The organism is Pediococcus sp. AC40, from assembly GCF_030252485.1.
Classification (GTDB): Bacteria; Bacillota; Bacilli; order Lactobacillales; family Lactobacillaceae; genus Pediococcus; species Pediococcus acidilactici.
Genome location: NZ_CP127012.1, coordinates 1 through 115,343 on the forward strand (window position 1 = coordinate 1; position 115,343 = coordinate 115,343).

96 protein-coding genes, 1 tRNA gene, 3 rRNA genes and 2 pseudogenes (1 of these 102 running past the window's edge) are annotated in these 115,343 nt (G+C 44.1%); 78 read left to right on the forward strand and 24 right to left on the reverse strand.

Annotated elements, in window-relative coordinates; all coding sequences use genetic code 11:
• From dnaA to NL111_RS00065, 13 genes are all read left to right on the forward strand, one after another.
• The gene (dnaA, locus tag NL111_RS00005; protein ID WP_002829324.1) at positions 1-1,341 is read left to right on the forward strand and encodes a chromosomal replication initiator protein DnaA; all 1,341 of its coding nucleotides are present in this window, start codon (positions 1-3) and stop codon (positions 1,339-1,341) included.
• 175 nt (positions 1,342-1,516) lie between these two features.
• Positions 1,517-2,656 (forward strand): DNA polymerase III subunit beta, encoded by a 1,140-nt coding sequence (gene dnaN / locus NL111_RS00010; RefSeq protein ID WP_002829323.1) that lies wholly within the window; start codon positions 1,517-1,519, stop codon positions 2,654-2,656.
• Between the two features lie 606 nt (positions 2,657-3,262).
• Positions 3,263-3,490: a S4 domain-containing protein YaaA gene (yaaA, locus tag NL111_RS00015; RefSeq protein WP_002829322.1), complete on the forward strand. Its 228-nt coding sequence runs from the start codon at positions 3,263-3,265 to the stop codon at positions 3,488-3,490.
• On the forward strand, positions 3,491-4,615 hold the full coding sequence (gene recF / locus NL111_RS00020) for a DNA replication/repair protein RecF (protein ID WP_285110264.1): 1,125 nt from the start codon (positions 3,491-3,493) through the stop codon (positions 4,613-4,615).
• A gap of 3 nt (positions 4,616-4,618) precedes the next feature.
• Positions 4,619-6,565 (forward strand): DNA topoisomerase (ATP-hydrolyzing) subunit B, encoded by a 1,947-nt coding sequence (gene gyrB / locus NL111_RS00025; protein WP_285110265.1) that lies wholly within the window; start codon positions 4,619-4,621, stop codon positions 6,563-6,565.
• Positions 6,566-6,623: 58 nt separating this feature from the next.
• A complete protein-coding gene (gene gyrA, locus NL111_RS00030; RefSeq protein WP_128211352.1) occupies positions 6,624-9,143 on the forward strand; it encodes a DNA gyrase subunit A in 2,520 nt (839 codons plus the stop codon).
• Between the two features lie 185 nt (positions 9,144-9,328).
• On the forward strand, positions 9,329-9,616 hold the full coding sequence (gene rpsF / locus NL111_RS00035) for a 30S ribosomal protein S6 (RefSeq protein ID WP_002829317.1): 288 nt from the start codon (positions 9,329-9,331) through the stop codon (positions 9,614-9,616).
• Between the two features lie 36 nt (positions 9,617-9,652).
• A complete protein-coding gene (ssb, locus tag NL111_RS00040; protein ID WP_002829316.1) occupies positions 9,653-10,174 on the forward strand; it encodes a single-stranded DNA-binding protein in 522 nt (173 codons plus the stop codon).
• Positions 10,175-10,203: 29 nt separating this feature from the next.
• Positions 10,204-10,440, forward strand: a complete 237-nt coding sequence (gene rpsR, locus NL111_RS00045; RefSeq protein ID WP_002829315.1) for a 30S ribosomal protein S18 — start codon at positions 10,204-10,206, stop codon at positions 10,438-10,440.
• A 212-nt stretch (positions 10,441-10,652) separates the two neighbouring features.
• A complete protein-coding gene (locus NL111_RS00050; protein WP_159217873.1) occupies positions 10,653-12,650 on the forward strand; it encodes a DHH family phosphoesterase in 1,998 nt (665 codons plus the stop codon).
• Positions 12,651-12,655: 5 nt separating this feature from the next.
• Positions 12,656-13,108 carry a 50S ribosomal protein L9 gene (rplI, locus tag NL111_RS00055; protein ID WP_002830768.1) on the forward strand — a complete coding sequence of 151 codons (453 nt, stop codon included), beginning with the start codon at positions 12,656-12,658 and terminating at the stop codon, positions 13,106-13,108.
• A 49-nt stretch (positions 13,109-13,157) separates the two neighbouring features.
• Positions 13,158-14,555 (forward strand): replicative DNA helicase, encoded by a 1,398-nt coding sequence (dnaB, locus tag NL111_RS00060; RefSeq protein ID WP_285110266.1) that lies wholly within the window; start codon positions 13,158-13,160, stop codon positions 14,553-14,555.
• A 92-nt stretch (positions 14,556-14,647) separates the two neighbouring features.
• Entirely contained in the window at positions 14,648-15,844 is a 1,197-nt protein-coding gene (locus tag NL111_RS00065; RefSeq protein WP_002829311.1) for an MDR family MFS transporter, read from the forward strand.
• Between the two features lie 273 nt (positions 15,845-16,117).
• Here the strand turns inward: NL111_RS00065 and NL111_RS00070 are convergent, their stop codons facing one another.
• Positions 16,118-16,486: a DUF1304 domain-containing protein gene (locus NL111_RS00070; RefSeq protein ID WP_002829310.1), complete on the reverse strand. Its 369-nt coding sequence runs from the start codon at positions 16,484-16,486 to the stop codon at positions 16,118-16,120.
• A 257-nt stretch (positions 16,487-16,743) separates the two neighbouring features.
• On the opposite strand from NL111_RS00070, the gene NL111_RS00075 reads away from it, so the two are divergent.
• The 10 genes from NL111_RS00075 to NL111_RS00120 all read left to right on the forward strand — a co-directional run bounded on the left by NL111_RS00075 (position 16,744) and on the right by NL111_RS00120 (position 26,416).
• A complete protein-coding gene (locus tag NL111_RS00075) occupies positions 16,744-17,475 on the forward strand; it encodes a sulfite exporter TauE/SafE family protein (RefSeq protein ID WP_002830769.1) in 732 nt (243 codons plus the stop codon).
• A gap of 353 nt (positions 17,476-17,828) precedes the next feature.
• Positions 17,829-19,319, forward strand: a complete 1,491-nt coding sequence (gene abc-f, locus NL111_RS00080; protein ID WP_285110267.1) for a ribosomal protection-like ABC-F family protein — start codon at positions 17,829-17,831, stop codon at positions 19,317-19,319.
• Positions 19,320-19,385: 66 nt separating this feature from the next.
• The gene (locus tag NL111_RS00085) at positions 19,386-19,898 is read left to right on the forward strand and encodes a TetR/AcrR family transcriptional regulator (protein ID WP_231097321.1); all 513 of its coding nucleotides are present in this window, start codon (positions 19,386-19,388) and stop codon (positions 19,896-19,898) included.
• Between the two features lie 2 nt (positions 19,899-19,900).
• A complete protein-coding gene (locus NL111_RS00090) occupies positions 19,901-20,959 on the forward strand; it encodes an ABC transporter permease (RefSeq protein ID WP_002829306.1) in 1,059 nt (352 codons plus the stop codon).
• Positions 20,960-20,963: 4 nt separating this feature from the next.
• Positions 20,964-21,641, forward strand: a complete 678-nt coding sequence (locus tag NL111_RS00095) for an ABC transporter ATP-binding protein (RefSeq protein WP_002829305.1) — start codon at positions 20,964-20,966, stop codon at positions 21,639-21,641.
• A 361-nt stretch (positions 21,642-22,002) separates the two neighbouring features.
• Positions 22,003-22,593: a helix-turn-helix domain-containing protein gene (locus tag NL111_RS00100; RefSeq protein WP_285110268.1), complete on the forward strand. Its 591-nt coding sequence runs from the start codon at positions 22,003-22,005 to the stop codon at positions 22,591-22,593.
• Between the two features lie 392 nt (positions 22,594-22,985).
• Positions 22,986-24,122 carry a PTS sugar transporter subunit IIC gene (locus tag NL111_RS00105; RefSeq protein WP_285110269.1) on the forward strand — a complete coding sequence of 379 codons (1,137 nt, stop codon included), beginning with the start codon at positions 22,986-22,988 and terminating at the stop codon, positions 24,120-24,122.
• 2 nt (positions 24,123-24,124) lie between these two features.
• Positions 24,125-24,295 (forward strand): hypothetical protein, encoded by a 171-nt coding sequence (locus NL111_RS00110; protein WP_004166428.1) that lies wholly within the window; start codon positions 24,125-24,127, stop codon positions 24,293-24,295.
• Between the two features lie 22 nt (positions 24,296-24,317).
• Positions 24,318-25,502: a GNAT family N-acetyltransferase gene (locus tag NL111_RS00115; protein ID WP_285110270.1), complete on the forward strand. Its 1,185-nt coding sequence runs from the start codon at positions 24,318-24,320 to the stop codon at positions 25,500-25,502.
• Positions 25,503-25,867: 365 nt separating this feature from the next.
• Positions 25,868-26,416, forward strand: coding sequence for an NADPH-dependent FMN reductase (locus NL111_RS00120; protein WP_002829301.1), 549 nt, complete (start codon positions 25,868-25,870; stop codon positions 26,414-26,416).
• A 240-nt stretch (positions 26,417-26,656) separates the two neighbouring features.
• Here the strand turns inward: NL111_RS00120 and NL111_RS00125 are convergent, their stop codons facing one another.
• Positions 26,657-27,505, reverse strand: a complete 849-nt coding sequence (locus NL111_RS00125; protein ID WP_008841989.1) for a DNA-binding domain-containing protein — start codon at positions 27,503-27,505, stop codon at positions 26,657-26,659.
• Positions 27,506-27,817: 312 nt separating this feature from the next.
• Here NL111_RS00125 and argF point away from each other — a divergent pair, with 312 nt between their 5' ends.
• The 10 genes from argF (at position 27,818) to NL111_RS00175 (ending at position 39,039) form a co-directional block, all read left to right on the forward strand.
• Positions 27,818-28,819, forward strand: coding sequence for an ornithine carbamoyltransferase (gene argF / locus NL111_RS00130; protein WP_002829299.1), 1,002 nt, complete (start codon positions 27,818-27,820; stop codon positions 28,817-28,819).
• 12 nt (positions 28,820-28,831) lie between these two features.
• Positions 28,832-29,761, forward strand: a complete 930-nt coding sequence (gene arcC / locus NL111_RS00135; RefSeq protein ID WP_002829297.1) for a carbamate kinase — start codon at positions 28,832-28,834, stop codon at positions 29,759-29,761.
• A 52-nt stretch (positions 29,762-29,813) separates the two neighbouring features.
• The gene (gene arcA / locus NL111_RS00140) at positions 29,814-31,040 is read left to right on the forward strand and encodes an arginine deiminase (protein ID WP_285110271.1); all 1,227 of its coding nucleotides are present in this window, start codon (positions 29,814-29,816) and stop codon (positions 31,038-31,040) included.
• Positions 31,041-31,139: 99 nt separating this feature from the next.
• A complete protein-coding gene (locus tag NL111_RS00145; protein ID WP_002829295.1) occupies positions 31,140-32,558 on the forward strand; it encodes a basic amino acid/polyamine antiporter in 1,419 nt (472 codons plus the stop codon).
• Between the two features lie 183 nt (positions 32,559-32,741).
• On the forward strand, positions 32,742-33,980 hold the full coding sequence (locus tag NL111_RS00150; RefSeq protein ID WP_285110272.1) for a LysM peptidoglycan-binding domain-containing protein: 1,239 nt from the start codon (positions 32,742-32,744) through the stop codon (positions 33,978-33,980).
• A gap of 24 nt (positions 33,981-34,004) precedes the next feature.
• Complete coding sequence (locus NL111_RS00155) at positions 34,005-34,475, forward strand: hypothetical protein (RefSeq protein ID WP_285110273.1); 471 nt, start codon at positions 34,005-34,007, stop codon at positions 34,473-34,475.
• Positions 34,476-34,710: 235 nt separating this feature from the next.
• Positions 34,711-35,772, forward strand: coding sequence for an Ig-like domain-containing protein (locus NL111_RS00160; protein WP_285110274.1), 1,062 nt, complete (start codon positions 34,711-34,713; stop codon positions 35,770-35,772).
• A gap of 329 nt (positions 35,773-36,101) precedes the next feature.
• A complete protein-coding gene (locus NL111_RS00165; protein ID WP_285110276.1) occupies positions 36,102-37,748 on the forward strand; it encodes an aryl-sulfate sulfotransferase in 1,647 nt (548 codons plus the stop codon).
• A 66-nt stretch (positions 37,749-37,814) separates the two neighbouring features.
• Positions 37,815-38,570 (forward strand): MerR family transcriptional regulator, encoded by a 756-nt coding sequence (locus NL111_RS00170; protein WP_285110277.1) that lies wholly within the window; start codon positions 37,815-37,817, stop codon positions 38,568-38,570.
• A 148-nt stretch (positions 38,571-38,718) separates the two neighbouring features.
• The gene (locus NL111_RS00175; RefSeq protein WP_004166436.1) at positions 38,719-39,039 is read left to right on the forward strand and encodes a DMT family transporter; all 321 of its coding nucleotides are present in this window, start codon (positions 38,719-38,721) and stop codon (positions 39,037-39,039) included.
• Between the two features lie 288 nt (positions 39,040-39,327).
• On the opposite strand, the gene NL111_RS00180 is transcribed toward NL111_RS00175, so the two are convergent.
• Positions 39,328-39,780 (reverse strand): DUF1836 domain-containing protein, encoded by a 453-nt coding sequence (locus NL111_RS00180; RefSeq protein WP_058121303.1) that lies wholly within the window; start codon positions 39,778-39,780, stop codon positions 39,328-39,330.
• A gap of 123 nt (positions 39,781-39,903) precedes the next feature.
• On the opposite strand from NL111_RS00180, the gene trhA reads away from it, so the two are divergent.
• From trhA to NL111_RS00205, 5 genes and pseudogenes are all read left to right on the forward strand, one after another.
• The gene (trhA, locus tag NL111_RS00185; protein ID WP_002830789.1) at positions 39,904-40,542 is read left to right on the forward strand and encodes a PAQR family membrane homeostasis protein TrhA; all 639 of its coding nucleotides are present in this window, start codon (positions 39,904-39,906) and stop codon (positions 40,540-40,542) included.
• Between the two features lie 421 nt (positions 40,543-40,963).
• Complete coding sequence (locus tag NL111_RS00190) at positions 40,964-45,832, forward strand: Ig-like domain-containing protein (protein ID WP_285110278.1); 4,869 nt, start codon at positions 40,964-40,966, stop codon at positions 45,830-45,832.
• A 321-nt stretch (positions 45,833-46,153) separates the two neighbouring features.
• Positions 46,154-46,996 (forward strand): lipid-binding SYLF domain-containing protein, encoded by an 843-nt coding sequence (locus tag NL111_RS00195; protein ID WP_285110279.1) that lies wholly within the window; start codon positions 46,154-46,156, stop codon positions 46,994-46,996.
• A gap of 13 nt (positions 46,997-47,009) precedes the next feature.
• Positions 47,010-47,801: an Ig-like domain-containing protein gene (locus NL111_RS00200; RefSeq protein WP_285110280.1), complete on the forward strand. Its 792-nt coding sequence runs from the start codon at positions 47,010-47,012 to the stop codon at positions 47,799-47,801.
• A gap of 842 nt (positions 47,802-48,643) precedes the next feature.
• Positions 48,644-48,772 (forward strand): annotated as a pseudogene (locus NL111_RS00205) (KxYKxGKxW signal peptide domain-containing protein); the annotation flags it as partial.
• A gap of 2,561 nt (positions 48,773-51,333) precedes the next feature.
• Here the strand turns inward: NL111_RS00205 and NL111_RS00210 are convergent.
• Positions 51,334-54,768 (reverse strand): hypothetical protein, encoded by a 3,435-nt coding sequence (locus tag NL111_RS00210; protein WP_285110281.1) that lies wholly within the window; start codon positions 54,766-54,768, stop codon positions 51,334-51,336.
• Between the two features lie 254 nt (positions 54,769-55,022).
• On the opposite strand from NL111_RS00210, the gene NL111_RS00215 reads away from it, so the two are divergent.
• From NL111_RS00215 to NL111_RS00225, 3 genes and pseudogenes are all read left to right on the forward strand, one after another.
• Positions 55,023-55,232: a hypothetical protein gene (locus NL111_RS00215; RefSeq protein WP_285110282.1), complete on the forward strand. Its 210-nt coding sequence runs from the start codon at positions 55,023-55,025 to the stop codon at positions 55,230-55,232.
• A 113-nt stretch (positions 55,233-55,345) separates the two neighbouring features.
• A pseudogene (locus tag NL111_RS00220) lies at positions 55,346-55,471 on the forward strand (LPXTG cell wall anchor domain-containing protein); the annotation flags it as partial.
• A 427-nt stretch (positions 55,472-55,898) separates the two neighbouring features.
• Positions 55,899-56,174, forward strand: coding sequence for a helix-turn-helix domain-containing protein (locus NL111_RS00225; protein WP_285110595.1), 276 nt, complete (start codon positions 55,899-55,901; stop codon positions 56,172-56,174).
• 195 nt (positions 56,175-56,369) lie between these two features.
• On the opposite strand, the gene NL111_RS00230 is transcribed toward NL111_RS00225, so the two are convergent.
• Positions 56,370-56,903, reverse strand: a complete 534-nt coding sequence (locus NL111_RS00230) for a GNAT family N-acetyltransferase (RefSeq protein ID WP_002829277.1) — start codon at positions 56,901-56,903, stop codon at positions 56,370-56,372.
• Between the two features lie 187 nt (positions 56,904-57,090).
• On the opposite strand from NL111_RS00230, the gene NL111_RS00235 reads away from it, so the two are divergent.
• Together NL111_RS00235 and NL111_RS00240 are read left to right on the forward strand one after the other, a co-directional pair.
• Positions 57,091-58,362, forward strand: coding sequence for a cation:dicarboxylate symporter family transporter (locus NL111_RS00235; protein ID WP_036671370.1), 1,272 nt, complete (start codon positions 57,091-57,093; stop codon positions 58,360-58,362).
• 447 nt (positions 58,363-58,809) lie between these two features.
• Positions 58,810-60,009, forward strand: a complete 1,200-nt coding sequence (locus NL111_RS00240) for an ATP-binding protein (protein WP_285110283.1) — start codon at positions 58,810-58,812, stop codon at positions 60,007-60,009.
• A 153-nt stretch (positions 60,010-60,162) separates the two neighbouring features.
• Here NL111_RS00240 and NL111_RS00245 read toward each other — a convergent pair whose 3' ends face one another.
• The 3 genes from NL111_RS00245 to NL111_RS00255 all read right to left on the reverse strand — a co-directional run bounded on the left by NL111_RS00245 (position 60,163) and on the right by NL111_RS00255 (position 63,078).
• The gene (locus NL111_RS00245) at positions 60,163-61,953 is read right to left on the reverse strand and encodes a glycerophosphoryl diester phosphodiesterase membrane domain-containing protein (RefSeq protein WP_058121424.1); all 1,791 of its coding nucleotides are present in this window, start codon (positions 61,951-61,953) and stop codon (positions 60,163-60,165) included.
• Between the two features lie 346 nt (positions 61,954-62,299).
• On the reverse strand, positions 62,300-62,533 hold the full coding sequence (locus tag NL111_RS00250; protein ID WP_285110284.1) for a hypothetical protein: 234 nt from the start codon (positions 62,531-62,533) through the stop codon (positions 62,300-62,302).
• Positions 62,534-62,550: 17 nt separating this feature from the next.
• The gene (locus tag NL111_RS00255; protein WP_002829273.1) at positions 62,551-63,078 is read right to left on the reverse strand and encodes a CvpA family protein; all 528 of its coding nucleotides are present in this window, start codon (positions 63,076-63,078) and stop codon (positions 62,551-62,553) included.
• A gap of 396 nt (positions 63,079-63,474) precedes the next feature.
• On the opposite strand from NL111_RS00255, the gene NL111_RS00260 reads away from it, so the two are divergent.
• The 5 genes from NL111_RS00260 (at position 63,475) to NL111_RS00280 (ending at position 67,674) form a co-directional block, all read left to right on the forward strand.
• Positions 63,475-64,164: a VIT1/CCC1 transporter family protein gene (locus tag NL111_RS00260; RefSeq protein WP_002829272.1), complete on the forward strand. Its 690-nt coding sequence runs from the start codon at positions 63,475-63,477 to the stop codon at positions 64,162-64,164.
• 8 nt (positions 64,165-64,172) lie between these two features.
• Positions 64,173-64,859 (forward strand): VIT1/CCC1 transporter family protein, encoded by a 687-nt coding sequence (locus tag NL111_RS00265; RefSeq protein ID WP_002829271.1) that lies wholly within the window; start codon positions 64,173-64,175, stop codon positions 64,857-64,859.
• 147 nt (positions 64,860-65,006) lie between these two features.
• Positions 65,007-66,599, forward strand: coding sequence for an Nramp family divalent metal transporter (locus tag NL111_RS00270; protein ID WP_285110285.1), 1,593 nt, complete (start codon positions 65,007-65,009; stop codon positions 66,597-66,599).
• Entirely contained in the window at positions 66,599-67,030 is a 432-nt protein-coding gene (locus tag NL111_RS00275; RefSeq protein WP_002829269.1) for a universal stress protein, read from the forward strand. The genes NL111_RS00270 and NL111_RS00275 overlap by 1 nt, the downstream gene beginning before the upstream one ends.
• A 74-nt stretch (positions 67,031-67,104) precedes the next feature.
• The gene (locus NL111_RS00280; RefSeq protein ID WP_285110286.1) at positions 67,105-67,674 is read left to right on the forward strand and encodes a cadmium resistance transporter; all 570 of its coding nucleotides are present in this window, start codon (positions 67,105-67,107) and stop codon (positions 67,672-67,674) included.
• 306 nt (positions 67,675-67,980) lie between these two features.
• Here the strand turns inward: NL111_RS00280 and NL111_RS00285 are convergent, their stop codons facing one another.
• Both NL111_RS00285 and NL111_RS00290 read right to left on the reverse strand, forming a co-directional pair.
• A complete protein-coding gene (locus NL111_RS00285; RefSeq protein WP_002830799.1) occupies positions 67,981-68,211 on the reverse strand; it encodes a hypothetical protein in 231 nt (76 codons plus the stop codon).
• Between the two features lie 54 nt (positions 68,212-68,265).
• A complete protein-coding gene (locus tag NL111_RS00290) occupies positions 68,266-69,153 on the reverse strand; it encodes a LysR family transcriptional regulator (RefSeq protein WP_285110287.1) in 888 nt (295 codons plus the stop codon).
• A gap of 124 nt (positions 69,154-69,277) precedes the next feature.
• Between NL111_RS00290 and NL111_RS00295 the strand changes: the two genes are divergently transcribed.
• Genes NL111_RS00295 through NL111_RS00305 form a run of 3 tightly spaced genes read left to right on the forward strand, consistent with a single transcriptional unit; the run spans position 69,278 to position 71,463 of the window.
• The gene (locus NL111_RS00295; RefSeq protein WP_002829265.1) at positions 69,278-69,814 is read left to right on the forward strand and encodes a DapH/DapD/GlmU-related protein; all 537 of its coding nucleotides are present in this window, start codon (positions 69,278-69,280) and stop codon (positions 69,812-69,814) included.
• Between the two features lie 13 nt (positions 69,815-69,827).
• Positions 69,828-70,577 carry an SDR family oxidoreductase gene (locus NL111_RS00300; protein ID WP_128737344.1) on the forward strand — a complete coding sequence of 250 codons (750 nt, stop codon included), beginning with the start codon at positions 69,828-69,830 and terminating at the stop codon, positions 70,575-70,577.
• 13 nt (positions 70,578-70,590) lie between these two features.
• On the forward strand, positions 70,591-71,463 hold the full coding sequence (locus tag NL111_RS00305; RefSeq protein WP_285110288.1) for an aldo/keto reductase: 873 nt from the start codon (positions 70,591-70,593) through the stop codon (positions 71,461-71,463).
• 96 nt (positions 71,464-71,559) lie between these two features.
• Here the strand turns inward: NL111_RS00305 and NL111_RS00310 are convergent, their stop codons facing one another.
• The 5 genes from NL111_RS00310 to NL111_RS00330 all read right to left on the reverse strand — a co-directional run bounded on the left by NL111_RS00310 (position 71,560) and on the right by NL111_RS00330 (position 75,678).
• On the reverse strand, positions 71,560-72,318 hold the full coding sequence (locus tag NL111_RS00310; RefSeq protein ID WP_285110289.1) for an ABC transporter permease: 759 nt from the start codon (positions 72,316-72,318) through the stop codon (positions 71,560-71,562).
• A complete protein-coding gene (locus tag NL111_RS00315; protein ID WP_002829261.1) occupies positions 72,311-73,024 on the reverse strand; it encodes an ATP-binding cassette domain-containing protein in 714 nt (237 codons plus the stop codon). Before NL111_RS00315 ends, NL111_RS00310 begins: the two co-directional genes overlap by 8 nt.
• Entirely contained in the window at positions 73,002-73,394 is a 393-nt protein-coding gene (locus tag NL111_RS00320; RefSeq protein WP_056971700.1) for a GntR family transcriptional regulator, read from the reverse strand. The genes NL111_RS00315 and NL111_RS00320 overlap by 23 nt, the downstream gene beginning before the upstream one ends.
• Before the next feature lie 192 nt (positions 73,395-73,586).
• Positions 73,587-74,606, reverse strand: a complete 1,020-nt coding sequence (locus tag NL111_RS00325; protein WP_285110290.1) for a hypothetical protein — start codon at positions 74,604-74,606, stop codon at positions 73,587-73,589.
• Between the two features lie 49 nt (positions 74,607-74,655).
• Complete coding sequence (locus NL111_RS00330; RefSeq protein ID WP_285110291.1) at positions 74,656-75,678, reverse strand: hypothetical protein; 1,023 nt, start codon at positions 75,676-75,678, stop codon at positions 74,656-74,658.
• Between the two features lie 479 nt (positions 75,679-76,157).
• On the opposite strand from NL111_RS00330, the gene NL111_RS00335 reads away from it, so the two are divergent.
• The 5 genes from NL111_RS00335 to NL111_RS00355 all read left to right on the forward strand — a co-directional run bounded on the left by NL111_RS00335 (position 76,158) and on the right by NL111_RS00355 (position 81,184).
• A complete protein-coding gene (locus NL111_RS00335; RefSeq protein ID WP_002829257.1) occupies positions 76,158-77,360 on the forward strand; it encodes a serine hydrolase in 1,203 nt (400 codons plus the stop codon).
• 11 nt (positions 77,361-77,371) lie between these two features.
• A complete protein-coding gene (locus tag NL111_RS00340; RefSeq protein ID WP_126130434.1) occupies positions 77,372-78,439 on the forward strand; it encodes a zinc ribbon domain-containing protein in 1,068 nt (355 codons plus the stop codon).
• A gap of 94 nt (positions 78,440-78,533) precedes the next feature.
• A complete protein-coding gene (locus NL111_RS00345; protein ID WP_285110292.1) occupies positions 78,534-79,547 on the forward strand; it encodes a linear amide C-N hydrolase in 1,014 nt (337 codons plus the stop codon).
• A 123-nt stretch (positions 79,548-79,670) separates the two neighbouring features.
• On the forward strand, positions 79,671-80,207 hold the full coding sequence (locus tag NL111_RS00350; RefSeq protein WP_159211000.1) for a Panacea domain-containing protein: 537 nt from the start codon (positions 79,671-79,673) through the stop codon (positions 80,205-80,207).
• Positions 80,201-81,184, forward strand: a complete 984-nt coding sequence (locus tag NL111_RS00355) for a hypothetical protein (RefSeq protein ID WP_285110293.1) — start codon at positions 80,201-80,203, stop codon at positions 81,182-81,184. The genes NL111_RS00350 and NL111_RS00355 overlap by 7 nt, the downstream gene beginning before the upstream one ends.
• Before the next feature lie 72 nt (positions 81,185-81,256).
• Here NL111_RS00355 and pnuC read toward each other — a convergent pair whose 3' ends face one another.
• The 3 genes from pnuC to NL111_RS00370 all read right to left on the reverse strand — a co-directional run bounded on the left by pnuC (position 81,257) and on the right by NL111_RS00370 (position 84,053).
• Positions 81,257-82,003, reverse strand: coding sequence for a nicotinamide riboside transporter PnuC (gene pnuC / locus NL111_RS00360; protein WP_285110294.1), 747 nt, complete (start codon positions 82,001-82,003; stop codon positions 81,257-81,259).
• Between the two features lie 317 nt (positions 82,004-82,320).
• Positions 82,321-83,097 (reverse strand): ABC transporter permease, encoded by a 777-nt coding sequence (locus tag NL111_RS00365; protein WP_002829252.1) that lies wholly within the window; start codon positions 83,095-83,097, stop codon positions 82,321-82,323.
• Between the two features lie 20 nt (positions 83,098-83,117).
• Positions 83,118-84,053, reverse strand: coding sequence for an ATP-binding cassette domain-containing protein (locus NL111_RS00370; RefSeq protein ID WP_195486947.1), 936 nt, complete (start codon positions 84,051-84,053; stop codon positions 83,118-83,120).
• A 158-nt stretch (positions 84,054-84,211) separates the two neighbouring features.
• Here NL111_RS00370 and NL111_RS00375 point away from each other — a divergent pair, with 158 nt between their 5' ends.
• Entirely contained in the window at positions 84,212-84,718 is a 507-nt protein-coding gene (locus NL111_RS00375) for a MarR family winged helix-turn-helix transcriptional regulator (RefSeq protein ID WP_002829250.1), read from the forward strand.
• Between the two features lie 217 nt (positions 84,719-84,935).
• Here NL111_RS00375 and NL111_RS00380 read toward each other — a convergent pair.
• Positions 84,936-85,008, reverse strand: a tRNA-Ala gene (locus tag NL111_RS00380).
• Positions 85,009-85,123: 115 nt separating this feature from the next.
• On the opposite strand from NL111_RS00380, the gene NL111_RS00385 reads away from it, so the two are divergent.
• From NL111_RS00385 to NL111_RS00450, 14 genes are all read left to right on the forward strand, one after another.
• Positions 85,124-86,068 (forward strand): alpha/beta hydrolase, encoded by a 945-nt coding sequence (locus NL111_RS00385; protein WP_285110295.1) that lies wholly within the window; start codon positions 85,124-85,126, stop codon positions 86,066-86,068.
• 14 nt (positions 86,069-86,082) lie between these two features.
• Positions 86,083-87,021 (forward strand): diacylglycerol/lipid kinase family protein, encoded by a 939-nt coding sequence (locus tag NL111_RS00390; protein WP_229056244.1) that lies wholly within the window; start codon positions 86,083-86,085, stop codon positions 87,019-87,021.
• Between the two features lie 552 nt (positions 87,022-87,573).
• Positions 87,574-87,894 (forward strand): thioredoxin family protein, encoded by a 321-nt coding sequence (locus tag NL111_RS00395; RefSeq protein ID WP_002829247.1) that lies wholly within the window; start codon positions 87,574-87,576, stop codon positions 87,892-87,894.
• A 166-nt stretch (positions 87,895-88,060) separates the two neighbouring features.
• Positions 88,061-88,870 (forward strand): EAL domain-containing protein, encoded by an 810-nt coding sequence (locus NL111_RS00400; RefSeq protein ID WP_002829246.1) that lies wholly within the window; start codon positions 88,061-88,063, stop codon positions 88,868-88,870.
• Positions 88,867-89,370 (forward strand): hypothetical protein, encoded by a 504-nt coding sequence (locus NL111_RS00405; protein WP_002830819.1) that lies wholly within the window; start codon positions 88,867-88,869, stop codon positions 89,368-89,370. Before NL111_RS00400 ends, NL111_RS00405 begins: the two co-directional genes overlap by 4 nt.
• 4 nt (positions 89,371-89,374) lie before the next feature.
• Positions 89,375-90,703: a glycosyltransferase family 2 protein gene (locus tag NL111_RS00410; RefSeq protein WP_285110296.1), complete on the forward strand. Its 1,329-nt coding sequence runs from the start codon at positions 89,375-89,377 to the stop codon at positions 90,701-90,703.
• A gap of 102 nt (positions 90,704-90,805) precedes the next feature.
• Positions 90,806-92,245, forward strand: coding sequence for a 6-phospho-beta-glucosidase (locus NL111_RS00415; RefSeq protein WP_053905755.1), 1,440 nt, complete (start codon positions 90,806-90,808; stop codon positions 92,243-92,245).
• A 107-nt stretch (positions 92,246-92,352) separates the two neighbouring features.
• Entirely contained in the window at positions 92,353-93,153 is an 801-nt protein-coding gene (locus NL111_RS00420) for a PHP domain-containing protein (RefSeq protein WP_002829242.1), read from the forward strand.
• 456 nt (positions 93,154-93,609) lie between these two features.
• Positions 93,610-95,186, forward strand: a 16S ribosomal RNA gene (locus NL111_RS00425).
• Between the two features lie 221 nt (positions 95,187-95,407).
• A 23S ribosomal RNA gene (locus NL111_RS00430) occupies positions 95,408-98,329 on the forward strand.
• Between the two features lie 95 nt (positions 98,330-98,424).
• Positions 98,425-98,541 (forward strand): 5S ribosomal RNA (gene rrf / locus NL111_RS00435).
• The 16S, 23S and 5S rRNA genes sit together here, the layout of an rRNA operon.
• Positions 98,542-98,716: 175 nt before the next feature.
• Complete coding sequence (locus tag NL111_RS00440; RefSeq protein ID WP_285110297.1) at positions 98,717-99,733, forward strand: aldo/keto reductase; 1,017 nt, start codon at positions 98,717-98,719, stop codon at positions 99,731-99,733.
• 102 nt (positions 99,734-99,835) lie between these two features.
• Positions 99,836-100,999, forward strand: a complete 1,164-nt coding sequence (locus NL111_RS00445; protein WP_285110298.1) for a galactokinase — start codon at positions 99,836-99,838, stop codon at positions 100,997-100,999.
• Between the two features lie 272 nt (positions 101,000-101,271).
• A complete protein-coding gene (locus tag NL111_RS00450) occupies positions 101,272-101,829 on the forward strand; it encodes a sigma-70 family RNA polymerase sigma factor (protein ID WP_285110299.1) in 558 nt (185 codons plus the stop codon).
• Between the two features lie 105 nt (positions 101,830-101,934).
• Here the strand turns inward: NL111_RS00450 and NL111_RS00455 are convergent, their stop codons facing one another.
• From NL111_RS00455 to NL111_RS00465, 3 genes are all read right to left on the reverse strand, one after another.
• Positions 101,935-102,750, reverse strand: coding sequence for a manganese catalase (locus NL111_RS00455; protein ID WP_285110300.1), 816 nt, complete (start codon positions 102,748-102,750; stop codon positions 101,935-101,937).
• Positions 102,751-102,864: 114 nt separating this feature from the next.
• A complete protein-coding gene (locus NL111_RS00460) occupies positions 102,865-105,168 on the reverse strand; it encodes a hypothetical protein (RefSeq protein ID WP_285110301.1) in 2,304 nt (767 codons plus the stop codon).
• Between the two features lie 30 nt (positions 105,169-105,198).
• Positions 105,199-106,674 (reverse strand): BglG family transcription antiterminator, encoded by a 1,476-nt coding sequence (locus NL111_RS00465; RefSeq protein WP_285110302.1) that lies wholly within the window; start codon positions 106,672-106,674, stop codon positions 105,199-105,201.
• 585 nt (positions 106,675-107,259) lie between these two features.
• Here NL111_RS00465 and NL111_RS00470 point away from each other — a divergent pair.
• A complete protein-coding gene (locus tag NL111_RS00470; RefSeq protein ID WP_002830828.1) occupies positions 107,260-107,535 on the forward strand; it encodes a helix-turn-helix domain-containing protein in 276 nt (91 codons plus the stop codon).
• A 529-nt stretch (positions 107,536-108,064) separates the two neighbouring features.
• Positions 108,065-108,313, forward strand: a complete 249-nt coding sequence (locus NL111_RS00475) for a hypothetical protein (RefSeq protein WP_002830829.1) — start codon at positions 108,065-108,067, stop codon at positions 108,311-108,313.
• A gap of 449 nt (positions 108,314-108,762) precedes the next feature.
• On the opposite strand, the gene NL111_RS00480 is transcribed toward NL111_RS00475, so the two are convergent.
• Positions 108,763-109,683, reverse strand: coding sequence for a hypothetical protein (locus NL111_RS00480; protein ID WP_285110303.1), 921 nt, complete (start codon positions 109,681-109,683; stop codon positions 108,763-108,765).
• 108 nt (positions 109,684-109,791) lie between these two features.
• A complete protein-coding gene (locus NL111_RS00485) occupies positions 109,792-110,382 on the reverse strand; it encodes a MucBP domain-containing protein (protein WP_285110304.1) in 591 nt (196 codons plus the stop codon).
• Between the two features lie 81 nt (positions 110,383-110,463).
• Here NL111_RS00485 and NL111_RS00490 point away from each other — a divergent pair, with 81 nt between their 5' ends.
• From NL111_RS00490 to NL111_RS00510, 5 genes are all read left to right on the forward strand, one after another.
• Positions 110,464-111,912, forward strand: a complete 1,449-nt coding sequence (locus tag NL111_RS00490) for a hypothetical protein (protein WP_159218026.1) — start codon at positions 110,464-110,466, stop codon at positions 111,910-111,912.
• An 819-nt stretch (positions 111,913-112,731) separates the two neighbouring features.
• Entirely contained in the window at positions 112,732-113,739 is a 1,008-nt protein-coding gene (locus tag NL111_RS00495) for a serine hydrolase domain-containing protein (RefSeq protein WP_002830654.1), read from the forward strand.
• 45 nt (positions 113,740-113,784) lie between these two features.
• Positions 113,785-114,825, forward strand: a complete 1,041-nt coding sequence (locus tag NL111_RS00500) for a glycosyltransferase family 2 protein (protein ID WP_002830833.1) — start codon at positions 113,785-113,787, stop codon at positions 114,823-114,825.
• A 2-nt stretch (positions 114,826-114,827) separates the two neighbouring features.
• Entirely contained in the window at positions 114,828-114,992 is a 165-nt protein-coding gene (locus tag NL111_RS00505; RefSeq protein WP_002830834.1) for a hypothetical protein, read from the forward strand.
• A 23-nt stretch (positions 114,993-115,015) separates the two neighbouring features.
• Positions 115,016-115,343: the 5' end (the start) of a collagen binding domain-containing protein gene (locus tag NL111_RS00510; protein ID WP_285110305.1), read on the forward strand. The gene runs 788 nt beyond the window's last position; 328 of the gene's 1,116 nt are visible here — the first part of the coding sequence; the start codon lies at positions 115,016-115,018; the stop codon falls past the right edge of the window.

A 115,343-nucleotide genomic window follows, 5' to 3' on the forward strand; every position in this document is an offset into this window, starting at 1 on the left:
GTGCCTAACTATATTGACCTTTGGAACCATATCAAAAATAGTTTCGAAAATGACGACTCAATGTCGAAAGCTAGTTTTGGTGCTTGGGTGGACACGGCCGAACCAATTTCATTAGATAACCACGTAATGAAAATTAAGGTTCTATCTAATTTGCACCGTGACTACTGGACGAAACATTTAATGGAAAAATTTGTCGAATACGCCTACCAGTTCACGGATCAGGACATTACGCCCGAATTCGTGACGGAAGACGAGTTTAAAGCTCAACAGGCGCAAAAGCCCCAGAGCACTGACAAATCTTCGTCCTTCTCCACCGAAGACACCCAGCTTAATAGTCGTTACACTTTCGATACCTTTGTTATCGGAAGTGGTAACCAGATGGCGCACGCAGCTGCAATGGCGGTTTCCGACGAACCCGGCGTTCTTTACAACCCGCTCTTCTTCTACGGAGGCGTGGGGCTTGGAAAAACCCATTTAATGCACGCGATTGGCCATCAGCTTTTAGAAAACGACCCTCAGACGCGGGTCAAGTACGTTACTAGTGAAGCCTTCACAAACGACTTCATTAATTCCATTCAGAAAAACACCACGGAAGAATTCCACGAAAAGTATCGCAACGTGGACCTTTTGTTAGTGGACGACGTACAGTTTTTCGCGGACAAGGAAGCTACTCAAGAAGAGTTCTTCCATACTTTTGAGGCGTTGTACAACGCGCAAAAACAAATTGTGCTAACGTCCGACCGGTTGCCTAACGAAATTCCTAAATTGCAAGAGCGGTTGGTTTCCCGGTTTAAATGGGGGTTGTCCGTTGACATTACGCCTCCGGATCTCGAAACCCGGATCGCTATTTTGCGGGAAAAGGCGCAGGCTGACAACGTGGAAATTCCAGATGAGACTCTGGACTTCATCGCTAACCGGATTGATTCCAACATTCGGGAATTGGAAGGGGCGATGGCGCGCATTCAAGCTTACGCCCAATTACAAAATGCCGCGATTACTACCGATTTGGCAGCTGACGCGCTGCGGAGCTTGAACTTTGGCAGCAACCTTAGTCACGTCACCATCCCCATCATTCAGGATAAGGTGGCTAAGTACTTCCACGTTTCGGTTGCTGATTTAAAAGGGAAGAAGCGTTTGAAATCAATCGTTATTCCCCGGCAAATCGCGATGTACCTTTCGCGAGAGCTGACCGATAACTCGTTGCCTAAGATTGGAACTGAATTTGGTGGCAAGGACCACACCACAGTCATCCATTCTTGCGACAAAATTAAAGCGGCCTTGGAAACTAACAGTGATTTAGCTCGTCAAATTGACGATTTAAAGAGCGAGTTAAAACCGTAAATTGTGGATAAGTGTGGATAACTCAAAAAGTTTTCCACAAGTACTCCACAGTAAGATTGGGATTTCTCCCGGTTCGTTTTGAGTTATCCACAGTGCTAACAGCCCTTATTACTATTACTATTTTTTTAGTATTAATTAATATATACATGCCACGTGTAAAAAGGAGTTTTAAAACATGAAATTTACCATCGCACGAAATACGTTCATTAAAAAATTAAACGCAGTTCAACGCGCAATTTCTTCAAAAACCACGATTCCAATTTTGACCGGTTTGAAAATTAAAGCCGAAGCAGACCAACTAGTGTTAACGGGTAGCAATACGGATATTTCGATTGAAACAACCATTTCCGTTAACGATCCGGATGCGGAATTAGACATCGAACAAACGGGTGACATTGTGTTAACTGCCCGGTTCTTCAGTGACATCGTTAAAAAATTACCGGACAACAAAATGTTAGTTGAGGTTTCGGACGGGTTCCAAACCACGATTACTTCAGGAGCATCCGAATTTAAAATTAACGGTTTAGATGCCAACAACTTCCCACATTTACCAGAAGTGGACAGTCAAACCACGATTACATTGCAAGCCGATGTATTTAGCGAAATGATCAATGAAACGGTTATTGCGGTTTCCAACCAAGAAAGTCGGCCAATTTTGACCGGAATTCATTTCACGATTGAAAACAATAAGCTAACCGCGGTCGCTACGGATAGTCACCGCCTTAGTCAACGGATCATCAACTTACCCGAAGCCGTAAAAATGCCGGAAGACATTATCATCCCTGGAAAGAGTTTGCTAGAACTCTCGCGGATGTTAGACGAAGAAATTGACACGATTACGTTGCAAATTTCAGAAAATCAAGCTTTGTTTACGTTTGATGAAACCTTGTTCTACACGCGTTTATTAGAAGGATTGTACCCAGATACTTCCCGATTAATTCCAAAAGAAAGTACGACGGCGATGGAATTTGAAGCACCCGAACTTTTAGCTTCAATCGAACGGGCTTCGTTGCTTTCTCATGCTGGACGCAATAACGTGGTTAAATTAACCATCAATGCGGCCGCAAAGAAAGCGATTATTACGGGGGATTCTCCCGAAGTCGGAAATGTTGAAGAAGTAGTGGTTACTAAGGATATCCAAGGTGAGGATTTGGAAATTTCATTTAACCCCGATTACTTGAAGGATGCGCTGCGCTCATTCGGACATACGGCAATTAAAATGGAATTCACTTCACCATTGCGACCATTTACGTTGGTCCCAACGGAAGATCAAGAAAACTTTATTCAATTAATTACGCCAGTACGGACTTTTTAGGGATTAAAAAAGTAACCTAACGCTCTGTATGGTAAAAAAATTAAAAAAACAGGTTCGGCAGCTAAGGCTCCGGACCTGTTTTTTTTGTGGGATAAATTCTAATTGGGGGATCAATAATTAAAAGCAACGCGGAGGATTTATTATTTTATGGTCGCTTTATTGAAACGAATCACCCAGATTAAGTTCGCGCGCTTTCCTGCAATGAAGGCGAAACGTGCGCCCAGCCCCAGTTTCTTCCGGTTAACCAAGGATTAGCCTCAACCTCCTAACCCGCGGTTAAGACTAATTCTCAGTTAATCCTTGTGCTCCGCTGCAGCATGGTCGAAACGTGCATTGAAACCCAGTCTTCTGCGGCTAACCAAGCTAAGGACTCAATCACCAAATTCGTGATTAAGCCCTTAACTCAGTTAGTCCTCAAAGCCTACCCAGGTTTCAATGCACCCTTTTATAATCCCCCTCATTTTAATTTTAAGAAAAATTACCCTTCTTAAGGCAAAAATGATTCAAAGGGGGTAAATTCGCTGAAAAGCCTTTTGAGCGCCTGATTCGATTGTTTTTTGTTCAAAATAAGGGTATAATATATAAGAAGATATGTGGGGTGATGTCATGCAAAAAGAAATTGAAATCAACACACCGTTCATTACGTTAGGCCAACTTTTAAAAGAAGAGGGCATTATCGGAACCGGTGGACAAGCAAAGTGGTATTTACGAGAACACACTGTTTTAGTTAACGAAGAACCAGACGATCGGCGGGGACGGAAACTCTACGCTAATGATGTCATCGAAGTTCCTGACGAAGGTTCCTTCAAGATTACGACGAAATCTGGGAAGTAAATGTATTTAAAAACACTTGAGTTGCATAATTTTCGGAATTATGCGGACCTTAGCGTGGAATTCGGTTCGGGGATCAACGTTTTGCTAGGCGAAAATGCCCAAGGCAAAACCAATCTTTTAGAATCGATTTATTTTTTAGCGTTAACGCGCAGTCACCGAACCAGCAACGATCGCGACTTAATTGACTGGAAAGCTAAGGAAGCCCGGGTATTGGGGACCATTCAAAAAGAACATACGCAAACCCCGGTGGAAATCGACATTTCTTCTAAGGGGAAAAATGCCAAAGTTAATCATATTGAGCAAGGCCGGTTATCACAGTATGTTGGCCAACTCAATGTGATTTTGTTTGCTCCAGAGGACCTTTCGATTGTAAAAGGTTCCCCAGCAGTTCGCCGACGGTTTATTGATATGGAATTTGGACAGATGAGTTCTAAATACCTGTACAATTCTGCGCAATACCGCTCGGTGCTCAAGCAGCGTAACCAGTATCTTAAGCAGCTGCAAATCGATCCTAAGGGAGACCAAGTTTATCTAGACGTTTTGAGTGATCAGCTAGCGGCATATGGCGCCGAAATCATTTTTCAACGAATTCAGTTTTTGAAAAAGCTGGAAGAGTGGTCGCAGGCCGTACACGAAGAAATATCGCAAGGTTTGGAAAAATTAACGTTTCAATACGTGTCTCCGATCAAAAAGGATGAGACTATGTCGACCGAAACCATCTATACAGCGCTCCAGGAGCTGTTGAAAAAGCATCGCCAACGAGAGTTACAACAGGGCAAAACTTTGGTGGGACCGCATTTAGACGACGTTAGGTTTATCGTCAACGGAAAAAATGTCTCCACCTTTGGCTCCCAAGGACAACAACGCACCACGGCACTGAGCGTGAAGCTTGCGGAGATTGACTTGATGAAAGAAGAAACTGGAGAGTATCCGGTTCTTTTACTCGACGACGTGCTTTCCGAATTAGATGATAGTCGGCAAACGCACCTGTTGACCGCGATTCAAAATAAGGTCCAGACCTTTATCACGACCACTAGTTTAAGTGGCGTGGCGCAACAATTAATCAACGAACCCCACGTCTTTAACATTGACCACGGAGTTTTAACGCAAAACGAGGAGGAATAGCTTTTGGCAGACGAAAAAGAGACGAAAGCAGAATTAGCCAAAGAATACGATGCGAGTCAAATTCAGGTCTTAGAGGGCCTGGAAGCAGTTCGTAAACGACCAGGGATGTACATTGGTTCAACCAGTTCCCAAGGTCTTCATCACTTGGTTTGGGAAATTATCGATAACGGGATTGATGAAGCCTTAGCCGGATTTGCAAATAAGATCGACGTGGTCGTGGAAAAAGATAACAGCATTACCGTTAGTGATAACGGACGGGGGATTCCAGTAGACATTCAAAAGAAGACCGGAAAACCCGCGCTGGAAACTGTTTATACTGTTTTACATGCCGGTGGTAAATTCGGCGGCGGCGGTTACAAGGTTTCCGGAGGACTCCACGGGGTGGGGGCTTCGGTTGTTAACGCTTTGTCAACCGAATTAGACGCACGGGTTATGCGCGATGGTAAGATTTACTATATTGACTTTGAACAAGGAAAAGTAAAAACCCCAATGAAGGTTCTCGGGCCTGCCAAGAATCCTGACGATCACGGAACCATCGTGCACTTTGTTCCGGATCCAGACATTTTCCAAGAAACTACGGTCTTTGATATCAACATCCTCCGGACCCGGATTCGCGAGTTAGCCTTCTTGAACAAGGGCTTGCGGATTACCCTCCGGGATATGCGACCAGAAAAGCCTACCGAAGACGACTTCTTGTACGAAGGCGGAATTCGGCATTATGTAGAATACTTGAACAAAGGCAAAGAAGTGATCTTCCCTGAACCAATTTACGTGGAAGGCATCACTAAGGGAATCACGGTTGAAGTTGCGATGCAATACATTGAAGGTTACCAAAGCAAGTTGTTGACCTTCACTAACAACATTCACACCTACGAAGGTGGAACCCACGAAGAAGGGTTTAAACGGGCGTTAACGCGGGTAATTAATGATTACGCGAAAAATAACGGAATTTTGAAAGAAAACGACGACAAACTTTCTGGGGATGATGTGCGCGAAGGTTTAACGGCAGTAGTTAGCGTTAAGCATCCGGATCCCCAATTTGAAGGGCAAACCAAGACCAAATTAGGGAACTCCGATGCTCGGACCGCGGTTAATGAAGTGTTTGCGGAAACTTTCAGCAAGTTCTTATTGGAAAATCCAAAAGTTGCTCGGCAGATTGTGGATAAGGGTACGCTAGCTGCTAAGGCACGGATTGCTGCTAAGCGTGCGCGGGAAGTTACGCGGAAGAAGAGCGGGTTGGAATTAAACAACCTGCCTGGTAAATTAGCCGACAATACCTCTAAGGATCCTGAAATTAGTGAATTGTTTATCGTCGAAGGGGACTCGGCCGGTGGTAGCGCGAAAGCCGGTCGTTCACGCCTCACGCAAGCAATTTTACCGATTCGCGGGAAGATTTTGAACGTTGAAAAAGCAACGTTGGACCGGGTGTTGGCTAACGAAGAAATTCGGTCGCTATTTACCGCTTTGGGAACTGGCTTTGGGGAAGATTTTGACGTAACCAAGGCTAACTACCATAAGTTAATCATCATGACCGATGCCGATGTCGACGGAGCCCACATTCGGACCTTGCTCTTAACGTTGTTCTACCGCTACATGCGGCCAATGATCGATGCAGGCTACGTTTACATCGCTCAGCCGCCTCTGTACCAAGTTCGGCAAGGTAAGATGATCAAGTACATCGATTCCGACGAAGAATTAGAAGCAGTGCTCGGTCAGCTTTCACCATCGCCAAAACCAGTTATCCAACGGTACAAGGGGCTTGGTGAAATGGATGCTGAACAACTCTGGGAAACGACCATGAATCCTGAAAACCGGCGCTTATTGCGGGTTTCAGCTGATGATTTGGACGCTGCTAACGGGGACTTTGAAATGCTGATGGGTGACAAAGTAGAACCCCGGCGCAAATTCATTGAAGACAACGCGGTCTTCGTTGAAAACTTGGATATTTAAACTTAAATAATTTAAAACAGCCCAGAAAATTAAGGGGGAAAATGAATTGCCAGAAGATATGTCAGGACGCATTACGGACGTTAACTTAAGCAACCAAATGCGCACATCATTCTTGGACTATGCCATGAGTGTTATCGTTGCGCGGGCCTTACCTGACGTGCGTGATGGTTTGAAACCCGTTCATCGCCGGATTTTATACGGGATGAACGAGTTGGGGGTTACCCCCGAAAAACCATATAAGAAATCGGCCAGAATCGTTGGGGACGTAATGGGAAAGTACCATCCCCACGGTGATTCAGCGATTTACGAATCAATGGTTCGGATGGCACAAGACTTTAGTTACCGCTACATGTTGGTTGATGGGCACGGTAACTTTGGTTCGGTCGACGGCGACGGTGCCGCAGCGATGCGGTATACCGAAGCTCGGATGAGTAAGATTACTTTGGAAATGTTGCGGGATATCAACAAGAATACCGTTGATTTCCAAGAAAACTACGATGGTACCGAACGCGAACCGTCCGTTTTACCGTCCCGTTTCCCAAACCTCTTGGTTAACGGAGCGACCGGGATCGCGGTGGGGATGACCACTAACATTCCGCCGCACAACCTTTCTGAGGTAATCGCTGCGATTCATATTTTGATGAACAACGAAGATGCTACGACGGCCGATCTTATGGAAGCTTTACCGGGACCTGATTTCCCAACTGGCGGAATTGTCATGGGTAAATCCGGAATTCGCAAAGCTTACGAAACTGGTCGCGGAACGATCATTTTGCGAGCAAAAGTGGACATTGAAACTGAAAAGAATGGTCGCGAACGGATTGTAGCTACGGAATTGCCATACATGGTCAATAAGGCGAAGTTGATTGAACGAATCGCTGAGTTAGCTCGTGATAAGCGGATCGAAGGAATTACGGACGTTAACGACGAGTCTGACCGGGATGGTTTGCGGGTGGTTATCGACGTCCGGCGTGACGTCAGCGCTTCAGTAGTGTTGAACAACCTTTACAAGATGACCTTGATGCAAACGACCTTCGGATTCAACATGTTAGCCATCGTTAACGGTGCGCCAAAGGTATTGAGCCTCAAGCAAATCTTGCAATACTACTTGCAACACCAAGAAGAAGTGGTTCGTCGGCGGACTGAATTCGACTTGAAGAAGGCCGAAGCGCGGGCACACATTTTAGAAGGTTTACGAATTGCGTTGGATCACATCGACGAAATTATCGCCATTATCCGCGGATCCCAAACGGCTGAAGTGGCTAAAGACCAGTTGATGAACAACTACTCACTTTCCAGTAAACAAGCACAAGCCATCCTGGACATGCGGTTGGTGCGCTTGACCGGATTGGAACGGGAAAAGGTTGAAGACGAGTATCGGAAAGTTATGGCAGCCATTGCCGACTATCGTGATATCTTGGCTCATACCGAACGGATCCATGAAATCATCTATAACGAATTGCTTGAAATTCAAGAAAAATTCGGGGATGAACGGCGTACGGAACTGATGGTCGGTGAAGTCCTCAGCCTTGAAGACGAAGACTTGATCGAAGAAGAAGACGTCATGGTTACTTTGACCCATAACGGCTACATCAAGCGGATGCCAACTTCCGAATTTAAGACCCAAAATCGAGGAGGTCGGGGAATTCAAGGAATGGGCGTTCACGAAGACGACTTCATCGAACACCTGGTTTCTACCTCGACTCACGACGTGTTACTCTTCTTTACGAATGCCGGAAAAGTTTACCGGATGAAGGGTTACGAAATTCCTGAATACAGCCGTACCGCAAAGGGAATTCCGGTAATTAACTTGTTGGGAATCGACAGTGGTGAAAGCATCCAAGCAGTAATCAACATCGGTCGTGGTAACGGGGATGAAGATAACGAACATCGTTACCTCTTCTTCACCACTTTACAAGGGGTGGCAAAACGGACGCCGGTTGCGGAATTTATGAACATCCGCAGCAACGGACTTAAAGCCATTAACCTCAAGGACGGCGACGAAGTAATTAACGTGGTAATTACTGACGGACACCAAAATATCATTATCGGTACCCACAACGGTTACGCAATTAGCTTTAAGGAAGGCGAAGTGCGTTCAATGGGTCGCTCGGCAACTGGGGTTCGCGGAATTCGGTTGCGGGAGAATGATTACGTAGTTGGTTCTGCGGTGCTTGCTCCCGAAAGCAAGGTAATGGTCATTACTGAAAAGGGTTATGGTAAGCAAACGCCTGCCGAAGAATACCCAATTAAAGGCCGTGGCGGTAAGGGAATCAAGACTGCCAACATCACCGAAAAGAACGGTCCGTTGGCTGGCTTAGTCACCGTAGAAGGTAACGAAGACGTTATGTTAATTACCGACCGCGGAGTGATGATCCGGTTTAACGTGGATAATGTTTCGACAACCGGTCGATCCACCCTTGGAGTGCACGTGATTAAGACGGATGAAAATTCTAAGGTAGCTACGATGGCGATTGTTGAAGAGGAAAAGGACGACGAATCCGAAGACTCTGCTGACACTAGCACCGCTACCAATGAGGCTCCATCGGTTTCCACAGAAACTCAATCTGAAGAATAAAAAATAAAAGCCTGATTTTCGAAGTACTTTATAAGTGTATATCGTTAATCAGGCTTTTTGTTATTGCGTCTAACTACGTTGAATGTTATAATCTTTATTTGTGAGTTGCCAGCGTTTTTTGGCAGACTCTCCTTGCTTTCTACAGTTGATAGAAGGCCATAAGTCCAAGAGGAGGTGTATATCAAATGGAAAAAAATTACGAAATCACATACATCATTGCTCCAAACCTTGACGATGCAGCTAAGACAGCTTTAGTTGAACGTTTCGACAAGATTTTGACTGACAATGGTGCTGAAATCGTTGATTCAAAAGACTGGTCAAAACGTCGTTTCGCATACGAAATTGGTGGTTTTAACGAAGGTATCTACCACGTAGTTAACATCAAAGCTAGCGATGACAAGGCATTGAACGAATTCGACCGTCTTTCAAAGATTGCTGACGGAATTCTTCGTCACATGATCGTTGTACGTTAATAATAATCGTTAAAAATTAAGGAAGGAGTGGATATTATGATTAATCGTGCCGTACTAGTTGGACGTTTAACAAGAGATCCTGAACTACGATATACAAGTAGTGGCGCTGCCGTAGTTAGTTTTACCGTGGCGGTTAACCGTCAGTTTACTAACTCACAGGGTGAACGCGAAGCGGATTTCATCAACTGTGTAATGTGGCGGAAAGCGGCGGAAAACTTCGCCAACTTCACGCGCAAGGGCTCTCTAGTAGGTATCGACGGTCGGATCCAAACCCGTTCGTACGAAAACCAACAAGGACAACGAGTATACGTTACCGAAGTTGTTGCGGATAACTTCTCACTTCTTGAATCCCGTTCGGCTTCCGAACGCCGTCAAGAAAATGAAGGCTTCAACAACGGTCAATCTGCCCCTTCACAATCATCTGCTGGAAATCCTTTTGACAGTGGTCAAGCGAATAACAATGGTGCTGCATCGCAGCCTAACAATTCGAACCCGAACGATCCGTTTGCAAATGGCGGACAGTCAATTGATATTTCTGACGATGATTTACCGTTCTAAAATCAAATTATAGAGGAGGGCAATCACTAATGGCATATCAAAAACGTGGCGGCCGTCGTCGTCGTAAAGTCGACTACATTGCTGCAAACCACATTGAATACATCGATTACAAAGATACTGAATTGTTAAAACGATTCATCTCAGAACGCGGTAAGATTTTACCTCGTCGGGTTAGTGGAACAAGTGCTAAGAACCAACGCCGTTTGACAATCGCAATCAAGCGCGCACGGATCATGGGCTTGCTACCATTCGTTGCTGAAGACTAAGCTTCGGTAAAGTAATCAAAGTAAGCGAACATAGAGACTAGAAAAACGAATTAGTTTTTCTGGTCTCTTTTTCTTGTGGCTGAGCTAAGCGCAAACCGCTAAATATAGGGGATTTTTTGACGACGAACTTTCCAATCTAAACGGCTGTTTTATGTCAAGCCAAGTATGGTAAAATCAAAGATAGTTAGACACATTTTTTTAGGAGAAGTGTTATGAAATTAGTCGATCGTCTACCAGCGTTTATCCGTAATCCGCGAGTAGGAATCGTTGCTGTGGTAATTACGGTGCTTTCGTTGATTGGACTGGGATTAGCGTTTTATATTAATCCGGTTATTGGCGTGATAATGTTGGGCTTGGTTATCGTGACGGGGGTTTTCAGCGTACGGACGTTGAATTTAATTAGTGACGAAACCAGTAAATACATTGCAGAGCTATCTTTTCGGGTTGATCAAGCTGAAGAAGATGCAATGCTATCCATGCCGATCGGAATTTTAATCTATAGTGATCAAAAACGGGTCGAGTGGGTCAATCCCAAGTTGCAACATTACTTTGGTGACCAAAAGGTACTTGGGCATTTGCTGACCGAAGTTGACGAAGACTTGGCGGAAGTCATTGACCGGCATCAAGACCAAGAAGGGCTTAACCGGGTCGAATGGAAGGACCGGACTTTTGACGTACTGGTGCAAAAAGATGAGCGGGTGGCGTACTTTGTGGACGTTACCAACTACGCACAAATGGAAAGTCGTTTTGAAAATCGCCAGGTGGTAATTGGGCAAATTTTCATCGATAATTATGATGAAATTACCCAAGCCATGACGGATTCGGACGTTTCCAACTTGAATAACTTCGTCACCAACCAGATATCTAGTTGGGCGCAGTCGTTTGGAATTTACCTGCGGCGCGTGGATGACGACCACTTTTTTGTAATTATGTATAACGAAACCTTACAAAAGGTTGAAGAAGATAGTTTCAAACTGTTGGATACGATCCGAGAAGCCACTTCGAAGCAAAATTCACCGGTTACCTTGAGTATCGGGATTGCTTACGGGGATGACAACCTTAATAAACTGGCTGACGTGTCACAAAGCAATCTGGACCTTGCTTTAGGGCGGGGCGGTGACCAAGTAGTGGTCAAGGCTGAAGATGAACCTGCGCGTTTCTACGGGGGAAAGACGAACCCGATGGAAAAACGAACCCGGGTACGGGCGCGGATGATTGGACAAGCCATCCAAGAATTAATGAATCAAGCCGACCAAGTCTTTGTTATGGGACATACTCGAACTGACCTTGATTCGTTAGGTTCGGCGCTGGGAATTCGGCGGATTGCCCAGATGAACAAAAAGGAAGCTTGGATTGTTCTTGATCAAGAAGGCGTCCATTCCGATGTGAAACGGTTGATCGATAAGTTAGACGAACACGAAGACATTCGGGATTCAATTATTGACGCCGACCAAGCTTTGGAATTGGCTAATAGTCAGAGTTTACTGGTGATGGTCGACCATTCGAAACCATCGATGACTACTTCAAAGGAGCTATTCGAGAAGTTAAGCGACCGGACGATTATCATCGACCACCACCGTCGCGGTACCGAATTTCCGGAAAATCCCGTGCTGGTGTACATTGAACCTTACGCATCTTCAACGGGTGAGTTGATTACGGAAATGTTCGAATATCAATCACATGATGGCGATCCGATCCAGCCTATCGAAGCTACCGCAATTTTGGCCGGAATCGAAGTGGATACGAAGTCGTTTACCGAACGGACCGGAACCCGGACGTTTGACGCGGCAAGTTACCTACGTTCGGTAGGGGCCGATGAAGACTTGATTCGGTACTTGCTGAAGGAAAACGTGGAAAGCTATATGCAACGCAACCACCTGATCGACACGGTCCAATTTGTCGACGTGAAGTACGCGATTTGTGTTGGGGAAGAGGATCGGGAATACGATCCAGTTATTGCAGCCCAAGCGGCTGATTCCCTCCTAAACATTTCGGGCGTGGAGGCTTCATTTGTCATTACCCGACGATCTGATGATGTCGTGGGAATTTCAGCGCGCAGTGCCGGTACGGAAAACGTCCAAATTATCATGGAAGAACTGGGCGGCGGCGGTCATTTAGCGATGGCAGCGACCCAAATGAAGGACGTTACGGTAGCCGACGCGAAGGATCAACTAATTGCACTTTTGCAAAAAGATGAAGAAGAGGAGTGATTCTGATGAAAGTTATTTTTATGGAAGACGTAAAGGGTAAGGGTAAACGCGGAGAGGTTAAAAACGTTCCCGACGGATACGCGCAAAACTTCTTAATCAAAAATGGTAAAGCGAAGGCGGCGACTAAAGCGGCCATGAGCGAATTAAAGGGACAAAAAAAGGCTGAAGAAAAGCATGAAGCCGAAGTGTTAGCAGAAGCCCAAAAGTTAAAACAAGTTTTGGAAGCTGACGCAACGGTCGTGGAAATCAAGGCCAAGGCGGGTAAGGACGGCCGGTTATTCGGTTCGATTCCTAGCAAACAAATTGCCACGGCATTGGAACAACAGTTTGATATTAAGATTGATAAACGGAAAATTGAGTTGAACGAGCCAATTCGGAGCATGGGTTACACTAACGTTCCCGTTAAGCTTCACCAACAAGTTACGGCTAAAATTCGGGTACACGTTTCTGAAAAATAGGTCGCCGAAAATAGCTTTCAACTCTAGATTTTGAGCATGGGAGAGTATCATGGATAACGGGATTTTAGAAAATCAAACGCCCCCTCAAAATATTGAGGCCGAAAAGGCGGTTTTGGGAGCTGTTTTTTTAAATTCAGATGCGTTGATTGACGCAATGGAATTCGTCACGGCGGACGACTTCTACAAACACGCCCATCAAGTCATTTTTAAGACGATGGTCGAGCTAAACGATGCTGACGAAGCAATTGATGCGTTAACGGTCAATAATGCCTTAGAAGAGCGCCACCAGCTTGAAGATGCGGGCGGCATTACGTACATTGCCGAACTAGCAGGTTCCGTGCCCACGGCCGCTAACGTAGGCTACTACGCGAAAATTGTGCAAGAAAAGGCACTGTTGCGAAAATTGATTAAAACGGCGACCTCGATTGCCACCATGGGCTACACCCAGGAAAATGACGTTTCGGAAATTCTTGATGAAGCCGAGCGCGAAATCATGGACGTGGCTGAAAACCGCAACCAGACTGGGTTTAAGCCCATTACGGACGTGTTGACTTCCTCAATGGAGGAAATTGATCGCCTATACCAAAATGATGATGAAATTACAGGATTGCCGACGGGCTTTAAGGAATTGGATAAAATTACGACGGGCTTGCACGCGGACGAATTAATTATTTTAGCTGCGCGTCCGGCGGTTGGTAAAACGGCCTTTGCGTTAAATATCGCGCAAAACGTGGGAACCAAAACGGATAAAGCTGTCGCAATTTTTAGTCTGGAAATGGGCGCGGAACAACTGGTCAACCGGATGTTGTGTGCCGAAGGAAGTATTGATGCAAATCATTTGAGAACCGGTCAGTTAAATGAAGAAGAGTGGCAGAATTTAGTGGTGGCAATGGGTTCGTTAGCAAAGACCAACATTTATATTGACGATACTCCCGGCATTAAGATGTCGGAAATTCGGGCGAAATGTCGGCGCTTGGCTAAGGAACAAGGAAACTTAGGGTTAGTAGTGGTTGATTACCTCCAGCTAATCGAAGGTTCCGGTGAAAACCGGCAACAAGAAGTTTCTGCAATTTCCCGTCAGCTAAAGAAACTTGCTAAGGAGTTGGGAATTCCAGTTATTGCGCTTTCACAGCTTTCTCGGGGAGTTGAACAACGCCAAGATAAACGGCCCGTCATGTCGGATATTCGTGAATCGGGATCGATTGAACAAGATGCCGATATTGTTGCCTTCCTATACCGGGAGGACTACTACGAACGAGACGACGGGACTAATCAGCAGGATCAGGACCAAGACCCCCGCGACGAAGAAGACCAAAACGTGGGTCCGGTGGAAGTCATTATTGAAAAAAACCGGAGTGGTGCCCGAGGGACGGTCAACCTGCTGTTTATTAAGTCATACAATAAATTTTCTTCATTAGCATACATGCCCGAAGCCGGAGCGCACTAGGGCGATTAGGAGGAGACTTCTTTTCAAAGACTGGTTTCAGACCATTTCGCCTGAGTCAGTCTTTTACTTTATAAAAAAATTGGGAGGGAATTATGCGCGAATTAAAGTTAAAGTGGTTATTGTTAGGGGTTTTGATTGATAGTATTGCGATGAGCTCGGTGTGGCCCCTAACGACAATTTATATGAATCAAGAGCTTGGCCATTCCTTGGTGGCAGCCGGAGTAGTTTTGTTTTTGAATTCAGTAGCGAGTATTTTAGGATCATTTGTTGCCGGGAAACTGTACGACAAATACGATAGCTATTATTTAATTCTGGGTGGGATCGTGTTCACCTGGATTTCATTTTTCACGCTAATTTTCTTCAATGGTTGGCCCACATACCCAATTTTCCTCGTGTTAATCGGGTTTGGGACCGGTTGGATCGTTGCTTTGAATAATTCCATGGGAACCTCAATCAAGAGCAAGGACGGACGCTACGTCTTTAACATGCTATACTTCGTACAAAATTTGGGAGTAATGCTGGGAACGGCGATCGTGGGAATTCTCTTCAAACACAGCGTTGCGCCGCTTTTCACGATTGCGACGGTCATGTTTACCGTATTCTTCGTGGTGGCCTTCTTCACTTATCGAATCCCAAAGGAAGACCAATCGGTACAATCAGTGCAACAGACTCAAGACATTCAATCCAAAATGCCTAAGGTTAACTTTACGATTATTATGTCGTTTTTCGTTAGTTTGGTAATTATGTGGATCTTTTACCAACAATGGAACAGTACCGTTTCAATTTACATGTTGAAACTGCACATTCCGCTTCGTTTATACAGTTTCCTTTGGACGGTTAACGGATTATTTATTTTGATTGTGCAAGGCCTCTTAAGTTCACGAGGCGGCCGTTTGTTAAAGGACCCGTATCACCAGGTTTATCTCGGAATCGCGTTCTTTATGGCCTCTTTTGGAATTTTGGCCGTGGCACACCAGTACTACCACTTTGTAATTGCGATGATTGTTTTGACCGTGGGTGAAGCAATCGCCTTCCCATCGATTCCAGCGATTGTTAATAGCCTTTCGCCATATGACCAAAAGGGTAAATACCAAGGTTTGGCGAGTGCCTTTCCGTCAGCTGGTCGGGCAATGGGACCGTTAGTCGGTAGTATGATTATTGAGTCGACTTCCTTCGTTTTCTTGTATAGTCTCGGGTTATTTACCATTTTAGTAGTGTTGGTAGTAATCGCGTTGATTATTGAAAGTACGAAGCGGAAGGCGACCTTGTACGATAATAATCAGGAATAAGCCGAAATTTGGGCTGGCAGAAACCAGTTGGTAGTACTCACTTCCACGATGCAGGGCGGAAGTGTTCGCAATAATTAGCTGCATAATAAAAATGGTAGTTTTCAGATAATTAATGCTGAAAGCTACCATTTTTTGTTATAAGGCTACGGAAGTAATAAATAAATTGACCAGATTAGGTATATGACTATTAGAACTGCGTTGATCCCCACGGGAAAGTGGGTGAGATGGACTCAATAAAAAACGCCCTGCAACGGGCGCCTTACTTAAATCATATTATAAAAAGAACATTGCCAGCACCATTGTAATTAGCGCGGGTGCTCCCTGGATCCACAGAATCCGTTTAGCTACCGTGAGGGCGCCATAAGCAGCAATGATGAAAATGCCGGCTAGCAAGCCAATTGCCATTCCGCGAAGCAGGGTCCCTCCGGGGATGAAGATGATTAAGAATAAGGACAAGGCGACAAAGCCGTTGTAAAGTCCCTGATTGGCAAGCGCCGTCCGTAAATGAGGCCGTTCGACTTCGGCAAGCGGTAAGTTAAAACTCTTCGCAATTAGCCGGTCGCTGCCTAAAAGTTCCAGTCCCATGATGCCAACGTGTTCTAATCCGATTAAAATAATTAGTACAATGGTAAATGTATGCAAAATATTCAACTCCTTGGAACTATCTTATAACGAATGGCCGCAAACGCCAAATATTTATCGCAAATGAAGTTAAATTTAAGTTATTGAAGCTAAAATTGAAGTTAAATCCTAATTATTAAGCTAGAATTGAAGTTCATTTTAAAAAATGAAGTACAAAATTACCCGCTTAATTGCGGTTTCGGGCATTTGGCGCTGGTGCAAAACGTGATTACCATATAAAATGGTAACTTAATAAGAAGGAAAACGAGGAAGCTATTTTGATCATTCTGGGAGTTTTGCTGATTGCGTGGTTAGGGGCGTTAGTTCGGACGGTGTTTGGCTTTGGGGAAGCCCTAGTATCAATGCCCTTATTGGCGTTACTGGGATACGATTTGAAAACGAGTACGGCGTTGATTGGCGCGGTAGGGTTATTGGTGGCGCTACCGGCAACGATTCGGGAGTGGCACCGGATTGATTTCCGGGCCGTTCGCCGGTTAGTGACCGGCTCTTTAATCGGGGTACCCCTGGGAATTCTCCTTGTAAAAACGTTACCGGCAAGCGTGGTGCTACATGGCTTAGGACTATTTTTGATTGTTTATGGCGGCTACAGTTTGTGGCGGAGTCATTCAGGGCGCGTAGGGAAACCGCATTTGGTAGCAAAAGGCTACGATTATTTGGCAGGAATGGTTTCGGGAGCGCTGGGGAGCGCCTATAACAGTCACGGGGTGCCGGTGGCGGTCTATGGAATGTTGAAGCAATGGCCGGCTGCCCATCTCCGAGCAATTCTCCAAGCACATTTCCTTTGCGTGGGTGTTTTAGTGGTGATTAGTCACGTTGCGGCTGGATTTTGGTCGCTTGAAGCGGTAAAAGTGCTCCTAATGGTAATCCCCGGGTTAGTTTTAACAGTTCCCTTAGGCAACTGGATTGTTGATCGAATGGCACCAGCCCGAGCGATTAAGTTTGTTTACGGGGCTTTAATTATTTTCGGGCTATTACTCATGTTGAAATAATTTTTACCGTTACAAATATTTCTAAATAATTGGTTAATATGTTTTATTTTTTACAGTATGTTACAAAATGGGCTAATTGCTTGAAAAAATTTAACGGGCTTGTTACCATAAGCGTATATTCAATGGAAGGGATGTTGATGGGATTGAAGATTACAGACTAATTTTCGAAGATTAAGAAATGACGATTTCTTTGTTTTTCGGAGTAGTCTGCGGTTTTTGATCCAGTCAGGGTGCCTATCCAAAATAAGTTATATTGGTATTTTGCACTTTTGTACTGCGCTAGGAACTGCACACCTAGTGCTTTTTTTGTGTCTTAAATCGTCGACTCCCGAAAAAAATGGGAGGCGAGCTAATTGGGAATTATTCAAATTAAAAATTTAAGTTATAGTTATGATCAACAAGTATCCCCGCTGTTTGAGAAGGTCAATTTAGAAATTGACGCCCGTTGGAAATTGGGCTTAATTGGCCGAAACGGCCGGGGAAAAACGACCTTATTAAAAATTCTACGGGGACAGGTGCCTTATCAAGGGCAGGTAAACACCGATTTGCAGTTCAATTATTTTCCAGCAAAGGTCCCCAATCCTCAAGCGCCTTTGGAAAAGGTGTTGATGGAAATCACGCAACGGGATTATTCTAATTTTTGGGAAGTCGAACGGGAAATGGAGCGGATCGGCTTGCCCAACAAGCTTCTTGCGCGACCGTATGACGAACTGAGCCCCGGACAACGTACCAAAGCGCAATTAGCGGCGATGTTCGCGAATGCGGGGGCTTTCCAACTAATTGATGAGCCGACCAACCACTTGGACGATGAAGGCCGGCAACGGTTGGCGGATTATTTAAAGCGAAAACAGGGTTTTATCGTGGTTAGCCACGACCGCGATTTTTTAAATCAGGTAATCGACCACGTCATCGCAATTGACCGGGCTCAAATTACGAACTTGCATGGCAATTACACGACTTGGGCAACCGAACGCCAACGCGAAGACGAGCGGGAGCGGCGAACCAAGGAAACCTTGCAGAAGGAAGTTAAGCAATTATCCAAGGCCGCCCACCAGAAACAAAATTGGTCAATGGCGACCGAACGGGAAAAGGCGGGCGCGCCCGATAAGGGTTTTGTCGGGCATAAAGCTGCCAAAATTATGAAGCGGGCAACCGCGATGCAAGCCCGCGCGGAAGCAAAAGTAGCGGATAAACAACGATTATTGAAAAATATCGAGATTGAAACTGAACTTCAATTGAACTACAATCCTCCCCGACTTCCGGTAAATGCGCCCCTTTTAACGGTTGACCAACTGGTGGTAAGTCGAGGAAAGGGACCGTTAAACCAACCCATCAGTTTCACCCTCAAGGCTGGCGAACGGATCGTGCTCCAGGGACCCAACGGGGTGGGAAAATCGACCTTAATTACTGCAATTTTAGGAAATCCGGAGCTTCGAACGGCCGGATCCGTTAATTTACGAAATGGGCTGAAGGTTTCCTACCTTCCCCAGGCATTTGATGCACTAAGCGGAGATTTAGCAAGCTTCGCGCAAGCAAAGGGCGTAGAGCTGCAGGACTTGTTAGCCACCCTGCGAAAATTAGGGTTTGAACGGGAAATGTTCACCCAACGAATTGAACAGATGAGCATGGGGCAAAAACGAAAAGTGGCTTTGGCCCGCGCGCTTTGTGAACCCGCCCACCTCTATATTTGGGACGAACCCTTGAACTACTTAGACGTAATTACCAGGGAACAAATCCAACAGTTAATTCTACGAGTGCGGCCGCCCATGCTGCTTATTGATCACGACCAGGAATTTGTTCGGCAAGTAAATACTAAACTTTTGGAAGTTAAAACGAGGTTTTAAAATTGACACCGTGTCAGAATGTGGTATTCTAACCATATTGACACGGTGTCATTTTTGATTAAGGAGGTGGCAAGGTTGCCCTCAGAGACGCTGGTGAAGTTAAAGCCAACTAAAAAAGCGGCGATTGAAACAGCCCTTTTGACGGAATTTTCGCGTTACCCAGTTGCCGAGGCGCAGGTCGCCCGGATTGTTAAGGATGCGGGCATTTCGCGGGGAGCTTTTTACAATTACTTTGCTGACTTAATTGACGCTTACCGTTACATTTACCAAGTAGCCATGCGCGACATTCACCAATCTTTGCACGTCCCGGCCGCCCGAGGCCCCGCTTTAGTGACCACGGTCCGTGATTTTGTGGAGAATGCGCATTCTAGTAAATACTACGAGTTATTACAAATGCATTTTCGTCACAACGAAGCGTACGTGGCCCATTGGATTGCCCCGGTCCACCCCGGCGGTGAACGGCAATGGGCCCAACAAACCTTGGTACACGACACGTTGCGCGGAGCAATTGTGGAACCGGAGACTGCGGAAGCTCGTTTAGCACAATTAACTAAGATCCTAAAAATTCTGGAGGAATAGATATGTTTTTAGCTTTGAAGGAGATTAAACGCGAAAAGTTGCGATATTCGCTAATTATCGGCATGATTGTCTTGATTAGCTACCTAATCTTTATTTTGACTAGTTTAGCCCTGGGGTTAGCCCACCAAAATACCGACGCCATCAACTCTTGGAAGATTAATTCGGTAGTTTTGAATCAGGACGCAAACGTTAACCTTAGCCAATCCTTAATTACGGATCAGCAGGTCAAGGACCAAAAACTGACCAAAAATGACGCCCTGATCGGCCAAATTTCGGTAGTGGCTAAGGAAGGCAAGCACGAAAAAATTTCGTCTTCCTTCGTGGGGATTCAAAATGACCAATTTATTGCCAAACAATTGAAATTAACCAGTGGCCACAAAATTAAACACGACCATGAAGTGGTGGTTGACGATAAGTTTGAGCAAAGCGGTTATAAAATCGGCGACAAATTGAAGTTAAACGACGCGGACCAAACCTTTAAAATTGTCGGGTTCACCCATAACGCGAAGTTAAACATTGCGCCGGTAATTTATGGAACGTTGGATGACTGGCGGGATTTAAAACGGGCAATGCCCCAAACCAAGGCCAGCGCAATTGTTTCAAAGACAAACGATTTAAAGGTGAAAAAGCCCCTAAAGACTTACACTAAAAAAGCCTTTATCCAAAAACTGCCGGGATATTCCGCACAAAACATGACCTTTGCTTTGATGATCGGCTTCTTGATGGCAATATCATTAATTGTGATCGCAATCTTCTTGTACATTTTGACGATCCAGAAGCTGCCTAACTATGCGGTACTTCGCGCTCAAGGAATTCCGAGTCGGGTAATTGCGTGGAGCACAATCGCGCAATCATTGGTACTGGTAGTTAGCGGAATTATTATCGGTACGTTGTTGACGATTGCTACGGCGGCCGTATTACCACCGGCGGTTCCAATGGCCTTTGACGTGCCAATGTTATCCGCAGTGGGCGTTGGATTAGTAATTACGGCGCTCTTAGGTGCGTTAGTCCCAATTCGAAGTGTCATCAAACTAGACCCGGTAAGTGTGATTGGAGGATAAAACCATGGCAGCAATTGAAATGAACGGCATTAACCAGATTTACGGGAAGGGGATTGCCGAAGTGCACGTGCTTCACGACATTGATTTCAAGGCGGAAGCGGGAACCCTAAGCTTAATTATTGGGCCAAGTGGTTCCGGAAAGAGTACTTTCTTGACGATTGCCGGCGGTTTGCGGACCCCGACGAGCGGTAAGGTCAAGGTCAACGGTCATGACTATCAGGATAGTTCCCGGAAGGCGTTGGAAAAATTACGGCTCAATGAAATTGGGTTTGTGTTGCAAAACTATCATTTGTTACCCTTCCTGACCGTTAAGGACCAATTCAAGTTAGTTGATAAGGTCAAAAAGGACCATAATTTATCGCAAGCAGAATTAAACGACTTGCTCACCCAACTGGGGGTCGAAGATTTGGTAGATAAATATCCTACCGAACTCTCGGGCGGACAACAACAACGGGTGGCAATTGCCCGGGCCTTGTATCCGGATCCGTCGATTATTCTAGCGGATGAACCAACGGCAGCTTTAGATAGTTCGCGGGTAAAGGAAGTCGGCAAGATGTTTGCTCGACTAGCGCACGAACATAATAAGGCGGTCGTGATCGTTACCCACGACATGCGCTTAAAGGACTACGCGGATCAAATGTTTAAGATTAACGACGGAGTTTTGAGCGCGGAAACCCTCTAATAGATTTGTTGGTACGAAGAAAAACTCATTAATTCCCAAAAGGAGAGTGGGACAAAAGTTGGGTAGTTTACGAGCATTAACTGAAAATTGACCATGATGCCTGAATTTGGCATGATGGTCAATTTTTAGTTAAGCGGAACAAACTGACTTTTGTCACACGTTTTGGCTCTATTGAAGTCAAAACACCAAAACAACTTTTTCACCTTTGAAAAGTATTTTTTAGTTTTTTCCTGGCCTTTTTTCGCTGAACTTCACTTTAACTTCAATGAAGTTTAACGTAAAATGAATTGAAGTTAAATAAACCGCGGTATCGGGGCGTGCAACAGGGTTGTTGCTTGGCAAAACTGCGGAATATGGCAGAATGAAGCCAGAAGGAGTTGATCAAATGTCAATCGGACCGGCATTACAAAAGGTACGACAAGATCGTCACTTAACCCAAGCGGAGGTGGCGAGTCAGCTGTACGTGACGCGGCAAACCATTTCGCGTTGGGAGCAGGGGAAGACGATTCCTAACATCTATGCGTTAAAGGACTTAGCGGAACTTTATGGCGTGTCGATTGACGAATTGACCAATACATCCCTTCTTAATCCAGTTCAGGAAGAAGGAGATCCAATGAAGCAGGTTAATTGGATGGCATTATTCGGTATCTTGTGGTTTAACGTTTTGTTCACGGCGGGAGCGGTCGTCGCGGTCATCGGCACTTTAGTAGGGTTATGGGTTACTATGGTAGCCTTTATTGGGGCACCACTGTTACTATTTGTGGAATGGCTAGCGGTAATGGCGTACCACCTTCCGTGGCCCGAAAGTTTGACGTGGTATGAAGTGCCGTTATCGTTAATTTTTTGCGGAATCGGCATTTCAATGTGGCCGATGGCAAAGAACACGACATTTTACTTGACCAACTTTTTTAAAAAATACGTGCGGTACAATCTCAAAGCAATTTACCGCTAGGCAACTTAGATCGGCAATGGCACATTTCAGGAGTGCAATTTGATGGACTTTGAAATGTAGCTAAGCCGGTCTTTTTATTTGCCACGATAACCCCACCAGCAGGTTCCAACCTATCATAATAGGTATATACCAGTCTAAAAAATAACTTTTTTAACGCACGTTTGCGGTAAAACTAAGCAAAAATATCTAATTATTTATTTGTAAGGGTTTACATTTATCAAAAACATTTCTATACTTAGTCTGTTGGTTGAGTTGAATTTTTGGGTAGGTTACCGTAGTTAGGAGGAACCGTAGATGAATAATTTTATGAACTGGGTGCAGTCCAGTTTGATGCCCCCGCTAGCAAAGGCGGGAAATAATAAATACTTAGTTTCAATCCGGAACGGTCTGTATTGACCTTACCGGCCGTAATTAGTGGATCGATTTTCTTGATTATCGCGAACATCCCGATTCCCGCATGGACGAACTTTATGAAGCCGTACATGGGAGCAATGGGGGTCGCGGTTAACGGCTCGTTTGGGATTATTTCCCTGTTAGCTACGATCGGAATTGGGTATGAGTTGGCAAAGGCGCTCGACTTAGATGCAATCAACGGCGCGGGGTTGTCGACCATGGCGTTCATCGTCACTTCGTTTAACAGCAAACTGACGCTGGATACTGATAATTTTGCTTCTTCTGGTTTGTTTACTGCAATCGTATGTTCATTTATTTCAGTTTCAATTTTACGTTTATTCGTGAAGAAGGATTGGATTATCAAGTTGCCTAAGGGCGTTCCTACGGCGGTTAGTCAGTCGTTTGCTTCCTTAACTCCCGCATTTTTGATTTTGCTATTTTTCTGGGGGTTGCGGGTCCCGCTTCATTTTGATATTAATCACTTTATTCAAAGTATTTTCCACCCGTTGCTGTTTGCGATGAACAGTTTGCCGGGAATCATGTTCTACACCCTGTTGGTTAGCATTTTATGGGTTGCCGGAATACACGGGGACATGACGCTTCAAGGAATTTCGGACCCAATTTTCTTACAATTTTTGGCTGCTAACGGGGTTGCGTACGCGCACCACCAAACTATCCCATACATAACCTCTCTCGGATTTTCGAGTCTGTTCGTTAACGTTGGAGGAACCGGAGCAACGATCATGTTAGTTTTCTGGATGCTGTCCTCCAAGAGTAAGGCCTACCGGGAGTTAGGGAAGGTAGCCTTCCCAAGTGCCTTATTTGAAATTAATGAGCCGGTAATCTTTGGTTTTCCGGTGGTAATGAATCCAATCACCTTAATTCCGTTTATCGTGATTCCACAAGTGTTGACGATCACGACGTACTTGTTAATGGCTGTGCACCTAATTCGGCCGGCCGTAATGATGGTGCCGTGGACGATGCCGCCGATTATTGGTCCGCTGATGGCCACCGGTTGGGATTGGCGTGCTGGAGTATGGTCGGCAATTGAACTAGTGATTGCGGGCGTACTCTACTACCCATTCTTCAAAGTTGCTGAAAAACAAATGGTGCAACAAGAACTTAAAGAGGGATAATAATGGTTAAGATGTTAATTAAATATGGGGCGGCGGGCGCGTTCCTAATTATGGCGAGCGCGATCATTTTAACAAAGCTGCCCTTAAGTAGTTGGACCGTCGACCGGGCCATGTTGGCGATTAGTTTGCTGATTTTTCTGGGACTCGGCGTTGCGCTGAAAAAACACGCTTAAGCTAAAGTAGAGGGATTTGAAAATGGATAAATTGGAACGGTTAACGAAAACAGATTTAAATGATTTCTATCAACTATACTTGTACGCATTTACCAATCCGGATAGCGCGGAACGGCGGGCGTTTTTCGACCATCGTTACCAGCATTCGGAGAAGTACGGGATTAAGTACGATGGTCGATTGGGAAGTGGAATGTTAAGCATCCCCTTCCAAGTCAACTTTCACGGCGTGAAGTATAAGATGAACGGGATTGGCGACGTCATGAGTTATCCTGAATATGGCGGCCACGGAGCAATTACTAAGTTAATGCGCCAGGCCTTTCAAGATATGCTCGCGAAAAAGGTTGCGTTGTCTTATTTGGCGCCATTCTCGTATAAATTTTACCGTCGGTTTGGTTACGAAGAAGTGTTTGACCAGACGATCTATCGGGTGAAAAATACCGATTTGCCACGCATTCGGGTGGATTCGCAAGCAGGTTCGATGGAACGTTTGTCGCTCAAGGATGCGATTCCGTACATTAAAGAACTCTACAATAATAACCCGGATAGCCACAATGCCGGATTGGTGCGGGCGGACTGGTGGTGGGATTACCTCGTCCTTAAGCATCCGCATTGGCAAGTGGGCGTCTATTTTGACGACCTTCATTCCGCGGCTGGATACGTGATTTACGAAGGGATCAACACCACCTTTTACATTCAAGAAATCATGTACACCAATTGGGAAAGCTACCAATACTTAGCGCGGTTCATTTGCCAGCACGAATCGATGTACTTCAACTTTGAGTACGTAAGTGGTGATCCGGTCGGTCGTCCGGATATTTTGCAAGAACCCGATACGCTCAACGTGGAAATTAAACCGTACATGATGGCCCGAATTATTAATTTGGCGACCTTCGTCCAAGATTATCCGTTTTTAGGTAAGGTTAAAAGTATCCGGCTGGCGGTCACCGACCAAATGATTCCAGAAAATAACGGAATTTGGCGGCTGATGGTTAACAGTAACGGGACGAGTTTTGAAAAGATTAGTGACAACGAAACCAACATGGCGGACATTCGCCTTTCAATTCAAGAGTTAACCAAGGCGTTTCTCGGCTACCGTTCTTTGGGACATTTAAACCGGGTCGGCGCGATTCGCGGATCGTACGCGGCCATTGCAGGTTTAGATAACGTTTTGCGCAAAGAATCACCGATGCTGTGGGACTACTTTTAAAATGAAAAGCCTCGCGTGAAGTTCCAAGGATTAACAAAATTAGATGGTTAATTGCGAACGAAACGATTGAGCAGGGGAACCGGCACGAATTTAAAAAAATAAGCTGTTAATTTAAGCAGACTTCTCGAGAATCTTAGTTTCTTGGGGAGTCTTTTTTGGTAGAAACATGACTAGGCTAAGGCTAAATTTCTGCACGAAAAGCCCGGGAGTTGATGAGAAGAAAGATGGCGCTTTTGGTAAACTAAGCAGCTGCTAAAAAAGCTTTAGCAAACAATGCACATTGCTTACCTTTTAGAAGCTAATACGCTTATACTATACGTGAACTAAGTTGTTACATTTTTTGGTTAGAAGGAGGAATTATTATCATGACTTTGAAAATTGGTATTATGGTTGGTAGTTTACGAAAGGGCTCCTTTAACCGATTAGTAGCCCAAACCTTTGAAAAGTTACTTCCGCACGAAGTAGAACCAGTTTGGATTGAAGTTGGTGATTTACCGTTGTACAACGAGGATTTGGATACCGACAATCCGCCGATGGCCTGGCAAAATTTACGGCGGGCGGTGCAAAGTGTTGATGGAGTGATGTTCTTTACTCCCGAGTACAACCGTTCGGTTCCCGCGGCGCTGAAGAACGCGATTGACGTAGGATCCCGGCCCATGGGACAAAACGTTTGGGATGGCAAACCAGCCCTCGTGGTAACCGTGTCACCTGGTGGAATTGGCGGATTTGGCGCAAACCACCACTTACGGCAATCGTTGACCTTCGTTAACATGCCGGTATTGCAACAACCGGAAGCTTACATTGGCAACATTACACAACACATGGACGGCGACCAAATTGATGAAGCAACCCAAAAGTTCTTCAAGCAAATTGTGGGTGCGTACCTAACCTTTTTACAAAGGTTTACTAATTAATCGATAACCAACGCTTTAAACCGAGTATAAAATCGCAATGCTTTTCGAGAATTTTGCATTCTGGAGAAGCATTTTTATTTTGTGCGTTTTTATGAATGATGAAGTTTTGCGAGTTACTAAAGCGGGGCGTAAGTTAAACAAATTAAATGAGCGGAGTACATATTGAAGCTGGTTTACTATTCCGCAAAAATAAAACATCGCGTAACGATGTTTAGAGAGTTTCTACTATTATATAGGCATTTAAATGGAAAGTTTTCCGTGGCTTTCTTGTAGTAAGCCATCAAAGAAATGTTGGAGTGAGATTTGGCCGTTAGGAACGTCTTCGTGGCGCATCTTCTGAATTTCAATGTAGACGTTTTGGTATTCAAAAAGAGCGTTAGCATATTCTAATAAAATTTCGTTTTCGGAGTACTCGTTGCACATGCCGGCTAAGTTGGTAATCCCCACCCGCAGCGCGCGGCGAATTCGTTGGTAAACGATTTTCTTTTCGTGTTCGTCAAGACCCAGGTCGCGCTGAAAGTCGATGCTCGAAAAGGAAATGTTTTGGTCGACCATAATCCGAATGATTTTCAAGATTTCTTTATTGCCGGTTTCGGAGGCGATGCCTAAGAAGCGCAGGATTGCGTTAACCCGGTCCATTTGCAAACGGTGCTCGGATTGGGGCCGGTTAAAAGGCGTTACCACTTGTGACGTGATGTTGTAAATTTCGGAAAGTTTACTAATCTGTTGGCAATAGGAGGCCACTAACCGAGTCACGTGTTTAAATTCGACGGGACTGACGGGATGCTCTAAGAAGAAGTCAATTCCAGCGTGGTAGGCGGCTTCCTTAGTGGCGACGTCCTCGGCGGAGCTAATCATAATGTAGTGCGGTTTGATTTGAACTTGTTCGAGCCGTTTGATTAGTTGAATCCCGACTTCCGGGTCGTTACTACTAATAATCATGATGTCGACGCGCAATTGCAACAAGTCGTCGTAGGCTTGGGTAGGGGAAACTCCGATTCCCACGAGGTTATTGTTGAAATCAGCTTCGATAAGATCCCGAATGGTAGTGGTGTGACGGGAATCGTTTTCAAATAAATAAAAGTTCATGGCTAAATGGCCTCCTAGTATTGAAAAATCGTGATGTTTCGTGAAGCAATACGAAACTAAACGCTTTATACAATGTTTATACATTAAGACTATATAATAATGGATTTTTTTTCAAATCAAACGATCATTTTATCCAAATTATACACTTTGCAACCGAAATTTATACACGGAAAATGTGCCCCATGTCAAGTAAGTACGCGAATTAAAACGATTTCATGGAATTTAATGTTAAATCCTAAAGTGTCGCGAAACCGCTTACTATCATTATAAGTGTAATAAAGATATTTAGTCACCTTAAGGAGGATGTTTTCAATGGCATTTAATTTACGTAATCGGAGTTTCTTAACTCTTGCAGATTTCAATACTCGCGAAATGGAATACATGCTTAATTTAGCAGAAGATCTTAAAAAGGCAAAGTACGCAGGTACTGAAGGTAAGCGGCTTGCTGGCAAGAACATTGCTTTAATCTTTGAAAAGAGTTCAACTCGGACACGTTGTGCTTTCGAAGTTGGAGCAAAGGATGAAGGAGCTCACGTAACATACCTCGGCCCTTCTGGATCACACATTGGTTACAAGGAATCAGTTAAAGATACTGCTCGCGTATTAGGCGGTATGTTTGATGGAATCGAATACCGTGGTTTCTCTCAACGTTCAGCAGAAACGTTAGCAGAATACTCAGGTGTTCCAGTTTGGAATGGTTTGACTGATGAAGACCACCCAACTCAAGTACTTGCAGACTTCTTAACTGCTAAAGAAGTACTTAAGAAGGAATACAAGGACATTAAATTTGCCTTTGTCGGTGACGGACAAGATAACGTATCAAATGCTTTGATGCTTGGTGCTGCGGTTATGGGTATGGAATATCACGTAGTAACTCCTAAAGAACTTGAACCTACTAAGGAAGTTCTCGACCAAGCAAACGAAATTGCTGCTAAGACTGGTGCTAAGATCGTGGTTACAAACGACATTAACAGTGGTGTTAAAGGCATGGACGTAATTTACACTGACGTTTGGGTATCCATGGGTGAACCAGATGAAATGTGGCAAAAACGGATCGACTTGTTGAAGCCATACCAAGTTAACAAAGCGGTTATGGACGCAACTGAAAATCCAAACGCAATCTTCGAACACTGCTTACCTGCATTCCACAATACAGATACTGAAGTTGGTAAGAAGATCCAAGAAAAATTCGGTCTTTCTGAAATGGAAGTTACTGACGAAGTCTTTGAAAGCGACCACTCAGTAGTATTCCAAGAAGCTGAAAACCGGATGCACACCATCAAAGCAATTATGGTTGCTACATTAGGTGACTAGGAGGTTATCGTAATGACAAAAATGGTAGTTGCCCTCGGTGGCAATGCGCTCGGGAAGAGTCCTGAAGAGCAATTGAAGCTGGTAAAGAACACCGCTTCATCATTAATTGGGCTGATGAATGGCGATAACCAAGTTGTCATTAGTCACGGAAATGGTCCACAAGTTGGTCAGATTAACCTAGGAATGAACTACGCAGCCGAACACGGCAAAACCGCAGCATTCCCATTCCCCGAATGCGGGGCAATGAGTCAGGGTTACATTGGTTACCACTTACAACAAAGTTTGCAAAATGAAATTCACCATCGGGGGATGCAAAAAAACGTGGTAACTGCAATCACCCAAATTGCCGTAGACAAAGACGACCCGGCTTTTGAAAAGCCAACTAAGCCAGTCGGCGATTTCTACAGCAAGGAACAAGCTGACCAAATTGCTAGCGAAAAGGGTTATACTTTTGTGGAAGATGCCGGGCGCGGCTATCGTCAAGTAGTTGCTTCACCACTTCCAAAGAAAATTATTGAATTAAATAGCATCAAGACGTTGATCGAAAGCGGCGACCTAGTGATCGCTGGTGGCGGTGGCGGGGTTCCCGTTATCGAAACTGACGAAGGCTTAAAAGGGGTTCCGGCCGTAATTGACAAGGACCGCTCGAGCGCGCTTTTAGCTGACAACATTGATGCTGACCAATTAATCATCTTGACGGCGGTAGACTACGTTTACGTAAACTACAACCAACCGGATGAAAAGGCCCTAACATCGTTGAGCGTGGCTGAAGCTCAACAATATATGGATGACGACCAATTTGCCGCTGGAAGCATGTTGCCAAAGATTCAAGCATGCTTGTCCTTTGTAAAGGGCCATCCCGAACGCAAAGCCATCATCACTTCGCTAAGCGGATTGAACGATGCTTTAGCAGGCAAACTCGGAACGGTTATTCACGAATAAAAGCGCGTTTAACTTGCTAAATACAGATTTTACAGATAAGGAGTGAATCAACATGACACAAGCAATTCATGTAACCTCAGAAATTGGTAAACTCAAAACGGTTATGTTGCATCGTCCAGGACGTGAAATTGAAAACATCACGCCGGACTATATGGAACGGCTGTTATTTGATGACATTCCATATTTACCAATTGCTCAAGAAGAACATGATTTCTTTGCAAAGACTTTGCGCGACCAAGGAATTGAAGTACTTTACTTCTCTAAATTGGCTGCCGAAGCCTTAGCTGATGAAGGTGTTCGTCATGAATTTCTCGAACGCATGATTGCAGAATCCGGCTATGTAGCTGGTGCAACTCACGACGGATTGATGGAATACTTGTCAGCAATGGATCCCCAAACCATGGTGGGCCGCATTATTGAAGGTGTTCGGGCATCCGACATCAACATTGCGCAACCAGACTTGCAATCGGTTTCGGAAAATACGGATTGGCCATTCTTGATGGATCCAATGCCAAATGCTTACTTTACTCGTGACCCACAAGCATCGATTGGCGAAGGAATTTCCATTAACAAGATGACCTTCACTGCTCGGAAACGTGAATCATTGATTACTGAATACATTATCAAGTACCACCCACGCTTCGCTGGCAAAGTTGAAGTATGGCGTGATCGGAACCATGAAACTCACATTGAAGGTGGGGACGAATTGGTACTTAGTGATCACGTATTAGCAATTGGAGTTTCCCAACGGACGACGGCGGACGCCATTGAAGACATTACTCGTCAACTCTTTAAGGATTCCAATTACGATACGGTGATTGCGATTGGTATTCCACACAATCACGCAATGATGCACTTGGATACCGTATTCACCATGATCAACCATGACCAATTTACAGTACATCCAGCAATCCTTGATGGTGACGGCCATGTTGACAACTGGGTATTGCATCCAGATCAAAACGGCGGCATTACGATGGAACATCATACTGATATCAAAGAAGTTTTGAAGAAAGCTTTGAACAAGTCTGAAATTGATTTAATTCCAACTGGAAATGGTGATCCAATCGTTGCTCCTCGTGAACAATGGAACGATGGTTCTAACACATTGGCAATTGCTCCAGGTGAGGTTGTAACTTACGACCGGAATTATGTATCAAATGATTTGCTACGCAAACATGGCATCTTAGTTCATGAAGTTCGTTCAAGTGAATTATCACGCGGTCGTGGCGGCCCACGGTGCATGTCCTGCCCAATTGTTCGTGAAGATGTAAAGTAAAATTTAGACGCTAAATGGCAGAAGTGAACTGTGGTATGAATAGCAAAGCAGTTTGCTTTTGCCTTTTTGATTACTAAATCCAGGAATGGAGTGAATAATATGGAGAATAAAAACGGAATTGGCCGCCTGGGCCTGACCGCGCTGATCGTTAGTTCATGTATTGGGACCGGGATCTTCGGGATTACCAATACGGTTGCGGCAGCGGCGGCTCCCGGACCCGCCTTACTATCGTGGGTTTTTGTCGGTATCGGCTTTTTGCTACTGGTATTGTCGTTAAATAATTTATCTGAAAAGCGTCCGGACCTCGAAGCCGGGATCTTCAGTTACGCGGGTGCTGGATTCGGTCCGCTAGGAGAATTCATCTCCGGCTGGGCCTACTGGTTATCAGCTTGGCTCGGAAACGTGGCCTTCGCGACCATGTTAATGAGTGCGATCGGAACGTTCATTCCGACCTTTAAAGGCGGACAAAATATGCCGTCGATCATTTTAGCAATTATCTTTTGTTGGGCACTGACCCTCCTAGTTAACCGCGGAGTGGAAAGTGCGTCGTTCGTGAACACCATCGGGACCTTCTTCAAGGTCATCCCGTTGTTCTTGTTCATCATTATTACGATTATCTTCTTTAAGGGCCACATGTTTACCACCGACTTCTGGGGAAACGTGGCCAACAACTTCTCCAAGGGTACGGTAACTGGTTCAGTTTTCGACCAGCTTAAAGGAACCCTTTCCACCTTGATTTGGGTATTTATCGGGGTTGAAGGTGCGTCCGTTATGGGCCACCGGGCTAAAACCCGTAGTCAAGCGCAACAAGCAACCATCATTGGATTTATCATGTTGCTAGCAATTTACGTAATGATTTCAATCATCCCTTACGGAACCTTGACCCGGGCACAACTAGCTTCAGCTAGCCAACCGGCGTTAGGAAACGATCTCGAATTAATCGTCGGTCATTGGGGAGCGATGATCATCAACGTTGGTTTGATTATTTCGACCGTGATTTCGTGGTTATCCTGGACCATGTTGCCAGCAGAAACCACCATGTTGATCGCTAAAGATAAGGTAATGCCTTCGCTTTGGGGCCGGTTGAACGAGAAAAACGCGCCAACTGCTTCCCTTTACATTACCGCGATCTTACAAACGATCTTCTTGTTCTCCTTGCTGTTTACTTCGGAAGCTTACAACTTTGCTTACTCGTTAGCTTCGGCTGCAATCCTCTTCTCGTACCTCTTCGTAGGTTTGTACCAAATGAAGTACAGTCACAAACACCAAGAATGGGGACAATTCACGATTGGTTTGCTTTCCGCACTCTTCATGCTTGCCTGCATGTTCCTGTCCGGATGGCAACAAATGCTATTAGTCTCAATTAGTTTCATCCCGGGCTTCATCATTTACTACCAAGCCGTTCGCGAAGACCATCGCGAACTGGGTGGCCAAGAAAAAGCAGTGATGGGATTAATCCTCCTTTTGAGTGTAGTAGCTATTTATCTCGTAGCTAACGGAACCATCGTAGTTGCGTAAAAAACAACATACTAAGAACTAAAAAATAATTTATTTTACAGTCAACTCAACGAATGCAGGGCGCAGATGCCGTTGCATTCGTTTTTTTTGGTGTGTTTATTAATATATGCATTGAAAACATATTTATGAAGAGGTAGTATTAAAATGTAGCTTAAACACTGTAACGCAAATGGAGGATTTTCAATGAATAAGAAAAGAGTTGCGGGTGCTGCTTTAGCAAGTGCCTTATTATTTGCCCCACTGACACTGCAATCAGCCACCGCGCTAGATGATAGCTTTTACACTAGCCAAACCAACGCGGAACGGGCCGACATTACTAATTGGGTAGCCAACACTTCTCAAGAGATTAGTAACAACCTCAGTTCGCAACATATCGACGTGAATAATTTACACGGCGACCAATACGTGATCCAATGGGGAGACACTCTTTCAGGAATTTCCAACGCCACGGGAATTTCGGTAGCTAAGTTAGCTTACGACAACCGGATCCAAAACATCGACCTGATTTACGCGGGCGACGTTTTGGTATTGAACCGGGATGGCGAAGTACCTAGCGACTGGAGTTATGAAGGTGACGGAAACTACGTTGCCAAGACCAAGGTAACCATCAATAACTTTACCGATAATAGCGACCACTCGGTAAATATCGACGTTTCGCCAGTTTCCAACAAACATATTGATAATAGCGATAACAGCGTGAAGAACGAATACGAATCGCCAAAGGATCCGCAATCAGACGCTGATGACAAATCAGCATCCGCTTCTTCGGATAATGCTGCTAAAGAATCTAGTGAAGACGCGGACCAATTGGACGAAACCGACTTTTCGGATGCTATCCAAGACGAAATTAAGGATAAATTGAACTTGGATGACGACCAGTTGACCGTTGACTTCACGGGTAAGGATGCCGACGATGAAAGTGACGACACGGATTCTGCTGGCGAAGACGTAGCTTCGGATACTGACACGGATTCTGATACCGATACCGACACCCTTTACGACGATGACCAAAGCGTCTCCACCGGTAGCGATCAATTAACCGAAAAGAACGCTAAGAAGTTGGCCGACAAGATTGTTAAACAATTAAAGGAAGACGACAAGGATAAGGACGTTACCGACGCCGACGAAATCGAATTGACGATCACGGCTGACGATGACGACTTCACCTTTAACTTAAGTTTGACGTCCGATGATGATTCGGACAGCGATGACACTGCCGATAGCGACGAAGACAGTAGCGATGCGGACAGTGAATCAACCGATGATGAAGATACTGCTAGTTCCGAAGATGAAGATAGCAATGCCGACGAAGATACCGATAGCGATGAAGACAGCGATTCGCAAGACAACGAAAGTGACGATGAAGACGGTGACCAAGCAGTCGACACCAACGCGGATGTTGAAGACGATGACGTTGAATAATTAACGAGAGGGATTGTGGATTAAATGAAGAAGAAAAAGTGGACCATTGTGGGCGTGATCATTGCCGTGCTGGTAATTATCGGTGGAGGAGTCTACTGGAACATGAGCCACGCCGTAGCTAAGAAGGTTCCTGGAAACACTTATATTTATCAGGGCTTATCAAAGGATAAGTCAGTGTACTTAACTTTTGCGGAAAGTGGCGATCACGTGGTGGTCAGTGCGAACAAGGCCGATGCTGCTAAAGCTAAACAAAGCGCAAGCAGTTTTGACCGCCAGTACAAAGCCCAATCTAAGAACGCGACTTGGAGCTATAAGGCGGAAGGCGGTACCTTAACGTTGGCGGAAGAAACCAAGGACGGCCAAGTTTCCCAATGGCAATATAACCATATTCTGGCAACGAATAAGAAGTTCACCGCCCGGAGCTTTACTTACCAAATCGCTAAGGCAGGCCAGGGTCAGGTTAAACGTAAAGTAGTTTTCGAAAAAGTTTCGTAATGCCGAGCGAGGATAACGGAAATCATAAGTTAAAATAAACACCTATATAATAGAAGCTTTTAGCTAAAATGCTGAAGGTTTCTATTTTTTTTGCATTCCAAAGGGCTTAATTAACATAAATCTTTAAATTAGACCTTCTCGAGTGTAATCGCTTGCATGTTGAGTACTAATTGATTATATTGTGAACAAGATACAAAATTAATGTTTTTATATACTTATTTTAGGGGGAGCTATTATGAAAAGAGGTAATAGAAGTAATTTACAGGTAAATGCAGAACTACTTAAGGATCGTAAAGTCCGGCAACGGTGGTTATTGGCTTCGGCAGTTGCATTATCAATGCTGGGAGCGGGTACGGTCGTTAATATGGAAAATGCGAGTGCAGCCACAGTCGGAAATAATTCCACGACTACCGCCATTTCACAGAGTTCGAAAGTTACGTCAGCGACTGCACTTGCTGCAGTAAGCACCAACAAGGCGGCAAATAAAGAAAGTGCGAAAAATGCCGAAGCAGATACGGACGTAGCTGCGCCCGTGGTGTTCCAACCGTATGCGGGAGATCGGACCATCACCGGGACGGGAACTCCAGGCAATACCATTATTGTTCGTGATGATTTAAAGAATGAAATTGGGCGTAGTATCGTTGATCAAGATGGTAATTATAGCGTAGAGATTAAAGCGGAATATGAATTATTTGTTGGTGAGACCATCTCGGTTGTGCAAGTAGACGCAAATGGAAACGAAAGCAGCCCAGTAAATATGAAAATTGCCGAAAGGGTGCCTGCTCCAATCCTTGAACAGCCTTACGAAGGAGATCGGACGGTAACCGGAAGGGGTGTTCCGGGGTACACGGTTAATATTTATGATGATTTAAAAAATAAGATTGGCTCGGGAAAGGTGGACGCCTATGGAACCTTTAGAGCTGACATTTGGTTTGGCTACAATCTATATCAAGGAGAAACGATTACTGCTGTACAGCAAGATTTACAAGGTAATGAAAGTTCACCAGTAAAAATCAAGGTTAAAACAAAAGAGGATACGGTCCCTAAACCATATGTTAACCAACCTTACGTTGGAGATCGAACCATTGAAGGAATTGGCGAAGTGGGTTGCACAGTGGAGATCACCAATGGACACGGAGATTATTTTGGTAGCGATATAGTCGACGGTAACAATAGATTCAGCGTAACCATCCCAGCAGAATATGAATTATACGAAGGTGAACAAATTAAGGCAGTTCAGATTAATGCTAATGGTGATAAGAGCGAGGAAACTACCATAACCGTGTTGACTAGGTAAAGAAGACAACCTAATATCCTAGCAACGCTGTCTTAATAATAAAGTAGTTTCGAGCTAAAGAATTATAAGAAGCAATAAAAATACGGCCACGTCTTACAAAAAAGATGGAGGCCGTATTTTTGATGGTTAAATGAAAAACAAGCCTCCTGAAACTGAAAAGCAAAGTCGGCTTTCAATACTTTACGAAAATTATATGAACGATAAACCGCTTTCCGTTAACGGAATTCATAAAAATATTCAAAAAAGCTCCTACCTTTTTCATTTTCAAAACACATTTCCCCGATAAACTACAGCAATGTTGATATCGATATTAAAGGAGATGGGATGTAATGAAAAAAGTTCGGGGATTGCTCATTTTTGCCGCAGCTTTAATGGTTGCGTTGGTAGCGGTCGCGGGGTGGGAATACACCGCGCACTCTAAAACCGACCTACTATCCGAAGAGCAAATTATTCAGAATCTGGGAACGAAGTTAGTTACCGAAAATAGCACCACCGCCTTAACCAAAAAGTACGCTAAAATTGTTAAAGATGGCGACTACGATTTAAAAAATCCATACATAAATGTGAATCCCTATAAGACTTCACCACTAACGGCGTTGGTATACTTTAAAACGCCGAAAAAAGCACAGGTTAGTTACACGATTGAAGGAAAATCGGATAAGACTTCGATCACTAATTCGGTGAAGGGATACCAAACTAAGCACCAGTTACCGATTGTCGGCTTATACGCGGACTACGAAAATACCGTAAAAATCACCGTGAAGTACCAATCTGGTAAGAAAGAAACTAAAACAATTAAAATCAAGACCGGCAAGTTACCGAAGTACCTTGACCAAAATGACGTCAAGGTGACGAAGAACGATAAGTCGAAGATGCAAATTGGTGATAACGAGCTAACCTTAGTCGACCGGACCGCTAAGCAAGTTTACGCAATGGACGCCGACGGACAGATTCGCTGGTACTCCACTAACTGGAATCAGCACATGTTTGAACAGCTCAAGAACGGCCACGTCATGGTCTTAAATAAGAGTTCCGAAAATGGAAAATATAACCTCCTCACGGAAACCGACTATTTAGGCCGAATTTACCGGCAATATTCCTTTGACGGCACCCTCGGCGGCAACCTTAGTCACGAGGTAACCGTAATTCACCACGACATCGCTGAATTGCCAAACGGGAATTTGTTGCTGACGGTTTCGGATGGAAGCAAATACACCGAAGATACGGTCGTGGAACTGAACCGGAAGACTGGTAAAATTGTGCGGGTGCTCGACTTTAAGCAAATCTTGCCGGCTTCAATGTACCAAGATAGCAAGCAAAAGGCTAGCGACGGCAACATTGGGACCGACTGGCTGCACATCAACGCGCTGGACTATAATTCCAAGACGGGTAAACTGCTGGTTTCGGCGCGAAACCAAGATTTAGTCATGCAATTGGACTACGCAACTGGTAAAATTGAGTGGATTTTTTCAGGAAAGGACAAGAATAGCTGGCCGGCAAAATATCGTGACAAGGTTCTGAGTCCGACCGGCAATACCAAGGTTACCGGCGGACAGCACGGCGTCTACCTCTTGAGTCAAAAGGGGAATCAAGAAACCATCATGCTGTACGACAATAACGTTGCCGTGCAAAATGGGGACCAGAAGACGTCCGGAAAGTATTCCGCAGCGACGGTTTACCAAATTGACCAGCAAAAGAAGACCGTCACCCAGCAGTGGTCGTACGGAAAATCACTGGGGCAGGCCAACTTTACGCCGATCATTGGTTATGCGCAGCGATTAGCTAACGGAAATACCTTGATTAATTTTGGCTACAAAAACGACGGAAAAGAATCGAACGTGATCGAAGTTGATGCCGATGGAAACCAGGTCTTCAACGCGACCTTGAGCAACAATCCGGCGGACAAGACCTACGCATACCGCGCCTACCGAATTCAGTTCTACCCGGAAAACTATCATTTTGACGTAACCAAATAATTTATCAAAAGGACTTGAAGTTGACGCTACGGCAACCCATATAATGATTTTGAGGGGGGTGAGGGGATGTATTCCATCCAAGATTTGGCGAAGCTGGCGGGGATTAGTTCGCGAACGTTGCGGTATTACGACCAGATTGGACTGCTAGTTCCGGCGTGGCGTACGGAGTCGGGCACCCGGTGGTACGCGAAAGCCCAGGTCGATGATTTACAACGGATTCTGTTCTTTAAAACATTGGGCGTTCCATTGGCAACCATTCGGGAAATCATGGCGCAACCACTGGCGACGCAGATTGCGGCTTTGGAAGCCCAACGCGTCCGGATTGCGGAAAAGCAGCGCCGGCTCCAAGATGTAGACGTGGCAATCGCCTCCTCCATCAAAATGTTAAGGGGAGTGGGCAAGATGAGTGACAGTGAAAAGTTTAATAGTTTAAAGGCTCAAAGACTGGCAGAAAACGAGAGTCAATTTGGCCAAGAGATTCGGCAAAAATATGGCAAAGAGACGGTGAAAGTCGCCAACCAACACTACTTGGCGCTTTCGGAAGCCCAATTACAAAGGGCAGATGCACTTGAAAAAGAGTTGGGCACCTTGTTGCGGGAGGCGATGACGCAAAATAGCGACACGACCAAGGCAGCGATCTTTACCGCCCATCAGGAATGGCTGAAAATCATGGTTGGTAAGCAGTATTCACCAGCTTATCACCAAAATTTAGCGCAAATGTACCAAGCTGACGAACGTTTCCAAAAGCACTACGATGAGTTGGCGGGGCAAAAGGGCGCTGGTCAATTGTTGAGTGAAGTGATTTTAGCAAAGCTGCGGTAACTGGCAAAGTTGCCAATGGTTTTGAAAGTTGTTATGATATCCTTAACTTAAAAAATAAGAAATCACCACCGGGTGGTTGGCATGTGTAAAGCTCATTAGGTCTGAGAAGAGCTTTACAGATGCCTTTTTTGTTTAGGAGGAGATTTTGATGACGTGGATATATTTGGTGGTTGCTGGGATTTTGGAAGTGGTGTGGGCCACGGCGCTGAAAATGAGCCAGGGGTTCAGCCAACTCGGGGCGAGCATAGTGACGGTGGTCGGGATGATCCTCAGTTTTGCCTTTTTGGGCTTGGCGGTAAAACACTTGCCATTAAGTTTGGCGTACCCGATTTGGACGGGAATTGGGGCAGTGGGCTCAATTCTAGTAGGGGTAATCTGCTTTAGGGACCGCCTCCCAGCAATTACGTGGCTGTTTGTAGCATTGCTAGTGATCGGGATTGTTGGAATAAAGGTGACGAGTGGAAAATAAAAGAGTGCGACAAAGTCCGGGTAACTCTTGAGGACTAACGGAATTGGGGGATTAATCGTGGTTTGGACGATTGATCCCCCAATTTGGTTAGCCGCAGAGAGTTGGACTTTTTCGCGCGTTTCGGCTACGGCAGCAGTAGAGCTTCTAGAATTAAAGGACTAATCGCAGATTAGGCGATTGGTCCTTTAATTGGGTTAATCGGAGGGAGCTGGGTTCCAGAGCGCGTTTCGACTATGGCAGCAGTAGAACTACTTACTCCCATGTACCAAAAAAAGCACAAACCGGCATTCAGCTCAGCTTGCGCTCCAAAATTAATTTATAAAGTACCGCGCGGATTGCCATCTCTAAAGGTGAGAAAGATTGGACGGCTTCGTCGAGGTGTTCGATTTCGTGATTGAAAATACGCACGAATTCGTTAAAGTGGGTTTCGACCTCGTCGGTTGCCAGTAGTGATTTGATGGTGTCCAAACTAAAGCTGGTTTTCAAAACGCTGATCATCATAATCAACGCAAGGTGCTCCGCGGTATATTTTTTCTTGAGCGGGTGGGGTACTAAGCCCATCTTAACGTAGCTGTTGATCATGGTTTTGGTGACTTCGGCGTGTAAAATGGGCGTTAGGTAGCGGTTGGTTTCTTGGATGACCTGGTCCATGTAGAGTGCTAGGTCGGGAAATTGGTGGTAATCCGGTAAGCGAAGTTGCTTAAAATCAGCCAACCACTGCTGGTATTTTTCTGTATTCATTGCACAAACCTCCAAACATATCATAACATAAACCAACCTCAAATAGATAATCACTACGCTTTACGTAGAATACAATTCTATGTATAATGAAGTCATCCAAGGTAGGTAAATGGGGGACTAAAAATGCAAAAAGTTCAAAGAAGCCAAGTAATTTATGAAATTTGGAATGCGATTACCCACGGGGTCGCGTTTGTCGCGAGCCTCGGGCTGGTCGCTTTGTTAATTATGAAATCGATTTCGAACGGGCTGCCGACGCGGGACACCATCAGCCTCGTCATTTATGGCGCAACGCTCCTCGCACTGTACCTAGCATCGACGCTGTTCCACTGCCTCGCGTTCACGAAGGCCAAGCGAATTTTTCAAATTATTGACCACAGTAATATCTTCTTGCTGATTGCGGGTACTTATACACCTTATTGCATAATCTTTTTAGACCGGCGCAGCGGGATTATCATGCTAAGTGCAATCTGGACGATGGCAATTGCCGGAATTATCACCCATATTTTAAGTAAGGGTCGTTTCCAAAAAGTAGAAACGACCATCTACGTGGTGATGGGGTGGTTGTGTTTGCTGGCCGGGAAGACCCTTTACGCTAACTTGTCGCCGCTAGGTTTTTGGCTACTGGTTGCCGGCGGGGTGACCTTCACCGTCGGGGCAATCATCTATAGCTTTCCTAAAATTCCCGGGTTGCATTTGATTTGGCACTTCTTCGTAATGGCGGGAACCACGTTGATGTTTATTTCGATTTACGTAAACATTTAAAAATGGTGAATATTTATTCTACACTAAAAAGAAAACGGAGCTGTTTAAAATAACAGTTCCGTTTTTGTTTACGCTTTCGTTACAAATTACCAAAAGGGGTAGGTTGTTTTAATTTGATTATGCCCATTGACATAAATTATTCGTAAATAGTTAAAACGTTTTACCTAAAACGATCTAAAATAATTTTTAAATTTTTTTCGACAGCAAAAACCCTTGGTATGACGGCTTTTATACGAGGTTCTTTTGTGAAATAAGGTACTTTTTTAGAAAAAATTCAATCTTACCGTTTGACAATGAACCCCATGTAGAATATTATGTAGACATTAACTGATGGGGTAACTAATACATAGCATTAACTAGTTATAATGATAATGTAATGTCTCCATAAGTTAAAATTAATGAAAAATGGGGGGATTCAAAGATGAATAAGAATCCAAAGAACCACCGTGACGTGGTAGATAGTAAAATTGGGAACTACAAGATGTACAAGGTAAATAAGCACTGGGTTTTCGCTTCCGCATTGATGTTGTCAATGCTTGGAGCGGGAATGATGCAGACCGACACCGCTGCACATGCGGATACAGTTAACGAACCGCAAACTGAAATGGTACACAAGGTTGCCGAAGCGAAGGAAGCACAAAGCGCTAGCGTAACGCCAGCTAAAGAAACTACGGCAGCAGCAAGCAGCGCAGCTCCAAGCTCAGCGGCTCCTGCTAAAGCAGCACAATCATCAACACAAAATGATAGCGCTGCCAAGACGGAAAAGAGTGCAACTGCAAGTTCAGCAGCAAGCAGTGCAGCCCCAACCAAGGCGGCAAATTCAGCAGCAGACAAGTCCGCAACAAGCGCTGCAGCAAAAACTGATTCAGCAACTAAAGCTGAACAAAAGAAAGCCGACGCATCAAACAGCGCAGCGAAAGCTGAACAAAAGAACGATGCTTCAGCAAGCAAAAATGAACAAAAAACTGCAAAGGCAGATAGCGCAGCATCATCTTCAGCAGCAGATACTAAAGCACAGGCAAATAACTCTTCAGCAGCTAAACCAGCGGACAACTCTTCTGCTTCTAACTCTGACGCTTCAGTTAAAAAAGAAGGCGTGTCCACAGACGAAATTGGAACTTCAGGGTTAGATACAAATGACCAAAACGACATCAATAATGATGCTGCAGCTAAGGCAAAGGCCGATGTTGATGCAAAAACTGACGCTAAAGATGTCGATAAGAACCAAAAAGTTGATAAGGATAAGACGGCTAAAGATCGTAATGTACGTGCCGGCGGCTCCGCTTTAGAAGATGGAAATCTAGACATTAGCGGTTCTGCAGTAAGCGGCTTAATTGACAATGGCGATGGTACTTACAGCGGGAACCTTAAGCTCACTTACCATGGTTCAGCTGTGGTAGCTCAATTTGGCGAACAATCTAACATTGGAATTAAAGTTCCGGCAGAACTAGTTGATCTCTTTAATAGGATTAATGCAACGGGGGATTGGACTAAATATCTTACTGGAAATATTAAGTTCACAATTGACTTCGTTGTTAACATCACACGTAACTACACCAATGATGATATTTCATTTGATGGAACAAATTTGGTATTCAAGAATCCAGCAATCACGGACTTGGGATTAAAGGATACCTTAGCTAACTTTAACTTTAATATTGGCCAAGCGGTTACTGATTTCGACTTAGATATCCCGGATTCTAACGATAACTATTTATTCGAGGCAGCGTTAGTTGAACCGGCCGACATTATTGATTGGCATGTAATTGGGGATTACGCAGGAAGAGCTTCACTACACACCAATCATTTAATGCCACACACGGACGTGTTAGAAGCACCGTTCGTTGAGCAACCCGTCTATGATAACCAAACAACGGTAACTGGTACTGCAAGACCAAATGCAGAAATTACCATCACTCTAGAAAATGGTAGTACAATTACCGACTATGCGGATAGAAACGGTAACTACAGTATTGAGATTCCAGCTCAAAAAGCCGGTGGCCAAATTAGCGTTATCCAAACTGTTAATGGCAAAGAAAGTCCCGCAACAATCGTAACAATTACCGAGGCTCCAGAAGTAATTGACAACCCAACTATCAATGCACCACACGCAGGTAGTCGGACGATCACTGGTACTGGGGTAGCTGGTGACAGTATTCAAGTTTATGCTCCAGGTGCAGACGGAAATTATGAGTTGATTGGTACAACCCTTGTATTAGCAGATGGCACTTGGTCAATGGGAATTGGAAGTCAATTTAACTTAGTTGAAGGTGAACAAATTTACGCTGTCCAATCTAAGGGTAATGGCAAGAGTGACAAAGTTTATGCGACTGTTTTACCTGAAGTAGTTGTCGATGCACCAGTCATTCACGACGTAACCGAAGGCGACAAAGTAATCACCGGTACCGGAAAAGTAGGCGCAGAAGTAGTGGTTCGCTTTGGTAATGGTAGCCATACTGAAATTGGCCGGGCAATAGTCGGAGCCGACGGAACTTGGACAGTCGATGCTAGTCATTCAGTATTAAATGCTGGTGATTTGATCACCGCTACTCAAACTTACGATGACGTAACTAGTGATGAAGCTACGGTAGCTGTAAAAGCCCAAGAAGTGGTTGACGCACCAGTTATCAATGACATTACGGAGGGTGATAAAGTTATTACCGGAAAGGGTGAAGCTGGCGACGAAATTAGAGTATACTTCGAAGACGGCGACGTTCAAATAGGTAAAACCGTAATCGTACGCGCTGACGGGACTTGGTCGGTAGATGCTAGTCACTATAACTTGACCGAGGGTACGGTTGTATACGCCGTTCAAACTCGTAATAACGTCGATAGTGAACCTGTTTACAGCACCGTAAAGGGTCGTGAAGAAGTTGCTAAACCAGGCATCAACCCAATCACAGAAGGTGACAAAGTCATTACCGGAACTGGTGTAGCTGGTGACGAAATTAGAGTATACTTCCAGAATGGCGATGCTCAAATTGGTCAAACTGTAACTGTTAAAGCTGATGGAACTTGGGAAGTTGACGCAAGCCTCTATAACTTAACGGAAGGTACGATCGTTTATGCAATCCAAAGTCGTGGTGGAAAGGACAGTGACAAGGCTTATCAAACAGTACTTCCTAAGCCAGAAGAAATCCCGGCACCAACGTTTGATAACGTACGGGAAGGTGCCAGCACCATCACAGGCCGAGGCGAAGCGGGCGACACAGTGTATGTCTACGTGAAGGGCACGAACGGCGGCGATGACATCTTGGTTGGCCACGCAACAGTTAGAGCCGATGGAACTTGGTCGGTAGCCACTGGACGAGTTAACGTCTACGAAGGTGACCAACTCTACGCTTACCAAACCAATGGCGACCAACAAAGTTCAAATGGTACGACTACTGTGCTTCCTAAGCAAGAAGAGATTCCAGCACCAACCTTCGATGAAGTAAGAGAAGGCGCTTCTACCATCACTGGTCGAGGCGAAGCGGGTGACACAGTTTATGTCTACGTGAAGGGCACAAACGGCAACGATGACATCTTGGTTGGACATGCGACAGTTAAGGCCGATGGAACTTGGTCATTAGATACGGGCCGGGTTAACCTCTTCGAGGGCGATCAACTCTACGCTTACCAAACCAATGGCGACCAACAAAGTTCAGATGGGACAACTACAGTGCTGCCTAAGCCAGAAGAATTGCCAGCCCCAACCTTCGATGAAGTAAGAGAAGGCGCAACCACCATCACTGGTCGGGGTGAAGCGGGCGACATCGTTTACGTCTACGTGAAGGGCACGAACGGTGCTGACGACGTCTTGGTTGGTCATGCAACAGTTAAGGCCGATGGGACTTGGTCGGTAAACACGGGCCGAGTTAGCCTCTATGCAGGCGACCAACTCTACGCTTACCAAACTAATGGCGACCAAAAGAGCACAAACGGCACCGCTGTAGTACTTCCTAAGCCGGAAGAATTGCCAGCCCCAACGTTTAACGACGTAAAGGAAGGCGACACCACCATTACTGGAAAGGGTGAAGCCGGCGATACGGTCTATGTCTACGTGAAGGGCACGAACGGTGCTGACGATGTCTTAATCGGTCATACTACAGTTAAGGCTGATGGAACTTGGTCCTTAGCTACGGGTCGGGTTAACCTCTACGAAGGTGACCAACTCTATGCTTACCAAACTAATGGCGACCAACAAAGTACAAACGGCACGACTACGGTCCTGCCAAAGCCAGAAGAATTGCCAGCCCCAACGTTTAACGACGTAAAGGAAGGCGACACCACCATCACCGGAAAGGGTGAAGCCGGCGATACGGTCTATGTTTACGTCAAAGGAACGAATGGCGCTGACGATGTCTTAATCGGTCATACTACAGTTAAGGCCGACGGAACTTGGTCCTTAGCAACCGGCCGGGTTAACCTTTACGAAGGTGATCAATTGTACGCTTACCAAACTAATGGCGACCAACAAAGTCCAAACGGCACGACCACGGTCCTGCCTAGACCAGAAGAAGTTCCGGCCCCAACGTTTAACGACGTAAAAGAAGGTGATACCACCATCAAGGGACAAGGCGAAGCCGGTGATACCGTCTATGTCTACGTCAAAGGAACGAACGGCGCTGATGACATCTTAATCGGTCACACCACGGTTGACAGCGATGGTAACTGGACGCTTAGTACTGGACGAGTAAGCTTGTTTGCTGGTGATGAGCTCCGTGCTTACCAAGTCAGAGGTGATCAACAGGGTCCTGAAAATAGTACAATCGTAAAGGCTCAGGAAACCTTGGATGCACCCGGGTTGAACGACGTCATGGAAGGTGCTCCGGCAATTACTGGAACTGGTGAACCAGGTGCCACGGTTAACGTAACCGTTGGTGGACAACCCCTTCCGCCAGTGACGGTAGGCGACGACGGAACTTGGTCAGTTGACACCAGCGGAGTAACCTTAACACCAGGTGATGAAGTTTCGGCAACCCAAACCGTAGACGGAAACACTAGTGATGCGACTACCACGACTGTGCAACCCAAGAAGGCAGATATTCCGGCACCTGGTATGAACTCAATTGAACCAGGCGCTAAAGTTATCAAAGGTACGGGAACAAAGGGCAACACCGTAACGGTCGTTAAAGTGGATGCGAACGGGAAGACTACCCCAATCGGAACGGCGACGGTTGACGGATTTGGAAACTGGACGGTTAACGTCCCGGATGATGTTGTTTTAGCCGCTGGTGATACGGTGCAAGCAGTCCAAACCACATCGGATGGTGATTCAAGCGATCCAACAGAAGTTACTGTGGGTTAAGTAGTGAAAAAGTTATAACGAACGCATAAGTTTTATGGGGGAGTAAGGAAGCTAGGAAACGATTTCCACAGGAAATCGGTTTCCTAGCTTTTTTGTATTCAAATAATTACGTTGAATCGTTTGGGCGAGGGACTTGTACCTCCGGCAAACTAATTGTGAAAAATAAAACTATATTGATTTGATTTATCTCATATCAGTTGACAAGTAACCCCATAAAGATTATTATGAAAGCGGTAACAAGTATCGAAAACAATGCACGAGGTAGATTTTGGCTAACGAATGATTTCGATAATTTTAAACTGTTGAATAGGAGGGTTCCCAATGTATATGGGTTTTAAAAAGTACTTTAGCAACGGAACGGATCGTAAAGCTGATAATTATCCGATGGTTAAGCGGAATAGGCGCTGGATTCTGGCTTCCGCATTAATGCTAGCAATGTTTGGGGCGGGGGTGGTGCAATCCCATGCTTCAGCAAAGGCAGCGACGATTAACGCACCCCGCACCGAAACTACGACCAAGGCCGCAGAGTACACTAAGGCACCACGACAAGGTCGAAGTCGGGGGATCGCGATTTTCCAAAATCTTGATAAAACAAAAACCGTCGCAACGCAGAAAACCAACTTAACTAATGCTTTAGAAAAAGGTAATTTAAACATTACTGGCGGCGCTTGTTACGGATTACTTAAAAATGGAGACGGTACATATAGTGGGGGGCTACAATTTAATTATTCGGGAAGCGGCTCGAACAAATTTGACTTTGCCAACTTAGTAATTCGCGTTCCGGAACCACTTCGCGGCTTGTTTAAGAAAATTAATGAATCGGGCCGTTGGACAAAATATTTTAATGGAAATGGCAGTATTAATAATGGTCCGCTTGGTATGATGTGGACCTACACGAATGAAGATTTTTCATATGATGGTACTAATTTAATTTTGAATGTTGGTGATGCGAGTCTGGAATATGGAAGTAAAATCACAACGGCGTTCCTTAACTTCAATCTTGGACAAGCAGTAAACGATTTTGAGGAAGCAATTCCCGATTCTACCAATAACTACCTATTTAAAATGGCGCTAGTTGATCCGGAAAGTCCAATTAATTGGGCTTTGATTGGTGATTATGCAGGAAGTGATGAATTAGGGACAAACCATATAATGTATCGCTAATAAGGAGCTACAAATGGGGTTAAATTTTAAAGATCACTCTGGAATATGGAACAATAAAAAAGTGAAAAAGTCCGGGATTGGAGCTTTGACCGTGGGAATCGCGCTGCTGGGTTTAAGCATCGGTCAAGCACAGGCGTCAATAAGGGCGGCTCCCGAGCATGGGTGGCGTCCCGAAATGGCGCATCAAGTTTCCAAAATTGGATCCATGAGGGAACAAACCAGTTTAGCGCAAAATAGCAGTTCGCTTAACGCGGCTATCCCAGATGAAGTGGCGGATCCGACCTTTAACGTGGTTCGAGAAGGAGATCCTGTGATCACTGGAACTGGCGAGCCGGGTGCGGAAATCAATGTTCTTAAAGATACTCCGGCTGGTGAACCGCCGCTCTTGATTGGTAACACAACGGTGGACTTCCTCGGCAGATGGCTGATAGATGCTAGTCAACAGGATTTGCGCGAGGGGGACGTACTTTTTGCCTACCAAGGGGAAGGCGCTCAAGTCAAGGGCACTCAAACTACGGTAGAAGCTAAACAAGCAGAGGTGCCGCGCCCCGCTGTAAATGCGGTTAAAGCAGGTACGCAAAGGATCACTGGGCAAGGTGAACCCGGTAAGATAATTAAGATCTATCTAAAGGAAGCTGACGGAAGTAACCGGCCGCTGGGAACTGGGCCGGTCGATCAATTTGGAAATTGGGTAGTCCTCGTGCCAATCAACGTTGAGCTAGAAGCTAACGACGTACTTGAGGTTTACCAGAGCACGCTGGACGATGTGTTAAGTGAGCCTGTCCAAGTTACGGTAACCGAGTAATGAAAAAGTTATAACGAACGGAATGTTTTATGGGGGTAAAGAGCTAGGGAGCGATTTCGATTAAGAAATCGACTTTCTAGCTCTTTTTGTGTGTCTTACCCTTATTTGTGTCGACATTTAACTAAATAAAGAAAAAAGTGAGAATAAAAAGCAACGTTAACAGTGTACCTTAAAGCTAAGTATAAAATTTAATAGGGTTTACTTTAAAGGACGGTGATGGTTAATTTACTGTTTTTTTGTTAATTATCGTTGGATAAAGAATCACTATCGGTAGGATCCGTGCAAAAAGAATTTGTAAAATAATCCCTGATTAGTTGGCAACATAGAATTAGCGAGTGACAGGAACCGCAGTGGTGTCAAAAATGTGGAATGATTTTACACGATGATATATCCCATTGATATTTCAGTCTATCGATTTTTAAAAAACGTACCTTGTTTGATAAAAATTGGGAAACTAAGATGATTAGTTCCGTTTACACTTTGAGGTGAGGCAAATGGCCTACTTATAAATACGGAAAGGAGTGGCTTTAGATGTCCGAGACGGTAATTACCGGAAAATTGCGAATGATGGGTATGAAGTTTTTAAACGATTTTTGCCGTCGAGGAACCTTCGCGTTCGGCCCCGGAATTATAAGAACGGGATTTGGTTGAATTTTGGTAACGATAAAGGTTGTTTTTCTAAGTGATTCAATAATGGGCAAGTACAGTTTTAAGTAGGTTAGGTAGTGGTCAGAACTAACAGAAAGTGACCAATGGTAGTGACAAAGGCGAAAACGATTTCCTGATTTAAGTTACATACGAGATGAAAAAGGGAATTGCCTAATTAATAATGGAGGAAGTTAATGTCTAAGAGAAAAATATGGAATGTTAATGAGAAAAAGCATTACAAAATGTACAAAAACGGTAAACAGTGGTTCTTTGCCGGAATGGGAATTGTAGCCGGTCTTTTTGGTGCGGGATCCACCACGATTGCTAGTGCGGATGAGACGCCTAAGGGAGCAAATCTCGACCTTAGTAAGTCCAAGAACCTCCTCGCGACCAAGACCAGTGCGACGATTCCGGGCTCGACAAGTAACACGAACTCGCAAAATGTCAATTCGACGCATAACAGCGTTACGAATTCGGCTTCAACTGCAAATCAAAATACGCAAGCAAGCGCTAGTCAGTCAGCCAGTAAGGCCGCTTCGGCTAGCTTAAGTGCGTCTTTAAAGGCTTCACAAGCAGCGAGCCAACAAAAGGCTAGTCAAAGTAAGAGTCAACAAGCGGCTGACCAAGCCAAACAAGCTAGCGAAAAGGCTAAACAACAGGCGGCTAAGACGGATACTAAAAAAGCGTCCAACGCTAATAGCCAACAACACAGCCAAACTAACAGCCACCAGGATTCTACCAATCAACAATCTAAATCGGTGACGAAGCAAAGCACGAACAACGGTAGCCAAGCTGACGCTGATAACCGCCAAGGATCAACTTCTATGACCGGTTCAAATACTAAAACCGGAACCAGTCAAAACGATATCCAAAACTCACAGAGTTTATCAATCGCTAATTCAACTGCAGACTCCGTTAGACAAAGCCAGTCGTTAGTAGCGGATAAGCAGTCGCTGTCGATTAGTCAGAGTATGGTAGATTCGTTGTCCCGTTCTGCGGAAAAAATCAACTCAAGGTCTACATCGGATACACCTATCCTGCATCGTACGACATATACAGACGAAGGTACTGGTAATCAAATTTTTGCCAATGACGATGACTTTCGTGATCTTGAAGACGCCGTCACGATTAACGCTCCTCGTACCGACGCACACTATGTGCTAGATTTGGGCCGGACGGAAATATCAATAAGTATGGACGGCGAAGGTTCTGGACAGCCTTTAACGGATTTTAAAAATGATTTTTTAGCGTATGCGAAAACTGCTACTAGTATCGACGACCTTAACAATTGGATCAGGAACAGTGCTTATTATAAGAAATATATCGACGGTAATACGACTATCGATGCAGTTAAAATAGATTGGTTCTATAAGAAACAGGATGACCAAACCAAATTAGTTGGTCAGGATATCACTACAATCGTAGGCAACCCGGTTGATATAAGCAAAGGGGTCGCAGAATTCACTGACGCTAACGGAAACCCTGGTGACGTTGGGAACCTAACGTGGGACATGCGTGACGGGGACTGGAATAAGGGTGGCGACTATCCCGTAACGATTACTTACTACGATCCTGCTACGTTACAAACGAAAACAGTTGATATTACTGTTCACGTTATTTCACACATTAATATCACAGGTAAGGACGATAGTACGTATGTAGGGGTTCCTAAAAATATTGGTGATTTTGTAGACAGTCTTACTAATGGTGAAGGAAAAGGTCGTGTGCCCGGTGATTCTGATGTTGAGCTTTATTGGGATTCGAGTAAGATTGATTGGAACACAGCAGGCGTTTATAAAGATGTTGAGATTATATATAAAGATGTAAAAACTGGTGAGACTACCTCAACTACTGTAACGATCACTGTTATGGAAAATAAAGAAGACATTAGTGGTCAGGATATTACCTATAAGGTAGGTGATGACACTCGTCCAACACTTAAAGATTTAGTCCCTGACGCTCACATGGCTGATGGTACGGAAGTTACGGATCCTAGTCAATTCACTTCAAACTTGGAAGAACCAGGTACAGTAGATTGGGACACACCAGGTAGTTACAAGGTTAAGATTTGGTATGAAGATAAATTAACTGGGAAAACGTTAGAAACTACGGTTGTGGTAACGGTAGTAGCTCAAGACGATGAGATAAGTATTGATGGTGAGGGAACCCAAGTAAAAGTTGGGGACAAGCCAACTCTAGCGGATCTGCATGCTCACGCGACGGATCATAATGGGAACGACGTTACCGATGAAATCGATTCAAATATTGACAAAATCAACTGGAATGAACCAGGTGATCATGATGTTGTGTTAAGTTACACGGATGAAAACGGTGAGACGGTAACGAAAGTTGTTACGGTTACGGTTGTAAGCGACCAAGATATGAGCGTTAAAGATAACGTAGACACTTGGGAAGGTCAGCCATTAAACCCACAAGATGTTGTGACTGGACTTACCGATTCGCATGGTGACACTGATAGCGATTTATCTAACGCATGGTGGAAGTTTGATGCTAAAAACTGGGATACGCTAGGCACATATACAGTAACGGTTTACTATACAGATAAGTACGGGAACACGGTTTCTAAAGACGTTACCATTGTGGTTAAGGAAGACAAAACTTCGATCGATGGTAAGGATTATGAAACTACGACTGGTAACATACCAACTCTCGATAATGTAAACGCTAGTGCGACCGACGCTAATGGTGATCCAGTTGATCTATCAGAAATTCAAGCTACCGTTGGGGACACCGCTTGGGATGATGTCGATTGGTCAGTACCTGGAACTTATGTAGTTACTTTGACATATACTGATCCAACTACGGGTAAGACAGTAACCAAGACCGTTACGGTTACGATTAAGGATGACATTAACAGTATTAGTCAATCAGAATCTAACGCCGACTCAGTTTCGAAGTCCGGTTCTGATTCAGTATCGAAGTCAACGTCCGGCTCGGATTCGATTTCGGCCTCTGGTTCTGACTCAGTATCGAAGTCAACGTCCGGTTCCGACTCAATCTCAGCCTCCGGTTCTGACTCAATTTCGAAGTCAACTTCTGGTTCCGAATCGATCTCGACTTCCGGTTCGGATTCGGTATCGACCTCTGGTTCCGACTCGATCTCAGCATCTGGTTCTGACTCAATTTCGAAGTCGACGTCTGGTTCGGAATCACTCTCGACTTCCGGTTCTGACTCAGTATCGACCTCTGGATCTGATTCGGTATCGAAGTCAACTTCTGGTTCGGAATCACTCTCGACTTCCGGTTCTGACTCAGTATCGACCTCAGGTTCAGATTCGGTATCGAAGTCAACGTCCGGTTCGGAATCGATCTCGACGTCTGGCTCAGACTCAGTATCGACTTCCGGTTCGGATTCGGTATCGAAGTCAACGTCCGGTTCGGAATCACTTTCGACGTCAGGTTCCGACTCAGTATCGACCTCTGGCTCTGATTCGGTATCGAAGTCAACTTCTGGTTCGGAATCACTCTCGACGTCTGGCTCAGACTCAGTATCGACTTCCGGATCTGATTCAGTTTCGAAGTCAACTTCTGGTTCGGAATCACTTTCGACGTCAGGTTCCGACTCAGTATCGACTTCCGGTTCTGATTCGATCTCAGCATCCGGCTCTGACTCAATTTCGAAGTCAACGTCCGGTTCGGAATCACTCTCGACGTCTGGCTCAGACTCAGTATCTACCTCCGGTTCTGATTCGATTTCAGCTTCCGGTTCTGACTCAATTTCGAAGTCAACGTCCGGTTCGGAATCAATTTCAACTTCTGGCTCAGACTCAGTATCTACCTCCGGTTCTGATTCGATCTCAGCCTCCGGTTCCGACTCAATTTCGAAGTCAACGTCCGGTTCCGAATCAATCTCGACGTCTGAATCTGATTCAGTATCGAAGTCAACGTCCGGTTCGGAATCGATCTCAACTTCTGGCTCCGACTCAGTATCGACCTCTGGTTCTGATTCGATTTCAGCATCCGGCTCTGACTCAATTTCGAAGTCAACGTCCGGTTCCGAATCAATCTCGACGTCTGGATCTGATTCAATATCGAAGTCAACGTCCGGTTCGGAATCGATCTCAACTTCTGGCTCAGACTCAGTATCTACCTCCGGTTCTGATTCGATTTCAGCCTCCGGCTCTGACTCAATTTCGAAGTCAATCTCTGGTTCCGGCTCTGATTCGGTTTCAGCTTCCGGTTCTGATTCGATTTCGAAGTCGACGTCTGGCTCCAAATCGCTTTCGAAGTCTGATTCTGGTTCTGATTCGATTTCTAAGTCAACCTCCGGTTCTGATTCGATTTCGGCCTCTGGCTCAGATTCAATTTCGAAGTCGACGTCTGGCTCCGAATCAATCTCGGCCTCTGGTTCTGATTCAATCTCGAAGTCAACCTCTGGTTCTGATTCAATGTCAGCCTCCGGTTCTGACTCAATTTCGAAGTCGACGTCTGGCTCCGAATCAATCTCGACTTCCGGTTCTGATTCGATTTCGAAGTCGACATCTGGTTCCGGTTCTGATTCGATTTCGGCCTCTGGCTCAGATTCAATTTCGAAGTCGACGTCTGGTTCCGAATCAATCTCGACTTCCGGTTCTGATTCGATTTCGAAGTCGACATCTGGTTCCGAATCAATCTCGACTTCCGGTTCTGATTCGATTTCGACTTCCGGTTCCGACTCAATTTCGAAGTCAATCTCTGGTTCCGGCTCGGATTCGGTTTCAGCTTCCGGCTCAGATTCGATTTCGAAGTCGACATCTGGTTCCGAATCAATCTCGACCTCCGGCTCCGGTTCTGACTCGATTTCGAAGTCAACGTCTGGTTCCGAATCGCTTTCGAAGTCTGATTCTGGTTCTGATTCGATCTCGAAGTCAACCTCTGGTTCTGATTCGATTTCAGCCTCCGGCTCAGATTCAATCTCTAAGTCAACGTCTGGTTCCGAATCAATCTCGACCTCCGGCTCTGGTTCTGACTCAATTTCGAAGTCGACGTCTGGTTCCGAATCGCTTTCGAAGTCCGATTCTGGTTCTGATTCAATCTCGAAGTCAACTTCTGGTTCTGATTCGATTTCAGCTTCTGGTTCTGATTCGATTTCGAAGTCGACGTCTGGTTCCGAATCAATTTCGACTTCCGGTTCCGACTCAATTTCGAAGTCAATCTCTGGTTCCGGCTCAGATTCGGTTTCAGCTTCCGGCTCAGATTCGATTTCTAAGTCAACGTCTGGCTCGGAATCAATCTCGACCTCCGGCTCCGGTTCTGACTCGATTTCGAAGTCAACGTCTGGTTCCGAATCGCTTTCGAAGTCTGATTCTGGTTCTGATTCGATCTCGAAGTCAACCTCTGGTTCTGATTCGATTTCAGCTTCTGGTTCTGATTCGATTTCTAAGTCAACTTCGGGCTCGGAATCAATCTCGACCTCCGGTTCTGATTCGATTTCGAAGTCAACATCCGGCTCGGATTCGATTTCGACCTCCGGTTCTAGTTCGGACTCATCGTCTAGATCAGCCTCTGGCTCAGATTCGATTTCGAAGTCAACGTCTGGCTCGGACTCAATCTCGAAGTCAACTTCTGATTCCGACTCGATGTCTAGATCAGCTTCTGGCTCAGATTCAATCTCGAAGTCAACCTCTGGTTCGGACTCGATTTCGAAGTCAACATCCGGCTCAGAATCGATTTCGACCTCTGGCTCTAGTTCGGACTCGTCGTCTAGATCAGCTTCTGGCTCAGATTCAATCTCGAAGTCAACCTCTGGTTCGGACTCAATTTCGAAGTCAACTTCTGGCTCTAGTTCAGTTTCGGCCTCTGGCTCAGATTCGATTTCGAAGTCAACGTCTGGCTCGGATTCAATTTCAGCCTCTGGTTCTGATTCGATTTCGAAGTCAACGTCTGGCTCAGATTCAATTTCGAAGTCGACCTCTGGTTCTAGCTCGATTTCGGCTTCTGGTTCGGACTCGCTTTCGAGATCAGCATCTGATTCCGATTCAGCATCGAAGTCAGCTTCGATTTCCGATTCAGCTTCTAAGTCAGACTCACGGGATATCGCTAGTGAATCACGTTCGACATCTGATAAGCAAGAAAGTGAATCGAAGTCGACATCTGATAAGCAAGAAAGCGAATCGAAGTCAGCATCTGATAAGCAAGAGAGTGAATCGAAGTCAACGTCTGACAAGCAAGAGAGTGAATCACAGTCAGCATCCGATAAGAATGATAGCGGCTCGAACAGCGGATCAAATTCGGATTCGAACAACAACGGTTCCAACTCTGACTCAGACAACAATGGTTCGAACAACGGTTCCGGTTCTGATTCAACGGATAACCACAACCATCATTCAGGAGATGGCTCAGATTCTAACTCTGACTCGAACAACGATGATTCCGATAACGGATCAAATAATGGATCGAACTCTGATTCGAATAACGACGGCTCGAACAATGGCTCAGGCTCCGACTCGAATAACGACGGCTCCAACAACGGTTCTGGTTCTGACTCCGATAATGGTGGCTCGAACAATGGTTCAGGCTCTGATTCGAATAACAACGGTTCCGGCTCTGACTCCGATAACGGCGGCTCGAACAATGGCTCAGGTTCTGATTCGAACAACGGCGGCTCCAACAATGGCGCTGGCAACAACTCGAATAACGGTTCTGGAAATAATAACGGAACTGACCAAGGCAATGGTTCGAATGGCTCAGGTGATGGAACATGGAATGGTGGTGCTGGCAACGGCACAGGTAACGGTACTAACGGCGGCAATGGCAATACCGGCAACGGCGGAGCTGGCCTAGTAGATACTGGATATCAACCAGGCAACGGCCAAGGTGACGGTAGTGTTGACCTTGCACAAGATAATGGTGGCAACGGCGCAAATAGTTCTAATGGCGGAACAAATAGTGCAGAACGCTTACCACAAACTGGTGAGGAAGATAACGCTAGTGCTCGTGCAGCTGGTACAGTTGGATTAGTTGGTGGATTACTTGGACTCTTCGGTCTTGGTAAGAAGCGTAAACGTCACGATGAAGAATAATCGTCGACTTTAAAGCTAGAAACTAAGTTAAGAAAAGCTCTTTAATCAACGATTAAGAGAGACATCCTAAGATTTAAAAAATACCTGTAGTTAGTGGTAGGTGAGACCTATCGCTAGCGGCAGGTATTTTTTTGTTGCACTGAAAGTGTAAATTCAAGATGAAAAATTGTCGACAAACAGTTCTTTTACTGTTCATCTACACTTGTTATTCTAGAGCCAAAGTAATCAAGGAAACTTAAAACTTGGAGGTGCTTTTTTGGTTTGTGATAGCATGTACGCTATCATAAAAACATGAAAAGGATAGAGTTTGACTACTATGATTGAAACGTATGGACTACACGTAGCAGAGAAGCAAAAATGGACAAAAAAATTGCCAGAGATAGAAGGATACTTTATTTTAAAAAGGAGGAATTATAGATGAGTAAAAATTGATGAATATATCGAAAAAAGAAGTGCACAAGACGCTGATTTTGCTAAGCAAGTTGAACAAGAAGACATTAATTTGGAAGTAGCGATAAAGGTGCGTTCTTTAAGGGAAGATATGGGGTTAACACAACGAGAATTTGCCCAGGTGATTGGAAAACCCCAATCTACTGTTGCAAGAATTGAGAACGGTAATATGAATGTTTCAACCAAGATGCTTTCAGACATTGCAAAGGCAACCAAGCAAAGACTGACTATTCAGTTTGAGCCTGTCCATTAAGAATAAAAGTTAATAAAAGAGCCTATTACTACAGATACGGACATTTACTTCTTGCTGAAAATCTTCGTCATGGTTGGTTTTTGAGGGGAGTCAAAAAGAGGGCTTTATATAATAGGAAGAAAAGTGTTTGGAAATGCAATACAAAAAACGTCGATCGGCCTACGTTAGGCAAATCGACGCTTTTTTAATATTATTCTATTTTAAATACAATTGGTAGGCAAAGCGTTTATTATCAACTTCGTTTTCGTCAATGAAGTCAATAATCCCACGATACTCAAATCCATTGTTGGTAATAACTTTTTGCATTCCCTTGTTAAGCGGGTGGGTATCGACGCGAACTTCGTCGTAACCAAGTAAAGAACTAATGGTGAAGAGACCTTGCATCATCTTCTCAGATAGACGTTGACCGCGGAACTTCGATGAAATCGCAATCCGGTGAATTGACATATATTTGTCATCAGGGTTGCCCCGCCAACTACCTTCCTGGATATCGTCGTAGTTAACATCGTTATCTGGCCACAATGCGGCCGTACCAGCAATCTGTCCATCGACCATTAATACATAACTAATTTGTTGCTCAATATCTTTCTCAATGTCTTGGTTAGTAGGGTAGCCAGCTTGCCACTGGTTGATTCCCTGTTCCTTCAAATAAGCCTTAGCTTCATTAATAATTGTTAAAATGGCTGGTAAATCAGCCTTAGTTGCTCTACGCAAATAAGATGTTGTCATAATTCCCGTCTCCATTTTCTTTTTCTGAAAAAATAATTCTAACCCAATTTCGCAGAGATGTCACCCTAAAATTTTTGGTGAAAACGGATTCATTTAATATATTTCCTATTTGGGAAAATTCAAGGCTAATATTAACCCATTAAATATGCTAATATATGTAGATAGTAAAGAATTTAGGGGTGGTAGCATGAAGAAAGTTCGGAACTGGAGATTAACCCTCGGTTGGCAAATCCTCATTGGTCTAATCTTGGGAGTCGTTTTAGGCGCTAGTTTTTACCATAATCAAGTTGCTATCACGGTCATGCAAAATCTAGGAACCATGTTCATCCACATGATTCAAATGATTGTTTTACCGATCGTGGTATCTTGTCTGACCGTCGGAATCGCCGGAATGGGTGACGTTAGTGAACTTGGCCGCGTCGGGTTGAAGACTTTGATATACTTCGAAGTTTTGACCACGATTGCGTTAATTGTCGGAATGATTTTTGCTAACGTTTTTCATCCGGGAACGTATATCGACATTCACAGCCTGCAAAGTACGGATATCAGTTCTTACGTGGAGACGGCCAAAGCAGCCAAATCCAACAGCGGAATTTGGGCCACGTTGATGAACATTATCCCGACGAATATTTTTTCATCGCTGGCTGAAGGAAACATGATGCCAGTCATCTTCTTCTCCGTGCTTTTTGGCTTAGGATTAACGGCCATTGGCAAGCAGGGACAGATTTTGATTGATGCACTTACCGCTGTGCAAGAAGTTATGTTTAAAGTTACCAACTGGATCATGCACTTTTCACCAATTGGGGTCTGCGCGTTGATTGGCGTGACGATTGCCCAAATGGGAATTGATGCCCTAAAGCCGTTGGGACTGTTCGTTTTAATTACTTACGTGGCAATGCTTTTCTTTGTGCTTGTGGTACTTGGCTTAGTTGCGAAGTTCCACAACATCAACTTCTTTGAACTCCTGAAAGTTATTAAAAACGAGTTGATTTTGGCGTTTTCGACGGCTAGTTCGGAAGCAGCCTTACCAAAAATGATTGATAAAATGCAAAAATACGGGGTGAGCCAAGGAATCGTTTCTTTTGTAATCCCCACAGGGTACACATTTAACCTCGACGGCTCGGCAATTTACCAGGCGGTCGGTGCGCTGTTCTTAGCACAGGCGTACGGAATTCATTTGACGCTCGGTCACCAGATTACGTTGTTGGTAGTCTTGATGATTACTTCGAAGGGAATGGCCGGGGTACCCGGGGCGTCCTTCGTAGTGCTTCTAGCAACCGTAGCAACGATTGGCGTACCGATGAGCGGGTTGACCTTCATCGCTGGTGTGGACCGGATCATCGATATGGGCCGGACGGCAGTAAACGTGGTAGGAAATTCGTTGGCAGCCATCATAATGGGCAAGTCCGAAGGTGAATTCGACGAAGAAAAACACCGGAAGTATGTGGGAAATCTGTAGAGAGCGGAAGCCCCTGGGCAGCTTTTGAGGATTAACGGAAATAGGGAACTAATCGCGATTTAGGCGATTGGTTCCCTATTTTGGTTAACCGGAAGAAGCTAGGGGCTGGAGCTCATTTCGACTACGCAGCAGAGAAGCGTAACGGAATTGAGGTACAATGCGATTTAGGCGATTGACGGCGGGATTTTATTAACCGGAAGAAGTTGGGTTTCGGAGCACGTTTCGGCTGTGCAGCATAGCCAATTAAACCAAGAGCAGGAAGGCCCCTTTAGTTTGCTTTCAATGATTAAAAATGGAAGTATACTTCCAAAATCGTTTTATTTCTCCAAAAATGGAAGTATACTTTCGTTTTTTACAAAATTACTAATAAATGGAAATATACTTCCATTTGATAATAAAAAGACGTAAGATGGAACCAAAGATAAGCATCAATGAGGGGGCAAGTAAATGATTAAAAGACCGAGTTATTTAAAAAAATTAATTCAGTTGAAAGACACGGACGTAATTAAAGTGATCACGGGTGTGAGACGTTCGGGTAAGTCGGTATTACTAATGTTATATAGAGACTACTTACTAAGCAACGGGATTAAGAGCGACCAAATAATTTACCTTAATTTTGAACAATTTGAACTCTTAAGAGTCCGTAATCAAAATGAGCTAATTGAATTACTTAAGCCAAAGTTAAATAAAAAACAGCGCTTTTATTTGATGTTTGATGAAATTCAAATGGTTGACGGCTGGCAAGCAGTAATTAATGGGATTCGGGCTAGCTATAATTGTGATATTGTAATTACCGGTTCCAATGCGCAGATGTTGTCTGGTGAACTTGCGACCCTACTAAGCGGGCGGTACGTTGAAATTCCAATTTACCCCTTTTCTTTTCAAGAATTTTTAACGGCTAAAGAAATTGACCCGCAATCAAGGGAAGTTGATCAAGCTTTCCAAGAATATGAGCAGTTTGGTGGTTTTCCAGCAGTTGTTCTAGCAAATCAAGAAATTAAGGACACGATTTTATCGGGAATTTTTGACACAATCATTCTTAATGACGTGTCGATGCGGGCTAAAGTTCGGGACCAAGAATCTTTAAAAGCCTTAGTGGATTTTTTATCTGATAATACGGGACAAGTGGTTAGACCGGCTAACGTAGCGAATGTCCTCAAGAGTGAGGGAATCAAGGTTTCTAACCACACAATTGAAAATTATTTGGAATTACTAGAAAATGCATTCCTATTTTACCGAGCTCGGCAGTACGACATTCGTGGAAAAGGTTATTTACGAACTACGGGGAAATATTACATCGTTGATCCCGGGCTACGGCGGTATGCGGTAAGTCAACGTCCCGGTAATTATGCAGGACAACTAGAAAACATCGTTTACGTGGAACTGCTGAGAAGGGGCTACAAAGTCGACGTAGGCAAACTCCAGAGTAAGGAAATTGATTTCATTGCGCGAAAACATGATGAAATTATATATATTCAAGTAACGTATGAAATTCCAGAAAACACCCATGAGACTGACAATTTATTAAATTTACGAAATAACCACCAAAAAATCTTAATTACGCAAAAGTATTATCCGGATATTAAGGAAATTGACGGAATCCCGGTAATTAACGTTGTAGATTGGTTGTTAGATGAACCAGAATAACTATGCTAAAAAGCGAAGGAAAAATTACTTTGGTGTTTTGACTGCACTAAAAGTCCGATTGTTTCGCTTAACTAAAAATCGACTATTATCCAATAATAGTCGATTTTTAGTTAAATATTCATAAATTACCCGGCTTTTGACGCACGTTCTTTTTTACCCTAATTCAACCGTGAAGTTCAGCAGTCGACTAACGTAGTTCGGGTGGTGATTAAGTTGTTGAATCGTGCGCTGAAGGGTTTCTAAATTATCAGTAATAATCCCGTTAACGCCCATGAAGGTCAGTTTGGCCATGGCGTCGCGGTCGTTAACCGTCCAAGCGTAAACTTTGCGACCGGTAAGCTGGGCGGTAATTAAGAAGGAGTTATTCAAGGTGGAATGCTCCATCGTATAAAAATCGGCTTTAGATTGCGGCACGCCGATAAAGTTAAATGGCAGGATGTAGCCAACTTGGAGCTTAGGGTTCAAGGTTTTTAACTTTTCAACGGCATCGTAATCTAGGCTGTGGACCTCGTCGTGGTTGGCCACGAGGCGTTTACCGTAGCGCTTATTAAAGGTGGTAATGGAATTGGAAGAATCCCGTTTCGTAGTCTTAAGTTCCACTAGTAAGCGCTGGTGCAAACGTTCGGCGGTTGCTAAGTAGTCGTCAAAACTGGCAACCTTCGCGGAAGTCCCGTTTTCCCGGGCAGTTAAGCGGGTAATTTGCCGAAGCGTCAAGTCATGCGGCCGTTTATTAACGCCGGTCAATTGTTTCAAGTTCTCGTCATGCATTACCACAAACTGGTGGTCCTTAGTTTCATGCAGGTCCATTTCAATGAAATCGGGATGCAACCGGCTGGTGTTAATTAGCGCTGGAATGGTGTTTTGCACCCCATTTTTCGCGTTAACTCCGCGGTGAGAAATGGTTAACGGCGTGGAAGTGAAAAAGCCGTTCAGATAAAGGGCGTTAAAGCCGAGGATCCCCAAGAATAAAACCCCCGCCAAGGCCTTAAACCACCAATGTTTGCCTGATTGATAACTAAGTCGTTGGAGCTGATTACTGAGCTTCCGACTACTGATAACGAAGCTAGCTTGATTTTTGAGCTGGTCAGCCATGATCATCAGTGAACCAGTTCCTAAGGCGATGCTCATTAACAGGAGTACCAGCTCAATCAAGAGCAGGTTGATGGAGGCTGCCCAATAGTCCCAGGAAGCCGGAAGATGATGGTCAGCCAGAGCCTGAAGCGCTAAAATAAGCGCCTGTCCCAAAATTGACAGACCGACGTTGACCACGATTAACAATCCCAGTTGTTTAACAATGGTTTTGAAGTTCAATTTGGTTAACCGCCAGCTTTTCTGGACGGCTTGGCGGCCCGTACTGCGTCCCAGGATAATCAGCGGAAGGGCCAAGAAGAACCGAATTCCTAAGTAAAAGGTAACTAAGTAAAGCAAAATCAGCACTAAAAGCAGGGGCCGATTTTCGTATAGAAAATAGTTAATAATGAAGTCGGGCACTCGCACTTTGTTCAATAGCGGAGTCGAGATGCCCAGCCCCCCAAACGGCAGAATAATTAAACAATAAATTAATAAGTAACCGACCGCACGGCCAAAAGTGTGCCGCACCCGTTGGAAAGAAAGGGTGATTAGCGAATTTAAGGCTAATTTTTTACCTTGGTTAATCTGCATAATGCCTAGAAATAAGAAGGTCACCTGCCAGTAAATGGCGACGATCACGGCGAGAATCAGGAGTAGGCAACCGATGTCCAAAAACGGATGGTTGGTGACCACCTCAACGAAATTGGTGTTGGAAAGGTAGCGCACCCCCGCCAAACGCAACATGATGCTGCCAATCAAGGTGAAAAGCGGGATGATGCCCGCGTAAATCACCACGATACTGGTAATGAATAGGCTGAGATAGCTAAGTAAATGTTTAAAAATAAAACGATACGTTTTGGTGATGCTCGCCATAAAGGGCCTCCTAGATAACTGTTCTTCTTGTTATTCTAGCAGAGAAAGTGCGGTATTTAAAACGCCAGGAGGGTAACGAACGACGAAAAGGGAGGCGGTTTACGTGGGTGACGGCCTTTTGTTAATTAAGGCCTCGGCGTTGTTTAAGCTAAGCCACGGATTTTAGTCTACTAAGGTCGCTAGGTATTTTGCCTTCAATGGTGCCTAAACGTGTATCAAAAGCCAGTTTGTTCCGCTTAACCAAAAATTGACCATCATGCCCAATTCAGGCATCATGGTCAATTTTTGGTTAATGTTCGCAAACCACCTAACTTTTATCCCACTCTCGTATCGAATGAATTAAATTTTATAGTTCTTGCGTAGTAAATGCCTTCTTCGCTGCATCATATTGGTGAAGGTAGCGGTGTTCACCGAACTCTTCGAAGAAGGCGTTTTGTTTTTCCGGATTAGGGTAGAAGAAAGTTTCTTCACCGCCCTTAACCACTTTGATTCCTACTCGCGGGGTGTTGACCGTAGTCAAACGGGTGGTCGGTGAAGATAGGTAAGTGGCGATGTATTTTTTAATAATCGTGAGGTCCATATTCGTAACTCCTTAATTTAAAGTACGTCACGCGTCTGCGGCGTATCCAGAATGTAATTGTTAATTACTTTGGAAGAAATTGCCGGCGTCTTTGCCAAAATCGATTGCGCGACAATTGATTGGGACAGTTGTTCTTGATAAAAATCATTGGGCACGAACTGACTAATGCTTAAAACAATGAAGGTAATCAGATAACTGATTACGAATCCAGCGACGGCGCCCGCCAAGCCGTTGACTTGATGGATGATGGGTAACCAGGTGATCATTTGTGAAAACCGGACGATTAAGCGAATCGCAATCCAGCCCACAAGCATCAAAAAGATGAAAGAAACTGCGTTCATCGTGGTTAAATTAGTCAAGGGGTCATGGTTCCCGTTCCCAAAAGTACGGGAGAGAAATTCGGCAAAGGGCGCGGTGAAGTTTTTGGCTGCCGCAAACACAATTAAATAACCCACTAGATAAATGATTTCGGCAACTAGTCCGCGCCGGTAGCCGGAAAAAAAGGCCGAAATCAAGATTAAGATTAAAATTAACGATAGTAGCATTAAAAGCTCCTTGTTGAATTTAATTGGTTAACTAACCATAATTGAGGTTAGTCAGACACAGATATTAGAGTTCCTAACGTCATTACTCGTTAGTGAGTGTTCAATATTGACGAGGAAAACTGGGTGTTCAGCAGATGAGACACCTTATATAAATAACCACTATAGAGGAAAAAACGTTGCTATTCAAGTTCAATTAACCTGTTTGAAGTTCAATTTAAGTTAAAAATGAAGTTCAAATTTAACTTAAAGACCTTGTGAAATAGCGGATTTCGGCAATGCTTGCTCTAATATCGGCTTATTGAGAAAAGCGTCTTTACAAATCCGTTAGTGAAGAAGTAAAATTGATAAGTAATTTAAAATGATTCTAAATTAGCGAACGGAATGGGGAGAAATTGGATGAGTAAAAAGGCGAAGCAAAATACGTTAGCACAAAAAATTAACGTAATTCGGGCCAGCGTAATGGGTGCCAACGACGGGATCCTATCGGTAGCCGGAATTGTGTTGGGAGTTGCGGGGGCGACGACCAATAGCTTTGCAATTTTTATTTCCGGAATTTCGGGGATGTTAGCCGGAACGGTTTCCATGGCGATGGGCGAATACGTTTCTGTAAATTCTCAAAAGGATTCGCAGGAAAACGCGGTTAACCACCAACGGCAAGCACTTGAAGATGACTACCAAAAGGAACTTGATTTCGTTGCCGAAAAGTACGCAAAAACTGGCATTCCTGAGGACTTAGCTCAAAAAGCGGCCCGGGAAATGATGGAAAAAGATGCGCTACTAACGACCGTGCGCGAACGTTACGGTTTTGATATGCATAACTTTACCAGCCCCTACCAAGCGGCGATTGCTTCCATGATCGCCTTTTCGTTGGGTTCGTTATTACCACTACTGACGATTACCTTTGCTAAACATAGTATTCGGGTGCCGCTAACCGTCGTTTCCGTAGTGGTTGCCCTCGCTATTACCGGTTACGCCGCGGCGGCGATCGGCAAAGCAGTGCGACGGCGGGCGGTTGTCCGCAACGTGATTGCCGGACTATTAACGATGGGCGCGACCTACCTGATTGGCTCACTTTTCGCGCGGTAAGGGGATGAATGATCATGAAAAAGAAAACTAAAATGAGTATGGATAACAAATTAAATATGCTACGGGCCGGCGTATTGGGTGCCAACGACGGAATTTTAACGGTAGTCGGGGTTCTTTTTAGTGTGGTTGCGGCGACTACCAACCCGTTCATCATCTTTATTGCCGGCTTGTCCGACCTTTTGTCATGCGCCTTTTCGATGTCGGCGGGCGAATATGCTTCGGTAAGTTCCCAGCGCGATACTGAAAAAGCGGCCGTAGGGGAAGAGAAGCTCCGGTTAAAAGCTGACCCGGAAGCCGAATACGAATTGGTGGCGAATTTTTACATGGAAAAAGGGGTTACGAAAGAGACCGCGCACCAAATTGCGAGATCATTAATGGATAGCGCACCGTTAAAAACGGCGGTCGACGTTCGTTATGACATGGATTTGGACGAATACCTAACTCCGTGGGGCGCCGCAATTTCGTCATTATTTTCTGCCGCGTTAGGTGGGGTCTTTCCCTTAGTGGCAATGACGCTGGCGCCAAGTGATTTTAAAATGCAGGCAACCATCATTGCGACGGTGATTTCCGTAGCGTTGACCGGCTTCTTAAGTTCTGAATTAGGAAACGGTTTGCCCAAGAAAGCGGTCATCCGCAACGTGATCGTCGGAATCATTACGATGTTCATCCATTACTACATTGGAAAATTATTTTAATAAATCTCCAAAAACGCTTCCAAACTCGATTGCTAAAGTGAACCTAGCTAATAAATGCCCGTCTAAAGGCATTTTGCGGGGTTGTCAAACAAATCGAATATGATATGATGTCTGTGGTTCAAGATTGAGGAAAGGAAGGAATTTAAAATGAGTAACGAGATCAAGAACCCTAAGAAGCGGCGAAAATTAATTTCGTACGCAAACGGCCGTTCGTTGGAGGAAATCAACGGGACGGTTAAGGTTCCTAAAAATATTGGTTTTTGGAAAACTTTGTTTATGTATTCGGGGCCAGGCGCATTAGTTGCGGTAGGTTATATGGACCCTGGTAATTGGTCAACATCAATCACTGGGGGGCAAAACTTCCAGTACATGTTAATGTCGATTATCTTGATTTCGAGTTTAATCGCGATGTTGTTACAATACATGGCGGCTAAACTGGGAATTGTGAGTCAGATGGACCTCGCCCAAGCAATTCGGGCGCGGACTAGTAGAGCACTGGGAATCGTCTTGTGGATATTAACGGAGTTGGCGATCATGGCGACCGATATCGCAGAAGTTATCGGGGCGGCAATCGCGCTTTATTTGTTATTCCATATTCCGCTCGTGGTGGCGGTTTTCATCACCGTATTTGACGTATTATTGCTATTATTGTTAACCAAGATCGGTTTCCGGAAAATTGAAGCCATCGTGGTTTGTTTAATCATGGTAATTTTGGTCGTCTTCGTCTACCAAGTAGCCCTTTCAAATCCGAGCTGGGGCGCGGTATTTGGCGGATTGATTCCGACGACCAAGGCATTTGCGACAACCCCAACGGTGGACGGCATGACCCCGTTGAGCGGTTCGCTAGGAATTATCGGAGCTACCGTAATGCCCCATAATTTGTACTTGCATTCGGCAGTTTCGCAAACTCGGAAGATCAACCACGATGATGAAGAAGACGTAGCACGCACCGTGCGGTTTTCCACTTGGGATTCCAACATTCAGTTATCGTTTGCCTTCGTGGTTAACGCACTGTTGTTGGTAATGGGTGTGGCCGTATTTAAGACCGGCGCCGTGCAAGACCCGTCCTTTTTCGGGCTGTTCCACGCGCTAAACGACACTTCGACGTTAAGTAACGGAATTTTGATTGGGGTCGCTAAGACTGGAATTCTATCGACCCTCTTTGCGGTAGCCCTCTTGGCTTCGGGTCAAAATTCAACCATTACCGGAACGTTGACCGGACAAGTAATCATGGAAGGTTTCGTGCACATGCGGATGCCGTTATGGGCACGGCGCTTGATTACCCGGCTGATCTCGGTAGTGCCAGTATTAATTTGTGTAATGTTAACTAGTGGGAAGGGCAGCATTCAAGAACACGAAGCCCTCAATAACTTGATGAATAATTCGCAGGTCTTCTTGGCCTTCGCGTTACCATTCTCGATGGTACCGTTGCTGATGATGACCGATAGTCGCGTGGAAATGGGCGACCGGTTTAAAAACAGCTGGATTGTCCGAATTTTAGGCTGGATTTCGGTAATCTTCTTAACTTACTTGAACCTAACTGGATTACCAGATTCAATCGCGGCCTTCTTCGGCGAAAATGCCAGTGCAGCGGAAATTAGCATGGCTCACGACATTGCCTACGTGTTAATTGTGGCGGTTTTGGCCCTACTGGCGTGGACGGTAATTGAATTGTACAAGGGAAATAAACGTTACGAAATTGAACTTGCAGAAAAAGCTAACGCAAAGGAGGCGGCATAATGGCCTTCGATGTGAAAAGAATTTTAGTTGGAGTGGACGACTCTAAAGACGCTTTGTTGGCTCTTGACTACGCAATTAATTTAGCGAAAGATGCGAACCGCGAATTGGTGATTGTTTCGGTGCTGGAAAACGACGAAATGAATGTGTTCCAAGCCCTCGACAAGGACTACATTCATGGGGAACGAGCTGAATTGGAACAACACATTTTGACCTACCAAAAGCAGGCGCAAGATGCTGGCGTTACCAACGTCCGTTGCGTGGTGACGGAAGGCGATCCCGGTGAGACGATTGTTGAAGAAGTAATTCCCGCGGTTAAACCAGATTTGTTGGTAGTTGGCGCGGAATCGAAAAAGGGCATTGCTCGTCGTTTTGGGAGTCAAGCCGCATACATGGCAAAATATGCTCCGATTACGGTAACGGTAGTGCGGTAGTTTAATCTTTAATAAACCTAGGAGGACGGCAAACCAATTGGCACCGTCCTCTTTTTTATGAACGGGGGAGCAAAGTGAATTTTGTGATTATTGGACTAACTTTTCTTAGCGTCAATTTAGATTTCTTTTTTATGCTGTTGTTTTTGGTTCGCAAATATAGGCTATCCGCGGTCTTAAGTGGTTATTTGCTGGGCACGTTGCTGTTGGTGACGGCGAGTTATTTAATTGGCCAAACCCTCTCCGCTTTTTTGCCGGAATGGTTACTGGGAGTGCTCGGGTTCTTGCCGATTTACCTAGCAATTAAGGATGACGATGACGAAGTTAACGCGACCCAGTCCGGTGCTTCGGCGGTCGGGACGGTTTTGGTGACCTACCTTTCCGTGTGCACGGGATGCAACCTGGCAATCTTTTTGCCAGTTTTAATGCACGCCCAGCTTGCTAAATTTTTCGTTGCCCTGTTATTAATCTTGGGATTGAGCGCGGTGGCCGTCCTCGTGATTAATTTACTTAGCAAAAATTCGCTCGTCAGCCAAGTGATGGAAAAATATGGCGAAAAACTGATGAAGGTTTGCTACGTGTTGATCGGGCTGTACGTTTTCTGGGACAGCGGCTTAGTGGCCCATTTAATCCGGTTGGTTGGATAATTGATAAGGAAAGTAAAATCGAATGATACACCCGCATAGCGCAAAAAAAGACCCCGACTACTGGTACTAGTCGGGGTCTTGGTGATTCTATGCTTGCCACATGATTGCATCTAGAGTATAACACAATCATTTGATGACTTGCTACCATTTTAAGTAGGATATTTAATATGTTTTGAAAAAATAATTCCGGCTAAAAACGATTCGTATTGAATCGTTTTTTTTAGTTTCTAAGGAAGACAAAAATCCCCGCTATTATCGCGAATAGCGAAGATTTTGGAGCCTGTGGTGACTGCACAAGAACCCAAATTAAACAAAGTTAACTTGGAAAGTTTCCCGGCGGGTAACCCCGTCAGTGCGAACTTGTAGGTGATCTTGCTGGGCAGTCCGGGTCACGGCAAAACTTGGGTGGTAGTTACCATAAAAATGAAAATAGAATTTATTTTCTGAATCTGGTTTCGCGGTGACCAAGCAGGCTGAATGATCGGAAGCCCGTACAACTTGGTTAGCAACGTTGGTACGACAATTAATTTGAACCATAAACCTCGCCTCCGCCTCTAGCTTAACACTATTAAAGGTTAATGGTGCAAGCTGCTAATCATTATTAGCAATTTCTTTTTGCAAAGTATCTAAGAATAGGCGATTTAAGTTAGGTAACTGGTGATTTTTACTCCACACCAGAGTGTTAGGTTCTGTAATCTCGGGTGCCAGTGGCCGAAAAACTAGACCATTTTTAGTGGTGTAGTTATCGATTAGTTTATCGTAGGTGAGGGCTATGACAGCGCCCGTTTTCACTAATAAACTACCATTAAAAATAAGGTTATAAGTGCCGACAAAATTAAGCTGGTCAAAAAGGTCTCCACTCCAAATCTGAAAAGTCCCCCTTTGGGCAGCTTGTCGAGAGGTGATTAGCGGACGGCCAACCAAGTCGATTGGCTGGATCACGTCCTTTTCAGCAAGTTGGGCATCCGCTCGCATTAGCACTCCCCACCGATTTTCTTCGGGAAGCTGGAGGGTGTTGTAATTATTGAGGTTATGATAGCCCATGAGAACGCCGAATTCCAAAAGCCCGGCATCTAGCCCGGCTAAAATGTCCTCATAATTGCCACTCCGCAAATTCACCCGAACTTCCGGATATTGGCGCATGATTTGGTGGAGAGTTTCCATAAGGGGTGTGATTCCACTGCTTTCCCCGGCGCCGATTTCAATCGTGCCACTGATCACATCTTGTTTTTGGAGGTGATAGGTAGTCTTATTAACCAACCCCACAATCTGTTGGGCACGGCCCAGAAGATAGTGACCTTCCTGAGTTAAGGCCAAATGGCGGTGCTCCCGGCGAAAAAGTTTAACCCCGAGTTCGTCTTCCAAGTCAGCAATTTGTCGTGAAAGCGCGGGTTGGGAAACGTTGAGTAACTCGGCAGCCCGGGACATGTTTAACTCTTGAGCGATGGTGACGAAGTAGCGTAATACGCGAATATCCATGATGGTTAGCTCCTAACTATAATAAAATGTTATCAAAAATCATGTTTAATAAGTATTTAACATTACTATAAAACCTCGCTAAACTATAGTCAATCAGTTATTTGAGTAGCAAGGGGATGAGCATTTGGAATCTAAATTGGATTTAGGTACCGCCGCTTATAGTCAAGTTGACGAAGTAGTAAAAACTAATCAACGACTTTTACAACAGTTAAATACTCAGGAGCATTCGGTTGCTGAAATCCGTCAGCTGGTCAGTCAAATCACTAACGAACGAATTGACGACAGCACCGAAATTCGGTTACCGTTTCGCACGGATTTTGGCCGGAACCTTCATATTGGAAAAGATGTTTTCATTAATAGCGGGGCCATGTTTGTTGACCTAGGCGGAATTTACTTGGGCGACCACGTTTTAATTGGGCCTAACGTAACCATCGCTTCGGTTAACCACCGGATGGAACCGCAGGAACGACGGCATTTGAACCTGAAGTCGGTATACATTCACCAAAATGCCTGGCTAGGGGCTAACGTGACGGTGACTCCCGGGGTAGTAATTGGCGAAAACGCAGTGGTGGCCGCGGGTGCCGTGGTAACCCGAAATGTACCGAAAAATACCGTAGTAGCGGGAGTACCTGCCCGCATAATCAAGAAGATTAAGGATTAGGAGGAATTTTGGGATGAGTTTGCAAGATAAAGTAGTAGTGATTATGGGAGCTTCAAGTGGAATTGGCGCGGCAACTGCCCGGCTTTTAGCAGAACGCGGCGCTAAACTAACCCTAGCTGCGCGGCGACTAGCACGATTGGAAGAAATTAAATCAGCATATCCAGAGGCCTCAATCGAAACCGTGGAAGCTGACGTAACCGACATGGCTGCAGTACAATCAGTAATTGATCATACTGTGGCAAAATTTGGCCGGGTTGACGTACTTTTTAACAATGCCGGGATCATGCCGGTTAACAATTTGAGCGAGCTTGCTCACCAAGAATGGCAGCAAATGTTGGATATTAACGTTAAGGGAGTGCTAAATGGGATTGCTGCTGCCTTACCAGTAATGCGTAAACAAAAGTTTGGACACGTAATTTCGACTTCGTCAGTTTTAGGTTACGAAGTGTTGCCGGGTTATGCAGCATATTCAGGAACCAAATTTGCGGTACGCGCAATTATGGAAGGCTTACGTGAAGAAGAACGCCAAAATGGTATTAAGACGACCGTAATTGCTCCGGGATCGGTAAAAACAGAATTGTTTGATTCAATTAATAATCAAGAAGTTCGTGAAAGTTTAAAGGCGGCTCAAAAACAGCCGGGTGCGGAAATGATGGCATTGGAACCAGAAGAAATCGCCCAAGCAGTAGCCTTTGTGATTGACACACCCAAGAATATGGCGGTTAATGAAATGGTAATTCGGCCTACGGGTCAAGAAATTTAGGAGGAATTTTGAAATGAATATTTTTGAAGAAAGTTTTACGTTAAATAATGGAGTAAAGATTCCTAAGTTAGCATTAGGAACTTGGGAAATTCCGGATGATCAAGTTGCCGAAGCGGTGCGGCAAGCCGTTAAAATCGGCTACCGGCACATTGATACCGCACAAGCATATGGTAACGAACGCGGGGTTGGTGAAGGTGTTCGAACCGCTGGCATAAAACGCGAAGACCTTTTCGTGAACTCGAAAGTAGCTGCAGAAATTAAAGACTACGAAGACGCGAAGAAGTCGATTGACGAAACCTTAGCGAAAATGAAGTTAGACTACTTGGACATGATGATTATTCATAATCCGCAACCTTGGGTCGAAGTTAACCAATCCAACGACCGCCATTTTGCGGGCAATGTGGAAGTTTGGCGCGCTCTAGAGGATGCCATGCATGCAGGCAAGTTACGAGCAATCGGGGTTTCCAGTTTTGAAAAGGAAGATCTTGATAACCTTATGGCGCACAGTGATACCAAGCCAATGGTTAACCAAATTTTGACTCACATTGGTGCGACCCCAGAAGAATTAATTAATTACTCACAAGCTAACGACATTGTGGTTGAAGCCTTCTCGCCAATTGCTCATGGTGCCGCAATGCATAACGAAGCCATTAAACAAATGGCCGACAAGTACAAGGTTAGCGTACCGCAATTATCGATTCGCTACGCATGGCAATTAGGATTGGTTGTTTTACCAAAGACCGCTAATCCAGACCACATGCGTGCTAACGCAGAGCTAGATTTTGAAATTAGTGATGCCGATATGGCAGCCTTGAAGCAAATGCACGGAATGGATTACGGGGATGCCGACATCTTCCCAGTGTTTGGCGGTAAGATGAAGGGTTAAAAACTACCATATAACTATGCAAAAAACAGCGGGGTTCAGAAATTCGTAATGAATTTTTGAACCCCGCTATTTATTGAGAAAATTTAAATTACCAAACTAGTTATTCTTCGGTTTAGCTTCAACCCAACTAGATAGCAAGTAGATGTTGATTGCAGAAAAAATCAGCAAAGTTATTAGTACGTAGACTGGGCTCAAGTAAAATTGAAGGTCGGCATTAGCGTTAAGCAAAGCAGTATGATGTTGGGCAATCAGTATAAGTACGTTGCTTATTAACTCCACGATGCGTCCAAAAATATACAAAATGACGACTACCAAGATAATTTTTGAAATCCGTTGGCCAGCCCTTGGCAAGAAATTACTAATCATCTCGGTGAGTAGATGAACTAAAGTAATCAGGGCCCAGAAGTTTAGTACTGCGAAGATAAGGGTCAGAATGATTGAAACGGTTAGCATAAAGGTTGAACCTGAAAAACCATCTACAAAGGCTTTAATCGTCATGTGCCAGTGAAAAATCAACGCAAAGATGACAATGCATAATCCAAAGTAGGCAAAACTAAGGAAAGTAGTGATCAGATTTGCCCAGTATAATTTTCCATTCGAAACCGGGATTAATCGGTATGTACTAGCAGTGTAGACGCGTTCGTTACGAACGGTTAATAAAATGTAAAGAAGCATACTAGCTAATCCCAAAACGGATTCAAAAGTGGCAAATAGTGCACCAGGGGCTGCGGATATGCGGATCATTTCGTACAGCGTAATGACGACCGCAGCTAATGCACTGAATCCTAGTACTTGGTTAGCAAGGCGGAATTTTTCTTGGAACAGTGCCTTGGATAAATCAAAAAATTTAGTCATATTCGACATCCTCCTTGTAGAAATCTTCGTAGTAGGATTCAATATCCTTACCGAGCGTCTCGCGAATCGTATCGGCCCGCTCTTGGGCAATCACGCGTTGGTCTCGCACGATGACGACTTCGTCAAGTAGGTTGGCGATGTCGGAAACGTGGTGATCGCTAATGATTATTGTGGCATTTTCTGGTTTCCAGCCGATGATGCTACTAATAATTTTTTTACGACTCATTCCATCAATTCCGTCAAACGGCTCGTCCAGCAAATATAGGTCGGTTTGGCGTGCGAGGGTGATGGCAATCACAAATTTACGCTGGTTCCCTTTGGATAACTGGTTAAGTCGGGCGTCTAGTTTTAAATTGAGGGTGTCTAACAAATGGTTAAAACGGGATAAATCAAAATCGGGGTAGATTTGTTGGTAAAATTCCGCGATTTTAAATAACCTTTGGTTGTTTGAAAGGCTGCTAACCTGTTCGGTAAAACTGACAGATTTTTTACGAATTACTACCTGAGCATCACCGTTAATCATGATGGAACCTTGGCGAGGGATGTAACTGCCCGCAATTAAGCGCATCAGGGTGGTTTTCCCCGCCCCGTTAGCGCCAAGCAATCCCACAATTTCGCCTTGAGGAAGTTCGAGATTGAGGTCTTTCAAGATTGAATGCAGGTTACGTTGGTAGCTTAAGTTTTTAATGTTCAGTAGATTTTCCATGTTCATCATCCTTTCTCTTGGCAATGTAACGGGACAAGTAGGTCACCATCTCATCTGGCTCAATTTGGAGCTTGAGCAAGTGATCATACAGTTGGGATAGTTGTTTTTCCACGACGGTTTGACGGAGGTTTTGTAAAATATCCTGGTCTTCCGTAACAAAGTTACCCTTTCCACGTTGAGAAACTAAAATGCCATCTTGAATAAGTTCTCGTAAGGCCCGTTGCATGGTGTTTACGTTAACTGTCAAATCAACCGCAAACTGGCGCACTGCGGGAATTTTAGATCCCGGGGGAAAATGGCCCACGATGATTTCTTGGTAAATATATTGTTTAATTTGATAGTAAATCGGAATCTTGTCATCAAAATCCATGTTACTTGCCTCCTTTGTGTATTGCTATACTATTACACAGTAACCTATCTCAAAATATTTTGCAAGAAATTAGTGGTGGAAAAATGAAAAATTTGCGAATGGACAGCACTCAGTGTTGGAAAATAAAAAACTAGCAAGAATATGAAAATATGCTATTCTTGCTAGTTTTTGGTATATTACTGGTGTGATAAGTTATTTATGGAAATTAGCGTAAATTTCGCTACTTAAATGAATATCTTGATGTTGCCCATCGTCGTAAATATTATTGAATCTAAACTCAGTGTAATAATCCTGTGGGTCTTGCGCAACTTCTTTCATGATGTTGCTATTTGCTATTTCTTCAGGAAGGGAACCTAAGAAATTACCTTCAGAGGTTTCTTTGAAACTGAAAAAAAAGCCAACCCGTTTTAAATTATCACTATTTCTTAAAGTACCGGCCATGGCGTGCCGGGTGAATAAAGAAGGATCATTTTCTTTCCAAAAATCATTACTGGATAGATTAATAGTTGGAGAAAGAGTGTCGCTAATGTTAATCGACTCAGTTAGCACGGGTGACACAGAACTTTTACTGTCAGAATAGTTTGCACGCATATATTGAATGGTTGGCATGTTACGAGCATTATCGGTTTTGATGGGTAGTTTTTCGTCAATTACCTTTCTTGCTATTTGGGGATTAGCAATTTTTTCAGGATTAATAATGTACACTCCCCATTGGCTAACATTTTGATGAAGTTGGGCAAAATTTACTTGCATGATTTGGGCTTCATTTGCGTCTACTAAAGCTAAACCTACTTTAGCTTTTGGATTAAAATACTGAAGTCCTTCACTGACGTTAGGAGTGATCTGTCCTCCCTTAAAGGCATTGATTTCAAAGTAAAATGTCTCCTGATTTCTAACTGAACCTAATAAATCTTTGGTGATTTCGTTAACAGTACTACCTGCAGGTAGATAGTTACCCTTAATAAGCATTCCTAATAGTAGCTCGCGAACGGTTGGGTTCGGCATCCAAGTGTCAATATCGCTATCTTGTACTTTCAGTTGCTTTTCTGTGAGTTTCGGTAAGTCCTGCTGTTTGTCGTTCATTTTTTGGATAAGTTCGGCAGCAGGCTGAGTATTCTTGTTGATTTCAGCTGCTGATATTTCACTATTAACAATGATTGGCGTAACAAATCCTAAAGCGATGAGTGCGGTTAACATGGTTTTTTTGTGCATGGAAAACACTTCCTTTCAGAATTATAAATGCGATGTTAAATCTAAACGTTTATTTGTGGTAATCGGCGTAAATAAAACTTCCTACAGCCATTCGTTGATGTTGTCCATCTTTATATACAAAGGAGGAACCAAACCAAGCGTAATAATTTTTTGGATTATCAGCTACGTCGTGCATAGCAGAAATAGAATCTGTTGTTTGAGCCAAAGTACCAGCATAGTTACCTTCAGGTCCTTCTTTAAGAGAGTAAAATTTGTCATGGTTTAGAATACGAAAATTATTCTTGTTTATTAATGCGCTAATCATAGTGTGAATTTGAAATTTTGAACGATCAATTTCTTTCCAAAAATCATCATCAGTTAGACTAATATCTGGAAAAAGTGTTTCACTAATGTCAATTGATTTAGATGGTGCAGGAACGAGCTTGCTTCCATTATTGATGAGGTTACCGCGTACATAATAAATCCCCGGATCGCCTTGAGTGTTTTTCTTATTAGGAAGGTTAGTATCGATTGCCTTTTGCATTAACTTCGAATTAGCAGATTTTTCGGGATTAACTATATAAATAAGCCAATGATCAACGTTTTGATGTAATTGTGCAAAATCTAAGTTCATTAATTGAGAATCGTCCGCATCCATAATTTCTATAGTTACCCTAGTTTGGGGGTTAATGTATTGCAACCCCTCGCTTAGATTAGGAGTGATTTGGCCCCCCGCGAATGTATTAACCTCAATCGGAACACGGTCTCTAGATTTAATAGAACCCAGTAAGTCTTTAGTAATATCATTAACCGTACTGCCTTTTGGAAGGTAATTAAGTGCAATAAGGAAGTCTAAAACGGATTCTCGAACCGTTGGATTAGGCATCCAAGTTTCGATGTCGCTATCTTGGACCTTAAGTTGCTTTTCCGAGAGTTTAGGTGAATCCGGTTGTCCTTGGAACTTTTTTTGAATAAGTGCTGAAGCATTGGGGTTGCTTTGATTGAGTGTAGCTGCCGAAGCCCCGGTATTGGAAATAATTGGAGTGATGAAACCTAAGGCGATGAGTGCGGTTAACATGGTCTTTTTTTGCATTTGAAACACTTCCTTTCGTCGTAAACATTTTGGTAACGCTTCCGTATTTGCGTATTAAATACATAAGTACGAAGCAGAGATGGTTATAAATTTTTAGTCTAGGTTGGTTTATGCAGTACAGAATGCCGAGCCCATCTGAGACACCCTCCTTCGTAAATATTTATTGTCACTTGTGAACGGCTTAATAATATCATGTAACAAATTTGAACACTAATAAAACGCCTCGATAAAGTTTATTTTATTTTGCAAATGCTATTGAGAAAAAATTAGCTGAGCAAATATTTCTATATAAAAACATCTTTGATAAACATACCCAAGAAATTAAAGGATGGGGGATTGGAACGGCTGCCCATTCTTTTTGATTAGGGTCGATAAACAACAAAAATAAATTATTTTTAAATGGAGAGCTTTCGGTGACTTCTTTACTATGATAATATTTATTGATGATATGTGTATTTAATAACACCAGGAGGGTAGCAATGTTTTGTCAAAATTGTGGAACAAAGAATAAGCCTGGAGCTAAGTTTTGCCGAAAGTGCGGAACCGCGTTACGACAGCCAGCGACGCAACCAACTCCAGTGACCTCGCAAACTGCACCGACGATACCTCAACCAGCACCTAAGCAATCAGCACCGACCGAACCTAGCGTGACTAGGGAAGAACATCAAGCAGCCGTAAAACGTAAGAAGCACACGGGCTGGCTTTGGATTACGGCAGGAATAATTTTAGCGATTGGATTTGTGGGCTTTTTTATCTACAAAAACAACCCCACAATCTTATCTGGCGTTACGCATTCGGATCAGGCAAAGGTTGCCTCGTCAAAATCAACCTCTTCCGTGTCGTCGACGCCTCAGAAAAAGACTTCGTCAGCGTCAACTAAAAAGCATTTGGCGTTTCCTAAGAGCACCGTGGAAGGGACGATTAGGGATGCGTTTGGTGACATTTCGGGAGATACCGCCGTTTATGTATCGCCGGTCGATTCGGATACTGAAGTTGACTTCAATGACCAACCGCAACGGGCGGCAAGCGACATCAAGTTGTTTGTCATGATTGCAGCTTATCAACAAGTCAAGGATGGGGAATTAAGCTTATCGGATGACTATACGTTAACTGATAGCGATAAGGTAGACGGTACCGGTAAACTGCGGGAAATGGCGGACGGAACCAAGATTTCCATTAAGGATTTGATCGGCTACATGATGGAAGACAGCGACAATACCGCGGCAAACATCATGATTCGCAAGTTAGGCGGTATGGCGGCTGTTAACCACCAGATTGATAAGATGGGAGCCACCGACACCAAGTTAGAGCGAATGTTGATGGACACGGATGCCTTGGAAGATGGTAAGGACAACTACACGTCTGCTAAGGATTTGGGCACCGCGTTAAAGAAAATTTATAATCATCAGATGGTTTCCCGAAAGTATGACGAAGAAATGCTAACGATTTTGAAGCAAAACGGAAATCATACTAAGTTGCCACACGATTTGCCGACTGAAGCCACGGTTTACAACAAAACCGGGGAATTTGACGACTACGGAGTGGAAAATGACGCTGCAATTTTTGGCAATCAAAAGGGCGCCTTTGTCATCGTAGTAATGTCTCAAGACGGGCAACGTGACGAGCAAATTAACGCGATGAATAGTTTTGGTTCAGTAATGTATAAAGGATTACTAGAGTAGGAGTGAAGGAAATGAAATTTTGTACTAAATGTGGAACTGCAATCGAACCAGGAGATCAATTTTGCACTAGTTGCGGCACCTCGGTGGCCCAAATGCAGGCTTCGGAAGCGCCAACTGATTCAGCAGCAGAAAAGGAAAAGGTGACTGAAAAGCCAGCAACCACCCAAGAAACGGGGTTCACGACAACTAGTGCTGCATCAGCCGCAACTGATTTGAAGGTTGAAAAAACGACGGCCACCGCGTCAGCACCTGAAAGTGATGCGGTAGATGAAACCAAGGCCCCAACGTCTGCGACTCAGGCCCAAGAAGCCTCGACGACCACAGCAACAACTGCTAAAGAGGCAGCCAACGACGCTAACTCGACGACAACTTCCGCAACTATTGATAAAGAAAAGGTTAGCGCAACGGTAGACCAAACCAAAGAATATGCTAAAAGCTACTGGAACTGGCTAACCACGTCGGTCAAACATCCGTTTAGTTACCCAGAAACCACCAATCCGCTATATGGGATTACCACTTTTGTAATTTTTGCAATTGTTAGCGCACTAATACTAATAGTTTCGGGACGCCAAACTTTTAACGCGTTGGATAGTAAAGTTAAAGTAAGTGTAATCATGGAAAATCCTTTTACTTTCGGGGTGTTTCTAAAATTCTTAGCAATTTTTGCGGTGTTGTTCGCTTTGATGGTATTGGTGGGGATTTTAGTCACTCAATTCTTAGGAGCAAAGGGACAGACGGTTACTTGGTTCACTTACACCAATAAGTTAGCGCACTTTGTAAACTACGTCTTGGTACTCGGATTACTAGCTTTGGGAATGCTTTTTGTAGCTGGTCCCGAATTGGTTGACGAAGTAACCACTGACATGCCAGATATTTTGTTCCGGGCGTTGCTTGGAATGGCATTAGCGGGCTTAAACCTTGGCTTCATTGCCACCTTCTTCGAAGAAAAGTTGAAGTTTGAATTTGACCGTATTTACGTAGCCATCTTAGCTGAAGCAGTGTTATTCATCGCACTTTACCTAGGAGTGGAACACCTCTTAATTCCCGCAATCACCCAGGTGGGAACTAGCTTTAACTAAGAAAAAATATTTGTCCCTAAAAAGTTTCACATTCTTTTATCCGATAGGCAAAAGTGCTATAAAAGAGATATTCGAAAAGAAAGAGGGACAAAGTATGTGCACGAGTATTGAACTTACTGCAGAAAATGGTGCCAAATTCTGGGGCCGAACCATGGATTTAGCAATGACGATGTTCGGTGAAGATGGGGGTGCGGAAAGCGTGATTACCACCATCCCAGCGGAAGCGAAAGTTGCTAGTCAACTGACTGATTGGACGGCCAAATATACCACGATGGGAGTCGGAGTTAAGGGCACTCCAATTTTATTTGACGGAATTAACGAAGCTGGCCTAGCGGGCGACTTGCAGGTTCTATTTGAAAGCACCGCTGACTCGTTAGAAAACTTGAAGCGACGGGGACTAACGCCGCTCATGAACACGGAATTTGTTACATACGTTTTGACTCACTTCAAAAACGTGGCTGAGATCCGGGAGCATTATCAAGAATTTGGATTAGCAGATCAAGCAACCCAAGTTAATGGGCAAGGATTTACTTTCCCGCTTCATTACAATTTTGTTGACGAAAGTGGCGACGGAGTAGTTTTGGAACCGGTCGAAAACGGAGCTTTCAAGATGTACGATTCAGTTGGGGTAGTAACTAACAGCCCCGAATACAGCTGGCACACTACCAACTTGCGCAACTACTTGGGATTAACCGACGTAGACGTGAAGGATCCGCGGACTTATAAAAACGGCGTAACCTTACCACCAATTGAAGGCGGAACCGGCTACGGAATGGCTGGACTTCCTGGTTCATACACCTCACCAGCACGGTTTGTCCGTAGTTTTACCATCGCGAATGCAATGGATGATTTCGCTGCTGACCGCGGAATTGCCCAACTTTACGCAGCTTTCCGTCCGGTAATTATTCCTGAAGGTATCGAACGCAAGACGGCTGATGCACCAATTTCTGACTACACCCGCTACTGGTCAGGATATGACCTCCAAAAACGGGCAGTTTACGTTCAAACCGGGTTAGGCTTGGCATTTACTAAGCAAACGTTGAACGCGAACGCGCAAGAAATTAGTTATACCACTATTGACCGTGGTGACTACGTGCACGAAGTTTAATGGATTTAAAAGTCGGAAATTTATTTCCGACTTTTTTCGTAATTTCTTTATAGAAAGGAGGGAAACTGGTAGAATTTAACTAGGAAATACGCGATAAGAGTTTGGTGGAAAGGAGTGCAAGTGATGGGAGAAGAATTACGAAAACGACCATACAAAGCAATTGATATAGCCAACTTTTTAGTGAAGTATTTTAACGAACATCAACAAAAAATTACCAATTTGATGTTGTTGAAGATATTGTACTATTTACAAGCTGATTATTTGCGTAAGGAAGACGATGCGCCCCTTTTCCAAGATGATATTGAGATGTGGGGATACGGTCCCGTAGTGCCAAATGTGTACCATTCTTTTAAAGAAAACGGGGTGGCACCAATTCAACAAACCTATTCTTACATTGAAGAGGATGAAAATGGAGACTGGTCCATTGTTGATGCTGATCAAGTGGAGTTAGACGCCAACGATCAGGAAGAAATTACTAATTTAGCAGAAAAAATTTGGCGTAAATATAACGACCGTCCCTTTGACCTTGTGGAAAAGACCCATGAGGAGCCGATGTGGGCTGAGCAACGAGAGGCCATTGAAAATGGGCAACGAAAAATTAAATATAATAATGAAGATATTCATAACTATTTTTCTAAGGCGGAAAACTGGCCATGGTAAATGAAGAACAGTTGCTAGCAAGTCTTTTTGAAGATGAAATGGATCCGAAAAAAATGGATATATATGTTGTGACAATGTATCTTCAAAAAAAACAGATTACCGTTGATTATCCGGGAATTACCCATTATGTTTATACTCACTATGACGACGTTAAAATGGATGATGACGATAATCGAAATACTAATGAAGCATCGTTATTTTGGCAAGCTAATTTGGATCAGATGAAAAAAACAATTAGCGGTTTAGAAGATCAAGTGGACGAAGCCAAAAAATACGAAGCTTTAAAAGAGGTACCTGATAAGATAAAAAATCATATTAAATTAGCGTTGGAACAGTATAAAACCTTCTTTGACGAAATCAATCAAGTACGTGAAGAGGCTAAAAATACTACAGCGAAGTTGGAAAAAGCGACACAAGACCTTAGTGATGCACAAGAAAAATTAGAAGGTACTCAGAACCAATTTATATCAATTATGGGTATTTTTTCTGCGTTGATATTTGGTCTGTTTGGCGGATTCGATGCGTTTAAGGAAATTTTTACTAATGTAAAAAAGGCTCCGCTCTCAAGTACGTTAATAGCAGGCTCAATTTTGATGATGGGTTTACTAGTATTGATCTTCTTACTAATTCAATCAATTGGTGTCCTTTCCGGGAAAACGTATTTAGCATGTGGATGTTCAAATACTAAGGAGTGCACCCATTCATTTGTCGATCGGTACCCATTATTTATTACATCTTTGTATATTTTCGGACTGATATTTTTATCAGGTGTTTTAGTACACCTATCAAATATTCATGGCTTTTGGTTTAAGAATTTAAAGTTTAACAGGTATGCAAGTTATATAGTGTTTGGAGCTATTCTATTACTGATTAGACGAATTGACGTTATTTTTAAAGCCAAAAAAAAGAAGAAAAGGAAAATATTTAATTTCTTGAAAAGAATACCCTGGTTAAAGCAGAAAATAGCTGAACACTAAAACACCTCCATTGTTGGAAATTACCAACAGGGAGGTGTTTTAATTGCATATTATTCCAATTGCTTATTGATTTTAATCGCGGTCGTGGAACCATTTACTGCTTGCCAAAGCAATAATGTCGTTTAGCAAGTATAGGCAGTAGGTAAAGAAAAGTACCCAAACGGGATGTCCGGCAATCGCCGTCACGCTCCATAAGGTGATACTCATGATGCTTTGTGCAAACCAGAAGTAATAGCTAGAACGGAAGCGCCGAACCGTCAGCACGGCCCCGGTTAAGCCAATCGTTGCGCTAAGCGAATCGATCACTGGACGCGGGCTAGTTAAGATTACGGTGTCTAAGCCGTAGGTAATTACCCAAAAAATGATGAACGTCACTACGGTTTGCCCGATGTATTTACCGGTTAGCAAACGTGGAGAGAGTCCTTCGCTACTGTTCCAGTTCTTATTGAGCACAACCGGAATATCCAACAAGAAGATGTAGGCAGTCTGCATCACCACGTCGCTGTAGTTGCCGGTAATTGAGGCTACGTAAATCAGCATCAAGGCGGAAACGAATCCCAACACCCCGTTGATGGGTTTGCCGTTGGTAATACTCAAAGTACACGTAAAACCAATTATTCCAGCGATGGTGGAAGTGATTCCGAGGGCGTTAAAGTTGTGGTATAGGCCCGTTGCTAAAAGAAAAAGGGTACCGCAAGCTAACAATATGTAGCTCGAAGTCATCCACCCGCTCATCTGGTCCTTATACCAATGCAAGTTAAACACCCGCATTGGTGATTGAGGATTGTAACGTAAATCTGTGTCTTGTGTACTTTGCAAAATAAAGTCCTTCTTTCTATGATTTGTATTAGCCCGGTAGAAAGCTGATTCAGGCTTAAAAACTTATTAAAAAAGCAGTACCCAAATAGTATACGCGGATTAATTCCAGAAGGTAAGACCCGTAAAAGTTTACTAGACCAATTCTGTGATAAAAGGAACCCGATGAGAACGGGCTTGCAGTGAAATAAATCACTCGTAATCGTTATGATAAATTTTTTTGCGGGAAATTGGTATAGAACTAGGTTGTGAGAATAATTTTTAATAAAATGAACTAACTTAAAAATGCATCTAGTTTGATGGTCAAGGATTCCAAACAATTATTTCCGCTTATAAACCAAAACGGTAATTGGCGCAAAAACGGCAACAATGCCAATCCCCGCACATAAAACTATCCAAGCCTCCCGCGGCCAGTATCCCGCATTTAACATGGCGCGATTGGCACTAATTACGTGAGATACCGGGTTTATCGTTACTAAAATCTGCATGAAGCGGGGCAAGGATTTAACCGGTACAAAGGCGTTTGAAAGGAATACTAATACTAGCATGGTCATTAAGGACACACTTTCAACTAACGTAGGGCTTTTAGCAACCAATCCATAAAGCGCGAATATCCAGCTTAAGGCCCAGCCTAAAAATATGTCCAAAAAGATAACCATGCTTAGCCATCCTAATCCAGCTTCGGGACGCCACCCCATCAAATAACCGGTCGATAAAGCTGCGGTCGCTGCGACGATTAACCGTAAAATGTCAGCAAAGAGTTGGCCGGCAAGGGGAGCAACTTGCGGAATCGGTAATGATTTAAGACGATCGTAAATGCCAGAATGGATGTCAGTACTAATCTGGGTGGCTGAACCGGAAGCTGCGGAAATTAAGGACTGCATTAGAATTCCAGGAACTAAAATCTTTAAATAAGAACTTACGTTACCATAGATAGCCCCGCTAAATAGATATCCGAAAAGCAACATAAACAGGGCAGGTTGAACGACCACGTCAAGTAGCTCATCGGGATTGTGCAGCGTTTTTAATAAATTACGGTAAGTCATGGTACCGGTGCTTGCAATAATATTCGTTTTTCGAGTAGTTGTGTTAAACATTGCTAAATCCTCCTAATAAGTTAGTTTTTACCGACCGTCATGGCAAAGAAGACGTCATCTAGCGATGGTTTTTCAACAGCGAGCGTAGTTATTTCGATGTTAGAAGCACGAAGTTGGTTAAGAATATCGGCTAATCCATTTACGTCTCGAAGCGGTGCCGTGATCTCATTACCAGCCTGGTGAACCTTTTCTTGCGTAATTGCAGTGAGGATTTGGCAGGCTTGCTGGGCTTGAAGCTTGTTTTTCACCGCTAGACGCAACTTTTCCCCGCCAACTTGGGCCTTTAACTCATCGGGAGTTCCTAACCCGACCAGTTTACCGTGGTCAATTACCGCGATGCGATCAGCTAATGCGTCGGCTTCTTCAAGGTATTGGGTGGTTAAGACAATCGTCGATCCCGAAGCAACCAATTTGCGGATGGTATCCCACATCTGTGAACGGGTGCGAGGGTCCAGCCCGGTGGTGGGTTCATCCAAGAAAATGATTTGGGGACGGGCAATCAAACTAACTGCTAAATCTAAGCGCCGGCGCATGCCACCAGAAAAGGCAGCAATTGCTTTATCCGCGGAATTTACTAATGAAAATTCTTCAAGCAGCTCGGTAGTCCGCTGCTTAGCTTGCTGGCGAGAAAGTCCGTTCAAACGAGCAAAGAACGTTAAATTTTCCCGAGCAGATAAATCTTCGTCAATCGAAGCATATTGACCGGTCAAACCAAAAAAGGTTCGGACGGTCTGAGGCTCAGCTTGAACGTCGTGTCCCATGATTCTGAGTGAACCGCTGGTAGGTTTTAATAAGGTAGTTAACATCCGTAGAATAGTGGTTTTTCCAGCTCCATTAGGACCAAGTAAGGCAAATACTTCTCCGCGTTTGACTTTAAAGAAAACTTGTTTTACCGCACTCTGGTTGCCGTACGTTTTATTTAAATTGTTAATTTCAATTGCATATTTGGTGTTAATGATAAACCCTCCCTTAATGTGCTTGATGATATTCAGGGGCCCTGACGAAAAATATTATAAGGGTGCCCGATTAAATAGTCAAGGGACCTGATTATTTAGTTTTAATCTGTCAAACGGCTTGATATAATAGGGACATATAAGTGAGAGACGGGTGAGTTATGTTGGATGAACTAGTAAAAAAACACCAATTAGCGGCTAAATTATTTGAATTTACAGCATTGCAAAACATGGCTGACGAACAGGCAGAACGCCATTTGCCAGTGTTTAAGGGACAAAATAAAATTTTAGTGGCCTTAAGCGAGGGCGATAATATCTCACAAAAAGAACTATCGCAGCGCTTGGGGATTAGTGTGCAGTCAATTGCGGAATTCATTGCCAAATTACTAAAAAAAGGCTACGTTACCAAACAAAAGTCGCCCACTGATGGCCGTGTACAACTCATCAAATTAACCGAAAAAGGCAAAAAAGAAGCAAAGAAGAGTTTGTTTTATATTCCTGAATATTTGGATTATTTAAATGACGACGAACGAGCTCAACTAGCAGCAATCCTTGATAAAATGAATAATGGAATTCGAGAGGACCTTAAGCTGCACGGGATTCAGAATATCGGAAATCGGATTCGGTTTAGTCAATTGAAGCGCCATATTGATGAGGACTTGAAATAACTTGAAACGGACGAAAATAAGTGAAAAACTCATAATTGTTGAAAACAACACTTCAATAATTATGAGTTTTTTAAGTGGTGGGAAAGCTAAAATAAATTGCTGAATAAAAAAGAGCCGAATCCAAAATTCAGCCCTCCATTCGTTAACCAAGTCTTTACCTGCGAGACGTTTCTCCCGGAAAAGTTTGGTACTTATCATTAATTTATGTAACCGATAATGGATCCGAACGGACTTGAACCGTCGACCCCCTGCATGCGAAGCAGATGCTCTCCCAACTGAGCTACGGACCCTTTACATAAATACTATAGCACTTTTCTGCGGAAAATTGATATAGTATTTATGAAAGAAAGTAAATTTTTATTGCAGAAGAATGATTTTTTAAGGAAAGATAAGGAGCCTCAAAAGATGAAGAGAAGCACTAAATATGTGTTGGCCGGACTCGGTGCGGCACTAGTCGGCGTGACCGCTGGTATGGGAATCGGTGGTTACGCAAGTTTCTTAGTAGGCATTAAAAATACCGAAAAAGCGAAAAACCGGGCGATTGAACGCTCGGAAAGTGAAGATAATGACGCCTTAAATTTGGCGTGGTTCAACCAGCAACATCCGGAAACGGTACAAATGCTTAGCGAAGATGGACTGCAACTAAAGGCTTCCTTCATTCGCCAACCGCAACCCACCAAACACACGGTGATCTTGGCGCACGGGTACCATCACGCTCGTCGGCAAATGATCCCTTACGCGAAGATTTTTTACGAACTGGGTTATAACGTGTTGATGCCGGACGCCCGCAGTCATGGTGAAAGTGAAGGAAATCTAATCGGCTTTGGTTGGTTAGACCGGCGCGATTACGTGCGTTGGGTGCAACGTGCGGTAATGCTAACTAACGCCGATGAAAAGATTGTCTTGATGGGAATCAGCATGGGAGCGGCCACGGTAATTGCGGCTGCTGGAGAACCTGACATTGCGTCTAACGTGGTGGCAGTGATCGAGGACAGTAGTTTCAACCGGCTTGATCAACAGTTCCGGCACCGCCTCAAGCGCTACTACCACTTACCGCCTCGAGAGCTAGCGCTAATTGCTAGTCTGTTAACGGAAAAAGAGGCCGGATATTCATTTAAGGAAGCCGACATCGAAGCCCAAATCAAAAAGGTTCGGGTACCGATTATGTTTATCCATGGCGAAGCGGACCGGTTTGTGCCAATTGAAATGTTGGACGACCTAGTGGAAGCTGCCCAAGTACCAAGTTGGGTATATCTGGTCAACCAAGCGGACCACGTGCAAGCCCTGAAGGCTGATCCAAAGCGTTATCACGAAGAGGTGGCGCACTTCTTGGAGAAGTTTGTGAAGTAATGGTGAGCAAGCAGATGAAATACTACTTTATTATCAATAAATGGGCGGGGGCCCGCCATTCGGCCGAAACTTGGCAAAAAATGCACCATTTATTGGTCCAAAACCAGGTTGAGTTTGACAGCGTGGTTACCGAATACCCCCGACATGCCATTGAATTAGCACAACAATTTGCTACCAGTCATCGGAAGGGGTGGATAATTGTCGCATTTGGCGGGGACGGCACCCTCATGGAAGTTCTTGAAGGCGTCCAACGTGTTGATGCAACGATTCCGTTGGGATACATTCCGGCGGGATCAGGAAATGATTTTGCCCGGGCCGTGGGTTTATCCCGCGACCCGTATTTGGCTTTACAACAGTTGATCCAAACGACTCAGCCGACCATTTTAGACGTCGGAGCATACCAAGACCGCAAGGAGCCGGTGGTCCACTACTTTAGTAACAACGTGGGAATTGGGTTTGACGCCAGTGTCGTTTACCAAGCCAACCAAGGGCAAAAAATCAAGTTAAGCAAATGGCACTTAGAATCAACCGCGTACATTTCCGCGTTGTTAAAAACGCTGGTTAAACAAAAGGGTTTCCCCATGAGTGTAACGATCGACGGGAAAACCCGACAATTTAAAAATGCCTTTTTGGTTTCGATTACGAACATCAAATATTTTGGTGGCGGGGTGGGAATTGCTCCGCAGGCTCGGTTAGATGATGGCAAATTAGACGTGGTGATTACGGAGAAATTAACGCTATTGCGTTTTATTCGCCTTTTTGCCAAGCTGTTGAAGGATGGTTCCCATTTAGCGATGCCTGACGTGTTCTTTGCGACGGGGCGGGAAGTTCTGGTGCACTCCTTTGCTCCGGAACATGGTCAAGTCAATGGAGAAGATTTACCTTACCAACCCTTTGATTTGAAAGTTTGGACGGTCAAACAGTCCTTTTGGTTCACGTTGCAAACTAAATAAATTGTTCCACGTGAAAAACTGTTGGATAAGGTGGATATTTTAGACAGTTGAACCTACTAAAACGAATCGAAAAAGTACTAAACTTAAAGCTTAGATGGATAAATTTTGAGTTTTTAGCGATTTTAAAGCCGTAATGGGGTCCGACTTTGTGTTTTATCCGATAGATTTTCTTTAAATTTCTGATTTTAGTCATTTTAATTAAAAAATTGAGACACTATACAAGGTTTAAAGTACTAATATAATAATCGTAGTTAAGAACTACGCGTTTGGCATGGTAGAAAAAATGAATCTTCTAGATTTTAAATTTAGAAACTTCATACCCCATTTTCTATTAAACAACTGCCTCACATTGAGATTATTGATATCTTTCTTTATTTTTTTGCTAGCACACCTAGAGCCGGTCTGGGTGTGTTTTTTTGTGTTTTGGTTAAGCTGAGATGATTCAGTTGTCAAAGTCAAAAGAAGCTGTTAGAATATTAATATAAAGTTAGCTTACAAAAAGTAAGTTCAACTTTCGGTTAGCTAGCGACCTTATAAAAGGAGACGTTCATAATGAGTAATCAAGCAAACTTAACTAACGAAGAAATTTTTGATGCAATTAAAACTGGTAAGAAGATGCTCTTCTTTACCGCCGGATGGTGCCCAGATTGTGCGTTCATCAAACCAGCAATGCCTGAAATCATGAAGAAATACGACCAATACGATTGGATCACGGTTGACCGTGACGACAACTTGGAAGTAGCTCAACACTTTGGCATTATGGGAATTCCTAGTTTCATCGCGTTAGAAGATGGCAAGGAATTGGCACGCTTTGGAAAAGGCGAACGTCACACCCCAGCAGAAGTTGAGGAGTTCATTCAAAGCATTGCTTAGTACTTTTAAAGATGAATATGCGGGCTTAAAAGAGCAATCTTTTAGGTCCGTTTTATTTTGTGCAAATATTTCCTCGATTTTAAACTCTTTTTAGGGTAAAATGCTTCTCTGATGTATAAAAAACTGAACATATCAAAAATATCAGCATATATGGTGAGGTAGCACAATGACGCTAAATCAACTAGAAGATTTTTTGTTTTGGCTAGCGATTTTAATGGCGGTTTTGACGGTGGTTATTATTGGAGTTTACTTTTGGAAAACGAGGTATCGGGGCGGTAATTATTTGCGTGACCCACACATTCCGCTACGCTATTTTATTCAGAAGCAGGTTGACCGACACGGCCGAATTACGGGTTACGAATGCTTATTGCGCACCCAGGACGCCGCAGGGCAATGGACGTTGCCGCAAGACTTTAATTCGTTACCGTTACGACGCGTGATTGATTTATTAGAGGACACCTTCGTTTCCTTGCCAACGGAGCCGGTCACCCTTTCCATCAAACTAACTTACCAACAAATTAGTAGTCGGGATTTTGAATACTTTATTCGGTGGGCAATTACAAAAATTGAACCAATGAATTTGGCGGTAGAAATTTCGATTAAAGCCATGGAAAAACGGGTGAACCGGCGCTTATTGAGGCAACAAATCCAAATGGGGCGAAATTACGGGATGCAATTTGCCGTTAATAACGTGGGCTCGGAACTAAATGATTTAAAAAGTATTGAATGGCTCTTACCTGAAATTGATATTTTGAAGGCTTCGATGCGAAGTTTCCGTAAAGAAGACCCGCACGAATGGCTTGATTTAAACCTTCAGTTTTGGAATCGTTTGGCACGCAAGAACCATATTAAATTGGTTTTAGTAGGGATTGAAAATGCTGCGGATCAAGCGTTAGCAGAACAATTACAAATTGATGCCCGGCAAGGCTACCTTTTTGGCAAGCCTGAGGACGTTCACCGAGGTGCAGAAAAATGAAAGATAAAAGGCAACAGTTATATACCGACCCGTATTTTGAAAAAGGCCATTGGTGGCTGAAGATTTGGCAAACTTTAGTCGCTATTTTGGGTTGGATCGGGGTGATCGTTCCCGTGGTGATTACAGCAACTGCTTTATGGGCTCAATCTGATCCGCGGGTGCCTCACTTATGGACCGATCCGGAAGGAATTTTTGAGATTAAATTCTTAGCAGCGGTCTTGCTATTTTCCTTTGCGATGGCGGGGCTATTTGCGGTTAGCATGACCATCATTCAAAACCGGCGCCGGGAACGCTTGGCCGAACAGTGGCCGACGTTCAACCCGATTAATCAGCGTAAACGAGAATCACGTTTAGAGAAATTCATGACCGACCGTTTTGGTGATGAAGAGTTTCGTGAAAACGTAAAGTACTATGAAGTGGAGCCCGAGCAAAATTTGGATACGGATGAAATTCATCGCCTATATCAGGAAGCTAACTTGGATGATTTAAATAAGGAGTAGGGACATGGCACCGATTGTATTTAACAATCTGTTCAAAGGAAGTTTTTTAGCTACTGCGACTAATTTTGTACTATTAATTCTATGTTTGTACCCCGTAGTGGGAGCGTTCTTTTGGTTTACCGGCTCGCTATCTTACCGATTTTTGAAAGCTAACAAACGTGACGATAATTGGCGAAATTTGCCTGCAGAAGAGCAGCCGATGGTAACAATCATGATTCCCGCTCATAATGAAGAGGTAATGATTGAAGAAACGATTACTTACCTATTTGAAGAAATTAACTATGATAATTTTGAAGTGTTAGTGATGGACGACGGTTCCACGGACCAGACCGCTGCGATTTTGGCCCGGCTCCGGGAGCGTTATCCAAGGCTACGCACCATTAAAATCAAGAAAAATAAGGGGAAGGCTCACGCTTTCAATATCGGGATGTACTTTGCTAAGGGCGAATACATTTTAAGTAACGACGCCGACACCATTCCCGAGCCCGACGCGCTGATGAAGTACATGAACTTTTTTCTGAGTGATCGCGACATCAACACGTCTGCGGTAACCGCAAACATGGACGTCCAAAATCGAACTAAGATCATTGGCAAAGCCCAAACGGTAGAATTTTCAAGCATTGTAGGGGTGATCAAGCGTAGCCAAACCGCGGTTAACGATTCGATGTACGCTTACAGTGGCGCCAACACCATGTATAAGAAGGACTTTTTAATTGACGTGGGTGGTTTTCGCCAAAATCGAGCGACGGAGGACATTAGCATCGCCTGGGACCACCAGATGATTGGTGCGGTGCCCCGGTTTGCGCCTAACATTGTGTTCCACATGAATGTGCCAGAATCGATCCGCGATCTTTATCGGCAACGTAAGCGCTGGGCGCAGGGAGGAACTGAAGTCTGGTTAACGAACATCAAGAAGTTCGTCCGGCATCCGATCAAACACCGTTACCAAATGTCGATGTTTATCGATTCAACCCTCTCGATTATCTGGTCGTTTTTCTCCGTGATTACGGCGATTATTTTCGCAATCACCATGGGTGGCGCGTATCTAAATGGGCATTACGATACCATTTTTCGTGGTTTTATGATGGCCTTTATCTTTATTGCCTTTGAAATCATTGCCGGCTTTTTTCAGCTATTGGCGGCCTTGTTACTCGATCATCACGCGGCCAAGCTTAAGTACATCATCTTTGCTCCATTGTACATGCTTTTCTTTTGGATGATTAATCCCATTACGGTGGTAACTACGTTTATCCCAGCCTTAAAAACCATCTTTGGGTTGGGTTCGGGGACCTGGGTGAGCCCCGAACGCAAATCTTTACAGAATAAAAAATAAGTGTGACATGTTTTTTGTTTGCCGAAAAATTGTACAAAATCAATGGGACGGTGCAAAATAAAATGTAAGGGATTTCATCAATTTAACAAGGGAGACGAGCACATGACAAAATTACCTAAAAATTTCTTGTGGGGTGGCGCGGTAGCTGCTCATCAACTAGAGGGAGCTTGGCAAGCGGATGGAAAAGGCGTGAGCGTCGCGGACGTAATGACCGCCGGCACTAAAGATCATCCGCGGGAAATCACTGACGGAGTGGTTCCGGGCAAGAACTATCCCAATCATGAGGGGATTGATTTTTACCACCGCTACAAAGACGACGTGAAGTTATTTGCAGAATTGGGGATCAAAGCGTTTCGGACCTCAATTGCCTGGACGAGAATTTTCCCGAATGGTGACGATCCAGAACCTAACGAAGCCGGTTTGCAATTTTATGACAACTTGTTTGATGAATGTTTGAAGTACGGCATTGAGCCAGTGGTTACTCTGGCACATTTTGAAATGCCGTATCATTTAGTGAAAAAGTACAATGGTTTTGCGGACCGCCGGGTGATTGACCTGTTCGTTCGGTTCGCGGAAGTTTGTTTTAAACGATATCGTAACAAAGTCAAGTATTGGATGACCTTTAACGAAATTAACAACCAAACAATGTACAACAACGACTTTTTGATGGCAACCAATTCGGGACTAATTTTTAAGGCCGGGGAAAATCGGGAAGCGGCAATGTATCAGGCGGCCCACTACGAGTTAGTAGCGAGCGCCCGTGCTGTGAAGTTAGGTCATGAAATCAATCCCGATTTCCAAATTGGTTGCATGATCAATTTCACGCCGCTATACCCATTGAATTCTGCGCCAAATAACGTCATGCTTGCGGAACGACTAATGCAACGTCGCTACTGGTTCTCTGACGTACACGTAAATGGCGTTTATCCGGCGAATATTGAAGCGTACCTCCAACGGAAGGAATATCGCGCAGACATTACTGAAGAAGATCGTCAGCTCTTAAAGGAAGGAACTGTGGATTATGTTGGATTTAGTTACTACAGTTCTTACACGGTTGCTCTTCCGGCAGGGATGGATTTGGATGCCGACGAGTTGCCATTGGAAAAGATCGTGGTGGATAATCCGCACGTTAAAACTAGTGACTGGGGTTGGTCGATTGATCCGGTTGGATTACGTTATTCGTTGAACTGGTTAACTGATCGCTATCATTTACCACTATTCATTGTAGAAAATGGGCTGGGTGCTTATGACAAGGTGACGGAAGACGGCCAAATCCACGACCCGTACCGCGTGGCCTACTTACGGGCACATATTGAAGAAATGGAGAAGGCGGTTGAACTCGACGGAGTGGATTTAATGGGATATACGCCGTGGGGGTTCATCGACCTTGTTTCAGCTTCCACAGGGCAAATGTCGAAGCGTTACGGATTTATATACGTTGATAAAGACGATGAAGGAAACGGAACGCTAAACCGGTCTAAGAAGGATTCGTTTGCGTGGTATCAAAAAGTTATCCAATCTAATGGAGAAGACTTGGCTTAATTAGGCGGTTAATTATCAATCCTGTGAGCTAAATCCGTTCGGTCACTCTCTGATTGTGCTAAAATAGCATTAGGAAGGGCTTGCACCAAGAACGGAGGGCGATATTTATGTTGTATTATGACCAACACGTACACACCGATTTTTCATTTGATTCGGACGAAAAGATGGAAAATTACCTAAAAGTTTCCGGAGATGATTTCGTTTCAACGGAACATTTGGAATTTAATAATCCTGACGCGGACAAAAAGGATAGTATTCCGGACTATACCGGATACGTTACCGAAATTGAACGATTGAAGAAGGCTACTGGTAAACGAATCTATAAGGGCGTCGAAATTGGCGTTTCAGCCGGTCAAATTGATCGTATTAAGGATTACATGGCTCATCACGCGTTCGACTTGCGCCTGTTAAGCTTCCACCAGAATGGCGAGATGGATTTCCAAGATGAACAGGTTGCCCATCTCGATCCGTTGAAGGTTACACAGGAATACTACCAAATGATGTGGCAAGGAATTAACGAATATCACGACGCGGATGTTTTGGCGCATTTTGATTACGGAGTTCGGCGCTTGAACTTAACTTCGGGACAGTTTGCTACGACGGCAGGTGTCCTGCTCACGAAGATTTTTAAAGTAGCAATTGAAAATAACATGGCGTTTGAGTTGAACACCAAGAGTATGTATAAGTATCGCAATATTGGTTTGTATGATTACGCTATTGAGATTTACAAACAACTCGGCGGCAAGCGTTACACGATTGGCTCAGACGCACATGATGTTACTAATTACGAAAACCATTTTCAAGATGCCCTAGCAATGCTGAAAGCTCACGACATTCATCACGTCAACGTCTTTCGGCAGGGTGCCATGACCGTAATACCGATTGATAATGTTCCAGAAGATTTGTAAAAACTTGAATAAAGGAAAGTGTGTTGTTCCAAATAGGTTGGGATGGCGCACTTTTTGTTTGCGTAGGAAACGACGATAGTAAAGCAATGGTAATAAAATGAAACCGCTTCGTAATCTTTTTGCACAAAAATTAAAATAAATGTCACAAAAGTGTTGACGGGTGGCGGAGATGAGTGTATAGTATATTTCTGTTGTCGCGAGGGACAACGTCATTGATTCTTCAAATTAATTGAAATTAATCCTTGACATAAATTACTCCTCACGATATACTTAAAAAGTTGTGTTAAACGACATAAGTGTTGTTAACGCAACGTTGGTAGACCTTTGAAAACTGAACAAAATTTTGACAAACGATCGTGTGAGGACTCGCAAATCAAATTGATTTAGTGAGAACAAACATGCGAAGTCAATTCGCAAAAACAAACAATTAATGAGCTTGAAAAAGACTCATCATTTTAATATGAGAGTTTGATCTTGGCTCAGGATGAACGCTGGCGGCGTGCCTAATACATGCAAGTCGAACGAACTTCCGTTAATTGATCAGGACGTGCTTGCACTGAATGAGATTTTAACACGAAGTGAGTGGCGGACGGGTGAGTAACACGTGGGTAACCTGCCCAGAAGCAGGGGATAACACCTGGAAACAGATGCTAATACCGTATAACAGAGAAAACCGCCTGGTTTTCTTTTAAAAGATGGCTCTGCTATCACTTCTGGATGGACCCGCGGCGCATTAGCTAGTTGGTGAGGTAACGGCTCACCAAGGCGATGATGCGTAGCCGACCTGAGAGGGTAATCGGCCACATTGGGACTGAGACACGGCCCAGACTCCTACGGGAGGCAGCAGTAGGGAATCTTCCACAATGGACGCAAGTCTGATGGAGCAACGCCGCGTGAGTGAAGAAGGGTTTCGGCTCGTAAAGCTCTGTTGTTAAAGAAGAACGTGGGTGAGAGTAACTGTTCACCCAGTGACGGTATTTAACCAGAAAGCCACGGCTAACTACGTGCCAGCAGCCGCGGTAATACGTAGGTGGCAAGCGTTATCCGGATTTATTGGGCGTAAAGCGAGCGCAGGCGGTCTTTTAAGTCTAATGTGAAAGCCTTCGGCTCAACCGAAGAAGTGCATTGGAAACTGGGAGACTTGAGTGCAGAAGAGGACAGTGGAACTCCATGTGTAGCGGTGAAATGCGTAGATATATGGAAGAACACCAGTGGCGAAGGCGGCTGTCTGGTCTGTAACTGACGCTGAGGCTCGAAAGCATGGGTAGCGAACAGGATTAGATACCCTGGTAGTCCATGCCGTAAACGATGATTACTAAGTGTTGGAGGGTTTCCGCCCTTCAGTGCTGCAGCTAACGCATTAAGTAATCCGCCTGGGGAGTACGACCGCAAGGTTGAAACTCAAAAGAATTGACGGGGGCCCGCACAAGCGGTGGAGCATGTGGTTTAATTCGAAGCTACGCGAAGAACCTTACCAGGTCTTGACATCTTCTGCCAACCTAAGAGATTAGGCGTTCCCTTCGGGGACAGAATGACAGGTGGTGCATGGTTGTCGTCAGCTCGTGTCGTGAGATGTTGGGTTAAGTCCCGCAACGAGCGCAACCCTTATTACTAGTTGCCAGCATTCAGTTGGGCACTCTAGTGAGACTGCCGGTGACAAACCGGAGGAAGGTGGGGACGACGTCAAATCATCATGCCCCTTATGACCTGGGCTACACACGTGCTACAATGGATGGTACAACGAGTTGCGAAACCGCGAGGTTTAGCTAATCTCTTAAAACCATTCTCAGTTCGGACTGTAGGCTGCAACTCGCCTACACGAAGTCGGAATCGCTAGTAATCGCGGATCAGCATGCCGCGGTGAATACGTTCCCGGGCCTTGTACACACCGCCCGTCACACCATGAGAGTTTGTAACACCCAAAGCCGGTGGGGTAACCTTTTAGGAGCTAGCCGTCTAAGGTGGGACAGATGATTAGGGTGAAGTCGTAACAAGGTAGCCGTAGGAGAACCTGCGGCTGGATCACCTCCTTTCTAAGGAATAATACGGAACCGCACACGAGTCAAAGTTTTGTTTAGTTTTGAGAGGTCTACTCTCACTTTTGTTCTTTGAAAACTGAATAATATCTATAATTTTCTAATTTTAATTAATCATAATTAAACCGAGAGAAAACCGCGTAATTTTAAAGAGTTAAACAAGATTAGTTCAAAATAATCGCAATACTCAATTAATCGCTTTACCGTAGGTAAAGTTAGGTTAAGTTAGGAAGGGCGCATGGTGGATGCCTTGGTACTAGGAGCCGATGAAGGACGGGACTAACACCGATATGCCTCGGGGAGCTGTAAGTAAGCTTTGATCCGGGGATTTCCGAATGGGGCAACCCAATAGTTTTAATCGACTATTATCCGCATCTGAATTCATAGGATGTGTGAAGGTAAACGTGGGGAACTGAAACATCTCAGTACCCACAGGAACAGAAAGAAAATTCGATTCCCTGAGTAGCGGCGAGCGAAACGGGAACAGCCCAAACCAAGAAGCTTGCTTCTTGGGGTTGTAGGACTGAACATTTGAGTTACCAAAGAGCTTGATAGCTGAAGGGCCTGGGAAGGCCAGCCAGAGAGGGTGACAGCCCCGTAAGTTAAATCAAACTCCCTCAGTTCAGGATCCTGAGTACGGCGGAGCACGTGAAATTCCGTCGGAATCCGGGAGGACCATCTCCCAAGGCTAAATACTACCTAGTGACCGATAGTGAACCAGTACCGTGAGGGAAAGGTGAAAAGCACCCCGGAAGGGGAGTGAAATAGTTCTTGAAACCATGTGCCTACAAGAAGTCAGAGCCCGTTAATGGGTGATGGCGTGCCTTTTGTAGAATGAACCGGCGAGTTACGTTCGTATGCCAGGTTAAGTTGAAGAGACGGAGCCGAAGCGAAAGCGAGTCTGAAGAGGGCGAATTAGTATGCGGATGTAGACCCGAAACCAAGTGACCTACCCATGTCCAGGTTGAAGGTGCGGTAAAACGCACTGGAGGACCGAACTCGTGTACGTTGAAAAGTGCTGAGATGAGGTGTGGGTAGCGGTGAAATTCCAAACGAACTTGGAGATAGCTGGTTCTCTCCGAAATAGCTTTAGGGCTAGCCTCGGAATTAGGATCGTGGAGGTAGAGCCACTGTTTGGACTAGGGGCCCGTCATGGGTTACCGAATTCAGATAAACTCCGAATGCCATCGATTTATGTCCGGGAGTCAGACGGTGAGTGATAAGATCCATCGTCGAAAGGGGAACAGCCCAGACCACCAGTTAAGGTCCCTAAATATATGTTAAGTGGAAAAGGATGTGGAGTTGCATAGACAACTAGGATGTTGGCTCAGAAGCAGCCACCATTTAAAGAGTGCGTAATAGCTCACTAGTCGAGTGATCCTGCGCCGAAAATGTACCGGGGCTTAAACATATTACCGAGACTGTGGATGCCACCATTAGGTGGCGTGATAGGAGAGCGTTCTAAGGGCGACGAAGGCAGACCGTGAGGACTGTTGGAGCGCTTAGAAGTGAGAATGCCGGTATGAGTAGCGAAAGATAGGTGAGAATCCTATCCACCGTATGACTAAGGTTTCCTGGGGAAGGCTCGTCCTCCCAGGGTTAGTCGGGACCTAAGCCGAGGCCGAGAGGCGTAGGCGATGGATAACAGGTTGAGATTCCTGTACTAGTTAAACTTGTTTGAACAATGGAGGGACGCAGGAGGCTAAGGAATGCACCCGATTGGAAGTGGGTGTCCAAGCCGTAAGTCTGAAGTCGAGTCAAATGCTTGACTTCTTAAGGACAAGCGGTGATGGGGAGTGAAATTTAAGTAACGAAGTTCCTGACGTCACGCTGCCGAGAAAAGCTTCTAGTTAGAGTTTAACTACCCGTACCGCAAACCGACACAGGTAGTCGAGGAGAGTATCCTAAGGTGAGCGAGAGAACTCTCGTTAAGGAACTCGGCAAAATGACCCCGTAACTTCGGGAGAAGGGGTGCTGATCGCAAGATCAGCCGCAGTGAAAAGGCCCAGGCGACTGTTTATCAAAAACACAGGTTTCTGCAAAATCGTAAGATGACGTATAGGGGCTGACGCCTGCCCGGTGCTGGAAGGTTAAGGGGATGAGTTAGCGTAAGCGAAGCTTTGAACTGAAGCCCCAGTAAACGGCGGCCGTAACTATAACGGTCCTAAGGTAGCGAAATTCCTTGTCGGGTAAGTTCCGACCCGCACGAAAGGCGTAACGATCTGGGCACTGTCTCAACGAGAGACTCGGTGAAATTATAATACCCGTGAAGATGCGGGTTACCCGCGACAGGACGGAAAGACCCCATGGAGCTTTACTGTAACTTGATATTGAGTGTTTGTACAGCTTGTACAGGATAGGTAGGAGCCGTAGAATCCGGAACGCTAGTTTCGGAGGAGGCGCAAGTGGGATACTACCCTCGTTGTATGAACCCTCTAACCCGCGCCACTAATCGTGGCGGGAGACAGTGTCTGGTGGGCAGTTTGACTGGGGCGGTCGCCTCCTAAAAGGTAACGGAGGCGCCCAAAGGTTCCCTCAGAATGGTTGGAAATCATTCGCAGAGTGTAAAGGCAGAAGGGAGCTTGACTGCGAGACAGACAGGTCGAGCAGGGACGAAAGTCGGGCTTAGTGATCCGGTGGTTCCGTATGGAAGGGCCATCGCTCAACGGATAAAAGCTACCCTGGGGATAACAGGCTTATCTCCCCAAGAGTTCACATCGACGGGGAGGTTTGGCACCTCGATGTCGGCTCATCGCATCCTGGGGCTGTAGTCGGTCCCAAGGGTTGGGCTGTTCGCCCATTAAAGCGGTACGCGAGCTGGGTTCAGAACGTCGTGAGACAGTTCGGTCCCTATCCGTCGCGGGCGTAGGAAATTTGAGAGGAGCTGTCCTTAGTACGAGAGGACCGGGATGGACACACCGCTGGTGTACCAGTTGTTCCGCCAGGAGCATCGCTGGGTAGCTATGTGTGGATGAGATAAACGCTGAAAGCATCTAAGTGTGAAACTCGCCTCAAGATGAGATTTCCCATTGCCTTCGGGCAAGTAAGACCCCTGAGAGATGATCAGGTAGATAGGCTAGAAGTGGAAGTGTAGCGATACATGGAGCGGACTAGTACTAATCGGTCGAGGACTTAACCAAGTAGAACGTGGCAAGTAACTCGAAAGAAATGTAGATATTATTCAGTTTTGAGAGGACAAAAGTTTTCTCAAGTGATAACGCAAGTTAGCACAGAGTGTGGTGACGATAGTGAGAAGGATATACCTGTTCCCATGTCGAACACAGAAGTCAAGCTTCTTAACGCCAAGAGTAGTTGGGGGATCGCCCCCTGCGAGGGTAGGACGTTGCCATGCAAACTCAAGGGTCTTCCGAAAGGAAGGCTCTTTTTTTGTGTTCTAATAAAGCAAATTAGGAAACTCCAGGGCTGAGAGTAAGTGTTTTTTCTATAAGAAGTGAAGCGGTTACTTGTATTTTATTTTTATAAGCTGTATTGTTGCTGTGACGAGTGATCAAAAAGGAGGAGTAATAATGTATAAAGCTAGTGAACAGCGTTATGACAATATGATTTATAATCGGGTGGGTAACAGTGGATTGAAGTTATCCGCGATTGGGTTAGGCCTTTGGAATAACTTTGGTAGCGTGGATCCGTTAGAAAATCAAAAGGAAATTCTATTTAAAGCTTTTGACCTAGGAATTACCTACTTTGATTTAGCTAATAATTACGGACCCATTCCAGGGAGTGCCGAAGAAAATTTTGGACGGATTGTGAAAAGTGATTTACACCACTATCGCGACGAAATGGTAATTGCCAGTAAGGCGGGGTTTGTAATGTGGCCCGGACCTTATGGAAATTGGGGATCCCGGAAGAGCATTATCGCGAGTGCGGACCAAAGCTTAAAACGGACTGGTTTAGATTATTTTGATATATTCTACAGCCACCGTGCGGATCCGAAGACTCCTGTTGAAGAAACAGCGTTAGCATTAGACCAGCTGGTTCGTTCTGGGAAAGCTCTTTATGTGGGAATTTCCAACTATAACGGAGAACAAACGGCGGCAATCACCAAGATTTTCAAAGAGTTACGAACTCCATTTATTATTAACCAACCCCGTTACAACATGTTTAACCGGGACGTAGAAACGGACCTCTTCCCCGTTTTGGAACGCGAAGGGAAGGCGGCAACCAGTTACAGTTCATTGTCGCAAGGATTGCTAACGGATAAATATTTACAAGGAATTGACGAAAATTCACGCGCAAAGAAGCAAACCATTCCGTTCTTGAGTCCTGTACAAGTGGAAGAGACCCTTGAAACCGTCAAAAAATTAAACGAAGTTGCGAAAAAGCGGGGACAAAGTTTGGCACAAATGGCGTTGGCGTGGAACTTGCGGAAGCCAGTGGTAGCAAGTGTATTAATTGGTGCAAGTCGGGTACAGCAGGTAATTAACAACGTCAATGCACTCAAAAACCTCGACTTTACCGATGACGAACTCATGCAAATTGATCAAATTTTAGCTGCGCAAAGTCCGATTGATTGGGATGCGCGTTAAACCGCGCCTGGTAGCGTTTCGTTTAATCCTACTAAAAATTGGTGTAGAATATTACGTGAAACCGTTTCCCGTAACAGAATGAAACCAATTTGGAGGATAATTATGCTTAAAGAAGCAATTGCAGAAAAGTTCCATCAAATTTTCAAAACTGAAGCTGAAGAAGTCTATTTTTCACCAGGACGGATTAATTTAATCGGTGAGCATACCGATTATAACGGTGGTCACGTCTTTCCTTGTGCGATTAGCCTGGGAACTTACGGCGCGTACCGTGGTCGTGATGATACGCAGGTGAAGATGTATTCAGGAAACCTCCCGGATACTGGCATTATCGAATTTGACGTTAACGATCTTGAGTACGATGCGAAGTATAAGTGGAGCAACTATTTACGTGGAATGATGCTAGAAATCCGCGAACTCTCTCACGATTATGATCACGGTTTTGAGTTGTATTTGGAAGGTGATCTACCGGATGGGGCGGGGTTGTCATCATCAGCCTCGATTGAAATGCTGATGGGCACCATTTTAAACGACCAGTTTAACTTGCGGATTACGCCGATTGAACTCGTCAAGGCTGGGCAACGCGTCGAAAATAACTATATTAAGGTGAATTCAGGGATTATGGATCAATTTGCGGTTGAAATGGGACGGCGAAACGAAGCCACTTTCCTGGATACCAACACCATGGAATATGACTACGCACCGTTAGATTTGAATAATAACGTAATTTTGATCATGAATACCAATAAACCGCATGAATTAGTTAATTCCGAGTACAATACCCGCCGTGCGGAATGTGAAGAAGCGTTGCGGCGGTTGCAAACCAAACTAAACATTAACGCACTGGGTGAATTAACTAAGGATGCGTTCGACCAGTACGCCTACCTAATTAACGACGAAACGTTGATTAAGCGGGCCCGTCACGCGGTTTTTGAAAATCAGCGAACTATTGAAGCCCGGGAAGCCCTCAAACAAGGCGACCTGAAGCTCTTCGGGCGGTTGGTGAGTGCTTCACACGTCTCTTTACAATTCGACTACGAAGTTAGCGCTCCGGAGTTAGATATGCTTGTAGACGAAGTTTGGCAATCACCGGGAGTACTTGGAGCTCGCATGATCGGCGGCGGTTTTGGCGGGTGCGCAATTGCCCTAATCGAAAAGGATCAAGTCGACGAGTTAGTAAAAACGGTGGGGCAAAAATACCAAGACCGTTTTGGCTATGCGGCTGACTTTTATGAAGCCAAAATTGTCGACGGTCCACATAAGGTTTAAAAAGATGCTGCAGATTGACTAATTTTTAAAAGCTTTATAATTTATACCAAACGGAAACTTGATTTCGAGAAATGAAATTCGAGTTTCCGTTTTTTGGGCTCATTAATTTGCGATTTTTTAATGGTAATCTCATTTTAACGGCAAACTACACTTTTTTGAGCGAAAACTGCAGTTTTAGAGCTAAAAGTGTCCCATTATATTTGCAAAGTTGGTTACGTATTATAAACAGTGACCAAGGGCCCTTGGATCTTTTACTTTAGGAGATTCAAGCTATGTTACCAAAAAATCGCACTTTAAAAGCAGGATTAGACCACTTATTAACTAACGGAAACCAAAAAATAGTGTTTGGAGCACTAAAGAAACTAAACATTCGCCCGTATCAACCGGATTTTGAAGATTTTTTACAGGAAGCGCGGCTAACCTATGCCCGTGCATACGTATGCTTTCCCCGAAATCCCGAAAGTGACCTAAAGGAGTTTCGGATGTTTGCCTACCAAGCAATCTATTGGCGGACACTTAATTCGTTGAAACGCCAGACGATGGTTAAAAATTGGCAAACTGCCGAGCTATCCACGGACGTGACTAACCTTCCGCGACAATATCGCTGTTCCTCTCGTGAGCAACAGGTGTTAGCTGACGACTTATTCCAGCGAGTTTACGCAATTTGTACGCCCCCGGAAAAACGTTTTTTGTGCTACCGGTACGTGAAGCAATTATCGGGCCGAGAAATCGCCCAACGAGAGGGGGTGAGCCCCCAGAGCATCTCCAAACGCCGGCGAAAAGTTGGACAGAAGGCGCTAAAGATTATCGCAGGAAATGCTGATAATTAGTTTCAAAGATAAATAAAAGTCCTAGTTATCCGGTTTTACATAACCTGGGTAACTAGGACTTTTGAGTTTTTTAAATGAAAAAAGGTGCTGATTTCTTACTTTTGTTTAAGAACCATACATTTTAGGGTTAACAGGTTTTAAGTCAGGAGCTTGACCTTCCGCTTTAGGTTCTGCTTGCCACTTGTATTCGCCTTCGCCATCAAGAGCTTCACCATGTGCCCAAGCACCTTGGCTACTTTCATCTCCTTTAGAGAAGTTGTAGAAGTCGTAGGCAATGTCCTTACGCTCTTTTTCACGTGGGAAATCGCTTGGCACCAGAATCGTTCCAACTTGTTCCTCTAATTCTTTGATTGCTGCCGCCCATTGATTTTGGTGGTAGCTATCCCGGACAAGAAGTACGGCTAAGAGATCTTTCACCCCTGGATCGTCGACCATTTCGTAAATCCGCGCCGCTTGCAAACGGCCTTGTGATTCTGCATTAAGGTTGGCGCGGAAGTCAGCAAGTAAATTGCCACTAGAAATGATATAGGCCCCGCTCCATGGATTCCCTACACTATCAGCTGGGCGCGGTCCTAATCCTGCTACAATGGCATGTTGTGGATTCATACCGGCAATCACTGCTCCAACTACGGGATCTTGTTCCATTGCCGCCTGTTGGTCTTCGACAGGTGCATCTTCTAGTAGACGCGCTACCATAGTAGCTAACATTTCTACGTGTCCAATTTCTTCGGTAGCAATGTCGAGGATCATGTCCTTATACTTAGCTTCTCCGCGGCAACTCCAGCCCTGGAAGAGGTACTGCATGGCCACGCTCATTTCTCCATACTGACCGCCAATTAATTCTTGTAAATACTTGGCAACCGTTGGATCAGGTTGAGTAGGCTTAGCTTCAAATTGTAATTCTTTTTGGTGTCGAAACATAAAATTCCCCCCTATTCTTTAGTGTGATGCCAATATAAAGGATAGGGGGGATGTTTTACAAATTTAATGCTTAGATTTTTTACTTTAGGTTGCTGAAAAATATCCAGCAAGTAACTAGGTTTGTTGTGTGAAATTAACTCTGCCAGCTAATGCAGTGAAGAAGGCTCCTAGGTCAGGATCAACCTCGCCACCGTTTCCACCACCGCCACCACCGTGGGAGCCGCTAAAGAAGTTATTCGCAGCATCGTCAGGCGGCGCTAAAGGTGATTGTAAACGTGGATCAACCAGATTATGTTTTGCGGAAAAGTGCTGCTTAGCTAGATTTTCCTGTAGCCGAGACCGTTGGGTTAACTCTTCTACTAAAACGGGGTGGTCGCTATTTTTAGAATGAGACCGTTGGTTAGCTTTTTTAGCAGGTTGCTGGTTAGCGGTCGACTGATCCGCGGATTTGCTAGCGGCTAACGCGTTCGTAAATATAGGTGTATCCCGTTTTTGTAATCCAATCCGATAAGTAGCGTTGCCGGTGCCAAATTTTAGTTGGCTGAGTGGCGTTCCTGGCGAAACTAAATCGTAGCCATGACGCAGGAAACCTAAGATGTGGTCAGAAAGTTCAAAAGGAACCCGCGTATTTTGCCAACCACTGTAAATCTGTTGATCAACCACGTGACCATTTTCATCAACGAACGCAATGGTTACCGTGCTTCGTTTTGGAGAAACAGAAGCCGTTTTATAGGAACTTGATGACGTTCCGTGCGAAGGATTCCGTGAACTTCCTTGATGGTCAGAATGGTTACTTGAATGATGATGGCTAGCCGGGGAACTCGAAGAATCCGCGGAATTGTTCGACGAAGCCTTACCGTTACTAGAGCTAGCTGAACCAGGTTCATCAGAATGGTCACTTTGGTGGTTATCCTTACTAGAACCATTATCTTTTGAAGAATGGTCGTCACCGGATGAACTATTGTCTGACGAAGAATGGTCGTCTCCAGATGAACTATTATCTGACGAAGAGTGGTCGTCGCTAGAGGAGCTGTTATCCGACGAAGAATGATCATCACCAGATGAACTACCATCTGATGAAGAGTGACCGTCACTAGAGGAACCATTATCTGGCGAAGAATGATTATCACCAGATGAACTATCATCTGACGAAGAATGGTCATCGCCAGAGGAGCTGTTATCTGACGAAGAGTGGTCGTCGCTAGATGAACTATCATCTGATGAAGAGTGGCCGTCACTAGAGGAACCATTATCCGACGAAGAATGGTCGTCGCCGCTGGATGAATTATCGCCTGAATCTGAAGAATCAGATGAATCATCCGAGGCTTGGATTACTTTAACGGTCAGGTTGGCCGAACGGCTGATAGTAAGCCTATATTTGATTTTTTGAAGCTGTCCCGTAGCTAATTGATATCCCTTAGGCAAGTGAACTTGATAAATTCCAACATCGTTAATCAAGCCCTTAATTTTATCGGTCGCGACCGTTTTGCCAGTAGTTGCGTCTACGTAACTAACCGTGGCGGTTACTTCCGTTGGATTTTTAGGTAGTACGGTAACTTTTCCGGTTCCGACGTCGCCCAACGTATAGTGCTGGTGGTAAACCCAGTAATCTCCACCCATATCACCTAACTTTTTCCGTAACGCTTGTTTACCAAGGTTGTTTAAAGTGTATTGGTAAGTCCCCGGTAAATTGGAATTCTTGTCGGTTTCAATCCAATCTTTTTCAATGGAGACTTTGTTAACTACTTTTCCGTCAGGATCCGTTAGACTGAGTTTCAATCCAGCAATATGATCAGCGAGGCTCTGTTCGTCAGTATAGTACTCCGCCGTTGGTAACGAAACGTTTAAAATCGTATTTACGTCCATTGGAAAGTCAGAAATAGGAAGTACTTCAGGAATGTTTGTAAATTTGATACGTCCGGAAGTTTTCGTGCGCACTACTTCGTGGACTAACTTTTGAATAATCGTTTTGGAAAGGGTAGCTCCATAGTAAGTATGCCCGTTTAAATTAATCGGATGGATAGCTCCCGTATTGATAACTTGGTCGCCAACGGTCAAGGTATAAGTTGCGTTGACCGGCGGGGAGTCCAGCTTAAACAGCATTACTCCTTCGGTATCAGGAGTGACAGAGCGATAGCTTCCCAAATGATTAATTAACAAAGAATAAATCCTACCATTAACTTTCACTGACCAACTTTTATCTCTGCTGGTGAACATATTTGTATCGTCGTCATAGTAAATGGAACTTAAGTCAGGGGTTTCATCAGCATGAGCGATTAATTCTGCCAATGGTAATCGGCAGTGTAAAACTGTATTTTTAAGTAGAGGAGCGCTAACGATCCCCACGGTAGCTAAGGAAAAGGCAAATGTCGACCGCAAAAGAGTTGTAAACTTTTTACTTGAATTTTTATTAGACATTCCTTGATTTCTCCTTAATCTTATTAATCATTAGTAAATTGGTTGGTTAAACAATGCAAAAGCTTTTTTAGCTCGAACGTTTTCAATGATATCCCCTAAATTAGTCCAGTCTTCTGGAGTTGGAGGATCTTCCCAAGTTAATTGAGGTTGCTTTACAGATTGTGAATAAATATCAGATACAAAGATGTCTGTATTTTTAGAAATGTTTGTCTCAATAATAATATTCGCATGATGAAACGCATCTAAAGAATTGATTACATATTCGGTATATAAATCTCCTTGAGAAAAATCAACCGCCACGTAAACTCGTTCTTTTAACAAACGGGCGGGGATGTTATTGATTAACGCAAACATATAACCATAGTAAAGGTTAACCCACTTAGGAGCGTCCAGGGTAATTTCGTGTTCAGTCTGGATGCTCTGTAAAAATCGGTGAATTAGAATATCAAACGATGGGTAAGTTTTCTCGAAAAATTTGATGGAATTTTCCCGTACGAAAGTAGATGGTTCAATATAAAATGAAGTTAATTGAAGGTTAACGTTAATTAAATCGTGGCGAAGGGACTCCTCGGTGTTTTCGTCTAGAGTTGACGTAATGGGGTAGTCCTTTAGCCACTGAATAAGACTGTTAGTTAACTGGGTTGCTAAAGGAAAGTTATTTGATATAACCCGGTTGCTAGAGTCGGAAATATAGCCTTTTGCAAGCAAAAAGCCGTAGAAGTAACTCATTTCATACCTATTTAAATTAAAATGACGCCCGAGAACGCGTTGTAAACGTTGAGACAACTGCTGATATTGATCGTTATTTTCGTCAACATCGACGGTTAAGGTTTCGTTGTAGTTTTGATTACGATGTCGAAGAATCCAGATTCGCAAAAAGATTGACAATTTAAATTTTTGACTTAATCGTAAGGGGTGCGTGAAATAAGGTTGGCATGCTTGAACGATTTGGTCAACTAGGTCGTTTAGTTCAGGAAATGGCGAATCAAGTCCGTTGTAAAGGCTGTAATAAAACTGAAATAAAAGTAACCGCTGATGAAATTCTTCCCCCACTTTTCCATTTTTAGGGTTGTCCTTAGAATAATTAGCGATGATTTTATTCAGCATTTTAATTTGTCGGTAAAATACTGATCGGCTAATTGGAGTGTCTTGTAAATACTGGTTAGGAGTCTTTAGGTTTTCATAAAACATTAAATACTCAAACACAGGTAAAAGGGGAGAACGTAATACGTACACCAACCGAATTTTATTGATTACTAAACTGGAAAGGTTTTGTGCTTGCCACAGCCCTTTTTGTAATTCGTTAATGTGGATATTTTGCTGGGGAGCGAGTTCACGTAAATCAGTGTTAATGGTACTCAACGCAGCATTTAATTTGTACGAGCTTACTTCTAGCTTGTCCGCAACGTGATCCATGTTGACAGGTGCGTCCGCGGCACGGTTGATTAAGGATAAAATTTCAAAAGATAATTGGTCTTTTTTATCCATTAATAATATTGGATCCATAAATACCTCCTAGAGCTCTTCTATTAGTAATGATACCGCTTGTTGAACGTTGCCACAATTGAAATTAGCGTTAAAAACAGTTGGTAACAATTTTTAAACTTTATGGTGTTAATTTTGTCTGACAAATTAGACATGTCTTCGATACAAATTACAATGCTTGGCGAGAATAGGGGATGGATTAGGGTTAGTTAGATTATTTACGTAGGACGGAAAACATTTTAGTACGTTTTGAATTAATGAGTTTTATAATTATTACTTTATGTACAAATTAAGTTAAAGTGGTTAATATCCTTAAAAGGTTTAAATTCGACTAGGTAAACCGATGCGTAGACGGAAAATGGTGCCGAGTGACCATTTTTTTCAGAAAACAAAAATTATGAGAAATTTACTTCTGAATGATGATATATACTACCTAATGTAGATGGGGTTTACCAAACGGCGCGAAAAACCATGATAATAGATGATGGTTTAACTGCGTAGTTAAGGTAATCAATTGATCCATTGCAACCCCTAGTTTAAAAATGTGGCCGAGTCATGGCCGGAAACAACAAATGTAGCAATGATTTAATTAAGGGAGTTATTTTTATGGGCATCGATTTGCGCGAATTAGAGGTATATAGTGCCAGCGAAGCGGCAATGATGTGGGGAAAGTCGCAAAATTTCGTTCGCCATTTAAAAATTAACGGGACAAAAGTATTTCCTGAAGGGACCATCCGCAAGTTTGGGAATAGTTGGTTAGTTACCCGTGAAGGAATGGAAGAAGTTCTAGGTTGCGGCCCCCAAATGACTTTGGCTCAAGCACAGCGAGAGTTAAGGAAAATTAACCGAGAAAGAAGAGCTAAGTATAAGCACCAGCACTAATAAGTTGGTGAGTCAGTCAGGAGACAGTGACTGAACGTACAAAATTATTTTTGTAATGAAGTTAAGGGTGGTTAGTTGCTAAGAAACTGATGCAGTGTTTGTCAGGCTAGCAATGTAGTGACTACTTTTAAACTTAACTTTATAAAAAATAAACTAACATAACGTCCCCCAAATACGTGACCATTTTCTTTACGAAATTGGCCACGTTTTTTTGTTTTGCCATCTATTTTGAAATGAGATTTCAAAATAGATGACTATACAAGGTAAAAAAATGAAATACGCAAGAAAAGTTTGCTTGTGAATCGCTAAAGTGCCTTGATGGTTAAGGCCGGTAAATTAATATTTTGAGCGGGAAAGTTTGTGAAATTGATACTTTTTGTGAAATGGAGCTATAAAACGCTTGCACTTTTGAATTTTAAAGTATATTATAACAACACAAGTTAAGTTTTAACTAATCAAAGGTATAAATAAATTTTAAAGTGATGGTAGCATTAGTTACAGGTAATAGCTTTTAAGGGGGATAATTCACATGGGACCACAAATTTTTCACAGGGAAAATAGCCAAGTAAATAACAAAGTTGTCGATTTTGAAATTTACAAAAGTCGGCAAAAATTGCGACAAACGGCAGCAGCTTTGACAGATATTTTTAACGAAGTACTTGCCGATAAACCAATGTTTTGGCAATCAATTCCGGTGAAAAAACGGATGTGGCAAGCAACGGTAGTGAATATCTTTGATTTTATGGAAAACCGGACTCCGAAGTTCGAATCGCAATAGTGCCTCAATCAAGTTTTAAAGATTGTTGGCCGAGAATGCATTTACCAAGGGGTCGCAGTAAACTTAAACAAATAATTTTTAAAATACCTTTGTCCCACTTAGTGGGAGTAGACGCATACAGAAGAACTTTGCTTTTATTGGGGGATAATTGCAGAGTAGCTATAGAAAACCGGTTGAATTACGTAAGCGGGTTTCAAAAATAGCTAAAAAACTGGAGTTGGATTCTTAACGTCCAACTCCAGTTTTATTTTAGAACTTTTTTTGCATTTTTAGAGAAATAACTTACAGAAGGATAATTATTTCTTGTACCCGCATTATATGTCCGGGGGTAACGATGGATTTGCTCTGCAATGCAGCCGAAACGTGTTCGGGAACCCAATTCCTTCCGGATAACTAAATTACGACATCAATTGCTAAAACCGCAATTAATGTCGTAATATTGTTAGTCCTCAGGAATTACCTGGGTTTCCGAATACTCTTTGTCCCATTACCAACCTACCCGACATTTTATACCACACCTGGCCCAGCTGAGTGTGGTTTTTTGTATCTCCGTTTAACTTAATTATTTTTTGGACGTGGTTATTCCAATCGTCGAAAGCCAGTACGGGATAGTTATCCCTTGGGAAATACCATTTTAAATCCAAACGGGCAAGTAAATCTGGCACCGGAGTGGGCTGCTGATCAGCCACCGCCAGCGGAATCGTACCCGCATGAACCGGATAACGTGGCTGTGATTGAGCAGGTTGCGGGCGACTTGAGCTATTAGAAAGCGACTTACTTGGTTGCTGCGGATGACGCTCGGCGACCGCTGGTTGAATCGCTGGCGTTGCCCGACGTAAGGGACTGACTGGTAGCGTAGGATGTTGCTCCGCCGGCGCCAAAGCAGGTGGCGTTACAGGCTGGGACGATGACGACATTTTCGAAGGAGTAGGTTTAATCGCCGCAGGAAGGACTGGTGGCGTTTGCGAACGTAAATGAACTTCGTAAAGGTGACCAGATTCCTTAATTTCATCAAAAGTGAGCGGTCCTTGCGGCAAATCACTGCTGACTAAGCGATAGTCTTGATGATTGAAGGTTTCAGTTAAATTGGTCTGGGGATGCTTAACGTCCACGTTGACCGTTTTGAAGGAAACTATTTTTCCCGTCCGGTCGTCAATCCACCGGATTACGGCCGTTTTCTTTTTCAATTGGTAACGGACCGTGATGTTTAAGTCGGTACTAGAAGGAGTTACGGGCGCGGCCGGTACCACATCCTTAGCTGGATCCGTTAGTTGGTAACCATGGGGCAACGGATCGGGTACCTCGGCAAAAGTAGCTTGCGTACCACTATGCCAATTTTCAGAATCCCGAGGATTGCCTTGATCATCCATTTGAAAATTAGTCGAGGTATTCGAAAAATAGTTTTTTGTCACATGTTCAGCTAAATTATCAACGGTCACAAAGGTAATGGGCTGGGCTACGTGGGTTGGCGCGACCGTTTAGCCATTTTTATCGACATAATGTATAGTTTCGTTGATAGTTTTAGCTTTGAAGTGGTATATTGGAGCGTAAATATAAGTAACCATACCGTTGTCGCCATCTTTGTTAAGTCTTCCCCGAGTTGGAAGACTATCAGGCGCGGTACCGACTAGCCGGTAATTTTTAATGGACCGGGGCTGACTAACGTAAGGCTCGCCAACGTGGGGGCCGTGCGGATAGTACGCTTGCCCGGTTCCTAGCAAATGCCCAGACTGGTCAACGTACCGTACGCTAACCGTTGCATGGCAATGGTGATGCCAATGATGGTGATGGTGCTTATTTCCCCAAAAATAATGGTGCGGATCGGCTGATGATGAGGCGATCGCACTAGTAGATGATCCCCAGTAATCTAACCTCGGCGGCCGACTTGCGGCCTCTTGCGGTGCAATTTGAGGAGATGATGCCGGATAAGTTGATTTGGATACTTGATCACTAGCAGCTACGGAAATGGGGGACAACATAACGTTTAGTCCAATGGTCACACCGACTAAGCTAGTGATGAACCATTTACGACCGTAATTATAGAACCGTTGGTAGTGATTTGTTCCCAAGATGATGAACCCTCCAGACATATTTTTAGAGTTGGATCTTTAAAAATATCTTCAACAAATCATCTTAAGGAGTTTTTATTTATGATCGAAAAGTTTAACCGTTTATTGGACGACGAACAACAATTGGTGCTCCAAATGGCCGAACTTTACATCCACGATCCAGAAAAGAAGCTATCAATTAGCTATCTACAAAGTGAATTAGGCGTTAGCCGTCACCAAGTGCTGATGGCCTTTGATTTGCTGAAAGATACCGTTGCGTCACTTAACCTGAAAAACATCGACTTGGCCTACGATGGGAAGGGGATCATTGCCATGTACGGCTTGACGACGTCATTGCTTAAACAGCTTTTGGAAGAAATGGCGCTAAGGTCGATCCGTCTAAATGTTTTTATTAATTCCCAATTAGGAATTTACGGGACTCAAGCCCAATTCACGAAACGTTTTGGGATAAGCCGAGCAACTTATTATCGCAATATTATGGGAATCCGGCAACTCTTCACCGAAGAAATTTTCAACTATCGTTCGTTGACGGAAGCAAGGTTGCGACAGGTATTGTTTAGTGTGATTCACCATTTTTTTAACGGGATTGACGGGCTCCCTGGCGAATACCGACTGGAAATACCAACCGTTTTGGAACAAATTTGTACGGATTGTGGGATGTGTCTTAAATACACCGAACGGAAGCGACTGGTTAATTTTGCTTTTGTACAAGCTCAAAGAATTCGACAAGGGCACGTACTTGCAGAGTTAGCCGATTTAAGTCCGGTGACTACTGATGACGAAGGTCCTGATTTTGGCCTCCTTAATCAGTTTTGGGGGCTGGAGGACGAGGATTTACGTCGGGAAAAACAGTACTTAACGATTTATTGTCGTGTAAACGAGCTGCTGGATTTTTCTATTGATCAATGTTGTGGACCGCAGCTACAAGAGCGTTTGCAGGATTTGGTGGATAGTCAAACAGAACTTTTATACAGCACTTTTGCGGACGCAAGTTTGGAAAAGGCGATTGGCCGAATTAAACGAGCCTTAACTCAAACGAACGCAAAGGTGTTTTCGCCGTTTTACTTTAGCGAAACGTTCGTCGATCCCACAAAAATGCCTTTCTTTAACGAAACTTATCCCGCAATTGACGCGGTGGTAAAGCAGTTGTTGGGCGAGGTGGCTAAACGCCGCCAACTATACATCGATCAGGACGTGTTGACCCAGTTGTACTACACGTACATGTTGATTCTATTGGAACATTTACCGGTGAAATTTTTAAGCCGAACGGTTAAGATTACGGTAGATTTTTCGAATGGACCAATCTTTACGAAGTATATCGTGGCGCAGTTGCAGCAGTTTGCACCGCTAAATATTGAAATTATGATGGAACTAACGGAAGAAACGGATATCTTCCTCTCGGACCAATCGTTTGCGGAACTAGATTGTGAACAAATGATATGGGAGTCACCACCGTTAGCGGCGGATTGGGAGCAGTTGGGAGATATGATTGTGAGGATTAAGAATCAGAGTGTTTTGGAATCCGGGTAGCTCTCGAGGATAACAGGATTATGGCTCCAGTCGCGGTTTAGGCGATTGGAGCCATAATTTTGTTAACCGGAGAGAGTTGGATTCCAAAACACGTTTCGACTATGCTGCAGTAGGAAGCCCCCCGTTAATCGCGATTTAAGCGATTGGCGGCGGGATTTTATTAACCGGAGGGAACTGGGTCCAGGAGCACGTTGCTAAAAAATTAGCTTTTTGAACTGAAAAGGCTGAAAGAGTTAATAAATCGTTTTGCGATATTGGCTTTAATAGAGCCAAAACGTATGCCAAAAGTCAGTTCGTTTAACCCTAATCGATCATTATGCCAGATTCGAGCATAATGATCGATTTTTAGTTATGCCTCACAAACTACCCGGCCTTTGCTTTAAATATTATTCTAATTTTGGCTAAAAAAGGAACCGCGTTGATACCCGGTAGTGACCGATTCTCTCAAGTTTTTCAAATCAATTTCAAAATGTGAAACGTCAGGAGCCTTTACTGTCAAGGGGCCGGATTATATGATGAAAAAGTACTAATCGTTGAATTAGTACAGGGGGGATCATTTTGAATATCCTAGCAGCTTAGGATATGGGGACAACGGGAGGCTGGAAGAAACTAATCGTTTTTTCTGGCCTCTGCGTGTTTATATGGCAATTATTCAGGTCAAAAAGGATAGTCCCTCACTGGCCAGTTCAAGAACTAAAAGCGAAGCCGGCCTTCGCTAAATCCCTGCCCATTTTAATTTAGAAAGGTGGTCGCGCTGCAATTAAAAAGCGATATTGGTTTTGGATAATAATTGGGTTACAAGTACTGTTTGTAGCAAAAATGGTACATGACACCTACTTCAGTGATCGCTGGGCCACTCGTTACGTGGTAAAAGCCCGTGGCGACGTGGTTACCAACGTGGACTATACTTTAACGAAAAATCGGTTTAGCGGAACGGCTTTAATCGTTAAAGATCATAAAGTGTTGTTACATAAGGGTTACGGTAAGCAAGATGCCACCCATGCTAACGATGTAAAAACGTTATATAACATTGCCTCGATTGAAAAGAGTATGACTTCAATCATGGTGGCGAAATTGGTTCAGTTAGGAAAGTTGTCTTTTGATACAAAGCTAGCCCGTTTTTATCCGACAATTCCTAATGCTAAAAATATTACCATCCGCGATATGTTAACGATGACCTCGGGATTGGAAGCAAGTAGTGATCCGGAACGGGCACTAAACGAAAAACAGCTTACAAACTATTACGTGCACCATTTGGCGGTGGATCCGCGAAAAGGCTGGGATTATGACGCAGTGAATTTTCACTTGTTGGTAGGGGTGATTACCCAACTTACTCACCTAAACTATCAGGACAGTTTCCAACAGCTGATTAAATTACGGCGGCCCATTAAAATCATGAGCATGCCCGATTTTAAAAATCCGCATGTGGCAAAAAGTTACCACAAAAACGGTCGGGCATATCCTAACCCGGCTTACATTTACCGTAACGAGGTTGGTACCGGAAGCTTTTTTATGACCGCAGGCGACCTGTACCGGTATTTTGCGGCACTGGTGAACGGTCAGATCATCCCGCTTAAGGTGGTTAAGCAACTTTTTAAAACTTCTACCCAAAGCGTCTATGCTGGGGGAGTTTATCAAAATCGGTTATATTACCGCGGACATGGGATTTTACGTGGATACGAGCCATCGATTATTTTCAATCGCTCGGCGGGAACGGCGGTCGTTTTATTAGGTAACCGGCGTGGTCGAGAAACCACGATGAAATTAGCAAACAGCATTTATTCGTTAATTAACCAGACCCCTTATTTGGGCGGAAATTCATATTAACGAGGTAGCTGCGGATACTTTTACTTGGGGGAGAAATGAAAAATTATGTACGTAACGGCAATTGTTCCGGCGCACAACGAAGCTGGAAATATTAAACGCGCGGTCCGAGCGCTAAAAAAACAGGTTGATAAAGTAATTGTGGTTTGTGACCGTTGTGATGATGATACATACCAACGCGCTCAACAGGCAGGGGCCCGCGCATTTGAAACTGTGCAAAATGAAGGTCGAAAGGCGGGGGCGCTGAACCAAGCGCTAGAGAATTACGTAGATTGGCAGCAACCGGACCAGTATTTGTTTATCTGTGATGCAGATACCGTGATTACGGAAGACTGGATTGAACACGCTAAGCGAGTAATTGCCCAGGGAGATTATGATGCGGTTGGCTCTGTCTTTTACGGAACGGCTAACCGCAATAAGCTGATTGAGTTTTGCCAACAGTTGGAGTGGTATCGCTACGCCAATCAAGTTCGCCGTAGTAAGAAAGTTTTCGTCTTAACCGGGACCGCGTCGTTGATCCGAGCAGAAACGCTGCAAAAGGTTCGGCAACAAATTGGGACCTTTTACCGCGAGGATTCGATTACCGAAGATTTTGCCCTAACGCTAGATTTAAAAGCAGCGGGGGCCAAAATGATTTCGCCATTATCGTGTTATTGCACGACTGAAATTATGCCGACGTGGCGCTTGCTATATTTACAACGGCGCCGCTGGTATTTAGGGGCGCTTCAGCAGGTGACCCGCCGACGTTGGGACAAAATGATGTTGCCGTATGTTTTTCAGCAGTTGATGTTATTAATTTCGGTGTTCGCTTTTTTAGGATTGATTGTGTTTACCACGTACCTGATGCTTGAAAACTTAATGATTTTTAGTTTGCTGTGGTTTGTAATTGGAGTAATTTTTGCTACCGAGCGGGTGGTGACCATTTGGGACCAAGATTTCCAGGCCAAGTTTTTTGCCCTCATGATGCTGCCGGAACTAATGTATAGCTTGTTTTTACAACTGGCTTACTTAGGCGCGCTGCTTCAATTGCTCCAGGGGTCAACGGGGACTTGGAACCACTTAAATACTGATCAATCAAAGGAGGCATAAAAATGTATACCAATGTACAAAAAAACGGAATGTTATGGATTGGATTTAGCTGGAACGGCCTGTATCATGGGTTGGCCATCGTTTCGATATTCTTTGCTATTTTAGCGGTGGGAACCATCCTGCGGAGTATGTGGGCCCGGACGCATTTTGACCCAACTTGGGAATAGTTAAGTTTTAAAAGGAGATTAGTGTGAGGAAAAAATGGCTACTTGGATTAGTGATCGCAATTATTTATTTTTGGGAAAGCAATCAAACCATTGCGTACTCATCCACTGATTGGGGCGACCAATTTATTACTAACGTGAGTTTGGGAGATGCGCAACACAACGATCGTACTAGTTTTGGCTTGTACGACAAGCTGGTTGGAAAATGGGAATTTAAAATTCCTGCCAACGTACCGGTCAAGGCGCAGGACCAACTCACTTTTAAAGTCCCCCGAAATTTAAGACTGGTTAGCAACGCCCAATTCAACCTGAAAGACCGGCATGGGCAAGTGATTGGACGGGTAGATGCACAAC

Coding starts and splice junctions, on each gene's coding strand:
- dnaN (WP_002829323.1), top strand. CDS start 1,517: ATGAAATTTACCATCGCACGAAATACGTTCATTAAAAAATTAAACGCA.
- yaaA (WP_002829322.1), top strand. CDS start 3,263: ATGCAAAAAGAAATTGAAATCAACACACCGTTCATTACGTTAGGCCAA.
- recF (WP_285110264.1), top strand. CDS start 3,491: ATGTATTTAAAAACACTTGAGTTGCATAATTTTCGGAATTATGCGGAC.
- gyrA (WP_128211352.1), top strand. CDS start 6,624: ATGTCAGGACGCATTACGGACGTTAACTTAAGCAACCAAATGCGCACA.
- rpsF (WP_002829317.1), top strand. CDS start 9,329: ATGGAAAAAAATTACGAAATCACATACATCATTGCTCCAAACCTTGAC.
- ssb (WP_002829316.1), top strand. CDS start 9,653: ATGATTAATCGTGCCGTACTAGTTGGACGTTTAACAAGAGATCCTGAA.
- rpsR (WP_002829315.1), top strand. CDS start 10,204: ATGGCATATCAAAAACGTGGCGGCCGTCGTCGTCGTAAAGTCGACTAC.
- NL111_RS00050 (WP_159217873.1), top strand. CDS start 10,653: ATGAAATTAGTCGATCGTCTACCAGCGTTTATCCGTAATCCGCGAGTA.
- rplI (WP_002830768.1), top strand. CDS start 12,656: ATGAAAGTTATTTTTATGGAAGACGTAAAGGGTAAGGGTAAACGCGGA.
- dnaB (WP_285110266.1), top strand. CDS start 13,158: ATGGATAACGGGATTTTAGAAAATCAAACGCCCCCTCAAAATATTGAG.
- NL111_RS00065 (WP_002829311.1), top strand. CDS start 14,648: ATGCGCGAATTAAAGTTAAAGTGGTTATTGTTAGGGGTTTTGATTGAT.
- NL111_RS00090 (WP_002829306.1), top strand. CDS start 19,901: ATGTTTTTAGCTTTGAAGGAGATTAAACGCGAAAAGTTGCGATATTCG.
- NL111_RS00095 (WP_002829305.1), top strand. CDS start 20,964: ATGGCAGCAATTGAAATGAACGGCATTAACCAGATTTACGGGAAGGGG.
- NL111_RS00100 (WP_285110268.1), top strand. CDS start 22,003: ATGAAGCCAGAAGGAGTTGATCAAATGTCAATCGGACCGGCATTACAA.
- NL111_RS00110 (WP_004166428.1), top strand. CDS start 24,125: ATGGTTAAGATGTTAATTAAATATGGGGCGGCGGGCGCGTTCCTAATT.
- NL111_RS00115 (WP_285110270.1), top strand. CDS start 24,318: ATGGATAAATTGGAACGGTTAACGAAAACAGATTTAAATGATTTCTAT.
- NL111_RS00120 (WP_002829301.1), top strand. CDS start 25,868: ATGACTTTGAAAATTGGTATTATGGTTGGTAGTTTACGAAAGGGCTCC.
- NL111_RS00125 (WP_008841989.1), bottom strand. CDS start 27,505: ATGAACTTTTATTTATTTGAAAACGATTCCCGTCACACCACTACCATT.
- argF (WP_002829299.1), top strand. CDS start 27,818: ATGGCATTTAATTTACGTAATCGGAGTTTCTTAACTCTTGCAGATTTC.
- arcC (WP_002829297.1), top strand. CDS start 28,832: ATGACAAAAATGGTAGTTGCCCTCGGTGGCAATGCGCTCGGGAAGAGT.
- arcA (WP_285110271.1), top strand. CDS start 29,814: ATGACACAAGCAATTCATGTAACCTCAGAAATTGGTAAACTCAAAACG.
- NL111_RS00145 (WP_002829295.1), top strand. CDS start 31,140: ATGGAGAATAAAAACGGAATTGGCCGCCTGGGCCTGACCGCGCTGATC.
- NL111_RS00150 (WP_285110272.1), top strand. CDS start 32,742: ATGAATAAGAAAAGAGTTGCGGGTGCTGCTTTAGCAAGTGCCTTATTA.
- NL111_RS00155 (WP_285110273.1), top strand. CDS start 34,005: ATGAAGAAGAAAAAGTGGACCATTGTGGGCGTGATCATTGCCGTGCTG.
- NL111_RS00160 (WP_285110274.1), top strand. CDS start 34,711: ATGAAAAGAGGTAATAGAAGTAATTTACAGGTAAATGCAGAACTACTT.
- NL111_RS00165 (WP_285110276.1), top strand. CDS start 36,102: ATGAAAAAAGTTCGGGGATTGCTCATTTTTGCCGCAGCTTTAATGGTT.
- NL111_RS00170 (WP_285110277.1), top strand. CDS start 37,815: ATGTATTCCATCCAAGATTTGGCGAAGCTGGCGGGGATTAGTTCGCGA.
- NL111_RS00175 (WP_004166436.1), top strand. CDS start 38,719: ATGACGTGGATATATTTGGTGGTTGCTGGGATTTTGGAAGTGGTGTGG.
- NL111_RS00180 (WP_058121303.1), bottom strand. CDS start 39,780: ATGAATACAGAAAAATACCAGCAGTGGTTGGCTGATTTTAAGCAACTT.
- trhA (WP_002830789.1), top strand. CDS start 39,904: ATGCAAAAAGTTCAAAGAAGCCAAGTAATTTATGAAATTTGGAATGCG.
- NL111_RS00190 (WP_285110278.1), top strand. CDS start 40,964: ATGAATAAGAATCCAAAGAACCACCGTGACGTGGTAGATAGTAAAATT.
- NL111_RS00195 (WP_285110279.1), top strand. CDS start 46,154: ATGTATATGGGTTTTAAAAAGTACTTTAGCAACGGAACGGATCGTAAA.
- NL111_RS00200 (WP_285110280.1), top strand. CDS start 47,010: ATGGGGTTAAATTTTAAAGATCACTCTGGAATATGGAACAATAAAAAA.
- NL111_RS00215 (WP_285110282.1), top strand. CDS start 55,023: ATGGCTCAGGTTCTGATTCGAACAACGGCGGCTCCAACAATGGCGCTG.
- NL111_RS00230 (WP_002829277.1), bottom strand. CDS start 56,903: ATGACAACATCTTATTTGCGTAGAGCAACTAAGGCTGATTTACCAGCC.
- NL111_RS00235 (WP_036671370.1), top strand. CDS start 57,091: ATGAAGAAAGTTCGGAACTGGAGATTAACCCTCGGTTGGCAAATCCTC.
- NL111_RS00240 (WP_285110283.1), top strand. CDS start 58,810: ATGATTAAAAGACCGAGTTATTTAAAAAAATTAATTCAGTTGAAAGAC.
- NL111_RS00245 (WP_058121424.1), bottom strand. CDS start 61,953: ATGGCGAGCATCACCAAAACGTATCGTTTTATTTTTAAACATTTACTT.
- NL111_RS00250 (WP_285110284.1), bottom strand. CDS start 62,533: ATGGACCTCACGATTATTAAAAAATACATCGCCACTTACCTATCTTCA.
- NL111_RS00255 (WP_002829273.1), bottom strand. CDS start 63,078: ATGCTACTATCGTTAATTTTAATCTTAATCTTGATTTCGGCCTTTTTT.
- NL111_RS00260 (WP_002829272.1), top strand. CDS start 63,475: ATGAGTAAAAAGGCGAAGCAAAATACGTTAGCACAAAAAATTAACGTA.
- NL111_RS00265 (WP_002829271.1), top strand. CDS start 64,173: ATGATCATGAAAAAGAAAACTAAAATGAGTATGGATAACAAATTAAAT.
- NL111_RS00270 (WP_285110285.1), top strand. CDS start 65,007: ATGAGTAACGAGATCAAGAACCCTAAGAAGCGGCGAAAATTAATTTCG.
- NL111_RS00275 (WP_002829269.1), top strand. CDS start 66,599: ATGGCCTTCGATGTGAAAAGAATTTTAGTTGGAGTGGACGACTCTAAA.
- NL111_RS00285 (WP_002830799.1), bottom strand. CDS start 68,211: ATGGTTCAAATTAATTGTCGTACCAACGTTGCTAACCAAGTTGTACGG.
- NL111_RS00290 (WP_285110287.1), bottom strand. CDS start 69,153: ATGGATATTCGCGTATTACGCTACTTCGTCACCATCGCTCAAGAGTTA.
- NL111_RS00300 (WP_128737344.1), top strand. CDS start 69,828: ATGAGTTTGCAAGATAAAGTAGTAGTGATTATGGGAGCTTCAAGTGGA.
- NL111_RS00305 (WP_285110288.1), top strand. CDS start 70,591: ATGAATATTTTTGAAGAAAGTTTTACGTTAAATAATGGAGTAAAGATT.
- NL111_RS00310 (WP_285110289.1), bottom strand. CDS start 72,318: ATGACTAAATTTTTTGATTTATCCAAGGCACTGTTCCAAGAAAAATTC.
- NL111_RS00315 (WP_002829261.1), bottom strand. CDS start 73,024: ATGGAAAATCTACTGAACATTAAAAACTTAAGCTACCAACGTAACCTG.
- NL111_RS00320 (WP_056971700.1), bottom strand. CDS start 73,394: ATGGATTTTGATGACAAGATTCCGATTTACTATCAAATTAAACAATAT.
- NL111_RS00325 (WP_285110290.1), bottom strand. CDS start 74,606: ATGCACAAAAAAACCATGTTAACCGCACTCATCGCTTTAGGATTTGTT.
- NL111_RS00330 (WP_285110291.1), bottom strand. CDS start 75,678: ATGCAAAAAAAGACCATGTTAACCGCACTCATCGCCTTAGGTTTCATC.
- NL111_RS00335 (WP_002829257.1), top strand. CDS start 76,158: ATGTTTTGTCAAAATTGTGGAACAAAGAATAAGCCTGGAGCTAAGTTT.
- NL111_RS00340 (WP_126130434.1), top strand. CDS start 77,372: ATGAAATTTTGTACTAAATGTGGAACTGCAATCGAACCAGGAGATCAA.
- NL111_RS00345 (WP_285110292.1), top strand. CDS start 78,534: ATGTGCACGAGTATTGAACTTACTGCAGAAAATGGTGCCAAATTCTGG.
- NL111_RS00350 (WP_159211000.1), top strand. CDS start 79,671: ATGGGAGAAGAATTACGAAAACGACCATACAAAGCAATTGATATAGCC.
- NL111_RS00355 (WP_285110293.1), top strand. CDS start 80,201: ATGGTAAATGAAGAACAGTTGCTAGCAAGTCTTTTTGAAGATGAAATG.
- NL111_RS00365 (WP_002829252.1), bottom strand. CDS start 83,097: ATGTTTAACACAACTACTCGAAAAACGAATATTATTGCAAGCACCGGT.
- NL111_RS00375 (WP_002829250.1), top strand. CDS start 84,212: ATGTTGGATGAACTAGTAAAAAAACACCAATTAGCGGCTAAATTATTT.
- NL111_RS00385 (WP_285110295.1), top strand. CDS start 85,124: ATGAAGAGAAGCACTAAATATGTGTTGGCCGGACTCGGTGCGGCACTA.
- NL111_RS00390 (WP_229056244.1), top strand. CDS start 86,083: ATGAAATACTACTTTATTATCAATAAATGGGCGGGGGCCCGCCATTCG.
- NL111_RS00395 (WP_002829247.1), top strand. CDS start 87,574: ATGAGTAATCAAGCAAACTTAACTAACGAAGAAATTTTTGATGCAATT.
- NL111_RS00400 (WP_002829246.1), top strand. CDS start 88,061: ATGACGCTAAATCAACTAGAAGATTTTTTGTTTTGGCTAGCGATTTTA.
- NL111_RS00405 (WP_002830819.1), top strand. CDS start 88,867: ATGAAAGATAAAAGGCAACAGTTATATACCGACCCGTATTTTGAAAAA.
- NL111_RS00410 (WP_285110296.1), top strand. CDS start 89,375: ATGGCACCGATTGTATTTAACAATCTGTTCAAAGGAAGTTTTTTAGCT.
- NL111_RS00415 (WP_053905755.1), top strand. CDS start 90,806: ATGACAAAATTACCTAAAAATTTCTTGTGGGGTGGCGCGGTAGCTGCT.
- NL111_RS00420 (WP_002829242.1), top strand. CDS start 92,353: ATGTTGTATTATGACCAACACGTACACACCGATTTTTCATTTGATTCG.
- NL111_RS00440 (WP_285110297.1), top strand. CDS start 98,717: ATGTATAAAGCTAGTGAACAGCGTTATGACAATATGATTTATAATCGG.
- NL111_RS00445 (WP_285110298.1), top strand. CDS start 99,836: ATGCTTAAAGAAGCAATTGCAGAAAAGTTCCATCAAATTTTCAAAACT.
- NL111_RS00450 (WP_285110299.1), top strand. CDS start 101,272: ATGTTACCAAAAAATCGCACTTTAAAAGCAGGATTAGACCACTTATTA.
- NL111_RS00455 (WP_285110300.1), bottom strand. CDS start 102,750: ATGTTTCGACACCAAAAAGAATTACAATTTGAAGCTAAGCCTACTCAA.
- NL111_RS00460 (WP_285110301.1), bottom strand. CDS start 105,168: ATGTCTAATAAAAATTCAAGTAAAAAGTTTACAACTCTTTTGCGGTCG.
- NL111_RS00465 (WP_285110302.1), bottom strand. CDS start 106,674: ATGGATCCAATATTATTAATGGATAAAAAAGACCAATTATCTTTTGAA.
- NL111_RS00470 (WP_002830828.1), top strand. CDS start 107,260: ATGGGCATCGATTTGCGCGAATTAGAGGTATATAGTGCCAGCGAAGCG.
- NL111_RS00475 (WP_002830829.1), top strand. CDS start 108,065: ATGGGACCACAAATTTTTCACAGGGAAAATAGCCAAGTAAATAACAAA.
- NL111_RS00480 (WP_285110303.1), bottom strand. CDS start 109,683: ATGGATGATCAAGGCAATCCTCGGGATTCTGAAAATTGGCATAGTGGT.
- NL111_RS00490 (WP_159218026.1), top strand. CDS start 110,464: ATGATCGAAAAGTTTAACCGTTTATTGGACGACGAACAACAATTGGTG.
- NL111_RS00495 (WP_002830654.1), top strand. CDS start 112,732: ATGGTACATGACACCTACTTCAGTGATCGCTGGGCCACTCGTTACGTG.
- NL111_RS00500 (WP_002830833.1), top strand. CDS start 113,785: ATGTACGTAACGGCAATTGTTCCGGCGCACAACGAAGCTGGAAATATT.
- NL111_RS00505 (WP_002830834.1), top strand. CDS start 114,828: ATGTATACCAATGTACAAAAAAACGGAATGTTATGGATTGGATTTAGC.